Source organism: Dysgonomonas hofstadii (genome assembly GCF_014196915.1).
In the GTDB taxonomy this organism is placed as follows: Bacteria; Bacteroidota; Bacteroidia; order Bacteroidales; family Dysgonomonadaceae; genus Dysgonomonas; species Dysgonomonas hofstadii.
The window spans coordinates 57,672-173,014 of sequence record NZ_JACIEP010000006.1 but is presented as its reverse complement, the minus strand read 5'-3'; the positions used below and the strand labels follow the sequence as shown (position 1 = coordinate 173,014).

The following is a 115,343-nucleotide window of genomic DNA, read 5'->3' as shown; positions in this document are numbered from 1 at the left end:
CGTGGCATCATAAAATGATAGAAACGAAAGTAATTTGGTGAAAACCATTGGGGATAGCGTTCATGCGACACATCATGGATGGTCATTATTTGGTTACGATAGAACAACGGTCCACAGCCGGTAAAACTGATAAGTAAAGGATTGCCAATCTTTTTCAAGTAGCGGGGCAGGGAGATCTGTTCCCAAAGATGGGTATTTAATGATCCGCACCTGACGGTTTTAAAACTGAATTTATAATCGGTGTGGATTTCCTGCGGAATAGCCACATGAAAATCCACACCCATTTCATGCAGTTTATTACATATTTCGAAAGCATAACGATGGACGCCTGTTGCTTTTTGTGTCAGATACCTTCCGTTTACTACAAACATAGTTTAATAAATGAATAATGAATAATGAAAGTGATTCGCATAATTTTTAATTCTTCATTTTTAATTCTTCATTTTTAATTTCCTTATACGTTTTCTTACTATACCAGCTTCTTTTTAAAAAACATTTACTCAAACCAATCCAAAAACGCATTGTAAACCGGTTCCATCTTTTATATGGTGTTTTTACTTCAGTAAAATAATCGGTACCCGCTAAAACGTTGAAGTAAAATTTCTTTTTTTCTATGCCACCTTTCAGAAATTCGATGTGATGGGTCGCCATCTTCGATTTAGGGAATACATAAAAACGTCCCTCCTTTATATTGGGTACATAAGGATATTTCCATTTGATGTAACTGGGCACATGAACAGGCATATTTTCTGTTATCCAGAGATATCCGGCATCTGTGTCCCTTAAAAAATTGGAGATATGGCATTCCGGAAAAAGCTCGAAGTCGAATATGCCGGGATTTTCTTTTATGTAACCGGTCTTTATCAGGGCTATATCAGTAGCTAATGCATAAAATTTGTCATACCAGTCGGCGCTTGCCCATACTGTTTTTTCATTTGCAGATAAAAGCTTTGCATATTTTGATAGTACAGAATCACCGTACATCCATGTATCGGCTTCCAGAATAAGTGTGAAATCGCAATCTTCGGGGATGTGTTTTGCCCCTTCTATCAATAACTGTGAGTTTCCTTTACGGTGACCGGCGTTTTCTTCAAGTATAACAAGTTTATCGATCAGCGAAACGGATTCGGGCAGTATCTCATATCCCTTATTTTTTCCATTACTGACAACTATGATGTAATATTGATTCTCTTTCCAAGTATCTGTGATTATCCGAAGGTTATATTTCAGGTCTTCAGTGCGGTCGTAAACCCTTATTAAAACAGCAATTTTCATCCGGTTTATTTAATATGCCAGGTTTCCAATCCTTTTTTAGTAAATGAATAGGGCTGAACCTTTCCTCCCAGTTTTTCCAACGCTTTGGCTACCTCAAAGCGGGTATTACCCGGACAATAGAAGAATACGTATCCTCCACCTCCCGCGCCGGAGATTTTTCCTCCTATAGATCCTGCTTTGATTGCTGTCTCGTACAATTCTTCGAAGAATGGGGTAGTAATCCCTTCTGCCATTTCCCGTTTGTGGCTCCATCCCCGGTGAAGAATATGGCCTATTTCATCCAGATTATTCTTAAGGACGGCTTCCTTTATTTCGTAGGCTTGTTGTTTGATCTGGTGCATGGCCTCGAGGGATTTGGACTTTTGTTCTTTTACGTTCTTTTGCTGTTTTTCGATTATGCTGCCCGAGTTGCGGCTCGAATTAGTATAATAAAGCAACAAATTGTTGGATAGTTCATTGATGGTCTCGTTTCGTACTCTTAACGGATTTACGATAACTTTGTCATCAGCATAAAATTCCATGAAATTGAAACCGCCAAAAGCAGCTGAATACTGATCCTGTTTCCCTCCCGCCTGATTCAGATCGATACGTTCTATCAGGTATGCCAGATATGCCAGGTCATACTCACCTAAAGGCAGTGCCAGCCACTCGGTATATGCACCTAATATGGCGACGGCGAGTGTTGATGAGGTGCCGAGGCCTGAACCGAAAGGAGCTTCCAGTGCGCAGGTAAGAGTGAATGCTAACGGCTTGTTTACAAAATCTTTTACAATTCTGTTGTATATTCCTTTCATCAGGTCGGCTTTGTCATTCAGTATTGGTAATTCCAGAGCCGAATCAAATATATATTCCTCATTTGTCTGTGGAATACGGAATATTATTTTGCTATCATTACGGGGTTCTATATTTGCATAAGCATAAAGGCTGATGGTTGCATTGAGTATGCATCCGCCGTAAAGGTCGGAATAAGGGGAGACATCTGTCCCTCCGCCTGCCAACCCAAGCCTGAAAGGTGCTTTACTTCTTATTATTTTCATTGTCGCCTGATTTTAATGACAGTGCAAACTTATATAAATTTTCGTAGTATGCATCAGCGATATTGTAAATTTCGTCTTCCGTGGGATATTTGTCTCCCACAAGAACGGAGTAAATACCAAGCTTTTTTGCAAAAAGGATATCCGATTTGCTATTACCTATCATTATCGTTTCTGAAAGTTCTATATCAGGAAAATCTTCCAGTATCTGGAAAGCCATTCCGGTATTTGGTTTACGATTTATGGAGATGGATTCTGTATCGGTACAACAGTAAATTCCTGATATTTTTCCTTTATTTATATTTATCTCTGATAACATATAGGCATGTACGTCGTGTAATTGTGCCATTGTCATTTTGCCTCGTCCGACTCCACGCTGATTGGTTATTATAAATATTTTTTCAAAGCAGGAAGCTAGCATTGATAAGGCGTTCAAGGCATCTTTCTCAAAAATAAATTCGGATATATATTTGACATAATCGCCGGGACGTTCTATATTTATAACGCCATCCCTGTCGAGAAAAAGGTATTTATATTTTTGCAGGCCGTTTGTCATAGATCATGGAATCTTTGGAAATCAACATTGGCTTTCCGGTAGTCTTCAGGGATACCAATATCAATAAAATAGGTATCCTGTATATTGCCATATATGGGAAGTTCTGATATTCCTGCTTCTAAAATTTCCTTCTCGAATGAAAACTTCTCCGAAAAGGAAGCTGATGTGAAAATTGTTTTATCTATTAAATAAATACCACCATTGATTAAACCCGATTCGCAGAATTGTTTCTCTTTAAAGGCTGTAATTCTATCTTTTTGATCCAGAAGAACACTTCCGTAACGGTCAAAATTGACCATTGGTTTTAGTGCTAAACTGATTTTAGCACCTCTTTGAGAATGAAATGTATATAACCGGTCAATATCAACATTGAAGAAAGTATCACCATTAATAATAATGGCCTTTTCGCTTTTAGCAAAATTCATCGCCAACTTGATGGCTCCTCCTGTGCCAAGAGGTTCTTCTTCTTTTACAAATTGTATTTCGAATGAATATTTATTGCTCTGCACCCACTCTACAATGATTTCAGATAAATAGCCGACCGAAAGTATAACTCTATCGAATGACTGTATAGTACACCAATCGAGCAGATAGGACAGGAATGGTTTTCCGGCAACTTCTGCCATTACCTTTGGCACGTCACTTACTACTTCACGCAGCCTGGTTCCGAGCCCACCTGCCAAAATAATGCATTCTTTCATATTACGTATTTGTTTCTTATATTTTTCAGAGTAGCTTGTTGGCCTTGTATTTTAGGATAATAGACATAGTACTTATAGAACATAAAAAAGAAAAAGATCATAAAGAATATGTGGTTAAGGTCAAACCACCCTTTAAAATTCAATACGTAACAGTAAACTGCGATGGTATATCCTAAGATTTTCACATTTTTATTTTTTGTTCCCCACATTCTGACAAGAAAGAGAGGATACGCATAGAATAGAACAGAGCCCACTACTCCTACAAAAAACAGCATACGGGAAAAGCCGACATCTGTGCCCCGGAAAACCATGCGGCCATCGCCAAAAAGCAATACTTTTGTTGTTTCCGGAACCTGGAACATTTCGCCAAGTCCGTCTGACGATTGAGTACGTAGTTCTCCTCTTTCAACAAAATTGATAAAGAGTTCGAAAGCCCAATTGGAAATACCTTCGAAAAATAGCATAACGAAAAGGTAGCCTGAGAACATCAGGAATAATGATGACAGCAAAAACCGGCGTACTTGTTTTTTGTTGTGCCTCTCACCTTTAAAAAAATAGAAAAATGCCATTAATCCAAATCCAACAGCAGCACCTACGACTGTTGTCCTTGCCATAAACAAGCTAATGTAAAATATAAATACATATACCACCGAGAGAGTAATAAACTCTTCATTTTTGATAGGTTTGCTTACCAATAGATAAGAAATGATTACGAGGGCAACACCATTGTTCGCCCCTGCACCGAAGAATCCGATGCCATATCCCATCAGTCTTTGCCAGCTGTTTTCGGCAACTAATTCCTCCGAGTACTCTTTGTTGAACTGTATTCCCCAGAAAAAATCGGCGATACTTTCATTCATATACATTATAAACGTGATGAAGCATTGTAGCGCCACAGCACCTACAATGTATTTCAAAACCGTTTCTATGGTGGGATTTTTATGTACTTTAAATATATAAAGGATAATGAGATATGAGGAAAAGAACCAGGCTATCTCACTTTTGAAAAAGCCCAGGGTATATGGGTCATTTGCGTTATTATACCAGTCTACAGAATAAAACCATAGGAGAATAACTGCCATGCCTAAAAGTACACTTATGACTTCCCGAAATGGAAATCTGTGATAGGCATAATATGTTATGCCCAGTGCACCTGAAAACAGAATGAAAGAAGATCCCATAAACCCCAGAGCCTGAGGGTATATGAAATAAAACGTCAATAGCAGAGGTATCAGCATTGGCGCCATTTCTTTCGGTTTAGGGATATCCCACTTCTGTAGTTTCAGCATAGCTTTTATCTAAAGACCAGTTTGTAAATAAGGGATTTTTTATATTTAAGCTTAAAAGTACTCTTTGTATAAAATATAGCCAAATCTCTGGATGTATAATTTTCGTTTTTGTAAAAGAGGGATTGTTTCATCCTTTTTATAACGCTAAGTCCTAAACGGGAATTGGCACATAGCCGGAGCCAATGAACAGAAAGCATCCGTTCCAGAAATGGCATGCTACAGAATGGCTTATCCTTATTTATCTCTATCAGTTTCAGCATTAGTTCTTCACATTTATCCAGATATTTTACAGACGAATGTAAAGGCACACATTCTGCCACAGATGCATATACATCTATGAAATCATCATCTTCAGGCAAACCCAGGTGTCTGCAATGTATTTTAAATACTTTCTTTTTATTTTCTGTTTGCACATCCTCATACAGGGATGATATTTGATGCTGGTGTACACGATAGAGAAGCAGAGGTTCACCTATATTAGCCAGTCTGGTATTATAAATGGCTTTCGACCATAAGGCATAGTCCTCTACATGAAGATATTCCTGTTCGAAAGATAGTCCTAATTCTGTGAATACTCTTTTACGTATCATTACTGCCGGATGGCAAATGCCGGATTTGAAGAGTATAAATGCTCTCAGTTCTTCATCAGTCAGGGGGCTGTGGTGCAAGTCTTTACGATTCGGATTCTCGGATCTGAATGCATAGAACAGAGTACTTACTATATCGTGATCTTTATTTTTTTCCAGAAAATCGACCTCTTTCTCTATTCTGGTCGGCAAGGCGATATCATCGGAGTCCATACGGGCTATATATTCTCCACTACATAGTTTTATCCCTTTGTTCAGGGTTTTTATAAGCTTCAGATTTTCTTCATTGCTAATGACGGTTATCCTGGGATCTTCTTTTGCCAGCGAGTAAAGAATTTCACCTGTCCGGTCGGTCGAACAATCGTTAATAGCAATTACTTCTATATGAGTATATGTTTGGTTGAGAATCGAGTTTACCGATTCTTCAACAAATTTTTCCACATTGTAACAAGGTATTAAAACCGATACTAACGGATTACTCATTTTTTGTTTGCAATAATTGCATTAAAGATAGTTTTATAACCATCTACCATTTTTTCGATGGTAAAGTTAGCAAGATAAGATTGTCTGGCATAATCCGACATCTCTTTTTGTATATTTTCGTCCGAAAATATATATTCTATTTTTTCTTTGAACAGGTTCGTTTCATTCTCTACCGCAAAACCATTTTTGCCGTCAAGAACTTCTGTAATACCACCTACGGCAGAAGCAACGACCGGAATCTTGAACGATAATGCTTCTAATAATGAAATAGGCAGCCCTTCATAATTTGAAGGTAAAATAAATAAGTCGGCATATTGCAGGCAATGGTAAGCTGAGTGCATCTCGCCCAGACAGAATGCATTAGCCGGTAAATCAGGTATTGGCTGCTTGTTGCCTATCCATACAAAAGCATACTGAGGTAGTTGCCGCGCTACGTCGAGAAACAGGTCAAATTTTTTCTGTTTGGAAATACGGGAAATACAGATCACAACTTTTGGATAGTCCCGCCTTATTTTTTCCAGGCTTTCGGTTATCTGGTTTTTTAGTTCTATCTGATTTTTGTAAGCATCGGAAATTCCGTTATATACCCGGACAACATTTTGGGTTATACTTTCTTCAGCCAAACTGTTCACATCATACTGGCTGACTCCTACTATACAGAACGCTTTGTTTTTAAGGCTTTTTTCTATTTTCAGGAATCTGCTGAAAGCTTTCCTGACGGAATCAAAACCATGGACAGTGTATACAATCTTTTTTTTAGGAAATACCAAACGTCCCAGTACACCCATTTTGGAGGAATGAAGGTGTATTACATCCGGCCTATATTTAAAACGGTAATATAAGAGCTTGAAAAATAACCCCGCATCTTTCCATGAGATTTCTTTACGGTGATCATTCAGTTTTATTTTTGTAAAGTTGTTCCCTAGAGCATCCCAGGCTTCTCCGTCGCCTCCGTATAACACAAAAAGCTCGTCTTCAGAGCTTAATGATTTTATCAGGTTTGCGACAATAGTCTGAGCCCCGCCATATTCTGAAACTGTTATTATTTGAAATATCCTCATCAATGACCAAGACTTAACTGTAGTTTTCTGAATGTAAAGATAATAGTATTTAGCTATAATCTGGCTATCATTATATTATTTCTTTATATTTAAAATACAGTTTAAGACGCTTTAATCATTCTTCGCCAGTTTCTGTAACCGAATATGGAGACAATAAAGTATATGATAAACATAGAGCCTGACATGATATCGTGCTGTGCAAAAAGCAGAATGCCTGAAATAAGATTGGCAGGGATCACCAGAAGCCATTGTTCTGCCCATTTACGCGAAATCATCCACAGGGCAACTATATTGAGGGCTGTGGAAAGTGCATCGCCAATCGTGATTAATGCATAATTTCCGCTAAACCGGATAAGGATGAGGTAGATCATTGCGGCAACAACAAATATAGCCCCTATGATAGAAGGAATATACTTTTTGTCTACCTGCGATATAATATCATCTCCTGTATTCTCTTCCCTGTTTCTGGTGAGCCACATTATCCACCCGTAAACAGATGCGAAGAAGAAGTATATATAAATCCCCATGCTGGCATATAGTTCTGTCCGGTAGTAAATATATATGAAGAATGCCGCCATGATTATACTGGCAGCCCACATCCATTTACTGGCTTTATATTCAAGATAAAGGAATATTAATCCTATAGCGGCTCCGGCTATACTTATCCAGTTGTTTTCTAAGAAATCAGTCATAATATATAAATAAAAATACGGAGTACTTGTTAATAATGCAAATTGATAGTTTAATATAATTGTTCTATTTTCTTATAACGATCATTATAATATTAACTGTTATATAAGTATGGCAATGGCACTCCGTATGCAAAATTATAATTTAAAACCGGTATCTTATCTTTCCCATCAGGTTTGCACCGGCCTGAGGGTAAACCCATTTGTAAACTTCACGGCTGCCATCGGAGAATACATAAGTTTCAGTTCCGGCATTGGCATTGTATTTTATACTGGCCATATTGTTAATGTAGAATTGAAAATCGAATATTCCTGCTTTGGTTGCTTTAAGGGTATATGATAAAACCATATCTGTCACCAGATGATCCTGAAGCCGTTTGTCTGGGTCGGATGTATTATCATAATACATTTTACCTACATATTTATTAATGAATGACAGAGTCAGCTCTTCTTTTTCGAATGGCTTCAATGTAATGATGCCTGCGCCAACAAGATTAGGTGAAAAGGAAATGTCGGTAGATTTATAATGCTCAGTTTCATATTGATAAGGCTCTACCGGTTCCCATGTATTCGGATCGTATATGACATTATAAGCTGTGTAATTCTTTATCTTATTCCGGCTTATTGTTACATTCCCATCCAGTCGTAACCATTCGGTAGGAGTATAAGCCATCGCAATTTCTACACCTGTGCGGTAACTGTCGGGGACATTCTCCTGTAATTTATATCCTACATCATTTAGTCTTCCGGTCAGTACCAGCTGGTCATGATATTTCATGTAATAGTAATTGAGACTAAGAGAAAATACCGGATTGGCATATCTGTAACCCAATTCATAATCATACAATCTTTCCGATGTGATGGAACGGGTGCTTCCTCCTTTAAGTGACTCTTTCAGGTCGGCGCGCAATGGTTCCCTGTTGGCTACTCCGAATGACGCATAAGCTTCGTTATATTTGGCGAAGCGAAGCGATACTCCGGCTTTGGGATTTATGAAGTTATAGTAATTATTATTTGTCAGGTCTTTGAGATCATCATCCATGCCTTTCATCCGATAATCGATATAGCGGTCTTGTACCTCGGCAAATAACGATAAGTTATCTAATGGCCTGAATTCTGCTTTCAGGTAAGCATTCATGTCTTTCTTGTCTGCTGTATTACGGTACCATTCGTAGCCATTCGGGATATTCTCATTATACTTAACCCAAAGTAAATGGCCGTAGTGATTGCCGTCGAAATAGTTGTAAACCCCACCAAAAGTTAATCCGATCTTATCTTTCTTGTAATTAAGATTAAATCCTCCGGTATACAAGTGATTCATCATTAATTTTCGACGGATAACATCTGATTCCTTATATTCTACACCATTCACATTCTGGTTTGGTAATCCAAACTCTTTTAAGAATTCTTGGCCTCTTTTATAATTCTCATAGTAGCCATAACCATGATTATAACTAAGATTTGCATTCAATGTCAGTTCGTTCGTCAGATAGCGTGTATAGAGTAGTTGTCCGATATTTGAGTAATAATTATCGGTTTCGTTGTTATAATATTGATCCTCCCCGTTTTCGTCTTTATATTTCCCTGCCGGATTATAACGCCTGTTACTTTCTACCATAGAAGGATCTATTCCTTCCCACGTAATTCCTGTATGCTGAATACCATTCATGTAAATAAGGCGGATCAGTTGTTTATCGGTATAATGGGAAAGAGCGGCATAGATATTTTTATGATCGACCTTACCGTTGCGGATGTACCCGTCACTTTTTACATATGAATAGCGGGCATCGATGGATAACCCATTTTTCATAATTCCCGTACCCGTTGCGGCAGTCAATAGGGTTGTATTGTATTGGCCATAAGAAGCTGAAAGGTCGGCATAAGGTTTCGGACGGCCACCCAGTGTTTGCATGGATATGCTTGCACCGAACGAAGCAGTACCATTGGTGGAAGTACCTACTCCCCGTTGGATCTGCATACTTTGCAATGAATTTGACAGGTCTGGGAGATTTACCCAATATACCTCCTGGCTCTCTGCGTTATTCAGGGGCATACCATTCAGTGTGATATTAATACGGTTGGCATCTGTTCCCCTGATCCGGAAAGAGGTATTACCTACAGGTGTTCCCCCTTCGGTATAAGATACTACAGACGGCAGTACATCTAAAAGAGCAGGAATGTTTTTTGCAGCATTCTCTTTTTTTATTTGTGCTTCATCGACATTCGAAAATGCGATGGGAGCATCCGCACTTACACGGGTAGCGGAGATTACCACATCCTCGAGTTGTACGACTTTCAGGCTGTCAGCCTTTTGTTGTGAATTTGCTACAATACTACAAGCAAGTGTAATAGAAGCCATAAATACCTTTTTCATTTAAATTACATAATAGATTAATGTATAAACCAGAAGTTTATACCAATGTTAAACAAAAAAGGGGTTTTAATAAGATGATTTCCCGATGATTAAAATATGCGTGCGCGCAAATGCATAATTCTTCGTTCCCTACGCCGGCATTATCCGGATCAGGTTTTATGGGTATGATCTCAGCCCGTTTTATTAAGGCACCCCTAAGATTTCGGAGACAAAGATAATTAATCCTTTTTAATAAATAGCCGCCTACCTTTTATAAATTTTTTCTATAACTATCATTTTCAGATGTTACAAAATCAAAAAAATATAGTCTATAATAATATAAAAATAAATGTTGTACCTTTGCACTTAAACAAGAACATTATGAAAAGATTTACGAACAAACTATTAGCAACTGCATTATTACTCACTACCATACTGGTTTTCTCTTCGTGTGAGGAAGAACAATATTGGGTGGCAACCACTTTAGATTTTGAAACGGATGTTCCTGTAAGAGGAAACGGAAGCTTCGATTATACTATAAGGGTGGACGAATCTTATTTTGTTGATTTCAGACCGAACAGGGAAACTTTATTAGATGTCAATACTTTGAATTCCTGGCTTACTATATCGAATCTGCTTCGTGATGACAGGATGTCATTGAGACTAGTTGCAAACGGGAATATTATTTACGACTACAGGGGAACGATAACTCCGGATAAATATGGGGAATTTTACATAGACGATAATGGCTTTAAAAGTTTCATGGTAGATGCAATAGATGTGATAAGACGTTATGGATTTGTAGATATTACCATTACGGGAACATCAAATATAGCAGATGGCGGTCCATTGGTTTTCTTATTCGAAAACAATGTAGATATATACGTTCGTGATTGATAGTCAGCAAAGTATATTAAATAGTTCATTTTCGGATTATCTCACAGAAATACAGCAAATAGATCAATCCGGTTTATCATTACGAAATAAATATATCCGCCTAAAACGGATACTCGAAAGAAGCTGCAAAGAGATTACCATGAGTGAATCTTTGCAGTTTCCTTCTTTATTTTCGCGGCTTGTCTTTATCTCTCAGAGGCTTGAGTTGCCGAAGTCATTAGAATGGAGCCTGCAAAACATAAGGATAAAAACAAATTTTCTACTTAGAAGCGAAAATAACCTAATCTTACCCTATCAATATCAGCAGGCCAAAGAGATTCTTATCGCATTCTTCCGGTATATCGATGGAGATAAGGAAATAGAAATACCCGGTGAAAATAGTGTAGAAGCAAATACTCTCTTAACTTTAGATAAACTACGGGTTCAGGTACTGGAGATTCACAGCGAAGAAGAATTTATCATCTGCCAGTGCGAAGCTCTACCGGAGCATACAATAGCTGTAAAGTATAATGTGTCTCCAGTAAATGACTCATTTAATAATACTATCGAGTCTTTGTGGATAGGGGCACAACTAAATCTTGTCGACGTAAAAAGAGACGAAAGAGGTTTTTATATACCGAAAATATTAGTACTGGAACCCGATTATCTGATAGATGCCTCCGCTATGGCCGAATGCTTTCAGTCTTACGGCAATTCACATCTGCATTATTTCCGGCGCAAGTTTGAACAGCCGGTCAATACACATTATATTCTGTTGGGAAATCTGGCTAACTTTTTTTTGGATGAACTCATTTATGCAGAAAATGCCGGAAGCCTGACATTTGACGAAGTATTCCTGAAATCGTTCCGTCAGATGCCTTTCGAATATGCTTCATGCAGCGAAATACAGGATAACGATGACTTTAAAGGGTTTATACAAAAGGCAAAAATTCAATTTGAGAATATTCGGCGGGTAGTGCTGAATGATATGCCGGCTAACGGCTTCGATATATCGGACTGTATTCTTGAGCCTTCTTTCTTTTGCGAGAAATATGGCTTTCAGGGGCGGCTCGATTTACTACAACTCTCTGATGAAGAAAATGGTATACATCGTATTATAGAATTAAAATCGGGAAAGCCACCATACCCTCGTGAGGATGTAACGAGAATCGCTCCGAATCACGAAACGCAGACAGTGGTATACCGTTTGATGATACAAAGCGTATTTGGCAAAGATCCCCGGCATATTTACCCTACGATCCTTTATTCGGCTGCTGAAAACGATGGAGAGAATATCCGGTTTGCAGCTACATACCAGCAGTTGGAGAAAGAAATAATCAATATACGTAATCTGATCGTAGCAACTGAATATAATCTGTATGCAGGTGATGCCCCGGCTGTAGAGAATACTTTCTCAGCACTGTTCAACCTGGATAATTACGGGCGTGTACCTCAATTCTTTATTGACAAGCTTCAAGAACTGAAAAAAGTACTGGATGCGGCGTCTCCATTCGAAAAAGAATATTTTTATCGCTATGTGAGTTTCATTAGCAGGGAATTATATCTGCAAAAGACAGGTGATGAAGGCTATGATTCGTCCATGAGTGTGTCGGCATTATGGAATACAACCTTCGAAGAGCGGAAGGACTCACTTGATCTTATATCCGGATTAGAAATAGAAAAAATAGACGATAGTGGCCGTGATATGGTTATACATTTCAATCGGGAAGAATCGGAAGATTGTGTTAATTTCCGGGAAGGGGAGATATGTATTCTTTATCCACGAAATAACGATGACGATTCGGTACTCACTAATCAGATATTGAAAGGAACAGTTGTGGAAATATCCACACAAAAGGTTATCCTGAGATTCAGATATAAACAGCGAAACCGCGACTTTTTTGATAAATACCGATACTGGGCGGCAGAGCATGATAAACTTGATCATAGTTATAATGCTATGTTTAAAAGTCTCTTCGCTTTTTTGAAAGCTCCGGCAGAAAAGAAAGAGTTGTTATTGGGTACCAGAAAACCTTTGTCATTTTATCAAAAGGAAGAGGAAAAAATTCTTTCGAAAGAGCAGACGCAAGAAACTGTTATAGAAAAAGCTTTATTAGCCGATGATTATTTTCTTATCGTTGGCCCTCCGGGAACGGGAAAAACTTCTGTTTTTGCCAAGGAGCTGATCGCTAGGTATTACGCAAATCCCGATACAAATATTTTGGTAATGGCCTATACAAACCGGGCTGTTGATGAGCTATGCGAATCGGTTTGCAATGCTTTCGGAGAAGAAAACCGTAATTGCAATAAATTTATCCGGGTAGGTACAGAGCTATCCTGTAATGAATCTTATCGTCACAGGCTGCTTCAAAATATATCACATAATGCTAAAAACAGGAAAGAGCTTTTAAGTGAAATACATAACACCCGTATTTTTGTTGGCACACTTGCTTCTATTACAGGAAAGCCAGAACTTTTCGATCTGAAGCATTTCAATATCGCCATTATAGATGAGGCTTCACAAATATTGGAACCTCAAATAGCCGGATTGTTGCCGCAGTTCGATAAATTTATTATGATTGGCGATCACAAGCAGTTATCAACAATAACTCTGCAAAATGAGAACAAATCGAAAGTCTCGGAGAAAAGTCTGAATGATATCGAATTATATGATTGTCGGGAATCCTTGTTCGAACGCCTGTTCCGCATCTGTCAGAAAAATGGATGGACACACGCTTACGATACATTGATCTATCATGGACGGATGCATAAGGATATTGCCAATCTGGTAAATTCTAATTTTTATGATAATCAACTCAAAATTGCTACTCAAAGACAGGAAATCCCATTACAATATGCTCATTACGATGAGACAGATAGGTATCAAAAGATAGTAGCGAAAAACCGTATCGCATTCTTCCCTGTTAGAACGACCGATTACTCAAACATCTCGGACAAAATAAACAAACAGGAAGCTGACGTGGTTGTCTTCCTTATATCAGCAATATATGAAATATATAAGGCGAACAACTTAGATTTCGATTCACAGAAAACACTGGGTGTTATTGCTCCTTACCGTAATCAGATAGCTTTGATAAAACATAAACTGGAAGCGACAGGAATTGCAGAATTACAGGATATTATGGTCGATACGGTAGAGCGCTATCAGGGTAGCCAGCGTGATATTATTATCTTATCATTTTGCTTTAACAAGCCATATCAGTTAAAATACTTCTCCAATATGGATCGGGATAATATGGTAGACAGGAAGCTGAACGTGGCTATCACCCGCGCCCGGGAACAATTATTTATGGTGGGGAATGATTTGATCTTGAATCAAAATAAAATTTACGGGGAAATATTGTCCGGACTGATGGACAATAAAGATTAACCGTCTTCTGCCGTGATAAGCTTCTCCAGGGAAAAATTCTGGACTTTCACAAAAGGTTTTTTCCTGTATTTACAATTCTTTACCTGACATACAGAGCAATATTTTTCGAGACAAGGATCGGCATGTATCGATATCTGGGCATCCTGCGGGAACGCATCCAATAAACATCTTCGCAAATCTTCGCACCGGCGGTGCCCTTCTGTTATATTATAAAACCAGGGCAGGGTAAGGTCGCAGTCGATGAAATAATCACTACCGTATTTTAGTACTTTCAGGTTGTGTATATCTATCCAGTCTTCTTTTCGATTCTCATTTATCACTTTTGTGATTCTTTCCAGTGTAGCCCGGTCGGCTGTATCTATCAGATTCTTTATGGTATTCCGGAGGATGCCGATACCTGTTATAGCTATGACCCCTCCGAAGATGATGGCGAGGGCACTATCGATCCATGTGATTTTTGTAAAATAGAGGATTAGCAAGCCTGCCACCAGTCCGATTGTAGAATAAGTGTCGGATTGTAAATGCTTTCCTCCGGCAACAAGGGCTATCGAGTCGTATTTCTTCCCTTGACGGATGCTATACCAGCCTAAAATATAATTGACTACCCCGGCAATGGCTATAACTGCAATACCTATATCCAGTTTCTGTATTTCGGGAGGAGAGAACAGGCGTTGAATACCTTCATAGATAATAATCCCTCCAGCTCCAAAAATAAGAATTCCTTCTATGGATGCCGAGATTAATTCGATTTTCCCATGACCGAACGGATGATCGTTATCCTTGGGTTTTGCTGACAGCCGGATGGCATACAGGCTTATTAATCCGGCTACAACATTCACTATGCTTTCCATCGCATCGGTAAGTATACCTACCGAATTTGTCAAATAGTAGGCTCCGAATTTTCCCACTAATAAGACTATTCCACAGATAACAACTATAGTTTGTACTCTCTGTTTTATTTTATCGGGATTCGCTTCCATTGTGAAATATCTTTTAAATCATCTAATTATTTTATTGTTCACATACTTTTGTCATGCTGACGATAGGAAGCATCTCTTTTTATCAATAGATTTTTCACTTCGTTCAAAATGACAAAGAGGGGATATTTGTAATAGAATACCACCAATTTGAAAAAGTAAAGGTGTTTTTAAAACTCCGTGTTACTTCTTCTTCTCCGTGGTTTAATAAAAACCGAAATTATTCAAATAAAAAACCTCCGATTTGTTTATCGGAGGTTCAAATATAACATAAGATTTTTATTTCTTATTTACCCTGAAACGTTCATTTCCATTCTTTATGAAATCAACGATCTGGTTAGCTGCAGCAATACCTGCATTGGTATTAGCTTCTGCGGTCTGAGCTCCCATTTTTTTAGGAGTAGAGAAGTAGCGTCCCGCAAATTTCTCAGCCATTTCAGCATGGTTGGCAGGCATAATGTCTGTTACATATTTGAAATCTGTGCGCTCTTCCATCAATTTTACTATTTCTGCTTCATTGATCACTTCCTTGCGGGCAGTGTTGATCAATAATGCTTTTTTAGGCATTTTGCTCAACAAAGCGTAATTGATAGAGTTCTTTGTTTCAGCAGTAGCCGGAATGTGAAGTGATACAAATTGGCATGTAGAATACAATTCTTCGGCCGACGCAACAGCTTTCACTCCTTCTTTTTCGATAGCTTCTGCCGAAAGGAACGGGTCGAAAGCATATACTTCCATGCCAAAGCCTTTGGCGATACGGGCTACGTTGCGGCCTACATTGCCATAAGCATGAATACCTAGTTTTTTACCGAACAATTCAGTACCAGATGTTCCGTTATAGAAATTACGTACGGCATATACTGCCATACCCAGTGCCAGTTCGGCTACTGCATTTGCATTCTGTCCCGGAGTGTTCATCACACAAATATTGTTTGCTGTTGCAGCATCGAGATCTACATTGTCGTAACCTGCGCCTGCACGAACAACAATCTTCATGCTCTTTGCCGCATCCAATACTTCTTTGTCGAAAATATCGCTGCGGATGATTGCAGCATCAGCATTAGCGACTGCGTCGAGCAATTGCTTCTTTTCTGTATACTTTTCAAGTAATACAAGTTCGAAGCCAGCGTTTTCTATTACATTTCTGATTCCGTTTACAGCTTCTGCTGCGAATGGTTTATCTGTTGCTATAAGAACTTTCGTCATAAGTTTACTAGTTTATAGTCTACTAGTTTACTAGTTTGTTTTCCGTAACATCTAGTATACTAATAAACTTGAATTCTTTTTTACTTAACCAATTTCTTTTCAAATTCCTGCATTGCGTCAACTAATGCTTGTACACCTTCTATAGGCATAGCGTTGTAGATAGAAGCCCGGAAACCACCAACTGAACGGTGCCCTTTCAATCCATCAAGGCCTCTTTCCTTGGCTAAAGCAAGGAAGTCTGCTTCATTGCCTTCATATTCTGAAGAAAGTACGAAACATACATTCATTATTGAGCGGTCTTCTACCTGACATGTGCCTTTAAATACAGGATTGCGATCGATCTCGTTGTAAAGTAATGCCGCTTTCTCTTTGTTTTTCTTATACATTGCAGGTACACCGCCGTTAGCTTTCAGCCATCTCAATGTTTGCATAGCTGCGTAAATAGGTACTACCGGAGGTGTGTTGAACATAGAACCGTTTTCGATATGCGTGCGATAGTCGAGCATTGTAGGTATAGGACGGGTCACTTTTCCCAGTAGTTCGTCTTTTACGATAACAAATGTAACACCTGCAGGGGCAAGGTTCTTTTGAGCTCCACCGTAGATCAAGCCATATTTTGATACGTTGACAGGACGGGAGAATATATCGGATGACATATCGGCTACCAACGGAACCGGAGAATCAAGGTCTGTATGTATTTCAGTACCGAAAATCGTATTGTTAGTAGTGATATGGAAATAATCCGCATCGGTAGGTATTGTATAATTTTTAGGAATATATGTATAGTTAGCCTCTTTTGAAGATGCTACTTCTACTGTTTCACCAAATAGTTTAGCTTCTTTCAGTGCTTTGTTTGCCCATGTCCCTGTGTTCAGGTACGCTGCTTTTTTCTCCAACAGGTTGAAAGGCACCATGCAGAATTGAAGACTGGCTCCGCCTCCGAGGAAGATTACTGAATACCCTGCCGGTATTTCCAGGAGTTCTTTGAATAATTCCACAGTTTCATCCATTACAGCCTGAAAGTCTTTGCCTCTATGGCTAACTTCCATCAATGATAACGTTGAACCATTAAAGTCCATAATAGCTTTTGCAGTTTCCTCGATAGTCTGTTGAGGTAAGATCGATGGCCCGGCGCTAAAATTAATTTTTTTCATTTCGGTAAAAATTAGGATATTAGTATTCTTCTTTTTTTTATTAAGGTCTTCAAAATTAGTAATTATATCTTAAATCAGAATATTAAAAGGAGAAATATTATTAAGTATAATTCAAGAATTATATCAAAATGTTTTATACAACATGTTTTATAACTTTTTTTTAATAAAAATTTCCTATATTTTTCTTTATATATATATTTGTAGTTTACAAAAAGAAAGAAATTTTATTTATAAAAAAAACAAAAAAAGTTATTCCTTAAAAAACAAAAGGATAAGTGAAATAAAATATTACTGTCTTATTGCAAAATAAGAGTTGTTGGATTTTAGCTTTTTGATATTTTTTAAGAGTGTTGTAGGAGCAATGGCTATTTATTAGTTAATTGCGTAACTTTAAACCATATAACAGCTATTTGTTTAACCTAAATATTTAAATACAAATCACCATGGCCGTAATCAAACCTTTCAAAGGAGTAAGACCTCCGAAAAACATTGTGCAGGAAGTAGTTTCCCGTCCCTATGATGTATTAAGTTCGCTGGAAGCCCGTCTCGAAGCAGAAGGCAATGAAAAATCACTTTATCGTATCATTAAGCCAGAGATCGATTTTGAGGAAATGATAGATGAGCATCATCCGGATGTTTATCAGCGTGCTGTTGATAATTTCAATAAATTTCAGGAAAAAGGCTGGCTTGTGCAAGACCCCGATGAATACTACTATGTATATGCCCAGACCATGAACGGGAAAACACAATACGGACTTGTGGTATGTTCCCATACCGAAGATTATATGAATGACCGTATCAAAAAACATGAACTGACCCGTCGGGATAAAGAAGAAGATCGTATGAAGCACGTTCGTATAAATAATGCCAATGTGGAGCCTGTATTTTTTGCATATCCCGACAATGAGGAGCTGGATGAAATTGTAAAGAAAGTAATTTCCACTCCTGCCGAATATGATTTTACTGCGATTGATGGGGTAGGGCATCATTTCTGGGTGATCAAGGATAAAGATGTGATAAGCAGGATAACTGAGATATTCAGCGGAATACCTGATTTATATATAGCAGATGGCCATCACCGTTCTGCTGCTGCCGCTTTAGTGGGTGCAGAAAAGGCAAAGCAAAATCCCAATCATAAAGGGGATGAAGAGTATAATTTCTTTATGGCCGTTTGCTTTCCTGATAATCAACTAAATATTATAGACTACAATCGTCTGGTAAAAGACCTGAATGGCTTGTCTGTGCAGGAATTCCTGAATAAACTGGAAGAGCATTTTGTTGTAGAAGAAAAAGGATCGGAAATAGTTTCACCTGCGGGGCTTCATAATTTTTCGATCTATGTGGATGGAAAATGTTACAGTCTGATAGCAAAGGCAGGTACATATGATGATAATGACCCTATCGGAGTACTTGATGTAACTATCTCATCAAAGTATATACTGGATGAAATCCTTGGCATCAAAGACCTTCGCTCGGACAAACGAATCGATTTTGTCGGTGGTATCAGAGGTCTGGGTGAATTGAAAAAACGTGTCGATAGCGGGGAGATGAAATTAGCTCTGGCTCTGTATCCTGTGACGATGAAACAATTGATGGATATTGCCGATTCGGGAAATATAATGCCTCCTAAAACAACCTGGTTTGAACCGAAACTGCGTTCGGGGTTAGTGATACATAAGCTTGATTAATAAATATATTTTTGTTGAAAAGCCGGTATAGATATTACTCTGTACCGGCTTTTGTTATACTTAAATTATATATTCATCATTTTCTTATATCTCACCAATGCTTCAAGGAAGTAATAATCGGCATATACCAAGGGTTTATCTATTTCAGCTTTATGAGGTATACTTCCTACGCAATGCATGATGATAAAGTTGGCATTTGACCCGAGGGTGGCTCTGTATTGTGGCGAAGCAAGGCTATGTAACATTTTCACGGCAGTATCAGTATATGCCGGATTATTGGCCGCTTCTCCCAGTTCAAATAACGCAGAACATACTATCGCAGCGGCAGATGCATCCCTTAGCTTTTCCTGAAATTCTTTAGCATACGATCGGTCTCCCGTGACATAACCATCTTGTCCCACATTGAAATCCCATAGAGGGACAAGATCTGTAGGTAGGTTTTTCAGATAATAATCAGTTGCTTTGATGGCGGCGTCAAGGTATTTCGGGTCTTTAGTCTCACGATAAACCATTGTAAATCCGTAAATAGCCCAGGCTTGTCCGCGCGACCAGGTAGAGTTATCGCTGAACCCCTGCGCAGTATTCCTGCTCAAGACGTTTGTACTGACTGTGTCGTATGATACGACATGGTATGTACTGAAGTCTTCCCTGAAATGATTTTTCAATGTCATATCGGCATGGCTTACAGCTATGTCATAGTATTTTTTATCTCCAGATGCCTTTGATGCATAAAACAACATCTCCAGATTCATCATATTATCAATAATCACAGGATAATCATATCTGATGGTATCATTCCATGATTTGAACCGGTTCCACGATTTTATTACCTGCGTTTTGTCACTGAAACGGGTAGACAGGGATTCCGCACTTTCGATAAGGATATCTTTATATTCTGGCTTAGAAGCAAGGCGCTCGGCATTGCCATAGCTGCAATACATCATAAATCCAAGATCATGCGTTCCGGTATGTGTTTTAAGAGGCTCTAAAGATACAGTCCATTTTTCCGCAATTTCTTTCCATTTGGTTTCACCCGTTAACTCATACAGATACCATAACGATCCGGGGAAAAAGCCCGGAGTCCAGTCATACATACCCGTTACCGCAAGCGTACTGTCGTTCCTCATCGTGCGTGGGTAGTTTTTGCCTGTAGGTTCTCCTGTGGTTTCCAGCATCTTTTCGGTCTGTGCTGTGGCGAATTCTACATTTTCTTTAATAAACTTCTCTTTTTCAATACCGGCGTCCTGTTTGCACGAAACAAAGATAGATGATACGCATACGACTGACAGAACTAGATTTAAGGTTTTCATTATTGCTTTATTTTGTTGGTATTTTTTGATTTATCTCTTCACAGATTCATGATAATCTTTCAAGAATGGTTTTCCACTCCATGCTTTTTGAGAAGTCCATTCCTCAGCAGGCGAAGTCCAGAAATCATGATCGGGGGCTAGGCCCAGAGGCAAAAATACTAGTGAGGTAAGATAGAGACTGCCGTTATTGGTATAATAATCGGCAAGTTCGGGCTGATGTCCTGCAAATCCTAATTGGAGATACCCTGCTTTATTGAAATTGCCTTCCACGGAGAACATTCGTTTCATAACAGAAGTAAGGGCGTTGCGTACCTGCCCGTTTGTCATTGTTGCCGGTAGTTTATATTTCCAGGCAGAGAGAGCCAATGTCTGAAAAGCGCCCATGCGGTATGTCATAGAGCGTCCCATTGCCGGGAAGGTTGCCTCGGGGGAGATAAGTCGTTCAAGTAGCTGATTGTATCGTTGCATACGCCTGAGTGCCAGATCGGATTTGATCGGGCTATATATTTTTTTTGCAGTGAGAATTTCAGATATCTCTACTATCATGGGTTGAATTACAAATGAATTGTAATAATCCAGAGAAAAATCGGGACCATCACTATACCATCCGTCAGCCAGATACCATTCTTCCATTTTGCGGAGAGCTATATCCAGTGCCATGCCGTCATATTCTTCACCTATCGAGACCAGGAATGCTTCTATTGTTGCCCTGAATAATACCCAGTTATTATAAGGCGGCCTTATTTTTCGCAGGCTTTTAAATTCTTTTATGTAACGTTGTTTTGTAATGTCATCCAGTGGTTCCCATAAGGCTTTCGGAGCACGGATGAAGCTGGTTGCAATATAGGCTGCGTCTACCAGGGTTTGGTTGACCCCTGCCCATTGCAGATAATCGGGATTATCCGGATCAACGGCGTTTGTGTAACTTTTCAAAGCCCATTCCCTGAGTTGTTTTCTTTGTTTTCCCTCGTCTGTATTATCATCAGGTAAGGTAAGCCAGGGAGCTATTCCGGCCATTAGCCGGCCAAAGGCTTCGGTATATGCCACGTTTTTATTCCGTCCGTCCCATTTCGGACTTAGTTCTAATTCCATATTTTTTCTCAGTTCTCCGTTGCTCATATTTCGGAGGACGGGTTCTGCAATTTTGTATGCCAGATCAGTCCAGTATTTCCTGTCGGAATCCGGGTTGTTTTGAGAAAAGACATTTGCACTGAGGCAGAAGAAAATTGTTGAAAAGAAAAAAAGTTTTACATTATTGGCCTTCATTTGCATCTGATTTAAAAGTTAAGGTCACAGACCTATTTGTTATTTGAGTATATGCAACAATAAAATAAGCAAGAACCGGATGTTGTTCTATTAGTACTTTCGGTTACTTATATTGCAAAGATATGTTTTTAATGTAAAAATAGATTTACTGTATTTCTTTTTCTTTTTACTCAAAACAAGAAAAGACTGAATGCCAGGTTTGTTAGATGCTTGACATTCAGTATTTTCATTTATATATTTTAGTTATTATCATTTTCCGGAATATATGCCGGAGGGGTTTCTTCAACTAGTTCATCTTCCTTTATATTATCCTTCTTGTACCATTCTACTTTTCGCAGCACATACATTACTATGGCCAATGCGATGAATAAACCGGTAGCTCCGAATAGTAAAGCCATATTTTCCAGTTGCAGTACTATATAGAGATATAAATAGAGCACTATTAGAAAGATACCCATGAATACAGTTTGTTTAATCTCTTTGAAAATAGAATGTGAGTAGGCTGTTATCAGTGAGATGGTAGCAATACTGGATATTATATATGCCAGGGTAAATCCTATATGTTCCGAGAATGCAAGTAATAAGGTATAAAACAGGATGAGGGCAAGGCTTACAAGCAGGTATTGAACCGGATGTATACGTTTTTTGCTGACCAGTTCGACAAGGAAAAAGACCAGAAATGTAAGTACAATGAACATGATAGCATATTTTACCGCCCGCAGCGTTTTGTCATAGTGGTTTAGCGGTAATTCGAGATCGATGCCGACTACCGATTTTTCGAAATTCTCGTTTTTGCCTTTCCAACTTTGTGTATAATCGCGGTTGTAGTCGAATATGTCCCATTGTGCGTCTATGCCATTTGTTGTATCGGTTTTTTCGGTTGCAAGGAAGTCTCCGGTGTATTCTACCGATTTCCAGTCCGAAGTGAGATGTATACTTGTGTATTTGCCTACGGGATTGAGGTAGAGACCTTCGGTACCGTTCAGTGTTAATTCGAGGCTGTATTCGATTTTGTCTTTCTTTTCAGGATTCAGAAGAGGAAGCATGACCATGATACCCCTGGCTAGCAGATCGTTTTGAGGTATGCTGTTGATTACTTCGGATGATTGATCATTTACCTTGAAGGTTATTTTATTTCTGATGTTCTGAAGATGAGGAATACCTGTCATAAGGAAACACTCGCCCCATGAAACTGTTGCAGGATCGATCCCTATATTGTTGACCTCGGGAAAAGAAAAGCGTCCATTAATCTTCATATCTGCCTGATAATTGAGAATCTTCTGTATCCCGCGTGTACGCTCTTCCGGTTTTACATTTCCATTGACAAGATATTCGTCCGGAAGAAAATAAGCGAGCCTTTTCTCTGAAATATTATCTTTAGTATAAATGTAAGGAACAACAAGTACAGGGCCCGTGATCAACTGTTTCCCTCCGTGTTTCCAGCCTATATCCGTTTGTTCGGCATCTTTGTTTCCCTGCCGTTCCTTTATCAGAGATTTTACCATGTGTATAGGCCACAGCAGCACTAGAATAATGACCGCAACTACTATGATCTTTACTAAAATCAAATCGGTGTTTTTGCTAAAATTTGTTTTCATAAGCTTTAAAATGATGTTTATTAAAAGTTCTTTGAAATTCAAAGTTGTAAAATAAAAAAATTATGATAAAGGATTAATTAATTTTTCAAGTGCGTCGATATGTTCTTTAAAAAGTTTTGCCCCTAAGGGTGTTATCATATACGAAGTATTGGGTTTGCGGCCAAGGAATTGTTTTTTTACCTCGATGATATTCTCTTTTTCAAGGGCTTTGAGGTGGCTGGCCAGGTTGCCATCGGTAACGTTGAGCAATTCCTTTATGGTATTGAAGTCCACACTCTCGTTAACCGATAACACAGACATAATGCCTAGGCGTACACGGCTGTCGAAGGCTTTATTTAATCCTGATATAATATCCTTCATATTCAGCTGTCTTTATTTGGCTTTGCATCATATTTGAAGTGCATCACCAGTCCGTATATTATATGCAGAATACCAAAGCCTATGGCCCAAAAGATAAGATTGTTCCAGTCGGCAATAGCGGCAAACAGTCCCAGTATAATTTCACAGGCACCCAATATTTTTATGTCTTTATATGTACGTTCACCTGCAATAATAAGGGCTAATCCATAAAAAATAAGCATGGATGGCGCAATAAGAAACCATATGTTATGATATAGTAAAATAGCGCAGAAGATCCCACCCACAGCCATTGGGATCATGAAATCAGCTAATACCTGATATGTAACGGGCATCCATAACCTGGATCCGTTTTTCTTCGCTTTACGGGCACAAAAGTAGAATCCGACTATTGCCGCTCCTAAAATTACGATTATTGCCAGCAAGACAAGGTCATACTTTACATTCCCAGTGACAGATAAACTCCCTTTAAGTATATTATAGGCAGCAAACGCCCCGATAAGTGCCACCAATCCGGCCGATACGCCCGACATGCCGCTTAATGAAAGGAATTTGCTGGAACGCTCCATCATGGAACGTATATGTTTCAAATCATCGAGGTTTGTATCCATAATTTATTTACTTTGAAATGCAAAGTAATCTTTTTTATTTGGATTATGCAATAGGTATGTAATAAATATTTGAATACTTTATCTATGTGTATATAGTAGTCAGTAGACAGTAGAAAGTAGGAAGCGATCTTTGAAATAGGAAAATAAATATTAAATTTTTGTCCCTTTTGTCAGGTTTTAGTTAATAAGCTTATAGCTATTGATTAATAGCTAAAGGATAAGAATCTGTCCGTTTTGTCAGGTTTTTGTTAAAATATAGGATTGTTTTTTTAAGAAGTTTACCATAAGGGGATTAACAAGCTGACTCTGCCGCCGAAACTAAATGTGAAATTGTCTAAAAAAATAGTCAGTCTTTCTTTTGTCTAAAAAAATAGACATATATTTGGCAATACAATATACTGAACTTAGATATTTATTTATATTACAGATCTTTATTGTTAAAAATAATGAAATAGAAAACGATATGGTGATAAAAATATAATAAATACGACTGGTATAAGAAAATGAGATAAAATTGTTATCTCATTTTATATTCACAACAAGAACTTAACCAATAGAATAATAACGCTAACATCTATGAAACAAAGTACGCCCAATCTGAAGATTATCCTTTTATTAACCGGGTTTCTTCTCCTGAATTTTTCATTTGTCTCTGCTCAGCATTCCGTTGTAAATGTAACTGTAAAAGGACAGGTAAAAGATTCGCTGACAAATGAAACAATTCCCTATGTTACCATAAAAATTCTGTCGGCTGATAATCCGGTGACTCCGGTAAAAGCCATAGCTACAGATGAGAATGGTAAATTCAGCTTTACGATGAATAAGACCGGTAAGTATATCTTCCAGTCGGAATATATAGGGAAAAGTACATGTTCTAAGGAAATAGAAATAGGAAACACAAAAACGCTTGACTTAGGAAACATAGAGATGAGCGATGATGCCCAGGCTCTGAATGAGGTTGTTGTTTCTGCTCAGAAACCTTTAGTACAAGTCGATCTCGATAAAATAACTTATAGTATTGAGAGTGATCCCGAGTCAAAGACCAACAATGTGCTGGAAATGCTGAAAAAAGTGCCGATGGTAACTGTGGACGGAGAGGAAAATATACAGTTGAAAGGGTCGTCCAGTTTTAAGATATATATGAATGGGAAGCCTTCCAATATGATATCTAATAATCCGAAAGACGTATTGCGCAGCATGCCGGCCAATACGGTAAAAGATATACAGGTGATTACCGATCCGGGAGCAAAATATGATGCGGAAGGAGTAACCGGAATTATCAATATTATAACCCAGAAAAATTCATCTATGGGTGGCTATACCGCCAACCTGAATGCACGTATAGATGATCGTGGAGGTTTCGGAGGTGGAGGTTACCTAACGATGAAAGTAGGGAAAATAGGTTTCAATGGAGGCTATAATTATTATAAATGGAAACAGCCTACATCAGATGTATATGGTTTTCTGGAAGATCTGAGGAATACTGCCGAGGCGAATAGTAATAAGTTTTTGCACCGGAACGGCTCATCAAAGTATGATGGTAGCGGTCAATACGGTTCGGGTGAACTAAGTTACGAGATAGATACTCTCAACCTGATCAATGTTGGGTTTAACCGTTATTTTGGAGATGGTAAATCGAAGTCGGACTGGTTCAACCAGATGTTCGATATGAATGGAGATCAATATTATAAATACAACCAGCTAGGCAATAACAAAAATACCTATGGAGGTACTGATCTCAATGTTGATTATCAGCGTACATTTAAAAAGAAAGATCAGCTTTTGACCGCATCTTACCGTTTTAGTGTCAGTCCTAATGACTCGGAGTCAGATGTGAATATCCAGAATGCTGAAGGAGATATACCTCAGAATGCGATTGACAACAGGCAATATTCCGATGCAGATCAGAAAGAACATACTTTCCAGATAGATTTTGTCACTCCTTTTGGTAAAGTGCATAGCCTTGAAACAGGGTTGAAATATATTATACGTCTCAACCAGAGTAATAGTGGAAGAGAGGACTTAAAGCCTGATGGGACATGGGAAATATTAGATAGAGTCGAAGATAAATTCAGGCACGAGCAGGACATTCTCGCCGCTTATGGAGGGTACAGCGCCAAATTCAAAAAATGGGGGTTGAAAACAGGAGTAAGGTATGAAGCCACCTGGCTTAATGCCAAATATCCAAAAAATACAGTCCAGAATTTCAAAACGGATTATTCAAATCTGGTACCATCGGCAACTGTTACTTATCAGATAAAACCGGCTCAGAATATTCGTTTGGGGTATAACATGCGCATCTCGCGTCCGGGTATTTACCAGTTGAATCCATATCAGAATAATTCTGATGCAAGCTTCGTAACGATAGGGAACCCAGGGCTTGATGCTGTAAAGTCTCATTCAATTAACTCAAATTATGGATTCTTTACGCCGAAGATCAACTTCAATATGAATGTATCTTACAATTTTGAGAACAACGGTATAGAACGGATTGCCACGCGAGAAGGTAATGTGAACACTACCACCTATGATAATATTGGAAAGCGTAAAAGCCTGAGTATGTCGGCCTATGTCAATTGGAGTATCACCGATAAACTCCGTTTCTACAGTAACTTATGGGGTGGATATACAGACGTGAAGACCAATCTTGAAGCCAGTACTGCATCTAATAATTATCAAAATCTGTCTAACCACGGATTTCAGGGATCCTTCTATAGCGGGGCGCAGTATTCTTTCCCAAAGGCTTTTCGCATATATGCCAATGCCGGAGTGTTCAGTCCTCAAATCGGACTGGAGAGTAAAGGCTCTACATTCTCCTTTCATAGCCTTTCCGCATCAAAAGGATTTATGAGTGAGAGACTTACTTTTAGGGCATTTGTGCAGAATCCGTTCCAAAAAGACCGTGAGTTTAAGAACGAACAAATTACTCCGATCTTTTATTCCGAGACGAGAAATACAAACCGGATGCGGTCTTTTGGTATCTCTGTGTCGTTCCGTTTTGGCGAAATGAAAGCACAGATAAAGAAAACCAAACGGAGTATAAGCAACGATGACGGAATGTCCGGCGGAGAACAGGGTGGAGCTCAAGGCTCGGGACAAGGTGGAGGACAAGGAGGCGGAATGTAGATTTACGATAGATCTATTTTGGGAGTTCTCCTTTATGGGGAACTCTGTTGTTATTGGTTCTTATCCAGATATTCCCTTTTGAATATATTAAGTAACAAAACAAACATAGATAAATACAAAGGCCCGAATATTACACCCCAAAAACCGAAAACGGATAGCCCTATCACTACCCCGAATACGGTTATCAGAGGATGAATATTAGCTAGTTGTTTTTGAAGAAAAAGGCGTACTACATTGTCCACATTCGATATGACAATTAATGCATAAACAGTTAAGCCTATGGCATTAGGCCAGTCTCCGTTCAGTCCCATATATAGTGCCAAAGGAAACCATATCATCATTGTGCCCACAACAGGTATTATTGTTGCAAAACAGGTGACAAATGCAAATAATACGGGATTTGGCACATCGAACAGATAATATCCTATCAAGGCAAAAGCACCCTGGATTATCGCTAAGAGGGGAATCCCAATGGCATTGGACTTAACCATTACATTTACTTCTTTCAATACATCTTTTTTGTTTTCATTATTGAAAGGAAGCAGATCATAAAAGAACTTTTCCATTTCCTTGCCGCTTACAAGCATAAAATATAGCACAAACAAAAGAATGACCGAATTCAAAGCAAAGCTACTGACTCCGGCTACCAGCATTTGCCCTATCTTAGGTAGATAGGCAGCCGCTTTTACCAGGTTATCGGTACTTAAAGCATAATACCCGGTTTTTTCTTTTATAAGATTGGCGAAATTTTGTATAGTGTCTATAGTGGCAGTGGGATTTAGATTAATCCCATGCAATTCCTCTATTAATAGCCATACAGCAAAGGTACATGGTATGAGAAATATAAGTAAGACCTCAATAAGAATGAGGGTTGCCGACAGGCTTTTTCTGATTTTTTTCTTTTCAACCAGGAAAAACATTTGTTTCCTGACAAGAACATATACGGTAGAAGCTCCTAAAAAACCGCTCAGAAAAGGGGCATATTCACGAAATAATACGATTCCCATAATTATGAGAAGAGCAATAAGAGTGTATTTCCAGTATTGTTCTTTTGTTGTCATCGGCTTCTTCATTTAGATCACAAAGTTATAGATAAATTTCTTTATTTTTGATAAAAACAAAAGATCAAACCTTTCGGTTCGATCTCTTATCTGATTATTTATCTAAAACTTTTTTTAATCCCATAGATGCTTGTTACTTAAAGCATACTTGCCTGCTCCTGTAAACATTAAAGCTACTGCTCCGAAGAAATACAGACCTTGCATTTCTATAGCCCATCCTCCGGATTTGCTTAAAATGAATATATCTCCTGCATGGGCCATACCAACAGCAACTATCATATTGAAGGCAAAAATAGCGGCCGCTATCCGTGTCCCGTAACCGAAGATAATGAATAATGGGGCTATCACTTCTCCAATATACACGCCGTATACTATAAATGAAGGCAGACCCATGCCCTCGAGCATTTGTTCTATGCCTCCTGCGCCGTGCATTAGTTTGGCTATACCATGCAGCAGCATCAATATACCTATGGTCAATCGTAAAATAAGCAAGCCTAAATCTGTATTCTTTTCCAGTAATTTCATATTTATGTAATTTATTATATTGTTGTTTTTATAATTTTAATATATAAAACAATATAATGTTAAATATGTTCGCTTATACTCTATAAAGAATATTTATTTAGGCAGTACAAATGCTATGGGAACCAGGACCTCCATGCTTGCCGGTTCTCCATTCTTTAATCCGGGTACCCATTTGGGCATCTTCTTTATGAGAATGAAGGCTTCTTCGTCACAATCAGGGAACAGGGATTTAAATATCCATATTTTTGATATTTCCCCTTCCGGTGATATTAGCAGGTTAAATATTGTTCGTCCCTCTATGCCATATTTAATCGCTCTTTTGGGATATCTCATGTTTTCTTTAAGATAGGCTTCCAAAGCATTTGTCCCTCCTGGGAATTCTGGGCTTCGGTTTAAGGAGAAATCAACTTGTGTCTGTTCTTTATCCGGCTCTATATCAGAATTCTCAGGTAATTTTGCTGCTGTGGCCAGTTCTTCAGTTTTCATTCTGTATTCAGCTATAATAGGATGTTCTACATAGCTGTACTCGTTGGCCGTATCTTTCATTTGTTTAGCCAGTTCTTTCAATTCATCATTCAGGCTAAAATGTATATTTAGTCTAAAGTTGGCATCTATAGGCTTCCCGTCAGATTCGGCTGGTATCCATTTAGGCATATTTTTTATAACCCTGATTATTTCATCATCAGCCAGCGGATCAAAGCCTTTCAATACTGCAATATTTTCTGCTTTACCTTCCTTATCTATCGAAAATTTTAGATCAACATCCCCTTCCATTTCAGTTTGGACTAAAATATAAGGATATCTTATATTCTTGATAAGGTAATCATACAAAGTGCCTTCTCCTCCCGGAAAGCGGGACTTTGTCGTTCCCTCTATCGTAGTTTCGGTCTCAATGAGCCTCGCTGTAATTCCTGTTTGTGAAGAAGCTTCAGTGATCCAGATTGTTATAAAAATTAATAAAGCAATTATTTTATGTTTCATTCCTCTTTCGTAAAACTTAGATCGACAAATATATAAAATATCTTATCGTCTAAATTGGTTTTTAAGATTGTTTATATCAAAACGCATAAAAAGTTAATTGATTGTTTGTCAATTGGATTTAAGTTTGAATTGTAGAAGCTGTGATTTATTTAAATAATGTTCATCTGTTGTTTTTTTACTAAAACCTGACAAATCTGACAGATTCTTCGGTTAACAAAAAAGTTACAAAAGTTACACTTTTGCAGCATTTTTAATCAAACCTGACAGATTACTCAGTTATCAGTTAACAAACTTGTAACCCGTACCTGCCCGTTAGGCGAAGCAACTCGTAACTGTTTCTTAAAACTTGACATTTCTGACATATTTTCTATATTTCTGACGATGCCGATTTCGCATTTGGCTCCGTCGATTTACAATTCAAAGATCGCTTATATTAATGTCATCTAGACTTTTAATTTTTCTTTCATTTTGACTCGCCTTCGCTTCGTCGATCGTTGATTGTCATGCTGGCGATAGGAAGCATCTCGTTTCTCAAGAGATTTTTCATTTCTGTTGGCTTCGCCGATTCTTCGAATTCAAAATGATAAAGCGAGTATTTACTCCAAAATATTGCTAATAAAAAAAAGTCTAGATGACTTCATTGACTATTCTGATTATATAGATAAACTTTCTGAAATAAAATATGATTTTAACTACATTTTTACTGCTAAAATGTTTACTTTATATTGTCATGTGGTTAAAATAGGTTAAATCTCATGTTGCTGTATCTGACTAATTTGCATGTTATCAATTATATATCCAGAATTATTTCTTTTCTGTTAGTACTATGTATTGCATGGTACTAATATTTATTTATATATTTGCATTACAAACATCATTGTATAAAATAATAATAGGTTATGAAAAAGATTATAGAAGTAAGTATAGGAAAGATCAACTTCACTATGGAGGATGATGCTTATTTCAGATTGAAAGAATATCTGAAGCGATTTGAAGATACAATACCGGATAAAAATGAAGCCCGTGAAGTAATGGAGGATGTTGAGGCCCGTGTGGCCGAGTTATTCCAGAAAGAAATGAGGTTTTCCAATCAGGTAGTTGATATGGCTTTAGTGCAAATAGTGATAGATCACTTGGGTGAGGTTGAGGGAGCATCTCACAGTCAGAAGCAAAACACTTATTCTGCGTATAATAGCGATGATACTGATTACACGAAAGGAGATAAAAGGTTCTTCCGCGATATAGATAATAAGATGCTCGCAGGTGTATGCAGCGGCTTGTCGGAATATACCGGAATCGATGTCACAATTATCAGGGTGATCTTTGTTGTTCTGGTTTTCGCCTATGGCACTGCTATATTAGCGTACATTGTCTTATGGATAGTGGCGCCACGTGCCCTTAGTGTGGCACAGAAGCTACAAATGAGAGGATTCGCTCCTACTGCTGAAAATATAAGGAAATATACATCTCAATCTAAATAAACGAAGGATATGGAAACAATTAACGTGGACAACATAAAGGCTCAAATGCGAAAGGGGATACTTGAATACTGTATTCTGAGCATTTTGTCGAAGGGAGATGCATATGTATCTGCTATAATAAACGAACTAAAAGACTCTGAAATGATCGTAGTAGAAGGAACATTGTATCCATTGCTCACACGTCAGAAAAACCAGGGTTTACTCAGTTATCGCTGGGAAGAATCTACGCAAGGCCCCCCACGCAAATATTATGAGATAACAGACAAAGGGCGTGCCGTGCTGACAGAACTGGATGCCGTGTGGTCTGACCTGGTGAGGGTAATTGATAATATTCGAAACAAATAATAACTACTGCAATGAAACCAACAGTAAAGGTTAGCATAGGAGGATTGGCTTTTACCCTTGAGGAAGATGCCTACTTCGTATTAGATAATTATCTGAAAGCTTTAAGAACCCACTTTGCCAGAAATCCTGAATCGGAAGAGATTATTTCTGATATAGAATCACGGTTAAGCGAGTTGCTGCAGATGAGGATAAGTGCAAACGATGGGGTTGTATCTATAAATGATGCAGAGGAACTCATAAAAATAATGGGAAATCCCAAAGATTTTGACGATTCGGCCAATAGTTTTGCGAGTGCAGACAACACTACGGGGAGCAACAGCCTCCATGGAAGAAATCCCGAGTTTGAAAAGAAATTGCTCCGCGACCTGGACAATAAGATTATAGGAGGTGTATGTAGTGGATTGGGGCATTATTTCAAAATCGATCCTACTGCTATTCGCCTCATCTTTGCCGGATTATTCCTCCTGCTGTTTTTTGTCGGATATAGAATGCCTTCGTGTATGCTGATTGTCGGTATTTATATCATCTTATGGATAGTAATGCCTGCCGCCCGGACATTTAAACAAAAATTAGCGATGACCGGCGATGACCCATCTATTCTCAATATAGAAGAGCGCGGTCAACCCGCTAACCGCAAATATAAAGGAAGTTCTGTAAACAGGGTTCTGAATATACTCCTGAATATCATAGTCGGTTTCATCGCTGTTATAACATTCATTATTCTGATCTCTTTCATCATTGTATTGGTGTGGCTTTATTTCGATACCGATATTGTAGGCCTTTCCAACTATATGATGATATTGGGCTACGATGTATGGAACTTTAAGATCTCGCTGGTGATTGCCTTTATATTTCCAATACTGGGATTCTTCATCCTTTTGGTAAAGCTATTGAGACGCACTCCATTCACATCCGGTAGTTTTGTGAGTTTCATCATATGCCTTATTCTATGGTTAGGCGCAGTATTCTATCTCGGCAATAAGGGTTTTGGATTTGCGTATTCCCATAAGGAAGACACTAAAGTTGTAGAACAGATATCTGCAAGTACTACTTCCGACACGCTTTATGTAAAACTCGGAACAGATTATCTTAATAGAGATCATTTACCACACAATCGGAAATTTATTTACAAAGGTGACAGGATGAAGGACAGGGAAATATGTATACTTCCCAATGTGAGGATAAAAGATGCTACAGATACCCTAACAACTAATTACAAAATAGAGATAACGAAAAGAGCCTTTGGTTCCAGTGATATCTCAGCTGGAAGAAAAGCCGAAGCCTTAGAGCTGGATTATGCATTATCCGATTCTGTACTCACTATCAACCCTGCGTGGTATAACGAGAATAAGACATGGAATCTGGAGACGTTTGATATTATAATCATTAAGCCTCAGGGTAAGACTGTGATAGCAGATGACGATCTTACTAAAATTCGTTTCGAGTACTCTGCAGGCAGATACAAATATCACGGTTTTGGTAATAGCTACTATTTCGATACCTTCTAAGAGCCCTGATTTCAAGTTGTATCAACCATAATGACCATATAGATAATTTGATGATCGGACAGGTGGACGTTTTTTAACTTTTTCCACCTGTTTTTTGCTAAAAAAATGCAATATTTTATCTGCCATTTCGTTTTTATTATGTACTTTTGTGAAATAATCTTAAAGGGTGGGCTTTAGAATGAAATTCCTGACATACATATTAGTACCTATAATTGCATTAGGGCTTCTTTTTGCATCTTGTGAAAAGGAAGATAATTCTTCGATGAAGAATGTGCAGGGGCATTGGGTGTATTCGTCTACCAAAGCAGAGATTTTTGTTACAGATCCTTCTCTAAAAGTCATAATCGAGAATTATATTGCTAAAAAGCTTGATGAAAATACAATGAGTTATGAGTTCAATAATGATAAAACTTACTATTATTATCAGAACTACGAGGAGCCATTGAAAGGAATATACAAGTCTCTTGATAAAAATACTTTTATACTGGATGATTCGCGTGGACTCAGATCTGTTATGAAAGACGATTCGATGATATATGTCGTTTCTGATCTGAAAAGCGAAATTGTGGAAAAGCTGAATATCGACGAACGTAAAATTATTAAAGTAAGCACGGTAGATACCTTTGAGCGGGGATTATCTGAAAAATAGAAAAATATTAGAATCATATACAGAAGTCTGTCATTTAGATATGGCAGACTTTTTTTGTGGAATATTTTATTTTTCATGTAACACTTTATTAAAAATTTCGTTTTATTATATAGATAAAGTTCTAAGATAAAAATACAAATTACTTTTTACAGAAATAAAACACTACTTAAAGAAGCATTTGTTCGTGAGAATAGATGCTTCTACTATTTAGAAGTATTTTATCTTAGATCAAAGATTATAGCAGAATTAATTATATTAGCATTTTTTTCTATCTTTGTTCCCGAGCTAGTTCATTCAAGTATATTGGTTACTTCATATTTTTTTATATGGTAAAAATTTACTCATCACTGACGTACCACAAATTTACATACGCCTTATTGATTCCTCTATTAGTCGTTTTATCTTCTTGCGGGCTTTTCGATAAAGAGCTTAAGCAGGATGAACACATTTCCCACTTCAGGCACCAGATAGCGAGGGTTGTCGACAGTCTGGATACATCGAAGGAAAGGATAGTGGCATTTAAGACTATTATAGAGGATATTAACGAAGACAATGCCCTTATAACCCCAAGAAAAAAGAACTTACTACTGATAGAGGGGCATACATACATCAGTAACGAATATCTGGATGCCAAGAATTATAAGAAGGCGATGGAATATACCAACAAAATCATAGAGATAGATTCTACTTCACCACGAGGTTACTATAGCAGGGGATGCGTATATCAGGCTACAAATAAGGACAGCCTGGCCATTCTCGATTATAGTAAAGCCCTTAGTCTGAGTTCTGGCTATGCCGACGCATATTATAATCGGGCACTTCTGTATGAAGAGAAAAAAGATTATGATTTAGCCTTGTCGGATCTCAACAAAGCCGCAAAATTGAACCCTCCCTATTTAAGAGATATTTATTATAACAGGGGAGAAATATATAAAACAAAAGAATCTTATGATAAAGCCATAGCAGAATACAACAAAGTTATCGATCTCGATACATTAAATATTATGGCTTACTGCAACAGAGGAGACTCTTATTTCTTGCTAAAGAACCTTGATAAAGCTATTTTGGACTACAACAAATCGATACTACTCGATTCTGCCAATGTGCATTTATACCTGAAAAGAGCGACAGCATTCGAAGTCCGGAAAGACTACAATGATGCCATTAATGATTACAAAAAGATACTACGCTTAGATCCCAACAACAGGTATGATTACTATAGCGAGGCGAAGAAGGCTATAAAGAAACTGAAGCCTCTTGTGAAAGATTGAGTCTGCTATTATTTTTTCTGATAGCAATAATGCCCCGTTATTTTAAAGCTGAAAAGACAGTCTTCCAGTACTTGTCCCTGTCCTATATTATGTACTATTAATGGCCGTTTCTTATCTCCCGACATACGGCCTGTTACTATTCCTACATGGGTAATGCCATTTCCCAGATCCCATGTGACGATGTCGCCGGGCACATAATCCTCTCCTTTGTCAGATATTTTCTTGATTGTGCCGAAGCGTGAAAAGAACATGGCCTGATTCAGGACTCTTCGGTGGTCGATATTTCTATCGGTGCGTTTCATCCCCCATTTTTGGGGATATTTGCTGAAATTGGCTCTCATATCCTCATGTATCTCTTTTTGGAGATCTATACCCAGTTTGCGGTAAGCCCTGATCACCACGTCGGTACAAACACCCCTGTCAGAGGGAACATCTCCGTTCGGATATGGAATGGTAATATAGCGCGGATCATAGACCACCTTGTCCTTTGTTAACTCTATTGCTGCATCCGACAGCTTTTGAAAAAAACTTTTATCCTGTGAGAATAGCCCTGTAACTGGTGTCAGCCACAGTAATAAAATAATCAGGTATTTTTTCATATACAAATTTCGAATCAATAATATCTGCGGCTATACCTACTCTTGTTATTTATAGAACACTGGTGCAAAAAACGGCCGGTTTTCCCATTTTCCGTTAAAGGGATTTAGTTCCCGTATTATTCCGCCTTCCACTCCGAACTTCTCTGTAATCTTTACTTCTATACTGCCTCCATAATATGTCTGGGGGAACATGTTCATCATAGGTCCGTGTATCATGTTTTTATCGCCATATACAGAATATTGCCCATAAGTATTTAGCCTGATGCGATCGTGAAGAATAAACTTTAAGTTACCGTTAGCTCCAATATCATTATAGGAATTTCCCATCAGATTATATTTCGCCGCATAGGGGCCTCCCGAAATTACAAGCCAGTCCAGCGGCTGATAGTTGAAGTTTGCATTCAACATCCGCACCGCGCCCAGACTGGGGTAAGTGTTTTGCATAGAAGAAGTGCTGAGCCAGGCATTGTATGATATATCCATTCCCGAATTAAACCTGTAATCGTTAATAAAAGGATTACGGGAAAACGTATTACTTTCCAGTGGTGGTCCGGTATAAATATCTAAAGGTGGAAGTTTCGGGTCAAACTCTTTTTTTTTGCTTTCATTCTTTTGTAAAGGCTCAAATTCCGGTATGTCTGAATTAAAGATGTTGTTTTTCTCCAATTTCTTATCCGGTTCATTATCCAGTTTCAGATAATAATCCAGTTTCTCGTTCAGCTTCAGATTTTCTTTCTTTAATGGAGGCAAGCTGTCTTTGGGCGTCTCTTCCTTTTGGGTTTGAGCATAAAAGGGAATCGACACTACTAACATTATAAAGATTAGATTTTTCATAACTTCCCGTTTTTTATATTACTCCTCTGTAAAACTAATAAAAAATAAGCAAATATTCTAAATTTTTTAACGCCAAATAACCTTTGTTTATTTTATAAATGTCATTATGTGACAATCTGTTTTTAACTAAAACATTACAAACTGTATACATATTTGACTCCGTCGATTTATGCTTCGCTCCAATTCAGTTAGCAGTCAACTCAGTTAACAAAAAACTGACAGAACTGACAAAATTCTTGTATCTCGTATCTTGTTTACTTGTCAACCATTATTTTTTTCAAAGATCATTCATTATTGGCACATTGGCATATTATCACATTTGCTCATTGTTTATCCTATAGATAAATATCTTTATTTTTTTCATATAAATTATTTATATGACATAAAGTCGTGTAATTGATTTGGAATCACATTATTTCTGTCTTTTTTCTTTTCATTTGATAAATAAAAATCTTTTTGATTATCTTTGGCGTAAATTGAATACCTTATGTGTGGAATAGTTGGTTATGTAGGCTTCCGTGAAGCCTATCCTATTTTGATAAAAGGTTTGCATCGTCTCGAATATCGTGGATACGACAGCGCCGGAGTAGCAATAATTAATGAAAAGAATAAGCTTTCCTTATATAAGGCAAAAGGCCGGGTGAAGGATCTCGAGGATTTTGTTCAGGATAAAGATATCTCAGGCACGATAGGTATTGCCCACACACGTTGGGCAACACATGGTGAACCCAGTAATGCAAATGCCCATCCACATTATTCGCAGTCCGAATCACTGGCTTTGATTCATAACGGGATCATTGAGAATTATGCTGTACTAAAAACACAATTGCTCAATGAAGGATATAAGTTTCAAAGCAGTACAGATACCGAGGTGCTGGTGCAATTGATAGAATATGTAAAGAAAGGACATAGCTGTGATCTTTTTACAGCTGTGCAGATAGCTCTTAATCAGGTAGTAGGGGCTTATGCTATTGCTGTGATAGAAAAAGGTAACCCGGATCGGATCATTGCTGCCAGAAAAAGTAGTCCGTTGGTAATTGGTATCGGTGATGGGGAATTCTTTCTGGGATCGGATGCTTCTCCTATTATTGAATATACGAATAAAGTAATCTATCTGGATGATGAGGAAATTGCAGTTATAAGGAGGGATGGAGATCCGAAGGTCGTAACAATATCAAATATTGAGAAAACTCCGGAGGTGAAAGAGTTGGAAATGAATCTCAGCCAGTTGGAAAGAGGCGGTTATCCTCACTTTATGCTGAAAGAGATATTCGAACAACCCGAAACGCTGAAAAACTGTATGAGCGGTCGTATCAATATAGAGGGAACCAATGTTACCTTGTCGGGTATAATAGATTATAAAGAAAAGTTTGTCAATGCACGTCGTATTATAATCATTGCTTGTGGAACATCGTGGCATGCGGGGCTCATAGGGGAATATCTGTTTGAGGATTTTTGCCGTATTCCGGTAGAAGTAGAATATGCGTCCGAATTTAGATATCGTAATCCCATACTTTGTCCGGATGATATAGTGATCGCTATATCGCAGTCAGGAGAAACTGCCGACTCGCTGGCTGCCATCGAGCTTGCCCGTAAAGCCGGAGCTTTTGTATATGGGGTATGTAATGTGGTTGGTTCATCTATTCCCCGCAATACCGATTCAGGCTCATATACCCATTGTGGACATGAGATAGGCGTGGCTTCGACAAAGGCCTTTACAGCCCAGGTTACAGTGCTTACAATGATGGCATTGGCCGTAGGTAAGGCAAAAGGAACTATAAATGAAGAGAAATATATAGAAGTTATTAAAGAACTGCAACAAATACCATCAAAAATAGAACAGGTATTATCGGTGAACGACAAAATAAAAGAACTATCGTTGATATTTACCTATGCCCAGAACTTTATTTATCTGGGACGCGGATACAATTATCCGATTGCATTGGAGGGGGCATTGAAACTGAAGGAGATTTCTTATATTCATGCAGAAGGATATCCGGCTGCCGAAATGAAGCATGGTCCTATTGCTCTTATCGATAATGAAATGCCTATAGTGACAATAGCCACTCACAGCGCTATTTATGAAAAGGTGGTCAGCAATATTCAGGAAATAAAAGCCCGGAAGGGTAGGGTGATAGCCATCATTAACGAGGGTGATGAAACAATGAAGGCCCTGGCTGATCATTATATAGAAATTCCACGCACAGACGAATGTCTCGATCCCCTGTTGACGTCAATCCCGTTGCAGCTATTGGCATATCATATTGCCGTAAATAAAAACAGGGATGTGGATATGCCCCGTAATCTGGCTAAATCTGTGACTGTAGAATGATCTCAGTGGTAAAATATTACTGATAACTTAATCAGGAAAGGTTTCTTTCTGTAAAATATTCTTATATTTGCAAAAAAACTTTACATAAAACGAAATTATTATGAGAATCAGACTCTTCCTTTCCACTCTAGTTTGCCTGTTTGTGTTCGGTTTGAACATGAAAGCACAGACTAGTATTGCGTCCGGTACACAAATCACTATGAGTGATGATGCAAAGAAGAATATTGAAAATATAAAGGCCGGAGATAAGGTTTTGGCATTCAATACAAAAGATAAAGTATACGAAGAGAAAACAGTAAAGTCTGTAAGTAAGGTGATGATGAACAGACTTGTCAGAATAACGCTGGAATCAGGAGTGCAAATAGTACTGACTGTCGATTATCCTGTTTTGGGCGAGAAAGGTTGGGTTTCAGTTGATCCTAACCGTACGATGATGAACAAAAAGTATACGGAAGTTCAACGCTGCAACATAGGCGAATATGTGTTGTTTTATAATGTTACCAGTACCGACTTTGTTGAATTAACAGTTATTCAGGGGGTACTCGATCCGGTACAGACATATACACTGGAGCTGGAAGATGCAGCCGAAAGCGCACTTGTGGCTAATGGCTTTTTAGTAGGTATAAACTAGATAATGAGAATAAACAAGGACGAAATACGCGAACATATTAAAGGTACACTGGTAGAGACGCTGAACATCACTTTCATTGAATCTGATGATCTGGCGTCTCTTGAAGCTACTATGCCTGTTGTACACGAGCTGACGCAGTCGATGGGAGTGCTGCATGGCGGGGCTACTATCTCTTTGGCCGAATCTTTGGCCGGAATAGGATCAAATATGCTGTGCGGGAATGACGAGCAATGTTTTGGCATGCAGATCAGTGCCAGCCATATGTCACCAGCCCTGGTTGGTGACACAGTATATGCAAAAGGAATTATTCAACACAAAGGCCGTTCCACACATGTCTGGAATATAGATGTATTCTCCCGGAATACAGGGCAGATCGTATCTTCTATCCGTATCACCAATGCGGTTGTAAAGAAAGTTCTGTATATAAAGAAAGACTAAGCAAAACTTATTTAGAATAAATAACTGCAATCCAGATTAAACCTTTTATATCTGTTGATGTTCTAATCAGTATATACATCAATAAAACTTCGTAATATGAAAAGAGTAGTATTCTTTATTATATTTTCCATAATCATATTATTTACAGGCTGTGTGACTACACGTGTTTCTGATGTCTATAACCTGTCTGTGGGTATGACGCCGAATGAAGTTGGGCGAATTATGGGACAACCAGTGCGTATTCTTTCTACAAGCTACACACAAGATGGTATGTTCGAAGTGTTTGAATATCAGACTTATCGTAATGAATCCTATGCCGTCGAATTTCTGAATGGTAGAATGACAGGGTATGATTTCATGTATGAAAATGTATCAGGTGGTAATTATCCATATTATCCCAATAATCCGAACTACATACCTCAACCTAATCGTCCCGTTCAACCGGGCAGGCCATCCCAGCCAAATCGTCCGTCTCAACCGAGCAGGCCATCAGAACCAAGTCGTCCGGGTAATAATTCGGGATCTTCGGAAAGGCCCTCTAATAGCGGTTCGACCAGCCGTCCTTCGACCGGCAGTCCCAACACCCGCCCTACAAATAGTGGTTCCTCTACACGCCCTGCAGAAAATAATTCGAATAGTCCAAGTACAACTCGCCCTACAGTGAGGCCGGAAAATTCCTCGGGGACAACAAATTCCAGTTCAGCATCAACAAGAAGCAGTTCCAGAACTAACACCGATCAAAATAAAGACAAGAAATAATATACCAACCCATAAAAAAGGCCTGTGTATGATCTTATACACAGGCCTTTTGTTATAAGGTGAAGGTGTCTTTACATAGTTGACGATAAAATATCTATCACTCTGTATATTATTGCTATAATACAAATTACAATTATTGCGATCATAACTAAAAGGGTTTTATTAGCATATTTTTTCATCTGTTCACGATTTATATCTCTATTCTTTTGATTTATTGTATCTGTCCACTATCTCGTCTATACTGATGTCCAGAAGATCCATAGTCCTAAAGGTTTCGGGTAAAGTCTCTTCAAAAAAGTCTTTTTTCTGAAGCCCCAGTATCAGCTTCTGTGCATTTTCGGCCACAAAATATCCCATTCCACGTTTAGAATATATTACATTTTCCGCTTGCATATATTCAAATGCGCGCATGGCTGTATTCGGGTTTACCTGTAGCGTAGCTCCCAATTCCCTGACTGAAGGGACACGCCCTTCTTCCGGCCATTCGTTTGTAAGCATCTTCTGGAAACAAAAGTCCACAATTTGCAGGTATATTGGTTTGTTTGTTTTAAAATCCATATTTAAATCTCCGTTTCTTTCAGTTTCATATACGATACTACCCATGCCCCTATTGGCATTATAATGGAAATTATAGTACCACATATACTAATAATCAAGTCGTTTTTTATTTCGGTAACCCCCATCGAACGCCCGAGAGTATAGCCCATATTGAAAGATTCGTTGTGCTCCATGTTTCCATTGAACTGGAACTCTTGTCCTTTAAAAAACAGGTATCCGATAATCACTCCGAAAAACGTCAATATAACAAGCAGCATGAGCATGATTAGTGTCGTTTTGGCAAAAGCATATCTCCTGAAGAAAAAATATCCCAGCATAAATATCGATTGGAATGCTAATATCTTATATATCTTTTTTAATGTAAGATCGGCAAACGACATATCTTTGGCATGTTCCTGTAAAGCTTCTATGGGAACTATTCCTGTAACAAAATTTAATATGAGGATAACCAGAAAAATAGAGACAGGAATCAGTATGACATATTTTATCCAGATGCTGAGAAAATCTTCGAATGTAGATGTCGGCAGGGTAAAATCAAATATGCTGCTATGTTTGCTGATATTTTTTTCAAAGAAGCAAGGCCCTCCCACTATTACCACATAAGCTATAAAATAAATGAATTCAGCAAAATTGCTTCCTGTAAGAATATGCAAAAGCATTGATAGAATATATAGTCCTGCAAGAGAGCTGGCAATATAGATATACTGCATCTTGGACAGGGAAATATTCCGTTTTTCCAGATTTACAAATCGGTTTATATTAAATACAGTATCCATCGTTTTTATTGTTTAGGGTTGAATAATTTTTTTATTTCAGCTCTGTTGTTTACCACGGCATTGAACAGGGCTTCGATGTTGAGTGTGCTTTCTTCTCCATATTCATTGGCAGATACTGATGTATATCCCTGCATTGTTTGTTCGCAGTATAGCGTATTCTCCGGTTTGTACTGCGTATATGAGAATAATAGCTTTCGGGTTATTTCTTCAACCGAATTATTTAGTAACACCTGATTACGGTCAAGTATAATAATCGGATCTATCAGGCTTTCCAGATCCCTTACCTGATGCGTTGATATAATGATGCATCTTTGTTCATCATAAGCAGATGCTATTATTTTTCTGAATTGCGACTTCGATGGGATGTCAAGCCCGTTTGTCGGTTCGTCCAGCAATGTGATAGGGGTATTTAATGCCAGAGCGAAAGCAATCATCGTCTTTTTTTTCTGCCCGAAAGATAATTCCGACATTTTACGGTCTTTCTCTACCTGAAAGTCTTTAAGATACGTATCAAAATGCTCTTCGCTGAAATTTGGATATAACCCCGAATTGTATCTGACAAAATCCTTTATAGGTAAAGTAGGAGCTTGAAATTCTTCGGGAAGAAAAAATAGCTGCTTAAGCATTTCCGGATTGCGCTTTGCCGATTCATATCCAAAAACTTTGCAACTTCCTTCCTTCGGAAAACACAGGCCACTTATAATGTGCAGTAACGTAGTCTTTCCTACACCATTTTCTCCTAACAAACCATATATTCCGCTATTCATTTCAAAAGAAACCTGTTCAAATACTGGTCTCTTTTTGTTGTAGAAAAAGCTTAAATTTTCAATCTTTATCATATTTGACTAGTGTATTAGTTTAATAGTACACCGCAAATATATGACATATTTTTTATGTACAATGAATATTTGCACTTTTTTTCTGAAATAATCAATAAATTAACTTTTACGTGTCTCGTAGGAAATAGATAATAGTATTTATCTATGTCCAATAGATATGTATGATGATAAATAAAAATGCTCAAATGCTGTATACTGACTTTTTTTCTCTATTTTTGTATAGGCAGGCAGACAAGACATATATTTAGAAACGAACAAACTATACGTCCCTATGGAATTATTATATGCTCAGGAACATCTCTCTTGTTATAATTACGAGAAGGGGAAAAGACCTACAATAGAAAAGCTAATCTTGAAAAAGGGGCAGCTTTGGGATGTTTTTCCTATTGACAATAAATCTATATTTGTGGTCAGCGGAGCTTTAAGTTTCTCATTTGGTGAAGTTATTGATGAGGTGATTCCTTGTGGTAAGATGATGTTATTGCCTGCCGGAAGCCAATTTAAAAGCATAGCCGAAAAAGATACTGTGCTGATATTGATTCGTTTGCATAATACAAAGCAGCTGTGCGACTGCTTCTCGTTAGATGCTTTATTAAAGGAAGAAGATAGTAATTTCGATCCGGGTTTGTGCTTCCTTGATATAAATGAACGTGTAGAGGTTTTTCTGGACTTTCTGGATACATGTATGAGCGACGGGCTGAAATGCACATATTATTTTGAACTGAAGGCTAAAGAATATTATTTCCTTTTGAGAGCATATTATCCAAAGAAAGAATTGCTCCGTTTCTTTTATCCGTTACTGAGTAAGGATATTTCGTTCTCAGAACTGGTTCTGAAAAACCATTATAAGGTTAAGACCGTGCAAGAGTTGGCAAATATGACTCATTATAGCCTTTCAGGCTTCCAAAAACGATTTAAGAAAGTCTTTGGGGTATCGGCTTACCATTGGATGAAAGACGAGCGCTCGAAAGCTATATACCATGAAATAAACAGCTCTGAAAAATCATTTAAGGAGATAAGTGAAGATTATGGCTTTTCATCTCCTTCTCACTTCAATGATTTTTGCAAAATGAATTTTGGTGTTACTCCGGGGCGAATTCGTCACAAAAAATCATTATCCGGCAAATAATCTGTAAAAAGGCATGAATTCTGAAAAAGCAGGTTCGTTTCTGTAATTTTATTGACTTTCAATCCCATATCTTTGTATTGTAAATATATGAGGAAAATATATTTATGTAAATGAAAACCTGACTAGGTTGTAGTTTAACTCTATTATTGTGTAGTTTTGTAAAGTTTGTGTTAAGGTTGGAAAGTCTGCGAAGGGAATTTGCGGGCTTTTTACATTAAGGAAAGAGATTCCTTAAAAAAATAATAGCCTCAGAAGAATATCTGAGGCTATTATTTTTTTATTTGAAAAGAAAACCGGAATTAGAAAATACTACTAGTCCCGATTTCTTCCTTTTTCTTATTTTATTTAGGCGTTGGCTTTTGCTTTTGCTTCTATTTCGCTCAACTCTTCGGCTAATTTTCCTGCAGCATTGGCTGTAACTTCATTGATCTTTTTTTTACCTTTCCTGACTTCTTGTCTGGCTATAACACCTGCTCGTAATGCTTTACTTTTTCCCACAGTCAGGCCATAGTCAAGTTCGGCTTTTGCTTTATCTGTTGCATTGTTTACTCTGTTACGTAACTCTTCGCGGGTTTCTTCATCCGAAAGTTTCAAAGCTGCATATACACCTAGTGCGCCAACAGCCAATCCTAATATAAATCCTTTCATAAGCGTTATATTTTTATAGATTAGTACTTACTTTCCTGTTTAACAAATATAGGATATTTATTAGAATAACAATCAACTGAAACCGATTGTTTATCCTAAAATAACTAATTTGTTAAAAAAACAATTAATTCGGATTTTGTTCTATTTCCTGCAAAATACCCCTCCCAAGAGAGGAAAAATAAAAATAATAGGTATGAATTTTATGGGCAGGCCAAAGAAAAAATAGGCTATGGCAGATACTATCATTAATACGATAGCAGCCAGAAGTATCCATTGTATAATGCCCCACCTTTTATCCTCTTCGTTTCTGCCAATCATATTCGGTTTTGATAAATATTGGATACTAATCTAGCTAAAAAACTTCATATTAATATATGGTTTTGATGAAATGATGATTTTTAACCTAAATAATATTTTGATAATTCAATATTTTACTATTTTTGTTGAGTGTTACTTATATATGTTATGTAATATATAAAGAAAAAGGCGGAATTATGGAGTTTAAAGACAGATTAAAGTATTTATTAGAAAAAGAGGGAGTGACCGCTTATCGTATATGGAAAGATACAGCTATCACAAAGGGGACTATTGCCAATTATGTGGAGGGCAAGACTAATCCCAATAAATCGAATATATCAATATTGGCCTCTTATTTTGGAGTAAATGAAGACTGGCTCTTGAAAGGAGAAGGACGCATGAGTCGGTCTAACAAAGTAAAAGGAGAGGAACCTTATCTGATAACTAAATCGGGAGTGAAATACTATGAAATGGCGAACGGTAAATACCGGATGCGCGTACCTTTTATTCCTGTTAAGGCCTATGCCAAATATATAGACGAATATCGTGATGCTGAAATTTTAGACAATGAATTCGAGGAGTTTGACTTCATCGTAGATAAAATAGGGCATGGACGATACTTCGCTTTCGAAATAAAGGGCGATAGTATGGATGATGATACTAAACGGAGCCTAAGCAATGGGGATATTGTACTGGCACGGGAATTGAATAAAGAACATTGGATAAATAAACTACATACCGAAGATTATCCGAACTGGATAGTAGTTCTCGACAATACGATACTCTGCAAACAAATTATAGAGCAGGACATGGATAGTGGTATAATTACCTGTCATTCACTGAATTCATCGCCGGAATACTCCGATTTCGATTTGAAACTGGATAATATATGCCAGCTGTTGAATATTGTGCAGCGGGTATCTAGCGTATTTAAGTAGAAAAGAAATATTATAAGGAAATACCTTGGACGAAGTTCTTTAGTTCAGGGAAAAAGCGGATATAACCTTTCTTTATGTTTTCATAATGGTTTTCGAAGCCTTGGAAGACCGGAGCATCGTCGTCCAGATAACTAGCCCGGCTTTTCAGTCTGTCGAAACTACGTTCTATCATCCACTTGTACCTGTAGTTATAGAACCAGTCTTCGTTCCTCATATACATAAACAATGTGCAAAATTTTGAAGGCAGTATATCAGCATACTGTTCTATCTGCTGGTATGATTGCTCTGAAAAGCTATGCCAGCCTCCTTCGGGTGTGTTTTGTTCATCCAGAGCCAGAAAATGATCATAAGCTACGTCCAGAAAAGCACCTGCATATTTACCGGCAGACGTTCGGAATACTTCGGATGTTTGGTGAGTGATAGGATGTTTGTCAGTAAAATCGTCTATTTGTCTGTGTATATGAATCCCTTTTTGTATATTTTCGGGATAGGATTCTATCTGCTTGCCTTTTACCAGGTCTGCGATCATATTACCGACAAGAATATCGGGATTGCCAAATGAAAGGTAAGCGTGCGCAAGGAAATTCATTCTATTATTCTTTATTGAACAGCAAAGATAGTGTTTAATCAGGTATATTACTTAATAAAAAAACAGCCATATATGATATGGCTGCAATTATATGATGATTGATGCCTTTTTAGAATTTATATCTGAATCCGGCACCTAAACCGAATACGGTAGACTTTTCTGTGCGGATACTTATCGGTTGATCATTGTCGAAGAAATACGAGATACGGGGCTCGACATACAATCCCCAACCCTGATAGAAAGAGTATGATGCTCCGGCAGAAGCATTCAGTGACCATTGCACTCCGTCTACACTGCCTTTGATACGTGTATCGTCTGCCTTTTGTCCGTTCAGATACATATCTTGGGTATAAATACCTTTTAGTCCTTTTTCCAGCATTCCTCCGGCAGACAGGTAGACATTCCATTTCGGGTTATTCCAAAGGTAAACCACAAGGTTGAGGGGTACTCCCAGATAGTGTATTTCCTGTTTTGCCTGATATTGAGGAGTTCCCGCCTTCTTCATAGTCGTAGACAAGTATGTGTACGTTAATCCGGTTTCTATTCCTAATATATTATTTATGTCTTTTCTTACTGTGACACCAAATGATAGAGGCAGGGAGTAATCGAAGTCGGAAAACTCATTTTCGGGTATCTGACTGTTCGATAGCATGTATACAGGCTCTTTTGTCATGTCTGTTGCGTTGGAATAGTCGCGCATCGGCATATTGTTAATTGTTTGTGCTTGCGATGCAGCGTTATTACCACCTGAGGATACAGAAGCGGCCAACAACCAGTTGCTAGAGTTTGCACTCTTTTTCGGGAGTAAGATTTTTTCGGGTTGAGAGACTTTTTTAGAACCCTTGTTTTCTGTCTTATTTTGGTCAGAAGTAGAATCAGTCTTCTTTCCATCGGGTTCATTGTCAGAGGCGTTGTTGAGAGTATTGTCTGGTATGCTGGCCAGGCTTACTGTATCTATTAAATTAATTGTTTCTTTTATTTCTTTTTCTATTGCATCCGTATTGTCTTTGTCCTTGTCTTCAGTCCGGCTTTGCTTGTTCTCGGCAATCCGGGTTTTTTTTGCTGATGTAGGATATATTGTTTCAATCGCTTCTTCTGTTTCTTGTTCGATTTGTTTTTCAGGAAGGGATATATTCAGGTGCTCTACTGTCGATATCATTGGTGATACTATTCCTCCTTGGTCTGCAGGGCGAAACAGAAGAACCGCAACAAGAATAGCTATCGATGCCGCAATACCACCAACCCACCACAACGATTTTTTGCCGCCTTTCGGCTGCAAACGCTGCTCTATCCCGCTCCAGCATTCACTGTCGACAGGTACCCGGTAATCTTCTATTTTTTGCCTTATAAGATTACTGAATTCGTCAGGTAATTTATTATGATCTTTCCAGTCTGGCATTTTCTTCCATTATTAATAATTGCACATTCTTTTGTAAGGCCTTGCGGGCTCTTATAAATTGTGAACGAGAGGTACTTTCCTTAATATTGAGCATTTCGGCTATTTCGCTATGCGTATAGCCTTCAATTGCAAAAAGGTTGAACACGGTTCTGAATCCATTTGGCAATTCTGCTATACACGCCATCAGCTCATCGGCGGAAAGACGTTCCAATGCCGAATAATCGACATTTTCTGTCGCATCGTTATAGTCGTCAATATTTACACTCATTCTAAGCGTATCGTTTCGCCTGAGATATTCAAGGGCAGTGGTTGCGAATATGCGTCGCATCCAACCGCCTAACGAACCTGTTCCGGAATACATGTCTATCTTGGTGAAAACTTTGATAAAACCATCCTGAAGCAGATCCTTTGCTGTCTCTCTGTTGCTTACGTATCGCATGCAAACTCCCATCATGACAGGAGTATACTGCTCGTAAAGTTGTTTACGAGCCCATGATTCGCCACGTTTGCATCCCTCAATAAGCAATTGTTCCTCCATCGGCTAACTATACTCTCTTTTGTATTGATGCAGAACCATTGAAATTAGTTGCATCATTGATAAAAAATAAACAGATTTTAATCAATAAAATTAAACGGCATATAATATGAAAAGTTGACAAAGTTGACGCATAATTTAATTTTCAATCCTTTCTTGTCATCCTGAAGAATGAAGGATATCCTTTATAGATGTTTTGCTTCGCTCCGGCATGACATAGAGAAAAACCTGACAAACCTGACAAATTTTATGCGTCTCGTTGATTTTGCCGATTACTTCATGATTGGCTCTTTTTTGCTCTGTCGAATAATATTTCATAACTTATATAATTGGCCTTGCCAATTCTTCGAATTCATCATTTATAACTCTTTATTTACATAGATAAAGTTTTTCTAAAAAAATACATGTTTGTGGACATAATATACTAAAGCTGTCGTCTACTCAATCTAAATAATGCGAATCAGGAGTTAGATTTAATCGTTCATTTCTCTTATACTACGCGCAATCGAAGATTGCTTGTGTTCCTTTTGCCCAAATCCCCAAAAGGAACCAAAAACTCTTTGGTGGCTCATCCTCCGTGCGACCCGTTACAGGCTCACGGGCTAAATGGAAAGATTGTCCTGCGGACGCTTCCCATTTCACGCCCCTCTCGCCTGACGGGTACCCCGCACTACGGACAAATGCCACCGGGCGAAGCCACCTCAAGGTAGGGTAATTCCCTATCGTGCGCCAGCTTTCCGTGCATAGGTTCCTACGACGGGCACCTGTCCGGTGAAGACGGCGTGAAACCAAATTCTGTTTGAGCCGAAGGCGAGTTTATTTGGTTTAGCCGGCAAGCCGATGACAGGTCGGCGGGGAACAAAGCACTAGCCTTTTGTTTCGTTTTGGGCAATGCCAAAATGAAAAACAAACCCGAAGGGCGCGTTAGAATAATTGAACGATTACTCATTATAATCATAATAATTTTAACCACTGACTGGCATAAATAAGAAAGATATATCCTCTCTAAAAAAGGGATATTCCGTCTTTATATGTCCTGTATTTTAAATTGGGCAATAATTCTTTTCTCATCCGGCTCGTATTCCCATAATAGGATACTATGCCAATTTTGATAAAATCTACAGTCAAAGGACTTCTTGTCCCGAAAACGGATGAAAACAGTTCGAAGCCCCGGGCCGCGGTCATTATCATCCAGACGGGCATACGCCAGGGTTTATGGTAGCCTCTGTATGTTGTTATATCATCAAGGAATTGCTGCAACGTCTGCTCACCTTCGTCACCTATATGGTATATTCCCCTGATGCCGGGCTTCAGTATGGCGGCTATCGTTGCATTTACAAAATCTGTTTTAGATATAAGATGTATATATGTCGGCTTTTTCCACACGCCTAACAGCCAATGCCGGGCAAACCACTGGCCGGCATCTATCATTAGTATGCCTTTCCCATAAACCATCCCTACACGCAAAGATACTGCTTCAAACTGATATTTGTCTCCATATTGGAACAAAAGTTTTTCTTCTTCGAGGCGGGTTCTGGCGTGCGCCGATTCAGGGTTGCCCGATAAAATGCCTTTTGCGGGGTTTTCGGGTGTAGATTCTCCTTCTACGTGAGGAAAGCTAATCAGTATGATGCGTTTTACTTTTTGCCGGACAGCTACTGTCAACAGATTATTGAAATACAAAGTATTGGTAGTAGGTAAGAATTTTTCGGGATTGGCTTTGAATAGGACACCTGCAAAATGAACAATCGTGTCTACTCCTTTGAATGCCGGGAACAAAGTCTCTTTCTCGGCCAGATTGATAGTATGGACAGATACGTTTTCTTTTTTCTTTAAGTCCTCAGATACATCCTTCTTGTGGATAAGTAAGCTTAGATGTATATCCGTATCTTTCAGTCCCTGAGCCAGTAAATTACCTAGATTACCTGCTGCACCTGTGATTGCTACTTGTTTCATCTTATCTGCTTTTTAATCTGTGTAAATATAGGAAAATATTTTTTGTTTTCTCATTGTGGGAAGAATACTGCTTTTTTCTGCTCAACTATTTTGAACGGGAAACGTTATCTTTATAGATATAAAACAATTATATTATGATTTTAAATATACAGAACGAAACAGCACAATTGAAAACAGTCGTATTGGGACAGCCATATTCATTAGGGAAAATTCCCACACTGGATGAAACATATGATGCTAAGTCGTATGAAACAGTAAAGAAAGGGGAGTATCCTACCGAAGAAGCTATCGCCAATGAGATGACTGCTTTTGAGAACGTATTTCTGAAATACGGTGTAGAGGTTCGCCGGCCTCTTATCCTGCCTAACTGTAATCAGGTATATGCCCGGGATGTAGCATTTGTTATCGATGATAAGATAATAACATCCAATATAATTCCTGACAGGGCTGACGAACAGGAAGCCTATGCTCCTATATATAGTGATATTGCTTTTAATAAAATATATAATCTGCCGGAGAAAGCGCATGTTGAGGGTGGGGATGTGGTTCTTTATAATGATATTATTTTTATTGGCACATATATGGAGCGTGATTATCCGGAATATAAGACAGCCCGGACGAATGCTTATGCGATTGCATTTTTGAAAGAATTGTTTCCTGATAAAAACTTTATAGCACTGGAACTGAAAAAGAACGATACTGATCCATACAAAGGAATTCTTCATCTCGATTGTACTTTTATGCCTGTCGGTAATGGCAAAGCTATTATTTACAGAGACGGATTCAGGAATATAAAGGATTATCACCAGCTTGTCGATATATTTGGCAAAGAGAATATGTTTGAAATTACACGGGAGGAAATGTATTATATGAATACGAATGTATTTTCAATATCGCCTTCTGTTGTCGTCAGTGAAGAACGGTTTTTGCGTTTGAATAATTACATGAGGGATAGTTGGGGGCTTACTGTAGAAGCTATCCCGTATTATGAAATATCAAAAATGGGAGGATTGCTTCGTTGCTCGACATTGCCTTTAGTGAGGGAATAAAAATCTAAAACAGAAAGAGGATATTTTATCAATATCCCCTCTGTTTCTTTTCAAAAAATTCTTTTATTTACTGTCCGGATATAATGTTTTCCACCAGCCATTGTCGTCTTTCAGCCATTTGGAGAACCAGGCCATGATGGAGTTGTTCCATTCCACACGTCGCTTGTAATCCATTATCCCGTGATTTTCATCTTTAATCTGTATAAATTCAGCAGGTTTCCCAAGTATTTTCAATGCGGTATACATCTGAATACTTTCTCCAACAGGCACATTGGTGTCGACAGCTCCATGTGTAAACAGGATAGGGGTTTTCACTTTATCTGCGCTGAATAAAGGGCTTTGTTTTACATATAAGTCTGGATTATTCCATGGATAACTATTTGCGCTTGCTCCTGCGCTGTATGTATATCCTGAATAACCTTCACCCCAGTAGCTGCTGATCGAACTGATTCCGGCGTGAGATACCGCAGCGGCAAACATATCCGTTTGAGTTTGCAGGTACATGGTCATAAAGCCACCATAAGATGCTCCTATACAGCCTATTTTATCTTTATTTACATAAGGGTGTTCCTGTAAGAACTGTTTTGTTCCTTCAATGATATCTTCCGCTGTGCGTTTACCCCATGCATTTACATGGAGTGCTGCGAATTTCTGGCCAAATCCGATTGCACCACTCGGTTGTATTACATAAACTACATACCCCTGTGCGGCAAATACATTTGGTGGATAATGCCCCTCGAAGCGGCGTGAAGTCGGATTGGTTCCTCCATAATAATAGACAATCATCGGATATTTTTTTGAGGCGTCGAAATCAGGTGGAAGGAAGTAACTTCCTTTTATTTCTACTCCAGCCGAACTGGTGAAATTCCAGTCTTCCGTTTTTCCCAGTGTTATGTTTGCCAGCCTTTCCTGGAAAGGGTCGGAGATTAGTGTCGATTTCTGGCTCTTCAGGTCGAATATATATCCCCGTGTTGAATTCCTTTGCCCCAGACCATAATAAACGGCGATTTCACCGTTGTCTGCGGCAGAAAATGCTTGTATCACATCCTCGTTGAGCGGAAGCTTGCTGAATGTTCTGTTTGAAGGATTATATTTGTAAATATTTACATAATCCATATCTGTAGAGACAAGGTATATGAGATTATCCTTTTTATTCCAGAAACAACTATTGATGCTAGGATCGAAATCCTTTGTGAAAGGATCGACTTTTTTAGTATCCAGATCCATGATGAATGCAAGCTTATTGTAGCTGTTGGCAATTTGTCCCGGATCAATATTTTGCCCTATCCCACCAAAGGCCTCGGCAGAACCTTGTATCAATATTTTTTTTCCATCAGGAGAAAATGTTGCACTACCGGTAAAGCCGTCATTTACCCACAGTGTATCGATTTGCATTGTAGCGAGGTCGAGCCTGAACATCGAACTTTTATAGAAAGGCCGTTCAGTTGGATTTTCTTCAGACATTGAAAATAATAACTGTTTAGAATCGGGACTGATATCGTTCAGGCGTGTAGAGAGTGATCCGTATGTGAGTTGCTGGCTAAGACCTGTGTGAATATCGTATTTATAAATGTACGAACGGTTGTTAAAACCTGACGGTTGCGGCTGACGGTCCATTGCCGATTTCCATAATTTCAAATCGCTTTTAGACTCGTCGGCTTTTTCTGTTTTCGAGTAGTACAGAGTTCTTTCATCGGGAGAGAATCTTATATATTGGTTGGGGATATTCTTTGCCAATACCGTTTCCTCCAGCGTTGCAGGATCGATGGTTATCAGGTTAGTGCCGTTGTCGGTTATCTCTGTGTAGTATAATTTTTCGCTCACGGGCATCCATGCAAGCTGATGTCGGGTATTCCCGCTGTTTATAAGTACTTGTTTCCCGGTTTTTACTTCGTATAGTTCAGTCGTGGAAACAGCTTTTTCTTTTACCATATTCCTGTAAGAGATCAGTATATATCCGCCATTAGGTGAAATGCTGGTGCCGGTTATTCTTTTACCGAGGAATGTGTCGGGGAAAGTTATAAATCTCTTGCTTGTATTTTCTGTAGTAAAAATAGTGCGGTCATCCTTTTTTTCGTTCTCAACAGTTATCTTCAGGGCTGTCGATTTCTCTTCGGATGTAGTTAATAATTTAATAACTATCCGGGTTCCGGCCGGATAGGAAGGGCCAAACGCCGCAGTTACGCTTTTTTCTGACCGGAGAAGGTCTTCTTTAGTCGTCTTCGATGCGCTGAGTTTGCCATCTACATATATCTCAAGCATATTTGGAGACGTTACTTTTATATTTCCTTTTGCATACCTGTCAGAGTACACATAGAAAGAAAATAATTGGAACTCTGTTCCTGTTTCAGGTTTAGTTGGATAGAAGTAGCCTGCAGTGTCAGATTTCAAAGGTCTTACAAAAGCTGTTTGTTCCGGAATAGTTAAACTCATTTTCAGTAAATCGTCTTCCGTAAATTTTTTACCTTTCATATTTACAGAATCCATCATGACAGGGTTTTGTACTTTGACCGGAGCCATTGTATAAATTTGATTCAATCGCTGTTCCTTCTGTGAGAAGATTGCTGAATACGAAATCAGGAAAAAGAAAATGAAAAGTATCCGTAAATTCATCATGCTTTATATTTTTAGATTTAGGTGTGTAAAGATACATACTTGCGTGGAAGTACAGACGGTTTCCGGATTAAAAAAATCTAATGTTATGTATAATGTTTTAAGGCTTTTAACGAGCACTTATTAGATAAAATGTTATCTTTGGGTGTTAAAAGTATACTAATATAAGACCTGATGAAACTTACAATACACTATCTTGTTGCTACTTTACTATTATCGGTATTATGGATTTCATGTTCTGATGATGATATTAAGTTATATCACCCCGAGCCCGAGCCTGTGCCGCCTACATTCATGTACCTTCTTGATACGGTTGATTATCCCGAAGGTAAATACGGGCTGATAGACAGAGGAGACCTTGCTTTTGAGTATGATGACGATAATGTAATGAAAGTCATAGAGACAATAAACACGGAAACATATAATGTGGACAGTCTGGAGAACAATCTGATTGCTTATTCCAGAATCAGGGAAAGCGGCTCGACCATTACATTTGATAGTTTATTGATACAGCTAGATAATACAGGAAATGCATTGCATTCACGTCATGTTACATATTCAAAATCTGTAAGTAGTGAAGATCCTCCTCGCAGATCACAAAACGATTCTATACATTTTACATACGACGGAGCCGGTTATTTGATAAAAATGGAGAGTTTCTCTGTGACTGGGGGTACAAGCCCGCGTTATACAGAAGAATATACAATAGTAAATGGTAACAGGACAGGGATAAAAGTTACCCAAACTTCTACGGGAATTGTACACGAGTATAGCTATACTTATGACAATACAGATTATAATCCTGTGGGCAGGTATAACTATGAAATGCCATTTAATACACATAGCCAGACGTTAGCAAGCTGTATAATGGTAGCCAATCTGGTGTATTTTTCTGATTATTTAGGTAAACCTAATAAAAATAATATATTGGGATTGACTATTTCCAAGACCGTAAAAAATGTGACAACTGAATATGCCAGCATCGCTTATCAGTATACTTTTGATGAAGAAACCGGTTTGCTGATACAGACAACCATAACAGGCACAGTTAATGAGGGAACCTTACCGGTAGGGTATGTAACTTCGTTCCATTATATGGAAAAAGAAATAGAAAATAAAGAATAAGTGTAAAATAAAACCCGACCTGATTTTATAATAAAGGAAGATTTGAGAGACTTTATTATTCGGTCAGATCGGGAAGGCTAAAGGGGAATAGCCTATTTTACAGAAGCGCAATTTTAAATTCAATATATAGATGAAAATTCATTATATATTCCATAATTAAAATTGTATTATTTTTAATAAAATAAAGAGTCCGGAGTATTTAATACTCCGGACTCTCTGATTCATATCTCTTTATATTCAAAATACCATTGGTACATCTATCAGTAAGATACGTCCATGTTCCGAGTCGGTAGTTATTTTCAGTTCATCTATATCAGAAACACCCAGGGCGTCCCGGTGATGCAGTTTTTGACCTCCAACCGTAAATTCACCTTCGATGACCATAGCAAATACTCCATTTCCTTTTTTCTTTACCTTATAATCCACCTCCGAACCTTTATCGAAGCTGCCAAGGCTAAACCATGCACTTTGATGTATCCATAAGGCTTGGTTGTCTGGGTCGTCTTTTGGCCCCACTATTTGGACAAGTTCATTTTTCTTTTCCAAAAAATCAAAAGCCCTTTGATCATAGCGCGGTTTCACATTCTTTGTGTCGGGGAACACCCATATCTGGAAGAAATTTAAAGGATTTTCATCGCTTGAATTATACTCACTGTGAGTGATGCCACTTCCGGCACTCATCACCTGTATCTCTCCCGGTCTAACCACTTCGGTATGTCCCATACTGTCCTTATGTTCCAGATCTCCGTATAATGGTATGGATACTATCTCCATATTATCGTGAGGATGTGTGCCAAAACCTTCTCCGGCTTCCACGATATCATCATTAACCACTCGCAGGGCACCAAAATTTATCCGGTCAGGATTATAATAATTGGCAAAGCTGAAAGTATGATGAGTATCCAGCCATCCATGATAAGCATGGCCTCTCGAAGATGCACGGTATAAAGTTGTTTTCATAATTGTTTTTCCTTTCTTTTTTTATTGGATTATACTTTTATAAACACCTCTTATTATCAGAATGTTCTTGTTTTTTATATGACAAAGATAATGCCATTATATGTATTGTCAAAATAATAAAAATGATAGATATGTATAAATATATTTATGTATAAACGAAACAAATGATAAGCAGAATAATGATGAATATGGAGCAAATATTAATTAAATGTCATAAAAATATGAATCTTCTATTTTTCAGGGTTTCAAACTATTGCATCGTTATGAATACTTTCATATCTTTAGAACCCAGGAAAACAAAAGAATCAATTATTTTATTTTACACATTTTGTTACAAAAATCTGACACTATGAAAAAATTATTATTAACCGCATTACTCATTGTATCATTCACATTGAGTCTTATTGCACAACAGGTGCAAACTTCGGGAGGAATATCTGTCAGTCTGGAATCTACCCGTGTGATAGGAGATCGTTTACTGATCTCAGGAAAAATGACAGCAGACAAAGTTATCCGTGCTATGAATCTAAAATTAAGTGTGATCGACAGTGATGGCGACGGACACGATCTGAAAGTGATCTGGTGGGGAGGAAAAAAGGAGTCTTCTATCATATCATTCGATAAAGAACTTCAGCCCGGCATTCCTTACAGTTTCGATTTTAGTATCGAAACCCAGAGTAAAAACATGAATCCCATAACAGCTATACTCCTTAATATAAGAGACTGGACACATAGTGCAGATATAAAAATGCAGTTCAAGGATATTCCTGTACCGGTAAAGGCCGATCCTAATTTAAAACCGGGAGTCATGGAAATAGGAAAGGACATTTACCTGAAATGGGTAAAAGCCGAAGAGTCGGCCTCAGGGCTGAAAATAAACTTCGTTGTTGAGAATAAGGCGAATAAAGATCAGGAAATGAGTTTCAGGAGTTATAGCAATGGTAAAATAATTGACAAGGATGGCAATATTTATGAAGCGGCATTAACACTGAAAGATGCAGTGACATTTCCATCAAAAACTCCTATAGCCGGTTCTATCTCCATCAAGCAACCGATAAAGATGGCAGACGTGATAATGGTGCAATTCGAATCGGGCTATTTCAAATACTCAGTTAAAGACCTCACATTTGCTAAATAACAGAAAACGCCTTCATTACGAAGGCGTTTCTTTATTCTTCTCTTCTGTGATCTTTATACTTGCTTCTATTTCTGACCTCAGGTTTGCCTGATTTATATCGTCAACGCCTGTCAACGCATTGTGATAATCTTCCAGTGCATTTTTATAATCACCTTGTTCATAATAAGTATTTCCCCGGTTATAATATGCAATTGGCGAATCTTCAAGCTCTATTGCCCGGTTAAAATCGTTTATTGCCTCGTCATAGTGTTCCATTTTTTCGTGTACAAGTCCCCGGTTATTATATGCACTCGCATAATCCGGCAACAATTCGGTTGTACGGTTCAAGTCAGCCAGTGCTTTATCCAGCATTCCCATATTACTGTATATCGATCCCCGGTTATAATATGCCATACCGTCATTCGGATCGAGTTCTATAATCCTGGAGCTGGCTTGAAGTGTCTGCATCTCATCACCCATCTGATAGTAGACCGTAGCCAGATGAGAATAAGTTTTCAGCAGAACCTTGTCTCGCCATTCAGTATCTTTCTTGTATTTTTCATCATTATTAATACGCTCGATAAGGTTATTCAGCATATTTACTTTTTGCTGAGGTGTGCTAAGCTGATTAAGTGCGATATATACATCATTGTTGAATTTCACAAGACTTTTTTCTCCTTGTTTTTTCCTTCGTGCTATCAGATAGAACATCAAAGCGAACAAAATAAACATAAGGACAAAAAGTCCTATGACAGCAACCATCCCATAACCTGCGATTTGGGCACTACATGAGGTAAACAAAAGAGGTAAAAGAAGAATATAAATATATCTCATAGGTAATTATTTATTTCCGGTTTTTATATGTGTTGTAATAAAGATTCTCATTAAATCAATATATTGAGGCTGTATCTTATTCTTATTATAAGCAAGGTACAAAGTATTAGTTGCAGGAGCATTACCTTCCCACAAAATTTTTACTTTCCCCGATTCAAGATGCCTGCCTGCTATCAGGTCGGACGACACAGCCAGTCCGTCGCTTTTTTCCACAGCTTTTAAGATCGCATCATTATCGGGTACAGTGGCATATAGTTTCAGGATGGGGCGCCTTTTGAAGTTTTCGCGCCAAAATCGCCTTATCAAAGCCAAATCGCTACTATATGCATACCACTTTTGACTCTTCAGCCACTTTTCTGTACCGGGAAGATCATCGTTGGCTAAACAATAATCAAATTCCTTGGTGTCAAATTCCGGATTACATACTATCATAAACGATTCTGTAAACAAAGGTTCGTATGTAAGTACATCTTCCGATTTACTCTGCCGTGTTATAATAGCTATATCCAGATCGTTATTGATCAGTTTTTCGGTTAGCTTGTCAGCCAGTCCGTATTCGACAGAAAGATTAAGTTCTGCATTTTCTCCGATATGTTCTGCCAGATAATTGTTGAATAGCTCAGAAGGTGTTCCGAAGCGGATATTCGGGGCCTTATTCAATACAGTCCTTTTAAATTCTGCCTCTACACGCTCCAGATTATCTATCGATTCCACGATTTGTGTATAAAGTCGCTTGCCGTATTCAGTCGGCATCATTTTGCGGGGCATTCTAACAAATAGCTGTTGCCCTATATAACTTTCGAGTGATGCCAGCTGTATGCTCATATTGGGCTGTGATATCATCAACTCCTGTGAAGCCCGGGTTAATGTGCCATATTGATAAATAGCCTTAAATGTCCTGTACCATTCCAGATTCACCATAGTTCTTTTGTTTTTTGATCGGAAACTACAAATCTATAATTTTTTTTATAATAAAGCATTAAAATTACTATTATGAAAATAGAACAAAGCGGCATACTTTTGTGTTAATGTATGAAACGTGAATTTTAATGAATAATTTAAAACAGTAAGAAAATGAAAGTTTATTTAGCAGCTATAGCAGCATTGGTATTTACAGCATCATGTGGAGGCAATGCCGTAAAAAATAAAGTGGAAGGCACAGACGCACAAACGGCAGCAGCAGGGGCCGGTCAGGAATTGGTAGTAGATACAACAGCTTCGGTTATCAAGTGGAAGGGATCAAAAGTAGGAGGTTCACATCATGGAACAATCGCCCTGAAAAGTGGAAACCTTTCAATAAACGGTGAAAGTCTGGCTTCCGGCTCTTTTGTTATTGACATGAACAGGATTGTCGATGAAGACCTTACTCAAAAAAATATGAATGAAATGCTGGTCAATCACCTGAAGAGTGAAGAATTCTTTGATGTTGCTAAATATCCTGAAAGCACATTCACCATCACAAAAATAGAAGCCGGAACAAATACAACAGACAGTGTTACCCATCTGGTAAGTGGCAATCTGAAACTGAAAGATGTGGAAAAGAATATTACTTTCGGCGCTAAGATAACAAAAGAGGGAGATCTTTATAAGGCGGTAACAGTTCCGTTCACTATCGACCGTACACAATGGAATGTAACTTATGGCTCAAAAACATTGTTCGCCAATTTGAAAGATAATATCGTAGACGACAATATCGAACTACAGATTACGATTGTTGCTAAAGATAAGAAGTGATTTTTTCAAATAGTATCAGTATATAATAAAAACGGGCTCTGCCTTCTGGCAGAGCCCGTTTCTATTATTTTGTACTGGTTATAGTATTTCCTGTAAATGTTAACTTCCCTGCCGGATAAAACCATTGCTCGGTTTTCCCTACAGTCTTTTTCTCAGTAGGCTCGCCCCATGCAAGACGAGTCATTTCTTTTGTCATCCCTGTTCTGATTTTATTCTGGAGAATACGGCGGAAATTGTTGCTGTTGTATTTCCTGGTTAATTCTTTAGCTTCTTCCTCTGTGTATATTTTCTTTATGCCATCGTTGTCATCCAGTAAAGAATAGGCAATCGCTGTGGTTACACCTTGTGGATTCCGGAAAACCATAGATAATTCATTGTTTGAGTTATCGATATTCACATCCGTACATTTCCATACTTCTCCCGTTGTAACAGGTATAGCATTTCCGGTAACGAGATTACGCGACATCTTCAATACATTATCCTGCAAGATATATTTCTTTCCTGTCTTCAACTCCCTCTGTTTTTCAAAATACCCCCTGACGATAAAAGGGAAGGTGAATTCTGAATTGACATCATACTGATAATACACAATATCTCCGCTTGATAATTCCTGTAACTTCAGATAGAAATCAGTCTCACTTTTATCAGTGCGGGGATGCGTTATAACTGCTTGCACATGGAAGTATTTATGAGCAAGGTCTTCATAACGTGAGTTGTAATTTTCATTAGGCTTGTAGATGTTCTTTTCATCGTTCAACACTCCGTCATCTTTTCTATACTTCAGTATAAAGCCACTGTATCCGTATGCCTGATCAACTTTACTCAATCCTTTAAGAAATAGTTCTTGCCCTGTATACGCCATGGCATTTCGCCCCAAAAAATTAGACAAGCTGTCGTATGGGAGTGCATCAGTCTGTTGCCTGTTATTTTCCTGAGCAGTCATACTACATGCCATTAATATAGTAAATATGGTAAAATATATCTTTTTCATAAGCTTATTGTTCTTTGAGATGCCAAAAATACAAATATTGATTCACATTATTAAATGTTATTGCCATGTTCTCTGTTAAAAAATATTCCAAATAGTATTACCTTTGCCACTTATAATATTGATTTACTGAATGGATAATAAATACAGACGATGGTATAATTCGAAGGCTTGGGCTTTGATGCCTTTAGCTGTTTTCTTCCTGTTATACGTCTTAACTTTTATATTTACAGGCGATCTGTACAAAATGCCTGTCTCTGTTGCTTTTCTCACCGCTTCGGTAGTTGCCGTACTGTATTCGAAGGGAGGAAAACTCTCGAACCGTATTACCCAGTTTTGCCGGGGAGCCGCCAACGAAACTATTATGCTGATGGTCGTCATCTTCATTCTTGCCGGAGCTTTTGCCGGGACAGCCAAAGCGATGGGAGCAGTGGACGCTACAGTAAACATGATGTTATATCTGCTGCCTCAAAAAACAATATTGGCCAGTATTTTTATAGCAGCCTGCTTCATTTCCATGTCAATGGGAACCTCTACCGGGACAATTGCGGCATTAGCTCCCATCGCGGTCGGGGTGTCTTCGCAGGCCGGAATAGATCTGCCATTGATGCTGGGTATCGTTGTTGGTGGTGCTATGTTCGGAGACAATTTATCCTTTATATCAGATACAACTATTGTCGCGACCCGCACACAAGGTTGTAAGATGCAGGACAAGTTTAAAGTAAATATCCGGATCGTCTTTCCGGTAGTGCTTATAGTATTGGGTATCTACATATATCAGGGTTTGGAATTAATGGGAGGAACATCTGTTACAGCCGATCAGGTAGAATGGCTGAAAGTAGTCCCATACCTAGTAGTACTGATCACGGCTCTTACCGGGGCTAATGTAATGGTGGTACTGGCTCTTGGCATCATATTGTCGGGAATCGTTGGACTATATACCGGCGGCTTCGGTGTGTGGGAATGGACTTCGGCAATCAGCAACGGAATTGTTGTCGATATGGGAGAACTCATTATTGTTACTCTCCTGGCTGGTGGCATGTTCGAACTGGTAAGGTTCAATGGGGGCATCGACTGGCTTATAGAAAAAATGACACGCAATATCCGCTCTAAACGGTCAGCCGAGTTTTCAATCGCAGGCTTGATCTCTTTTACTAACCTTTGTACGGCGAATAATACGATCGCACTTATTATCTGCGGCCCGATTGCTAAGAATATAAGTGATAAATTCGGCCTCGACGGGCGGAAAATTGCCAGTTTGCTCGATACATTCTCGTGTTTTATACAAGGGCTCATCCCGTATGGCGCCCAGCTACTGATTGCAGCAGGACTGGCTAAGGTAAATCCTATCGAGATAATACCAAACTTATATTATCCTTTCCTTATCGGTATAGCTGCTATTGCATCTATTTTGTTTCGTTACCCGAGGAAGTATGCATAAATCTTATATCTGTGATGATATTTGTAATTAGCTGTCCGGATAGTTAAGTCATCTGGTATACCTTATATGGTTTTAACTAAAAACTTACAAAACGGACAGACTTTTCTATTAACAGTCAACAGTTGTTCAGTTAACAAAAAAGTTACAAAAGTTACACTTTTGCAGCTTTTTCAATCAAAACATGACACGTTTTAGCTGTTAACTATTAGCTAATGGCCATTAGCTTTTTAACTAAAACCTTACAAAAATTTAAACAGGCTCTAATATTTATTCTCTTGTTTCAAAGACCGCTTTTGACTCCTTTTTCTTATAGATAAAGAAATGCCGGATTGATAACAATCCGGCATTCTATATTTAAAATTGTGGTATTGTTACAGGGATTCCGAATTATCTTTCGATTTTCCGTCTTTTCTTTCTACAAAATATGCTATCACCAGCCCTATTCCTCCAAAAACAGCAGCCAACGCCGGATACAGAGCCGATATAGTATTTCTGAATTCATAAAACAACTTTCCATCCGCAGCTGGTGGTACCGCAAATAAATCTATAATAACAGCGGTGGCTACACCTAAGCCAATACCGACTAATAATAAGCCTATGCGTATCGACCAGGCATTATAGTTCTCGTTTTTGTAAGCAGGTAAGCTCAATTGTGTTTTCAAAATTTGCGGATCTATTCCGCCTGACAATTTATCAATCATCGCCAATCGCTCATTCCGCCTTACAAAAAGTTCAAATATTTTGTATACTACAATAAAAATTATAGCTACAACCAAAACAGGAGCTAAATCGTTCATAATATTAATTTTTTATTTGTTATACATTTATTTTATTTATCGTTTGCTCATTTTGACGCAGGGTATAATTAAAGGTTACAAATTATAGGAAAATATTTTTCAGATATATTTTTCAGTTTATTTTTGTAACCTATTGCACCCTGTTGCGTCATACGGATATGGCTGATTTCGACGATATATATTATATACGCCGTATAAAACACGGTCATACCGATGATTTTATATACATAGCAAGGCGTTATCAGAGAATGGTATTTACCATTGTCTGTAAAATTATCGCCAGAAGGGAGGACGCTGAAGACATTACTCAGGAAATATTTATAAAAGTATTCCAGTCACTTGATAAGTTCCGCGAAGAATCTGAATTTGCAACATGGCTCTATCGCATAGCATATAATACGGCAATCTCGGAGATCCGTAAGCGAAAATATGAATTTACAGCCATTGAAGACAATTTTGCAAACATACCGGATGAAAATCTGCCAGAAAGTATAGACCGTATAAACACGGAAGATAAATTGAAATGCCTGGATATTGTGCTCAAAAAGCTCTCTCCGGATGATGCCCTGATGATAACCATGTTCTATATGAATAATCACAGCATACAGGATATAAGTAATATAACAAGCATAAGTGTAGCAAATGTGAAAGTAAAGTTGCACAGGATAAGAAAATTTATGAACTTTGAAATAAATAAACTCATACAACAATGAATGCGCAGGATAATGATAAATTGAAGAGTTTATTTCAGGGTATAAACCTGGATGAACCATCTGCCGGCTTCGAAGACCGGCTGATGTTACAGGTTCACCATGTCGCAGCCAGACAGAAGCGCAGAATTCGTGTTATCTCCGTATTTTCCATTATCGGAGGTGTCGTCGCAGCGATTGGCATTCCTGTTCTTATATTCCATTTATATGGCCTTACGATAGACAAAGACTCTTTTGCCGTCGATTATACTATACCGCACTTGCAATTCGATCCTCTGATGCTAAGTATTGCAGGAACAATTCTTTTGCTATTAGTCGGCGACTTATTGATCCGCAAACGTATCTGGGAGAGGAAACATAAGAACTGAGACTGTCAGACATCTAGTCTACTGTCCTGTGCTTCTTTATATTTCTGCGAAAGCAGACGAAGGAAAGATGATATCTGCGATATAGCCGCCTGCGTTTCTCCCGAGACTTCTTTCTTTTGCAGCCTCATTAATAAATAACCATACAAAGCAGAAAAACAGGTTTCCAGTTCAGGAGTATCTTTTTCCGGAGATTTGGCTCTTAATTCGACAATAAAAGGCAAAGTTTTATAATATGCCGAAGAATAATCCTGTTCTGCTGAATTATTTAACAGGCGATTGTGCAGATCGGTCAGCTCGGATATGACATTCTTATTGATTATGAGATGGCCTTTTTCAACAATATCTTCACTGCGCATCATGTCAATAAGGTTTCCGTACCATTCCCGTATTTCTTTCCTCACCTCTTCGGGCTGGTCATACTGGGAAACTATCCGGCTGTTTATTTTCTCTATATCGAGTCCGTTTGCACGTATCATATCCTCTACCTGCCACATGTAGAGCAGATATTCACTTATATTTTCTTTTTTTAATCTTTTTGCAATGAGCATTTTCTCTGGTTGTTTGTTATATAAACAAGATACAAAAATAAGCATTATCCATCACATCCATAAATATAGCGATATTTCTTCAAATATGTGAAATCTTATTTTAGTATGAACAAAACCACTCTATAGTGTGTTTAGATAATAAACAGGTATCTTACTTTTTTCATAGTGTGTTAGATAGATTGTTTAGTTGATTTATACCTGTTTTATCATAGTATATGTTAGTTTTATATTAGTGTTAAGGTCCGGGAAGAGATGGTTGTGAGAACCGTCTCTTCTTTTTTTATTATATTAGCATCATGTTTGAAATAAAGATAATAAACAGCGGATATATCATGGCTGATGGAGGTGCCATGTTCGGGGCCATTCCCAAAAGGGCATGGAAACGTAAATATCCATATGACGAAGAAAACCTGTGTCCTTTGGCAATGCGGTGCATACTGGCCGTATCCCGGGACAGGAAGATATTGATAGACACAGGTATGGGCAGTAAGCATCTGAGAAAAGTTTCTTATTACCAGCCAAAAGACTTGGTGGATATAAATAAGGCTATACAATCATCCGGTTACCGGCCGGAAGAAATTACCGATGTAATACTCACTCACCTGCATTTCGATCATTGTGGTGGTGCAACCCGAAAGAATGAAGACGGAAAAACAGTTCCGTCTTTTCCCAATGCCCGTTACTGGCTGAGCAGGGCACAATGGGAGAATTATAAGAACCCCAACCGGCTCGAAGCTGATTCCATATTTGCTGATAATATTCAACCTGTTTATGATGCCGGCCAGTTGAATCTGATTGATGGTGATATCTCACTAACCGACGGTTTCAATATCAGGCTCTTTGACGGACATTCGAAAGGACAGATTGTCGTATATATAGAAACTGATGCGGGAAAATATACCTTTCCCGGCGATCTTATTCCCACTTCGGTTCATGTGCCTGTGGAATGGATATCAGCCTATGATATCTGTGCACTTACCTCAGCCAGCGAAAAGTTGCGGTTTATGAAAGAGGCAGAAGAAAACGGTTATACGCTCGTTTACTGTCACGACGCCACTCTGGAAATGGGCAAAATAAAAAAGCTTAACGATAATTATAAGGCCTGTAAATAATAAGCCTGGAGAATTAATGAAATAAGCCTTAAAAGTTTGATATACTTTTAAGGCTCTATAATTTTATCATAAATCTGTTACTTCTTCAGTTTCAGAAGCAGTTCCGGCTCATCTGTCGTGATGAGATCCACTCCTTGTCCCATCATGATTTTCATGTCCTCTTCTTTATTTATTGTCCATACGTTGGTTATCAATCCTATCGATTTGGCCTTGTTTACCAGTTCGGTATCTTTGACGAAATGATTACGATGATAATCTATTCCTGTTATTTTTGCATCTTTCAGCTCCTCAAGCGTTTTGTCTGCTTCCAGATAGAGTACTCTTGCTGTAGGATCTAATTCCCGAATCCGTTTGGCTGCATCGAAACTGAATGTTATATAATCGGTCCATGCCTGGGCTTTCATGTCATGCACTATCTTTACCGATTTTTCGGCTACGGCTTCGCTGCGTTCTTTTCCTTTTTGCGAAGCTTTCACTTCCAATACCAACCGGGTTTTATTTTGCCCTTTAGCAAGAGATATATAATCTTCAAGGCTTGGTAAAAAATCCCCATCCTTTAACGGTATGGCAAATAATTCTTCGGCAGTAGTTTCTTCGACAGTCTTACCGCCTATAACAGGGTCATGCGATAATACGACTTTATCGTCTGATGACAACCAAACATCAAATTCCGAACCTTCGCATCCTATTTCTATCGCTTTCTTCAGTGCTTTTAAAGAATTCTGGCTGGCATCCTGGTTTTTCCATGCGCCACGGTGGGCGATCACACCATTGCGGATAAAATTATCTTTAACCAGTTCAAATGATTTTACTTCATGATTGCTTTTGATCTTTATTTCGAAACGAATGGGCGATGCATCGGTTAATACGGCATCTTTTTTCAATTTTATATAACCCTGTTTATCCAGGCTAAATAATTTGGCCGTGTCGCTTACAAGCGACAGCTTTTCATTAGGGCGGACTACGAATTTCCCTATTGTAGCACCTTTCTCTCCAACAGGTATCAGATAATTATCCAGTACCAGTAATTCTTTTCCGGATTGAGCGAATACCATAATGAACGAATTTAATAACAGGAATAAAAAAATAAGTTTTTTCATGATTAGTATTAATTTGACATTTATTTCTGGGTGTGTAAAGGTAAGTAATTATTTTCTTAAATAATGCGGTCAGCAAAAAGATACTATATAGGATTAAAGCTTCTTTTTATTTCATGATTTTTCTTAACTCAAATGAGAATTTTGCTTTGAGTATTTGCTCTTTTTGCCAATTGTTTTTCTTTTTTGTTTTTCGTTAAAATATTTTTGATCTATGATGTTTTATATATTGACATTTTACTACCTTTACCTCAAATTTTAAGCTATGGATACATACACTACCTTTCAAAATTATCTAAAAAATGAGCTTGCTGATATACAATCGGCAGGACTTTACAAAAATGAACGTATTATAGTTTCGCCTCAGGGTGCGGAAATACGAGTGAGTACAGGCCAGCAGGTATTGAACTTCTGTGCGAATAATTATCTGGGTTTATCAGACAATAAAGAACTGATAGAAGCTGCAAAAGAAGCGATGGATTCCCGTGGATTTGGTATGTCTTCGGTGAGGTTTATTTGCGGGACTCAGGATTTGCATAAAGAGCTGGAAGCTGCGATTGCCAAATTCTTCGGAACTGAGGATTCTATCCTTTATGCTGCCTGTTTCGACGCTAACGGAGGTGTTTTCGAACCTTTACTGACCGATCAGGATGCGATCATTTCCGATTCGTTGAACCATGCTTCCATAATTGATGGTGTGCGTCTTTGCAAGGCGGTAAGATACCGTTATGTGAATGCCGATATGGAAGATCTGGAAAAACAATTGAAGCTGGCACAGTCGCAGCGTTTCCGTGTGATCGTTACAGACGGTGTATTTTCTATGGATGGAAATGTGGCGCCATTAGATAAGATTTATGAACTGGCTCAGAAATATGACGCCATGATAATGGTAGATGAATCGCATTCGGCCGGGGTCGTAGGACATACAGGCAGAGGTACTACCGAGTTATTTAATTTGCGGGGAAAAGTAGAGATCATTACCGGAACTCTTGGCAAATCTTTCGGAGGAGCTATCGGCGGATTTACTACCGGCAAAAAAGAGATTATAGATATGCTTCGTCAGCGTTCCCGTCCTTACCTGTTCTCAAATTCTATTCCTCCGATGATTACCGCTGCGGGAATAAAGATGTTCGAACTAATGGACAGGACGAATGATTTACAGGATAAATTACATGCCAATACCGATTATTTCGTTGCGAAAATGAAAGCTGCCGGATTCGATATCAAACCTACGCAATCCTCTATTTGCGCTGTGATGTTGTATGATGCGAAACTGTCGCAGGATATGGCTACCCGTCTACTGGAAGAGGGGATATATGTTACCGGATTTTATTATCCTGTAGTACCTAAAGACCTGGCACGTATACGTGTTCAGATTTCGGCCGGCCATGAGACGGAGCATCTCGACAAATGCGTGGCTGCATTTACTAAAATAGGAAAAGAACTAGGTGTAATTAAATAATCTCTATGAAAAATATACTTATTGTAGGTAGTACGGGCCAGATAGGCTCGGAATTAAGTATAAAATTGCGCTCTATTTATGGCGATAGTAATGTAATCTGTGGTTATTACAAACCACCTTTCCCTGAAGGTTTCTTTGATTGGGGGCCTACTGTGGAAATAGATGCGACAGATATAAACCAGATTGCCGACGCAGTGAAGAAGTATAAAATAGACACTATTTACAATTTGGCGGCTATTTTATCTGCAACCGCAGAAAAGTACCCGAAACTGGGTTGGGATGTGGGTGTCGGTAGCCTGATGAATTGCCTGGATGTGGCACGTGATCTGAATTGTGCGGTTTTCACTCCGAGCTCGATCGGGGCATTCGGGCCTGAAACACCGAAAGATAAAACGCCACAGGATACTGTTCAGCGTCCGAATACAGTTTATGGTATTACAAAAGTAATGGGCGAATTGCTAAGCGATTATTATTATACTCGATGGGGGGTCGATACCCGTTCGGTACGTTTCCCGGGTATCATATCCAATCTGACCCATCCGGGAGGAGGAACTACCGATTATGCAGTAGAGATCTATTATAATGCAGTGAAAGGAGAGAAATTTATCTGCCCGATCAAAGCAGGTACTTTTATGGATATGATGTATATGCCCGATGCGCTGAATGCGGCGGTCAACATCATGGAAGCCGATCCGGCAAAACTGATCCATCGTAATTCATTCAACATAGCGGCTATGAGTTTCGATCCCGAAATGATCTATGCGGCTATAAAGAAACATTATCCTGATTTTGTCATGGAATATGATGTGGATCCGTTGAAACAGGCGATCGCTGATTCTTGGCCGAATTCTTTGGATGACACCTGCGCCCGTCAGGAATGGGGATGGTGTCCCGAATACGATCTGGAGAAAGTGACTGCCGATATGATAAAAGTATTGAAGGAAAGAGAGATACATGTAGTTTAAAATAAATCTGAAAATAAGAAAGCACGAATTAACATTAAATTAATTCGTGCTTTTTGTTTTATGATAAAATACTGGTTAAAAGAGCCGGAATCCGACCGTTACAAACATATTCATATTGTATGATGAAATTCCGTCTGCTTTAAACTGGTCGATAAAACCGTATTCGTAGCCTATATTCAGCAGGCATCTGTAATATTCTATTCCTACATTTCCTTTCAACCCCATATCGAAGCGCTTAAACATATCGAATGATTTTCCAGCCGTACTGATACTCATAAGATGTCTATTGACCGGATCATCTAGTATCACTCCTCCTTCCAAGGATGTAGCCAGTGCTATTACTTGAGATAATGATGAATTTCCTCCCACTCCATAGCTGAAATATGGCCCTATGGATAAATTCATTCTAATTTTGTCAGCTACGGCAAGCCGATATCCTCCCATAACAGGTATAGTGAAATACCGCGTATTATATTTCCCTCTGATTTCAGTGGCGTAATAATATCTTTTATCCGGATCGATATCACTATTATCGAAATATTCAAGAACTTCTTTTCCCAACATTGTTCCGGATTCTTTGTCTTTTACCTTTGCTCCCTTACTGGAGAACTCAAGTCCCGTTTGCAAAAAGAATTTCTTTGGTAGATTGTATTCTAATGTCACATTGAAGTTATAACCTACTTTTACATTTGTCCCCAGATGTTGTATATCCATGTCCGAAACATTTATACCGGCATTTGCTGTCATGGAGAAAGGCAAACCCTGAGCAAACGATTTTCCACCCATAAGTAGAAGGAAAAGAAAGATAATTGATGTTGTGATTGTTCTCATATTCTGTGTTTTTACTATTGTTCTAATCTGAAACATACAAAGGCAAATTGTTTACCATCGGGTGACCATGAGTTCACATTCAGGCTACCCTGTCCTCCGAATAAATTTATGAGTGTTTTGGGGTGACCCCCATTTTGAGAAATCGCCCGAATCTCTACGTTCTTATATCGCAGATGTTCATGTGGTTCGAGATCCCCTTTCTTATAGGCGATATATATAACGTGTTCTCCATCGGGCGAAATATGAGGAAACCAAGAATTGCGGTCTCCATCAAAGGTCATTTGAATTTGTTCTGTCCCGTCTGTTCTCATCCGCCATACCTGCATCAGTCCCGTCCGTACCGAATTGAACCAGATATACTTTCCATCAGGAGAATATTCAGGGCCATCGTTCAAACCTTCGGATGTCGTGAGACGGGTTTCATCTGTGCCATCCAGATTGATAGTATATACATCCATTTCTCCATCACGATTGGCACAATAGGTTAGTTTTTTGTTATCCGGACTCCATCCGTGCAGGTAGCTGGGCTCTGATGGAGTAACCTGTTCGGGTATCCCTCCTTCGGCCGGGAGAACAAAGATGGTAGGCCTGCCATGTGGTAGCGAGCGGTGGCTTACGGCCAGCCATTTTCCGTCGGGAGACACAAGGTGATCATTGTTGCATTTACTGGCAAATCCCGTATCTATTAATTCTTCCTTTTCGGGTGATGCAACAGAAAGCTTGTAAATCAATCCATCACTGTTATATATCAGATATTTGCCATCGGGTGTCCAATCCGGAGCTTCTATCAGATAGTGGAATTCTCTGATAATTCTTCTTTCATTGGTTTCGATATCAAATATTTCGAGAATACTTGTTACTTTTTCTGGTTGTTGGGTATCCATTAAATGGGGAATTAATTATTTAAACGATAACTGACAAAAGCGATATATTTACTATCGGGTGACCATGAGTTAACATTGACCGTTCCCTGGCCGCCGAATAATTTTATGAGATTTCTGGATTCACCGCCTTCGGTGGACATCACCCGTAATTCCACATTTTTATTTGGCAGGTGCTGGCCTGGCTCCAGATCACCTTTATAATAGGTGAGAAATACGACCTGTTTCCCATCGGGCGATATATGAGGAAACCACGAATTTCGTGTTTCATCAAATGTCATCTGTGTTTGTTCCGAGCCGTCGGCTTTCATCCTCCATATCTGCATCAGTCCTGTCCGTACCGAATTGAACCAGATATATTTTCCACATGGAGAATATTCGGGGCCATCATCGAGTCCTTCGGTAGAGGTCAGGCGTTTTTCTTCACCACCTTTGGCCGGAACCGTATATACATCATAATTTCCATTTCGATCGGCACAATAAGACAAATATTTACCATCAGGACTCCATCCGTGTAAATAACTGGGAGCCATCGGGGTTATCAGTTGAGGGTCTCCACCTTCGATAGGTAAGGTATATATCCGCGATTGACCGTCTTCTTTTGTTCCGTGGCTGACAGCTATTTGTTTTCCATCGGATGAAAGCACATGGTCATTGTTGCAATTGGTGGCGAAGCCAGTATAAATCTTGTCTGGTTTATCAGGATTTGATGGAGATATTTTGTAGAGCTGGCCGCTACTATTGTAAATTAGCCATTTTCCGTCGTATGTCCAGTTCGGAGCCTCGATCAGGTAAGGAAATTCTTTAATTGTAGTTCGTTGTCCTGTGGATACTTCAAGTATCTCCAATATGCTGGTAACATTGCTCTGCTGTGCCTGCACAATGCATAGCCAGATCATACTAAAAACCAAAAGCAGACTTTTTCTTCTCATGCCTTATTGCTTGATAATGTAATTAAATCCTATACCTACCTGAATAGGCGTTGTATTTTTGAACTTCATTACTTCGGGTTTTATTCTCGAAAAATCGAAGGTATTGTATCCCAGCCAGCAGTTGATAGCCCACCGGTCGCTGACGGGGAACTGATATCCTGCCCTGATTTCATATTGAAGGCGGTATTTATGAGCAGAACCCTGCATATCTTCTATTTTATCGAGGTTGAGGTTCATCCGTCCGTAGGAAAGCCTGTTTTCAATGTATACAAACCGGGGACGGTCTTTACTTTCATCATAACCTATCGGCAAATATATCTTAGGTGCTATATACGGTGCCCAATATGTGCCCCGGTAAATATCCTTTGAATGAACATTTTTATTAGGATCATCCAGTTCGTTAACACCCAGATTCGGATCGGGATAGTTCACTTTCTGGTTGAACCCTCCAAAACGAAATCCGGCTTCTATACCAAAAAAGAAAACAAAATCATATTCATATCCCACGCTAAATCCGGCTACTACAGGATTATTTTTTTCACTGTTGAAATAATGTAGCCCGAAAGACATATCTATTCCTGTATTCAACTTATGCCCCTCCTGAGCGTTAATTTGAATAGATCCGAGCAGTAAAACTAAAAATATTATACGTGCTTTCATGTTCTTGTTATTTTATTCAACATCAACAAACATCTGGTCAAAATTGACCGTAACTTTATCAAACAGTTTTATAAATGCCATACCCAAAGCACCGTTTTCATTTCCCTGTGATACGAAAACAGGTTCTGTACTTATTTCCATATTTTTCATATTGAAAACAGTATTCCCAATTTTTAATTCAAATGATGGTAGTCTATAGAATTCTTTCATTCCTACAGACCCGTATCCCCCGCTTAACCGGGAATATTTTGTCCCCAGTTTTTCTATTTCATTTTTGTTTTTCTCATAGAAATTATAATGTAAGTTGGAAGATGAGTTGCCTGTATCGAAGTGCATGATTAGCCTTTCGTCGAGATGATATGTTTTAATATACGGATGGCTGGCATGGATGATCATGTTTCTGCCACTCTGAGGTAGTGGTGTGTGGTGTATCGGAAATATTACTTTTTTCTTTTGAGGATATATTTGTATCTCTCCGGCCAGTTTCATTATCGGTTGCCCAAGTACAGCGTCTACCCTGAATATACTATCCACAGAAGGATTGGACGGAACTACCGTTATCAGAAGATTTTTTAATGTCATATCGCCCACTTTTATGCTGTCCAGAAAGCCTAACCGCCCATATCCTGTACCCGTTCCATTTACTATTAAAGAATCGAAAACAGTTCTGACGTTATACTTTTGAGCCATTCTTTCGGAGAAGAATGCGGAGGTAGGGCAGCCTGAATCGAGGATAAACCGTTCCTCTTTGCCGTTTATTCTTACGGGTATATACATCATATTGCCACCAACTTTCAGGGTATCTATATCAATAGGTATCTCCGTGTCGGCTGATGGACGTAAAAGTTGACTTTTAGGGATGGATCTTAACCTGTCATAATATCGATATGTGTCATATAATGATTTTGTTGTGGCAGAATCCATATGTATAGAGGCGGCATCCGTAAAAGCTTTTATATTGTCTGCCGCAAGTGCGTATTCTTCCATTTCGGCAAGGCTCTGGCTTTTTATCATTATCATCGAAACCACATTTCCGAAGCCTATTTCCTGTTGGAAATTTCTGATAAGGCTATCTGCGTATATACATGTCTCCTTAGGGTTGTTGAATGAAAAATTCAGCATTACTTCCGAGAATATTGTCAACATAGGATGTATGCTGTCCTTTAACAACGCATATTGTTCATCTAGTTCGAAATAATCACTGTTGTTTATCAGTGTACCTATTTTTTCATCAGGAGACTGGGCATACAGGCGAGAGTTAAGGATGAGAGGAATCAAGATTAAAAACAGGCTTACTCTTTTCATTATATATGATTATTTTGAGATAATATCTGCTTAAAATTAACAAAAGATATTTGATAATTTTATATATTGCAGTGTTATTTGTAAAATATACGATGAAAAAACTAATATTTTGCTGTTTGTGTGTATTGGTATTCATGGCCTGTGGCGAAAGCAGTGGTGTTACTGGTCGCTGGGCTATGGAAATGGAAGGAACTAATGATACAGCCTTTCTCTTGCCAAACGATTCTATCTGTGCCCCGGAACTACATTTCTTTAATGATACTATTTATTTGGAAGTACAAGTTGACGGACAGATTGCCAGAAACGATTTCGTAGGGATTTACAGTATGAAAAACGATGAGATCAAAATTGTAGGCCGCTTAGGAGAGGAACGGCTATGCAAATTTAAAATAGTAGATGGAGATACAATGCTTATATCATATTTGTCGGAGCCGGATAAGATAGTAATGCGGTTACGGAAAATAAAAGAGGACTGAAATATTTCAGTCCTCTTTTATTATAAACAAGCAGTATAATGTTTATTTATCTGCAACAGATTCAAATTTAACTTGTTGGCTATAGAATGTCTTGTTTAAGATGGCAAGATACTTTCTGTATTGTGTAGGAGTTAACACAGCCTTTACATTTGCAATATTGAAGTATAATGCATTCTCAGCTTTTTCTTTACTATTGCTGGTCAGGGCCTCGGTCAGCCTTTGCACCGAAGCATAATATATATTATTCATTTCCTGAGCTTGTTCTGGACTTGCGTTCACATATTTTGCAATATCATTGGCTGTAGATGTATTGTTCAATACCCATAATACATTGTACTGCTCTCCGATTCCCTGTTGGGCAAAGCTGCTGATACTAAATGCTACTATTGCCACTAATAAAATTGATAACCTTTTCATAACCTAATACTTTTTTTGATAAAACAATCTTTATAAACTGGACAGACATAAAAAAACAAAGAATACCCAGACTAATTCATGGTATTCTTTGTATCTGTCTATATGTAATTTTATATTCACTATTTATAACAAAAGAGTATCGGAAATGTTCAAACTTTATTCTTTTTGGTGAAAAAATAAAATATAGGCTGAAAACCTGATCATTGATTTTGTTATACAGATAACGGTAATAAAGAGAAGGTATTCAATGATATTGACAGATTGAAGCCTCTGTTATTCCGGGACTGTTTGTTTTAGTGTAACATGATGTATATCTGATTCTTCTGAATAAAACTGAGGTGAAAAGGGTTCTTTTAAGAAAAATAAAGTTATTCTTTCTGAATTCGGTGCAATATTTCATTATTATTGCTGTTCGTTTAAACTTAATTTGTTACCTTTAAAGACCTTATAACCATTTATTACCATGGATAATAAAATTTTAGCGGTAGGGATACGGCAAGAAGAGGCCCGTGATTTTCCTGCTGTTTATAATCTGAATTCAAAAGCTTTTAAAAGGAAAGAGGAGGCTCTCCTGGTGGATAGGTTACGATTGAGCGATGCTTTCATTCCGGAGTTATCGCTTGTAGCTACAATAGATAATAAGGCTATAGGACATATTCTCTTCAGTAAGATTAAAATAATCGACGGAGATAGGGAGTTTGATAGCCTGGCTCTGGCTCCTATGGCTGTGACGCCTGAAATGCAGCGCCGTCGTGTAGGAAGCCGTCTGATTAAGCATGGGCTGGACAGAGCCCGTGAACTTGGTTACAAATCTGTAATTGTGCTGGGACATCCTGATTATTATGCCAAATGCGGATTTGTTCCTACCAGTCGCTGGCTGATAAAGCCACCTTTCAATGTCCCTGAAAACAGTTTTATGGGGATGGAACTGGTCGAAGGTGGATTTTCGGGTGTAAGGGGAACAGTCAGATACGCCCGGGAGTTCGAAGATATTTAACTGTTACCGGTTTTCTCTATTAATTTCTTTAATTTGTCGGGGGTAAATATTTCATTAGAATAATATTTGCCATCCAGAAATACACAATATGTAGTTACAGGAGCTACATGTTCCCGGGCCATTTCTTTTGTTGTTATCTGATGCAGGCGTACAGGATAATCATATGACATGATCACAGGCTCCAGCATTTTTGTATAAGGTATTGTAAACGGGCACTGGGCAGTATAAAAAATATCGATACCATGTATACCTTCTCCCATGCCTTGCCGTGCAGAATTTTTAAATCGGGGCAGAACTACGTTTTTATCGAAACATTTTACCACTAATTCGAAGTAGGGTAGGCAGTTATCGCAAACCTCATAACCTTGTTTTAGCATAAAAGCTTTGTCCGACAAATAGGGTTTCTTCTTATTACCGGTGATCAATACGATACCTTTCATTCCTTGAGATAAGGCGTCGGCCTCACACTCGGCCAACAGTTGCTTGCCATATCCTTTACCTTTGAATGAGCCTGATACCCAGAAACAATTAATATACATATACCCGTTGGCTTCGATAGGTATCCATGCATTTTCAGCCGGGAGGTATTCAATGAAAACTTTGCCCCGGGCATCCAGTTTCTTAAACTTTAATCCCTCTTGTATACGGCATGCAAGCCATTCTTTTTTTGCAGCGATACCCATTTCTGTAGACTTACTGCTCATAGCGCAACAAAGGTGCTCGTTTTGTAAGTTCTTGTCGGTTAAAGTAATGATGTTCATAAATTTCTATTGGCTTTTTTTACAGGTACATAGATTTCAGTTAAGATGTCTTTCTCTTCTACTTGGTCGGGACTGTTGAGGTACTTTTCAAAACCACAGCCTTTTCGCAGCTTATATCCACTCGCAGGCAACCATCTCATGTAAATATTATAATACATATCAAGCAATTTGCTATACGAACCTTTAAGAGTGAATATCGCATACAATCCTCCTCCGATTTCCTGCACACCAAAAGCTCCGAAAGGTTTTATCTCCTTTTCTGTAGTGAAACAGGCATAAAATCGACAATTCTTTGGAGGAGTGATCGTTGGATTGTCGAAGCTAAGGCCTATGAATTCCGTGTTTTTGTTTATCAGATCATGCTGATGGGCAAATTGTCCCAGTCTTTTCCATGCAATACGGTATGATTCGGGTGCTCCATACCAGTCGATGATCCGTATATAGACTATTTTTTTTGATTCTATTTTTCTTATTTCGGGTGTAAGTTCTATTATTTTTCGTTCGTCTTTCCCAAAAAAATTGAAAGGATCCTTTTCCTGTTTTCTGAATGCTGAAGGAGAAAGTCCAAAGTGCTTTTTAAATGCTTTGGAGAGGGCGTGTTGGCTACCATATCCTGTCGAAGTGGCAATATCTTCCAGGCTTCGGTTACTCATCTGCAAGCGTTCGGCAATATATTCGAGACGGATACGATTGATGTATTCACCGATATTTTCCCCGATAATCACTTTAAATATCCGGTGGAAATGAAATCCCGATATATTAGCCACTTCGGCCAGGGTTTGTATACCGGGAGTTTCGAACAAATGGTGATTGATATAATCAATCACCTTGTTCACGGCTTTTTCGTAATCGTTCTGTGTCGATTCTTTCATCAGCGATTATGCTTTTGCCCAGCGTTTCAGATTAGGAAAGTATTCCCTCATAGTCGCACGGGCTTCCTCTTTCGAATACTGCTTTTCAGAATCTTTGTTGAATTCATCCAGATATTCGAGGCAATGGTCTATCATCTCATCCATAGTGCAATCACTGGTGAAATTTCCGTCGGCAAAACAATACGTGCAATAATCTTCATTTTTACTTTTATCCGCATTAGTGCCGAAATCATCACTTACATTCAGCGGCATACCGCAACTTTGACAAAACTTTTGATCCATAATATAAATTTTTAGTGTTCGTATTATTTTATCACATCCGATATGCAAATAAAAGTATTTTAAAGTAAATGATAGTTATCCATTTTTGCTATTTTTATATTGTTGATCGTATATATCTGTTAATTAGATGTTTGTTTGACTTCTGGAAGATGTTTCGGTTAATAAAGGTTAAAGAATTTGTTAACGATTAATCTTTTCGGGATTGAAAACATCAAAGATACAAAGAGATGAAAATTGAGTATTCACATTTTAATACTTGAGGTTATGAAAAAGTTAGTATTAGTATTTGCATTATTGATGGGAGTAACATCATTCTATAATACAGCAGAAGCTCAAAATATAAGCATAAATATAAATATAGGCCGTCAACCTGCGTGGGGCCCGGTAGGATATGATTATGCGGGATATTATTATTTCCCGGATATTGATATCTATTACGATGTAAACGTAGGTTTATTCTATTTCCTCGACAGGGGGAGGTGGGTATCGGCTCATTATTTACCTTATGCTTACCGGAATTATGATTTGTATCGTTTGTATAAAGTTGTATTGAACGTTAATCAGCCGTGGAGATATCATCACAATCACTATAGAGATTATGCAAGATACAGAGGGCATAAAAGCGTACTGGTAATCCGTGATAGTCGCGAAGCCCGTTATCGTGACAGCCGCAACAACAGGGTGGTGTGGTATTCCGATAAGAAATATGATAATCGAAGGGATTATAACAACCATAATAACAGGTATTATTCTAATGATAAAAAAACGAATGATCGTCAGAATCGAAATGACAACTATCGTTCCGATAACAGAAGGGATAATAGCAAGAATAGTGGTTCCAGCAAAAACTATAATTCAGGAAGAGATAATAATAAATCGAATAATAACTATAGCTCCCGTCAGGACAGAAGCAGAAGCGATAAAAACAACAGCTCTCCTGCTAAGTCAAACAGGGATAATTCGAAAAACGAACGGGTAAAGCAGGATAATTCATCTTCCCGGTCAAATAGTAATTATCGCCTGGCTTCTAATTCTGAAAGAGGGGGGCGTACCCGTTAAATAATTAAGTTAAGTTTTGGTGAATCAGAGGAGGGGGTGTATGTTTCGGAAAGATATACACCTTCATCTTTTTAGGTACGAAGTTTAGTTATCTGAAATTTCGCTATCTTTGTATATGGTCTATAACACAAACAGGTATGAAGAAAAATATCGGAATCATAATTTTGTTAGCTCTATTATTTCCCCCAGCTGCCAGATCTCAGGATAACCGTCCTCTGACAAAAGATGATATAGAAGGACGGTGGACTGAATATAAGCGGATAGAGGGAGATGTTGAGAGACAAATTGGCGAATATGCCGACACATATATATTTCGCGAGAATATGGTTTTTCATAAGGGAGAGGCCTCAGAAGGTATTATATTGTTCAATATAGCCGGCCGGTATACAATAGAAGGCGATTCTATTGTTATATCTTATCGCAATTATATAGAGAAAAATGCAAGTAAACAAGAGGCTAAAAAGTTAATACTGAAAGTGCTGTCGCGTTCTGGTGACGAAATGCTGGTACAGGTAGCCGACTACGATTACGAATATAAAATGATCTTGAAAAAATAAAATATAGAATAAATAATATTGCATTGCATTCTTCGTTAAATGTTTATCAGGCTGTTGCTACAAACAACTTATGAGTTAAAATCAGGAAAAAATAATTACATCACTATCTAATTGAGAGATAATTATATATCTTTGTAACATATTTATGCACAATACTTCATTCTACAAAACGATGAAAAAAATCTTATATATATTACTTATCACCCTGATGGGGTTATATTCGTGTGCAACAAACAGCGATGAAATAGATGATGGAGGGGGCGATGGCGGTGAAACCATAGTTGATCTTGAACCGGAGGATGTCTACGGCAAATGGGAGACTTATTATTCAACCAAGTTGATCACGGAGAATCCGGGTACGGGGAGTTCCCAGATATATAAGACTTTCCGCGCTATTGATCTGGACGGGTTTACTTTCGAAATGTATACCGAAAATGGAGAGTACCTTGTTAAAGGATATAATGGAATTGGCGTACAGACAAGCCAGGGGTGGTATGAAATTAAAGATAAAGACAGCATTATTTTCTATATGGATAGTATAAGCCCCAGTAAGGAAGTTATTCCACTAGGAGAACGGCAAGGCCGTAGAGTGCTCGGGGAGCCTAAAAATGGTGTTATAAAGTGGGATAATACCTATATGAGGGTTGCTAAAGACGGAAAAACGAAATATAGCGTGACTGATGTTTATGCAAACAGGGATGTTAATGTTAGTCCTACTGCTAATGATGGCGTAAATCCGGCTAAAGTGAAGATCGATTATGATGATTTATGCCGTGGCAGATGGGTAATCACTGAAGTTTATATATATTATGACAACGTTCTTCAACCGGTGGCTTCTGCCGAAGCACAGAAGACTCTCAGGGGAACTATTTATGATTTCTCCGTTAATGATAAAGGTGAAAAAATAATGACATTGACTGATGGAATTACAGGCAAAGAGACAGAATATCCGGTATATATTACAGACGATATAATAAACTATATTTATACTGATGATGATGGAGAGAAAGCCTCCTTTGGAACATGGATAAAAAAGTTTTATAATGAAGGTAATACTTTTGAAGATACCAAATCGGCACGTTACGATGGGGATTTAAAAGTCGTTGCCGAAACTATTTTCCGTTTCGACCGCGAAATTTAGAAGAATAACAGATATGTAAGAATCAGAGCAGTAAAGTGAAAACGTCTATTGCTCTGTTTTTTTATATTTACGCAAAGTAGTATTATTCAGTAAAATAAGAGAGTCCTGTGTGAGAGCTACTATGCCGAAGGTATTGACCGGGATGCTGTCTGTATATAATGTCAGTTTATAATCGTTTATATAAAATGCGAAAGTAAGAGTGTCATTCAGGTACAACATATATTGAGTACACTTGTTGTCCTCAAATGACAGGATGGTTTGTTCTGTCTCATAATCCATGAACGCTGTATCTACCCTTTCCTCGGCATGGTGAGCATCAACGAGCATCCATTTACCCTGTATCATTTCATGGTTTACCTTGTTACTGTTATATGGTGTGCACACCGAGAAGAGGAACAGGATGCCGGATATGGCGGATATGATATATATGGATCTTTTCATTCTATGATATTTATCACAAAATAACGAAGAATTTTTTATTATAAGAATTTGTATGTCTGAAAAAATATCCGGCAGTGATTCTTAATTCTGTATTTTACAGCTATATTTGTCGAAGATGATGAAATTGAAAAACATATGAAAACTCTTGGAAATATTATCTGGGTACTATTTGGCGGGTTTATGATCGCTATTGAATATTTTATTGCAGGCTTCCTTATGATGATAACTATTATCGGGATTCCATTTGGTATCCAGGCCTTTAAAATGGGGATGCTGGCACTGTGGCCTTTTGGAAGTAAAGTGGTAACGGACGAAAGCTCATCGGGGTGTCTCAGCTTTGTAATGAATGTTATCTGGATAATTATTGGCGGTTTCTGGATTGCACTCACCCATTTATTCTGGGGTGTTTTATTTTGTATTACTATAGTCGGCATTCCGTTCGGAATGCAGCATTTCAAACTGATTCATCTTGCCCTTGTGCCTTTTGGTAAAAGAATAGAATAATCTAAATTTTACCACATATAAGGAAAATTACGAACTGCTATTATAAAATGGATATCAGAGAATGTCTGTTATGATAGATAAATGAAGGGCGTCAAATGGTGATAAAGCCTTTTGTTATTATTTTCTTTTTGGTCTGAATCCTTCCTGAAAAGTAGCCCCCCGTGCTTCTATATCTTTGATATTTTGATATTTCATCGGATCATCTTCTTGCAATATAATGCATGGGAACGGGGCATCGAAACAGACAAAGCGGCCATTAGGTATTTCAGGCGAGTTGCTGACATAAAAAGTGAGGTTTTCGTCGAACCGGTAAGGATAGAATTCATTGACAAAAGCTCCCCAGGATTTAAGCATTTCCTTGTACGAGAAAGGTTTGTAAATAGCAGAGTATACAGGTCGCGCCGATATTCCGCTGTTATTGAGATTATATATATTCGAGAATCTGATAGTGCGGTTGACAGGCCAGTATATCATTATCGCAGTAAACATAATCAGTATAGTTTTACCTATTACCGGATATCTTTTCTCTTCCCGTGTGGAAAAAAGCATGAAAACAACATAATACATCAAGGCAAACAATATACCTCCGGCAAAGCGGGGATCCGGTCCTCCGGTCACCCAAAATAGTAAAATAGCCACCAGTACCAGAAATAGAAAATATGTTATACGATTCAGGAACTTTTTCTTTATTAGGCAATACACCGTAATTAAAGGTGCCAGAATGAACGAGCTTATATAAGCGTTATAGAAGAGCCAGTTTGGTAAATTAGAAATATCAAAGTCCCAATTTTTCAGGAACCATATCATACTGTTAAATACGTTTACTCCACAAGTATAGATAAACTCGCGTTCCTGCATAGCTATTTCTTTCGGAATTTTCCATTCCACATTGAATATGTCTATTTCGTAGAACGGAAAAACCAAATACCCCGTTAATATAACATTTCTGATCATCCACAATGCAACTATAATACTTCCTGTTGATAACAGAAAAGAGATACTGCGCCATCCTTTTCCTCTTATTAGCAGAATGAGTGAGTATAAGGAAATGAGGCATAGTGGAGCTATAGATAATTTAAAGGTAACTAGTGATATCGGTAGTAATATACAAAGTAACAGCTTATTCTTTAGTTCGGCAGGATATAGCAATAATCTCGCTATCAGGTAAAAAGCGACCACATTAGGGATGGCATCGGTAGATGTCGCTGCAAAACTATAGGCAAAAGCAAAGATATATCCGGTAAAAACGACCAGCAGTAATACTCTCTTTACCTCGTAGCCCGATTGTATTATTTCTTTAAATATCCAGCAGAGGATATAGAGAAGAATTAGTACCTGCACCCCATATACAGCTTCTCCAAATAAGAATCGTAATCCGAAGATGGGTGCAAGCAACATATAATTCGAATTAAAACCGAATCTGTATTCTATATTGCCCAGGCCGGGTATTGTTGCATATTCTTCGTTCCACCGGATATTCTGATGATGGTAGTACAGCGAATCGAAAATACCCACCTGCCATAGTATTACAACCATAAAACCGATGATAGGCACGATAAATGCAAGAAGTTGCCATAAGGAATATTTTTTGATGCCTGCTTTCATGTTTTTGAGCATCATCTCGAAGCGTTTTTGTCTGCATATCCAGTAAATAACGCTCAAAATCAGAAAAGAAAATAATATATACTGGTTAGATGGCAGCCAAAAAGAAGTGAGCGAGAGTGGTATAAGCATAAAGCACATTCCCAGAAGGAGCGTGTCGGTTAGTCCGTATTGTTCGTTCAGCCGGCAAAGTTTGTTGTATAGTAAAATAAGAAAGTCTCCGAATGACAGAAATACTATCGAAATAGCAATCCAGGAGATGATAACAGCGATCATTTTTCTATTGAATCGAATTAGAATGCAAAGATACGAAAAAAATTACAAAAGCTTTTTATTGCTGATAGTCACATACAAAGAAAAAAGTATAGTCACCTATTGTTTCTTTTGCTATCGGCACCCATTTCAGATTCTTTTTGGCTGTTGTAGTCTTCAATATACTTTTTCCAGTTGAATCAAAATCTTCAACACTAAGTGTTCTTGATTGCTGGTTTACACAGTCGTATTCCCGTTCGTAAATGCAATAACTGAAATCGCTCCATTTTTTTGCTTTTTCAGGTTTGTCCATTCGGTCCCGTATTTTGTCTGTATATAATTTCCTGCTTTCAGAAGTTGTGTAGACTCGTTTTTCATAGGCATAAGCGCGCCCGTTTTCAAATCTGATACTGGTAGTATCAGTATAAATATCAACGCTTTCCGGAACAACAGCAACATTGAACCAATCTTCAGGTTTTTCCTGTTTATTAGCTATTTGTGTACTCTTACACCCTGATAGCAGGGTAAAGAAAAATAGAATTATAATGGATAAATATCTCATTTTGTAGATTTGTTTACTTATTTGTTTGATAAACAAAGATAAATTATCAAAAGTTTTCAACAGCATTTTTTAATACTAAAATTTGTATGCAATAAATTATTATCTTTGTTATGCATATTTGAGAGTATATTTTATTAGATGAAATACATATCGGTTTTTTGCGGTTCATCTTCCGGAAATGAGAAGGTGTTTACTGAGCAGGCCAGATTACTGGGACAAACAATAGCCCGTAGGGGGTATGGAGTTGTATATGGTGGAGCCCATGTCGGATTGATGGGAGCGGTTGCCAGCGGAGCATTATCCGAAGGTGGCGAGGTAATTGGTGTAATTCCGGAGTTTCTGAAAAAGAAAGAACTGGAATACAAAAATTTAACGCAGATGTATGTGGTTGATACAATGCATGAACGAAAGGCGAAGATGAACGAGTTGAGTGATGCTGTTATTGCTCTTCCGGGAGGGTACGGTACTATGGAAGAACTTTTTGAAATACTGACATGGGGACAGCTTGCTTTACATCGCAAGCCTGTGGGTTTGTTGGATATAGATGGGTTTTACGAGCCACTGATAGCCATGTCAGAAAAGATGATAGAAAAAGGCTTCTTAAAAGAAGAATACCGTGATCTTCTGATTGTAGATGATAAAATAGATCTATTATTGAAAAAAATGGAAGCATTCGTTCCTCTCATTAATGATAAGTGGTTTGAAGTAACATAAATAGCACACAAAATTAAGGACTAACACAAATTCTACTGAAGATGAAAACAATACTTATTATATCCTTTATACTCTGCTTGGCAGGAGCGGGATATGCACAGAGCACGGGGAAAGTGACAACTCGCAACGTGGAAATGAATAAAAAGATAGACAACAAAAAAGGATATAATTATTTTTTGTTGGACATGATTAAGGATACAGACGTTGTTTATACCGAATATGAGGAATTGATACAAAGGGTGTGGGACAAGAAAGTGAATCTCAACTTAAACGGAACTTCGGTGCAACCTCTCAAAAAGCTGGATAAAATAAAACAGACAGTGATTGATATGCCGGTCTTTAAAGGTGGAATTGAATATCAGGAATCTGTGTTGACATATATAGATGTAGTAAGGAAAAAGATCGTTCTGCTTGAAAAATATGGTATTCTGGGAGCAGATTCCAAATCGGACGTCAAGGAATATAACGATGCGGCTATGGCATTTAATGAAGCGACTAACGAAGGGATAGATGCCCGGAATATTGTCAGGCGTAAGAAGAACGAATATGAGAAAACCGTGTATATGGACTGAGAAGAATTATGAATTATAAGTTATGAGATTGAATATTATATTAACTATTTACTGGTAACTGTTTACAGAACAAATTATGGCATTAAATATAGGAGATAAAATACCTGAAATATTAGGTGTAAACCAGGAAGGAAAAGAAGTGAAAGCTTCAGATTATGCGGGAAGCAAGCTTGTACTGTACTTTTATCCGAAAGACAGTACACCCGGGTGTACGGCTGAGGCCTGTAGTTTCAGGGATAATTTTTCGGAATTGCGGAAAGCCGGCTATCAAATACTAGGTGTGAGTGTGGATAGTGAGGCTTCTCATAAAAAATTTATAGAGAAGCAACAATTGCCATTTCCTCTTATAGCCGATACCGGTAAAAAGCTGGTCGAAGCTTTTGGTGTATGGGGAGAAAAAGCATTTATGGGGCGGAAATTTATGGGTACTATACGTACTACTTTCCTCGTAGACGAATATGGACTGATAGAAGACATTATTGGGCCTAAGCAGATAAAGACAAAGCAGCATGCAGAACAAATACTGAATAAGAAATAAACTAATAAACGGAAGAAAAATAATGGCAGAAGAAAAAGAAAAGAAAGCAGCGCCTAACACCGAAAAGCTGAAGGCTTTGCAGGCGGCGATGGACAAAATAGAAAAGAGCTACGGAAAAGGCTCGATAATGAAGATGGGTGATGACAAAGTGGATGAAATTGCAGTTATCCCCACCGGATCTATCGCATTGAATGCAGCACTAGGTGTAGGTGGTTACCCTCGTGGCAGGGTAATCGAAATATATGGCCCGGAATCGTCTGGTAAAACAACATTGGCTATTCATGCGATAGCAGAAGCCCAGAAAGCCGGGGGTATTGCTGCCTTTATCGATGCAGAACATGCGTTCGACCGATTCTATGCAGAAAAACTGGGGGTTGATATAGAGAATCTTTACATCTCACAGCCTGATAGTGGAGAGCAGGCTTTGGAAATAGCCGAACAATTGATACGGTCATCGGCCATAGATATTATTGTGATCGACTCAGTGGCAGCGCTGACTCCAAAAGCCGAACTCGAAGGTGAAATGGGTGATTCCAAAATGGGATTGCAAGCCCGCCTGATGTCGCAGGCACTACGTAAACTAACAGCAGCTATTAACAAAACAAGCACTACCTGTATATTCATCAACCAGTTGCGCGATAAGATCGGCGTAATGTTCGGTTCGCCCGAAACAACAACCGGTGGTAATGCCCTTAAATATTACTCATCGGTACGTCTTGATATTCGTCGCATAGGACAGCTGAAAGACGGAGATGAAGTGAAAGGAAGCCAGACACGTGTGAAAGTAGCAAAGAATAAAGTGGCGCCTCCTTTCCGTAAGGCCGAATTCGATATTATGTACGGAGAAGGTATCTCCCGTTCGGGCGAGATCATCGACTTGGGTTCAGATCTGGGTATTATCAAAAAAAGTGGTTCATGGTACAGCTACAATGATACGAAACTCGGACAGGGACGCGAAGCGGCAAAAGATACAGTGAAGGATAATCCTGAACTGGCCGAGGAACTGGAAGCTTTGATATTCGCAGCATTAAAAGATAAGAAATAATATTAACAGCAATCAGATAAAAGCCCTGAAGAGATTGTCTTCGGGGCTTTTTCTTTATCTTTACGTTAATACAATATTTGCCGGCTATGAAACGTTTACTTGCCTTTATACTTTTCATCATCGCTTGCCTTTCGGCTTTTTCCAATATGTCTTCACCCTATAGAGATGGCAACCGTACGTCGGAAGCATATTCCAGTAAGGATATAGATATTCTGAACGAACGTATCGAAATAGTACTGTATAAAATGGGGCAGGCGAAGTTTTCCATTATCTATACTATCCGGTCGGATAGGAGGGGAGTTCAGATACCTTTGATCTTTGATACAATGACTGACCACTATACATCTGATCAGGGCGAATTTAAGGTATGGATAAATGATGAGGAGACGTCAGTTCACTCAATACCTTCTACTTACGAGAATCCAAATGCTTTACGCTGGATAGATTCGATAGATGGCTATCTCAATTACTCGAGAAAAGAGATACCCAACCTTATCGGGCTTAAATACTTTGAAGTGGATATTCCCGAAGGGGTTAATAAAATACGGGTAGAGTATATAGCCGAAGCAACCAGGTATTTAGGAGGTGCTGTCACTGAGTTTATTTATAACTATAACCTGGAACCAGCACGTTACTGGCGCTCATTCGGTGACTTGCATATTAAGGTAGATGCATCGGAAATAGGAACTGTGATAGAAACCGATCTGCCGGACTCCCCGTCTTTCGAAACCTTGAAGGAATGGCATTTTACCAAACTCCCTCAGGATACATTTACATTATCGTATACGCCTGAAGTAAGTAAATTTGCCTCTTTGTTGATAGCTATTGAAGGGGGTGGGCTGGCCCTGATTTTCGCAGCTTTACTTGCTGTCGTGCATATCTGGTGGATACTTCGTTATCGTAACGAAAATCCAAAGAAGAAATACTCATGGGCAGTGATCGCCGGTAGCCTTGCGGTTCCATTTGTCTTTTGCGTTCTCTTTATGCTGCTTCCCGAAGTTGTAGACTGGGTTATCGGAGATTATGCCTCACGCAGGCATGGATATACTTTCCTTATATTCTTTATGTATCCTATTATATTTCTGGTGTATTTCCTTGTTGCATGGCTTGTGGATCTGGCAAAGAAGCAACGAATAAGAAGACTGGCTAATGATGAAAAAGCTCCGGAATGATCCGAAGCCTTTTCGTTACCGTTTTGTTTAAAAGAATAAGTAGCGGGTTTATTTCTTGCTGTCCATCACTTTTTGTATGTCTTCTGCCGTAAAGTTACCCATGATACGGATTATGGTGCAATCGTCCGGCTCGTTGACAAACATGATCAGGTCTTTGAAGCGGTCTTTCTCTTTGTGAGCGTAGAATGTAACATTATCGGTTCCGTCTTTTATTTTCATCAGCGTTTCATACGTTTTTGATTTTGTTAAGGCTTCCACTTCTTTTCTGATGATGTTATTCGCTTCTTTGTTACCGTTGGTGTTATATATCTCCAGTTGTTCCAGTTTCCCGGCAAGGCTCTTTATATCCGCTCCTCCTGTATCCAGGTTGGGCATCATGTTAAGGAGAGATTTGGATATATATACAGTTGTTACATCTTTATGATTCGATAGCTTTTCGAACATGTCGCTGTTTTGTGCCTGCGCGGCCATCAGGCCTAACATAAGCAATAATGAAGTGAGTATTATCTTTGTTTTCATGACTTTTTCTTTTTATTGTTTGAAAGTTTTATTTAGTATTTCGTTGGCTTTGTTTAGATTAGCCGATGCAAATTCGACTTGTTCCACCCCTTTGTTGAAATTAGCAGATAACAGCATAAGTGCTTCCTGCGCTTCTTTTATTTTTGCCTGATCTTCTACCGAAACCTGACTTGTAAGAGACGGTTTGTCCGGATTGATTGTTTCCTGTCCTTTGTTGAAGTATAATCCTGCGGTAATAAGTAGAGCTATTCCGGCAGCTATACTACCTACCTGTATCCATAGTTTTTTTCTTTTCTGTTTGATTTTTTCTTCATCATCCAGTTTGTCTATCAGGATATTTAGCTTGCTCTCGAGCTTTTCAGGGACTTCAATGGGATCATTCTTGTACATATTCAGAAAGAGTTCTTTTTCGTCCAGTAAATCATCGGAAACATCCTTGCCATTGAAGTAATCAGACAGTATTTGTTCTTCCTCAGGGCTTGTTTCCCCGTTGTAGAAAGCCTCGATCAGTTTTTTTATTTCGCCAGTGTCCATTGTTGTTCCATTTTTAAGAATTGTTCCCGTACCATTTTTCGCGCTCTCGATAAGATTACCCTAATATTTCCGGCACTTAGTCCTGTTATCTGTTCTATTTCCTCGTCAGAGTATCCGTCCCAATGTTTCATCATCATTACCTGCCTTTGCTGATCTGGTAGTTTATGTATCAGTGTCTTTATTTGTTTTGCGTTGTCCTGTAGCTCTATCTGATGAGCTAGGGATTCTTTTTCGGGAATATCCATATCATACGATGTTTGAAATTCATGTTTTGTTTTTCTCAGATGATCTAAACATGTGTTTCGAAGTATGATGATAGAAAAAGCTTCGGGATTTTCCACATTTTCCAGATCGTCCCTTTTATTCCAAAGTTTAATAAAAGTCTCCTGGACTATATCTTCTGCATTGGCAACGTTTTGCACCATGCGATAAGCAATTCTGTATAATTTCTGATGATATGGGAGAAAAACTTTTTTAAAAGTTTCTGCATCCATCTTATTTCTTCTTTTGTTGTTCTTTTACAATTTCAGCAATATCTTCTTCTGTAAGGTTACCTGTCATTTTGACGAAGACAATATCTTCTTCATCTATGACAATGACATAAACGGATGTAGTGGAATCGTCCTCTTTATGCGATATGATACGTACTTTGTCTGTTCCGTCCTTTACAGTGAGTAATGTTGCAAAACCATTGCCATCTTTAAAGTTTGATAACTCGTTTGCCAGACTGTCACTCAATTCCACCGGGCCATTTTCTAAGACGACAACTTCGACGCTGGTTAACTTCTCCACTACGGATGGTAAATTTTCCTTCTGGCCTTTTAATGAAGTATCAAGGGTTTCTTTATTCACAACCTGGTGAACAGCTCCTTCTATTTTAGCCAGATCAGCCATTATTTTATTCAGATCCTGAGCAGAAGTTGTCAGGCTTATTCCTGCTACCAGTACTAATAAGAGTATAAATTTCTTCATTGTCGTTTTATTTTGAATATTCATTTACTAATTCAGCTATATAATCCTCCTTTATTTTCCCCGATAGTTTTATAATTGCCGGATCGTCTTTGTCCATGCATAAGAAAACCATTTCGCGGATATAGTTCTTTTTATCTTTCTTTATCATAATGCGTACACCTTCCTGACCATCTTTCACATACATGAGAGTTTCATAACCATTTCCGTCTTTGATCTTATCAAATTCTTTCTTCAGATCTTGCTTATACTTCTGGTCACAATCAGACAGGTCATACACTTCAACCCCACTGAGGCTTCTTAGTTCGGGAGCATCATTAAATCCTCCGCACATTTTTGCCAGAGACATCAGGAAACCTCCCACTTTTACTTTTTCTACTCTTTCGGCTCTTGCTGCCTTTTTAAGCAAATTATCTACATTTTGGCCATAAGCCACAGTACTCAAAGATAAAGCTAATATCAGAGGAAATACATACTTTTTCATAATAGTTTATATTGTATCGGTTAATAATTATTTCAAGTAAATTGGTTTTCTAATGATAAGACGGAGCAGGTGAAAAATTTGTTACAACAAAACATATATATTTTTTGAAATTAATGAAAACCAGTTGCAGAGCTTGTGAAAATCAGGTAAGGGCTCTATAATTGCTAGATTATAGTCGTTCGTTTTTAACTAAAACCTGACATTTCTGACAGATTCTTTCCTCTTTGATCACTTGCCTCCTGCTTTAGCTGGAGGAATACTAATGAGATTTTTTTATTATTTGTACCCTCCAGCTAAAGCAGGAGGCAATTAATATTTTAACCAAAATCTTACAAACCATACACTTTTTTCATTTTTTCAAAGATCGCTTTTTATTTATTCTTAAATGCTTTAGCTCCTCTTGCTCCTTTAACCTATAGATAAAGTTTCTGAAATAAAATGCAGATTCTGTTATTATAGATAAGCGTGCAAAAATAATCTTAGAAAAATTAGTTGATAAGAGATGCTTGATATTTGAAATTAAAGATTTAATTTACACTTCTATTCATAGATGTTTTGGAAAACTGTTGTCAATAACTGAAATTTTAAGATATGGAGAAAACGGCGATCATAATAGGTAGCACAGGGCTTACAGGTTCGCACCTGCTAAAGATATTGTTAACAAGTAACGAATATAATAAGGTGATCAGCTTTGTAAGAAGAGAAATGAAGATATCTCATCCAAAACTTATGCAGCACATTGTGGATTTCGACGATCCCGGATCTTATAAAGATCTTATAGAAGGCAACGATATGTTTTGCTGCCTGGGTACTACTATTAAGAAAGCGGGAAGTCAGGAGGCTTTTGAAAAAGTTGATCTCACATATTCCTTACAATTTGCGAAAACGGCAGCAAGCAGAGGAGTTAAGCAATTCTCTATCATTTCATCAATCGGGGCTAATCCTGAATCGGGTAACTTCTATCTGAGAACGAAAGGGAAATGTGAAGAAGGTTTACGGAAACTGGCTTTTCAATCGATCTCTATATTCCGGCCATCCCTGTTGCTGGGGAACAGAAAGGAATTTCGGTTAGGTGAAAGAATAAGTGAATATGCCATGAAAATATTCTCGGTCTTCTTTATCGGTTCATTACGGAAATACAAGGCAATAAAGGCGAAAGATGTGGCGCAGGCCATGTGTCGTGTGGCACAGCTGGGTACAGTCGGATATCATGTATATGAATCGGATGAAATAAGGCAGATTGTAAAAGACTCATAAAAAAATGAGCTATTCAAACGAATAGCTCATTTTATATTTATTATCCCGTGTGATTAGATCCAGCGGACAAACGCAAAGTCCTGGCGATGTGCCATATCAGGATGCTTTGGATATACGCGGTAAGAGAAGTTACTAATACCCGGTATTCTCGCAGCTGTAGTCAGCTCAAAATAAATCTTGGAGCCTTCCTCTTTCACTTTCTTGAATTCCATTGTTCTGTCAAACTTAGCTTCATGGTTATCTGCATCATATTCTGTCATTACAGCATCAATGCCAAGATCTCCTTTCATAGCCTTTTTGTCTATGACTACTTCAACTTTGATCGTTTCTCCTTCAGTAAAATTAGGTGATGCCAATTGCGCGCCATTGTTTATATCCTGTCCGTTGAACAGTAGTTTTTCAACTACAAATTTATCCCAGTTAGCAGCAGTATCTTCTTTCCATGCAGCTAGTTCTTTCGCTTTTGCATAGTTATTGGCCATTACAAACTTAGCGCGGGTTTGTTCGGGTTTATAGAAGTTCTTGATATAGTCGTCTATCATGCGCTTGGTCGTGTATTCCGGAGCAATATGAGCTATGGAGTTCTTTATGTATTGTATCCATTCCGGAGAGTAGCCTTTCGAATTGCGCGCATAGTACAATGGTAATATATCATTCTCGAATGTTGCGTATATTTCTGCCGCATCCAATTCGTCCTGATAAGCCTGGTTTGAATAAGTCCGTTTGTCAGTCAGGTTCCAGCCGGCTTCTTTTTTATAACCTTCATACCACCAGCCATCGAGTACCGAGAAGTTCAACACACCATTCATCAGGGCTTTTTCTCCTGATGTTCCTGATGCCTCCAATGGACGTGTAGGCGTATTCAGCCAGATATCGACTCCGGAAATCAGACGTTTTGCCAGACGCATATCATAATTTTCGAGGAAAATGATTTTTCCTAAAAATTCCGGACGGCGCGAAATCTCAACAATCTGTTTGATCAGACCTTGTCCGGCACCATCGGCTGGGTGGGCTTTACCTGTATATAAGAATTGAATAGGGTATTTTTCGTTGTTTACAAGTTTTGCCAAACGGTCCAGATCCTGGAACAAAAGATGTGCGCGTTTGTATGTGGCAAAGCGGCGGCCGAAACCAACGAGCAATGCGTCAGGGTTGATCTTATCTACAATCGAGAAGATCGCAGAAGGTGCTTGCTGGCTTTTGATCCATCCTTCTTTCATTTGTTCCTGCACATAGCTGATAAGACGTTTCTTCATAGCCAGTCTGAGTTTCCATACTTCAGCATCGGGAACACTGTAAATATTATCCCAGATTTCATGATTCGACTGGTCTTCGTAGAAATTCTTATCGAATGTCTTTTCATATAACCCCTTCATTTCCTTAGCAGTCCATGTAGGTAGATGCACACCGTTGGTAACGTGCCCTACGTGGAGTTCTTCAGAGAAATATCCCGGCCATACAGGCTGGAACATTTTACGGGATACAATACCGTGCAGGTAGCTTACTCCGTTTGCTTCGAGACAAGTATTCAGAGCAAACACGCTCATGCTGAATTTTTCCCCGCTACCCGGATGTTCACGTCCCATATCCACAAATTCTTGCCAAGAGATTCCCAGACGGGAAGGGAAGCTTCCCATATATTTTCCAAGAAGTCCTTCGTCAAAATAGTCATGTCCTGCCGGAACCGGAGTATGTACTGTATATAAGCCTGATGCACGTACAACTTCTAACGCCTGGTTGAATGTTAATCCTTGTCCTTCGATAAGGTCAAGTAAACGTTGCAGGTTGATAAATGCTGCATGTCCTTCGTTACAGTGATATATTTCTTTCTTTATACCCAGTTTGTTTAATAGCATAATGCCACCAATACCAAGCAGATATTCCTGTTTCAGGCGGTTTTCCCAGTCGCCTCCATATAACTGGTGTGTGATAGGACGATCCCATTCGCTGTTCAGATCCATATCGGTATCCAACAGGTAAAGGCTTATACGGCCTACATTCACCCGCCATACATTTGCGTAAATATCTCTGTCGGGATATGGCACAGCCAGTATCATCTGGTTACCGTCTTCATTCAGTACAGGCTCGATTGGCAGTTCCCCGAAATTCTGAGGTTCATAATTGGCAACCTGCTGTCCGTCAGGAGATATGGATTGGGTGAAATAACCATAGCGATATAGAAACCCTACACCTGTCAGGTCTACATGGCTGTCGCTGGCTTCTTTCAGATAGTCACCGGCCAGAACGCCTAAACCTCCTGAATATATTTTCAATACATGTGTAAAACCATATTCCATACTGAAGTATGCAACAGAAGGCTTTGAAGTGTCGTACTTCTTAGACATGTATGTTTCAAAATTCTTTACAACGCTTTTTACCTTGTCCATCAAGGCCTGATCCTTAATGATCTGGTCTATTCTTTCATAAGATAGTTTTTGTAGAAAAACAACCGGATTATGTCCTGATGCTTTCCATAGTTGAGGGTCAAATTCGGCAAAAAGATCTGTCGCATCATTGTTCCACACCCACCATAAATTGCGGGAAATTTTCTCCAGCGGAAGCAGCTCCTTGGGAAGATTAACCTGAGTGTACGCATTTCTCCACGATGGAGTGTTCGAATAACTTGCTTTAATTCTCATAAATATTTTATTTAAAACCTAATATTCCTTGTATTTATCTAACTTCGTTAGTTATTTGTTCTGATTTTTAGAGTTACAAATATAACAAATCTAATGTATTTGATTGTTTATCTTTTATGTAACCTCCGTTATATAAGTCGCAAACGATTGCAATAATAAGAGGGCATTATCTGGTTCCTGCTTTTTTTAATGCGATTGTATATGCTTCCTGATAATACTTGAAGAAATGAGACCAATCGGCTAATCCGGCTCTGTCGAGAGCAGCCTGGCGCAATATCCTTTCTTCTTCCGCACTTTTGGTAGTCATCTCAAACACACGGTTGCAGATATCTTCTGATACTTCTATGAAATTATAATCGTCGCGTCGCAGCACCTCTGCCCCGTCATCCATACCTTTCTCATCCCCCATTTTCTTCATCCATAGCCCAAATCCGGCCAGGGTGGTAGTAATAGTTGGAACTGAAAAAGCAATACTTTCATGAGGTGTATAGCCCCAAGGCTCGTAATACGAAGCAAAAACACTCACATCCATACCAATGAGCAGATCGTAATACGGCATGTCAAAAATACCATCGTTTCCATTCAGATAAGATGGTACAAATATGATTTTCACTTTATCTTCTTTTTTATTCCCCAATTTCAGATAATCTACCTGGTTGAGAATAGAGTCATGATTCATATTACGCAACCAATGTGTTATATGAGGGTGACTTAACGGGCTATCGGGCGTTTTGGTCAATTTCAGGCGTTCCTGCAGATCGGTTCGTGCCGTATCAATCCATGCGGGCACCATTATAAATGCCACAACGTCTTTCTCCAGTTGCTTTATCTGACTTAAGCGATGCATGGCATCAACAAACACATCCAGCCCTTTATTCCTGTATTCGTATCTTCCACTGGTTACCACAAGGAGCGCATCCTGCTGTATGTCGTATCCCAGAAGTTTTTCAGCTACATTTATCAGTTTCCTGCGTGCAGAAATGCGCTTTTTCTCATGCTCTTTGCCCACAGGGATAAAATCCTTCTCAAACCCATTTGGGGTTACCAGCGGATCACGTTGGAGCAGATATTTACATTCATGGGCAGTGATATCACTCACAGTCGTAAAACAATCGACATGACGGGCGGCGGTTTTTTCTACAGAATGTTTAGCTTCCATATTTAGTTCACGGGCCATCTGGTCGCTGTCGTAAGCATCCAGGTAGTTGTATAACGGTTTGTTGTTTCCGGCAATCGAGCGTCCGATAGACGTGGCATGCGTGGTAAACAATGTTCCTATTTTGGGAAGCCGGTCTTTTATATACAAAGCACCCATACCCAGCATCCATTCATTGAAATGGGCTATAACTTTCTTTGTTTCCAGCTTATAGTATTTATAGAAACTTTCTATAACAGCTCCTGTCGCATAGGCAAACATGCATGATTCATCGTAGTCTCCATACGCGTTAAGTGAGTCCACACTGAATTTATTCCACATGTCGCCATAAATAATATCTTTCACAGGGTAGAACTGATCAAAATTCACCAGTACAACAATAGGTTCTCCGGGAACAAGCCATCGCCCTATTCTTATATTTAACCGATCATGCAAAACCGCTGTTTTTTTCCAATCCGAGAGAAGCTTTTTATCTTCTTTGAACCAGGGACTTTCCGAACTTTTCCAAATATCGGGGCCTATAAATACCACTTTATCTTTGTAAAGATCTTGCATTGTCTTTGCTCTGGTTGATAAAACAGTATAAATTCCGCCGACCTTGTTACACACTTCCCAGCTTGTCTCGAAAATGTAATCAGGATTATAATTATCTTTAATCATATACGATATATTTTCTATTTGTCCGACGCGCTATAGTGAATACTTATTAAATACTATAAGATATTTCCCCTTATCAATATCTTTTTTTAGTACCTTTGCCGCGTCGTTCAAATTAGGATGACAAAGATAGTAAAGATAAGAACTTCTTGAAAATATTTTCATTATGAGTAGCAGAAGAAAGTTGAAAAAAAACATAAATGAAGTTATGAATTTATTATTTGTTGACTGTTTGTTTTACAAAATGTTCGTCATAGACGCCGATCAGGAAGCAGCCGACAAACTAATGATAAAGATAAATGAAATCCATGACGACCTGCTGAAGCGTGTGAACGTGAACGAAGGAAAAGAAGTAAAGGGACGGGTTAAAGCATATTATAAAAAATTGAGAGCCGACATCAAAGTGCAGGCCGACATCATCGCTAAAGAAATAGCAGTATTAGGTTAATGAAGAAAATCTGTAAGTTTATTATAAAACTTATCGGCTGGAAAATACTTGTGAGAACAAGTCTCCCCGATAAATGTGTCATTTGTGTCGCTCCACATACTAGTAACTGGGACTTGTTTTTAGGGCTTATCATATATAAGTCCATGGGTAGAAAGGCTTCATTCTTAATAAAGAAAGACTGGTTCTTTTTTCCAATGAATCTTATCTTTAGAGCCTTGGGAGGAATACCTGTTGATCGTTCGAGGAAAACATCCCTGACCGAACAGATGGCTGAAGAATATGCCAGAAGAGAGAATTTTCAACTGGCAATTACTCCCGAAGCCACACGTAAGCTGAATACAGAATGGAAGAAAGGATTCTATTTTATAGCACAGGCTGCAAATGTCCCCATCGTTGTAGTTTCGCTTGATTATGGTAAAAAAGAAGTGGAGTTTAAAGCAGTATTCAAACCTACCGGTAATGTAGATGCAGATATAGAAGAGATCAAATCGTACTACAAGGATGTAACAGCCAAATATCCGAAACATTTCTCTCTCTAAAGCGTTTACTATTGTATGGAACAAGATAATTTACTCAGGATAAGTCTTGTGCAGTTGGATATTGTCTGGGAAGACAAGCAGAATAATCTGGAACGTGTGCATGACTACATCAATTTCAGAGCCGGGCAAACCGATGTGTTTGTTCTGCCTGAGATGTTTTCTACCGGGTTTACGATGAACAGTCGGAATCTGGCGGAATCAAATGATGGTAATACAATTTCCTCTATAAAACAATGGGCAAAGCTTTATAATATCGCTATTTGTGGTAGTTTTATCGCATCTGATAATGGCAACTGCTATAACCGGGCTTTTTTTATCACTCCCGACAAAGAATACTATTACGACAAACGTCATTTGTTCAGAATGGGGAGTGAACCTGAGTATTTTTCGGCAGGGAATCAAAGGCTGGTATTCGAATACAAAGGATTTAATATCTGCCTGCTGGTATGCTATGATCTTCGTTTTCCTGTGTGGGCACGTAATGTAAACAATGAATACGATCTGCTTATCTATGTTGCCAACTGGCCGGCTTCACGTTCTAAAGTCTGGGATGCCCTCCTGACTGCACGGGCTATAGAAAATATGAGTTATGTATGTGGGGTAAACCGTTTTGGGGAGGATGGCAACGGACTGGAATACATCGGCGGATCGAAGATGATAAACGCCCGGGGAGAAGAAATGACTTCGATGGTGAAAGAAGAAGATATAGAGACTGTAAATATCTCTAAGACAGATCTGGATAAATTCAGGGCAAAGTTTCCTGTATGGAAAGACGCGGATAAATTCGATATAATATAATAATACAAATCCAAAGAATTATGAAGAAGATGTTAATGTCAGTGGCAATGGTAGCCACAGCACTCACAATCGTATTCGGGTTGCAGAGTTGCAATTCGACGAAGCCTATCGATAAAGCTAAACTTGAAGGCTTCTGGTCATTGAAAACATTGCAGGGCGAAAATGCCCAGGATGCATTCAAAGGACCCAACCCCAGTTTACAGTTCAATTTCGGAGACAGCATAGTATCCGGCAGCGGAGGCTGTAATACTTTCAGCGGAGCGTTCACTCTTAGCGAAGCAAACGAATTCTCGGCTCCTAACCTTGCGGCAACAATGAAAATGTGCTTTCAGGAAAACAAGGAGTCTCAATATCTGGCTGCTCTTTCTGCTCCTAATATGACCATTGCCCTTGATGATAAAGGGGAACTGGTATTCAAAGATGGAGAAACAGTTGTGCTTCAGTTTGTAAAAGGAGAAGTTCCTGTAAGTAATGATGTAACCCTTAATACAGAAAGCCTGACCGGAAAATGGAATCTTACTTCTATTGCCGGAGGTGATATCGCTACCTTGTTCGCCGAAAACAAACCGACTATGGAATTTGCCGAAAATAACGGTGTGTTCGGTAATGCGGGTTGCAATAACTACCGCACTGCATACGAATTAAGCGGTGATACTATTACATTCAAGCCTGTAGCATCTACTATGATGGCTTGTCCCAGCCTGCAAGGTGAAACCCTGTTTACCGGGCTGTTGACAACACCGCTGCAAGCAGCGATTAATGGCGATAAACTGGTTTTCTCAAAAGAGGGAAATGTGGTGCTCGAATTTGTGAAAGATACTGAAAATAAATAATCCGTCAATATATTGATATTAAAGAGGCTGTCCCAAAAGTAAGATTACACTATCAAAGTGTTACTTCCCTTTGTCATTCTGAGTGCAACGAAGAATCCCGACTCTCCGGAAACGAGATGTTTGACTCCGTTCAACATGACAAAGAGATAATAAAAATTACTTTTTAGACAGCCTCTTTTTGTTTTATTCTAAATCTACAACGGTAATACCTGTTCCTCCAAATTGCACGTGTTCATCCTGATAACTCTTAATTCCTGATACAGTCCGCAGATAGTCACGTATAAGTTGCCGCAGGATGCCTGTGCCCGTACCGTGTAATATACGTACCCGGGACATGCCCACTAAAATAGCATCGTCGATGAAATACATAACAGCTTGCAAAGCCTCGTCGCCACGCATTCCCCGCACATCGATATCCTGTTTGAAGTTTAGCTTCCTCTCTCTTACACTGTCACTGGCCGCGGCGCTGACAAGGTTGCTTTTCGTCTCACGCTTGGTTTGGTTTTTACTAACATATTCCAGCGAATCAAGTTTTACGCTTGACTTTATCATGCCAAAAGCGACAGTGGCATTGCTCTTTTGTATGTCCAGCACTTGTCCGATAGATGTTTGCCCTTTGATGCGTACATTATCGCCGACAGAGATCGTTATTTGCTTGTCTTTCTCCGGTTGCTTGTCTTTTTGCTTCCTGTTCTTTTCTTTACTCTTTAGCTTCTGTATCTTGCGTGCAATCTTATCATCCACAGGATTTTCATTCTCCAGCGAGGTTTTGAATTCACTCAGGGACTGGCGTGCCTGTTTCGTTTTCTCCTTCTCGGCCTGAGATTCCTTTATTGTACGTATGGTATTCTCTATTTTCGCATTCGCTTCCGCCAGTAATCTTTCCGCCTCTGTTTTCGCCTGTCGTATGATTTCTTTCCGTTGCTTTTCTACTGCCAGCAGATCGGTTTCGTAAGTCTCGGTGATTTCTTCCAGCCGTTTTTCTTTCTGGCGGATATTCTGGCGCTTACTCTCCCAGTAGCGTTTGTCGCGGACAATATCCTGCAGGTATTTATCCATATTGATATAGTCGCTGCCGACAATATCCGACGCATCGGCGATCACATCTTCCGGCAGGCCTATTTTGCGTGCTATCTCTATGGCGAACGAGCTTCCCGGATTTCCGATTGCCAGCGTAAACAATGGCTGCATCATGTGGCGGTCGTAAAGCATGGCTCCGTTCACAACACCTTTATTCTCATTGGCAAAATGCTTCAGGTTTTGGTAGTGGGTAGTAATTACCCCGAACGAACCTCTTTCATTAAACCTTTTGAGCAAAGATTCGGCGATAGCGCCACCTATCTGTGGCTCTGTACCTCCACCGAACTCATCGATCAGTAATATTGTTTTCTTATCACAGTTCCGGACGAAAAATTTCATATTCGTCAGATGCGAACTGTAGGTACTCAGGTCATTTTCTATGGATTGCTCATCGCCTATATCGATAAATATATGCTCGAAAACACCTACTATAGAGCTTTCGTCTACAGGTATCGGTAATCCGCATTGTACCATATATTGGAGTAATCCCACCGTTTTCAGGCATACTGATTTCCCTCCTGCATTCGGTCCCGATATTATCAGGAGCCGGCTGTCCTCTTCCAGCTCTATATTTAGAGGTACAACTTCCTTTTTCTGTTTGCGATGCGAGATGAAGAGCAGAGGGTGTATAGCCCTGTACCAGCGGACGATCTGCTTATCTTCCATTGGAGGCTTTATTGCGCCCAGATCGATAGAAAATGTGGCTTTTGCTCTTATAAAGTCGATCATCGCAAGAAATTCGTATGACTGGATGATATCAGGAGTCAGTGGTCGCAACAGATCAGTAAATGCCACCAGTATCTTAATTATCTCCCTGCGCTCTTCACTCTCCAGTTCCCGTATCCTGTTGTTGGACTCAACAACTTCGGCCGGTTCTATAAAAACGGTCTTCCCCGAAGCTGATTCGTCATGCACAATACCTTTTATCTTACGCTTAAAGGCGGGAGCGACAGGTATAACCAGCCTTCCGTCGCGCATTGTCGGAGTCACGTCTTTTTCTACAAGTCCCTCGTTCTGCGCCATACGCAGAATCGCATTCAGGCTTTTTGATATCCCGCCCGATATATGGGCAATTTCCCTGCGTATCTTGCTCAGTTCGGGAGATGCATTGTCTTTTATCCGTCCGAATTTATCGAGTATATTGTCTATCTTACTTATAAGTTGAGGAAATACTATCACATTGCCTGCCAGTGCATACAAGTGAGGGTAGGGAGTATTTTCTTCTTCCTCTTTTTTGAAGAAACTGACAATGTCACGTATCGTCTGCAAGGATCGTCGCAGGTCAAACAAGGACGATTCTTCTATCCATGTGCCTTCTATTCTTATACTGCGTAATGCAGGGCGTACATCAAGGAAAAAGTTAGTCGGAAAATTATCTTCTTCCTGCACTATTCTTATAAATTCGTCGGTTTGAGAGAGTGCCTCTATTATATATGTGTATTGGGAAGAAAAGGTCATTTCCGAAACCATTTCTTCACCCAACGGACTCAGGCATCTTGCCGTGAGAAATTGTCGTATTTTGTCAAAGCCAATTTTCAGCTCAAAATTTTCAGGATAAATCACGTTCTGTTTTATTTTTCAGACTGCAAAGATAGTAGTTTATAGTTAATAATATGAATTGGTAGTTAAATCTAATCGTTCATTTTTTTGTGCTACGCGCAATCGAAGATTGCTTGTGTTCCTTTTGGCCAAATCCCCAAAAGGAACCAAAAACGCTTTGGTGGCTCATCCTTCGTGCGACCCGTTACAGGCTCACGGGCTAAATGGAAAGATTGTCCTGCGGACGCTTCCCATTTCACGCCCCTTTCGCCCGCACTACGGACTAATGCCACCAGGCGGACGCCTGACAAGACCGGGTAGCACTTGTCATCGCATTGCGACTCCGGCATCCATTCCGCAGGCGGGGCACCCAATCCTGCAGTGGAGGCGTAGAACAAAAAGCTGTCCGAGCTCAGGCATAAGATTCGTATTTAGCTTTGCTTCTTTACGTGAAATCATTTTAACAAAAACCTGACAAACCTTACAAAATCAAGCTCCTCCTGACCTCCCCGCAGGGGAGGACCTGTTTTCCCCCGCCGGGGGAACTAAAGGGGGCTCTTCATTTTCAATTCTCTCCCTTTCTTCCTTCGTTGCCATCCTGATGACCTGGCTATCTTCCCCGTTCAGGTGCTTATCCAGTTTAATAAATAAGTCGGCCTCATGCTGGTTGCGCACATAGATAATTTGCTGCCGTAGCTTCGGCTTTTCCTGTTTTTCCTTTTCTTTGCGTTTTTCTTCCCGTTCCAGCACATAGTTTATCGCCCTCAGGTCGGGGTCTTTCTGTTTGGTTTTCACCACTTTCTTTTTCAGGATCATAACCGACGGGTTGCTAACCGCAGGCTGATAGGTGCAATGCTCTTCGATTGTTGTATATCCCGTCAGTTTTTTCTTCAGTGACGAGCGGGCTATTTTCACCAGTTCATCGTCGCGGCGTTCTTCGGCTTCGTCTACCCTGCGTCTGAAATCGGGATTCTTTTCTTTCCAATAGTAAAACGTATTACGGCTGATCTTCATAGCCGTGCAGATCTCGGAGATTGTGTACAGGTCGGCTTCTATGAGCCTTTCGATGCGTGAAACTAATTTTTCGTTGTATTTTGCCATAATGATTAAGAATTAAGAGCCCCTCCCACCTCCTCAAGGGAGGCTAATTTCCCCTTCGGGGTTAGGGGGCCGTTTTCCCCTATAGATAATTAATTCTTAATTTGATAAATAGATGTTTTTTGTATTTACAGCCTTTAATATTTGCATAATAAAAACAAAATTGTAATTTTACATCGTAAATAAAAACAAATAAAATCATTGATACAGTATTTTGTGCTGATTGTCAATTCCTTAACTATAAATTGTGTATATTATTAAACTACCAAATCAGGGATAACTACGCTATTATATAGAAAATATTAAGTAAACCAGATAAATAAAATTATAATATATAGATTTTATAATCGTATAAAAACCAATGCGACAAGGGTAAATATCGGATATATTGGGCATTTATTACTCCGACAATGACTTTTTTAGATAAGCATTCTTGTATTGTTGCTTGTGAAAGTAATATATAGGTATGGTCATTGAAATATAACCTTGAAGCGTTGGTTTTTTTTGGAACACCGGAATGGTGTTTTTTTTGTGCCTTTCTTCTTTATATTCATTCTAAATAGTTGTACTTATGTAATAAAAAATGTGCATCTTTGTAGCCTGAATAAATTAGGATAAATTATGTTGTTATCGGATCTGAAAACGGGAGAAAAAGGTATCATTGTAAAAGTTAATGGTAGTGGTGCTTTTCGTAAACGTATTTTGGAAATGGGTTTTATAAGAGGAAAATCTATAAAAGTTATATTGAACGCCCCTCTTAAAGATCCTATCAAGTATAAGATCATGGATTATGAAGTTTCGCTCCGGCGTAGCGAGGCCAGGCTTATCGAAGTCGTATATCCTGATTTGTCTATAAACTCTGAAGTCGTACCTTTAAATAATAATAACGAACCTGTTTCGTCAGTAGATCAGGACTATATCGAAAACCGGTCATCTGTAGACAAATTAACCCATGACGGAAAAAAAATAATCAGTGTTGCGTTAGTTGGCAATCCCAATGCCGGTAAAACTTCATTCTTCAATATCGCATCCGGGGCACACGAGCATGTTGGTAACTATAGTGGAGTTACTGTCGATTCGAAAGAAGGAAAATATAAATATGGAGATTATGTATTCCGCATTGTAGATTTGCCGGGTACTTATTCCCTGTCTGCATATACTCCGGAAGAATTGTTTGTAAGGCGTCACATCGTAGACGATAAGCCTGATGTTATCATTAATATTGTTGCTGCCTCCAATCTGGAGCGTAACTTGTATCTTACTACAGAACTTATCGATATGGAAGTCCCTGTGGTGATGGCGCTGAATATGTATGACGAACTGAAGGGAAGCGGTAGCAAGTTCGACCATCAGATGTTGTCGAAGATGATCGGTATACCGATGGTGCCTACAGTAGCTAAATCAGGAGCCGGGATAAAGGAGTTATTCGATGCTGTTATCCGTATTCACGAAAATAAAGAACCAACAGTACGCAGGGTACACATATATTATGGTAATACGATAGAGAATTCTATAAGTAAACTCAATATTAAGCTGGAAAGGCAAAAAGATTTCCAGTTGTCTTTCCCCCGCCGCTATATTTCTATAAAACTGCTCGAGAAAGACGGGGATATAGAAGATTATGTGAAAACATTGCCGGGCAGTAAAGAAGTGTTTGAGTTGAGAAATGCCGAAGTGAAATCTATCGAGGAAACACTGAATGAAGATACGGAATCGGCACTTACCAATGCCCGTTATGGCTTCATTGCCGGAGGTCTGCGTGAAACACTGAAAGAAAAAAAGAGTGAATCGGAGAAGACCCGTATAATAGACTCTGTTGTAACTAATAAATATTTAGGTTTCCCACTGTTTTTCTTCTTTATGTGGGTTATGTTCGAGTGTACTTTCCGCCTTGGAGCTTATCCAATGGAGTGGATCGAGAACGGCGTTGCTCTCCTTGGTGATTTCATAAGGGGTAATATGGCCGAAGGTATGCTCAAAGACCTGTTGGTCGATGGTGTTATCGGAGGGGTAGGAGGTGTTATTGTCTTCCTGCCTAATATTTTGATATTATATGCTTTTATATCTTTTATGGAAGATTCGGGCTATATGGCCCGGGCTGCTTTCATTATGGATAAGGTGATGCACAAGATGGGGCTGCATGGTAAATCGTTTATCCCGTTGGTGATGGGGTTCGGTTGTAATGTGCCTGCGATTCTGGCAACACGTACTATAGAGAGCCGCAACAGCCGGATGATTACAATGCTTATCAATCCTTTTATGTCGTGTAGCGCCAGGCTACCCGTTTATCTTCTGTTTGTAGGTATATTTTTTAAGTCTTATGCCAGTTTTGTGCTGTTTGGACTTTATTTTACAGGAATATTGATCGCTATTGTTTCAGCCCGTTTATTTAAACGGTTTTTGTTCCCGAAAGAAGATACGCCTTTTGTAATGGAGCTGCCTCCCTACAGGATGCCTACTCTCCGGGCAGTACTAATTCATATGTGGGATAAATCGCGGCAATATTTGCGTAAAATGGGAGGGGTGATCCTTATTGCCTCCATAATTATATGGTTTTTAGGATATTTTCCCCTTAATGAAGAAAGAGAAGAGGCTTTTGATAATAAAATAACGCAGGTCGAATCTTCTTTTGATAATAGTCTTATTTCTGAGCAGCAGAAAGAAGATCAGATAGAAGAAATAGAAGATCAGCGAAATATTGCACATCAGGAAGATTCATATATAGGCCGTATAGGGAAAACTATAGAACCCGTAATGAGACCTCTCGGCTTCGACTGGAAGATAAGTGTGAGTTTATTATCGGGGATGGCAGCAAAGGAAGTGGTTGTTAGTACATTGGGTGTCTTGTATACAGGGGATCCCGAAAATCAGGAATCTCTCGAAACCCGTCTGGTCAGTGATACTCAAGCTGATGGAGCCCCAACGTTTACGCCATTGGTTGTCATTAGTTTACTCCTGTTTGTACTTATTTATTTCCCTTGTGTAGCAACCATTGCTGCAATTAAAGAGGAATCGGGATCGTGGAAATGGGGTGTTTTCAGTATTGTCTATACTACAATGCTGGCCTGGGTAGTTGCCTTTTTGGTTTATCAAATTGGAAATTTGTTTTAAATTTGGCCTTTATGCTTTCAAAATGTTTTTCCTGTTATTTGTGATATTTTTTAAGAAATGGATTAACTTTTGAAGATGCGCATATGTTTTAGTTTGTTTAAATGTGAATTTTTATGTTAAAATGGATGCTTTCCCCAATCATAATTAGTTTTTTATACTCTCTTATTATCTCATAAAGAGAACTTTTTCTTTCAATAATCTTTTTATTTAACAAACATTCCCATTATTTAACGATGATTTTATTTGTTTTACCCTCAGGAAGCTTTCATTGTGTCAAAATTTATATAAATTAATCTAATCTTTGTTTTTTCATAAAAAATATATAAATTTGCACGTCATAAAACAAACTGATGCTAAAAGCCCATAAAATGCATCATTGTGATAAAAAGATTGTTTTTGATAGAGATTGTTTTAATTTTAATAAAGTAGTGTTTGTATGAAGAAAAGAGTGATGTTAATTTTATCCTGCTTGCTATTAAGCGTAGGATTTATTGTTGCGCAGACAACAAGAGTGACAGGTACTGTTACAGATGGTAACGGGGAGCCTGTTATTAGTGCGTCGGTTGTGGTGAAAGGTACTACAACAGGAACAATTACCGACTTGGATGGTAAATTTACGCTGAATGTTCCAGAAGGAAGGAATACACTTGTTTTCACCCTGGTAGGTATGAAAACCGTAGAAGCAAGAGTGTCTCCGAATATGAAAGTTGTGATGCAAGAGGATGACAAGGTGTTGGATGAGGTTGTTGTAACAGGATACGGTGTAACCAGAAGGGCTACGTTTACCGGTTCGGCTTCTACTTTATCTAATAAAGTTGTGACAGATGTTACTGTAACATCAATGGATAAAGCCTTGCAGGGAAATGCGCCGGGGCTACTAACTCAGGCGTCGTCAGGACAGCCGGGAGCCGGACAACGGATTGTTATACGTGGTATTGGTTCCATTATGGCAGGTACCGAACCTTTATGGATTATTGATGGTGTGCCTGTAGCAACAGGTAACTTCGGTCAATTAACAAATACAGGAGAAACTACTTATTCTGACAACTCGAATGCTTTAGCTGGTATTAATCCTAACGATATCGCGAATATTACAGTGTTGAAAGATGCATCTGCTACATCTATTTATGGAGCACGTGCAGCTAATGGAGTTGTACTTGTTACTACAAAATCGGGTAGCGAAGGAAAAACTAAATTTAATGTTTCTGCATCGTACGGATGGTCAAGCAGAGCGGTTAATAAGTTCAAGGTAATGGATAAAGATCAATACCTTGAGTATATGTCGGAAGCTTTGTATAATAGTGGAGGCTATGCTTCTACAGATGAGGCGATTGATGACTTGTCTGATACATTCCCGTTGCAGTCAAACGGTGAGTTTTATAACTTTAACTGGTTGAAAGAAGCTTATCATACTTCTCCTACATATTCATTTGATGCATCAGCCAGTGGTGGAAATGCTAAAACTAAGTTTTACACATCTGTAGGATACTTCAATCAGGAAGGTATTCTGGAGTCTTCAAGTATGGACCGTATATCCAATAAGATTAATGTAGTACATAATTATTCTGATAATTTTAGATTTGGTGTGAATAGTACCTTGTCTTTCACAAAACAAGATACACCGCTGACAACGAGTTCTTACTATGCTAACCCTGTTTTACAGGCAGCTATTCAGCCTAATATCGACCCGGCTTTTATAGATGGGGAAATAAGACAAAGAACTACTATTCTTAGTACCAACTACTATGGTAACGTTGCTTATAACTATGCTAAACAAAGGATATTCCGTGTCGTAGAAAGCGCTTATGCAGAATATGATATTATAAGCGGGCTGACTTTGAAAACCCAATGGGGTGTAGACTTTATGCAGGTAAATGAGTCTCAGTGGGATGATCCTCGTGTAGGTGGTAACACTGCGATGAATACTAAAGGTCGTGGAACACGTACTTCTGGTGAAAGCTTAGTGTGGAATAACACGAATACTTTGTCTTATAACAAAACATTCAATGAAGTACATAATCTGGATGCAATGGTAGGGTTAGAATTCTTTAGCGATACCTATCGTTACAATTACGCACAGGCAGAACAATTCCCTACATCAGAATTTCAGGAACTGACTTCAGGTTCTACTCCGGTAGCAACAGAAAGTTCTCATGATAATGTGAAGTTAGCATCTGTCTTGTCCAGAGTAAATTATGCATATGATAATAAATATATATTGTCAGCCAGCTTACGTCGTGATGGATCTTCACGTTTTTCCGAAGACAACAGATACGCCAATTTCTGGTCAGTAGGTGGACAATGGAGAATCAGCAGGGAAGACTTTATGGCATCAACAACAGACTGGTTGTCTAACTTAGGTCTGAGAGCCAGCTATGGTACCACAGGTAATGCTGATATTAAGAATGAAACAGGTATAGATGGCCGTTATCCATATATGGGATTATACAGAGCCGGATACAATTATGACGGTTATCCGGGTATAGCTCCGTATCAGGTTGTTAATGATAATCTGAAATGGGAATCAAGTGCTGCATTCAATGTCGGGGTAGATGCTGCGTTCTTCAACAACAGACTGAATACAACAATTGAATTCTATAATAAAAAGACTAACGACTTATTGCAACGTGTACCTCTATCCAGAACAACCGGGTTTTTGCAAACTATCAAAAATGTAGGTTCAATGCAAAACCGTGGTATAGAGTTGACTATTACAGGTGTGCCTGTTGTAACTAAGGACTTTGAATGGACAGTAAGCTTTAATATAAGCCATAATAAGAATAAAGTATTGGAATTATATAATAAACAAGATATAGTAACCGGTACAAGAATTACAAGAGAAGGAGAAGATATACAGTCAATCTATACTTATGAGTGGGCTGGCGTTGACCCTGAAGATGGAGCACCAATGTGGTATGCAGAAGATGGTTCGAAAGTGAAACAGATCAGCAAGGCTAACAGACGTATAGTAGGTTCCGCTGCTCCAAAATATTTTGGTGGATTAACCAATACTTTTAAATATAAAGGCTTTGATGTTTCGGCTTTGATATATTTCAATCAGGGAAATAAGATTACAGACCAGACTTTGGCTATGATCAATGCGGATGGTGCTCGTGGATTATTCAACCAATCAGTAGACCTTCTTGACCGTTGGCAGAAACCAGGGGATGTGACAGACGTTCCAAAAGCTATGTATGGAGCCAGTTCAGCAACATATGCACCTATGTCGACAAGATATGTATATGATGGATCATTTATCCGTTTGAGAAACTTAAATATCGGATACACCCTTCCTGATTCTGTATTACCGGGAATGAGAATTTACTTCCAGGGTACAAATTTATTTACAATCACTGATTATAAAGGACTTGATCCGGAAGTCGGCATCGCAGGAGACCCATGGTTTGGTTACCCTGTAAGTAAAACCATTACTTTTGGATTTAATTACAATTTTTAATAGCGTGTGATTAAAGGTTAATAAAAATCCATCTTAATAAAAAAAATAAATATGAAGAATAAAATTAAAATAAATATACTGGTGGTTTTAAGTGCCATGTTTTTGTCCTCGTGCGATGGCTTTCTTGAAACAGCTCCATACTCAGGTATAGACGCTGACAAAGCGATAACTAATACCACTAACGCCGAAGCTTCTTTGATTGGAGCGTATGATGCGATTCAGCATTATTATTCATATGGAAGAGAATTTGTAGTATTTGGTGATGTGCTGACAAATAATGTTCGTATAAGCCCTACTAACTCTAACAGGTTTACAGGTGAGGCCGCTTGGTCGTGGACTCCGTCTAATGCCGATTATTCGAATTACTGGGCAAAGACCTATGCTATAATAAACGATGTGAATAATATAATCAACGCCCCGTCTATTGCTCTAGATGCGACAAAGAATCAGGCAACACAAGAAAAATTGAAAAATCAGATTGTCGGTGAAGCTTATGCTATACGGGCTATGCTGCATTTTGACTTAGTTCGTTTGTTTGCTCAGAATTACAATTTCACAGCAGACCATTCTCACTTAGGTATTCCTTATGTAAAAGTGCATAATCCGGCGAATACTCCTGCTCGCGACAAAGTGAGTGATGTATATACAAATGTGTTGGCGGATCTGGAAGAAGCTGCTAAGTTGATTACTACTATGAGATCAACAACCGGTGGCCCTTACTTTTTCTCACCTAATGCATTGAAGGCTTTGTATGCAAGAGTATATCTGTTTATGGGTAACTATGCAAAAGCAAAAGAATATGCGGAGCAATTGATTCCGGCTTATACTCTGGTGCCAAATGATGATAAATATCTTGATTCATGGGCTGAGGTCTATACAACAGAATCTATCCTTACATTATCATATAGTGATATAGATTATAACCAAACAGCAGCATTAGGCTATATATATGTTGAAGCCGGATATGGAGACTTATTTGCCAGCCCTACATTCATGACATTAATGAATGAAGAACCAACTGATATCCGATTGAAATGGTATAAAAAAGGAGTTGCTGCTTCCAAGGCGAATTTTGACTATGTCTCTGGTAAATATCCTGGACGTTTAGGTAAGCCGGGTCTGGATAATTATAATATATTCAGAGTATCTGAAATGTATCTGATCGCTGCTGAAGCTGCAGCCAGAATAGGAGGTGCAGCAAACGAAGAAACAGCAAGAGGATATCTGGATGCGATCAGACAAAGAGCTATTCCGACAGCAGCTGCCTCTACCGCAACAGGTCAGGATCTGATAGACGATATCCTTCTCGAAAAGCGTAAAGAGCTGGCATTCGAGGGACATTACTTCCATGATCTGAAACGTTTGCAGCAAACTATAATTGGGGCAACAACCGGTACAGGTGCTATTGGAGCAACAATAAATGTAGGTGATGACAGATTAGCATTGCCAATTCCTCAGGCGGAAATGGATGCTAATCCGAATATGGAACAAAATCCGGGATACGGTAGTTAAAATAAAAAAACCTCCAGAAGTCTTCTGGAGGTTTTTTTTATTTCTTTTAACCCCTTATTAACTCTTTCTTTTCTACATGTTATATAACTTTGAATACAGAAAGAAAGAGGAAAAATAAAATGTTTCAGGAAATAATAGTAGGAGTGATCGGAGTCATTGTACTTCTGATTGTTACATATAAAATATACGGATTCTTCTTTTCAAAGAATGAACAAAAAGGAAGTTGCGGCTGTTCTAATTGTGGCTGCAGCACAAAACATAAAGCGGTAAAATATTGATTCCTTTCTTGGAATATTCAATTGTTTTCCGTAATTTTGATTAAAGATAAAAAATGATGACTTAAGTCGTGTTGGTCGATTGGGAAGCTCATCAATTAATAACATATCCGAGACAAGCTTTTGATTCTAATGGCGGGCCACACCTTCGGGTTGCTTAGCGCAGTGGATTACAAAGGGATCGAAGCACTCAAATCCTGTTTTACGGAGTTTCGGCATATCCACCAATACGGCTTTTATATAAAGAACGCCTGTCTGTTTACAGATGGGCGTTCTTTTTCTTTCATCTTTTTTCAGATTTTCTTTATGCTATATTTTCTTTTATTATACCTATTAATTGTATATTTGTAGCCGGATAATGTTGATTGTTGTTATTTATATAAGATAAAAATGAACACTTTAGAGAAACAAACAGCCGAAAAGCTTCTTAGTATCAGGGCCATTAAATTGCAGCCCTCAAATCCCTTTACATGGGCATCGGGCTGGAAATCTCCCATTTATTGTGATAACCGAAAGTTGAATTCGTACCCTAAAATACGGACTTTTATTAAGATAGAATTGTCCCGCCTTATTCTCGAAAACTTTCAGAATGTAGATGCTATAGCTGGCGTTGCAACAGGCGCTATAGCTCCCGGAGCTTTGGTCGCCGATGCATTAGGACTTCCATTCGTGTATATACGTGCCACACCTAAAGATCACGGGTTGGAAAACCTGATTGAAGGCGAGTTGAAACCGGGCAGTAAAGTTGTTGTCGTAGAAGATCTGGTATCCACAGGGTCGAGTAGCCTGAAAGCCGTAGAAGCCATACGTCGCGATGGCTCAGAGGTGATAGGTATGGTCGCCAATTTTACATATGGCTTCCCTATAGCTACAAGTAAATTTAAAGAAGCCGGTGTTGAGTTGCTGACTTTGACTAATTACGACGCTGTTTTGACAGAAGCTTTGCGTATCGATTATATAGCCGAATCGGATCTCGAAACCTTACAGGAGTGGAGAAAAGCTCCGGCCGACTGGAAATAAGGTTACAGGCCTTTTATTACTTTTATATGTATAGGGGCAACATTTGGTTATAATTGAATATTGTTGCATTGATACATTTCTCCTACATAATGATAAAAGATGACAGAATTTGTAAGTGAGGTAAAACTTATTCCGCATGCCGATGCGGATGTATATTCAGTCCTTTCCGATCTGAATAATTTAGAACTGGCAAAAGATAAAATACCACAAGATAAGATCAAGGATTTTTCATTTGATTCAGATTCTTGTACCATAACAATAGACCCCGTAGGAAAGGTTCGGTTTGTGGTCGTTGAAAGAGAACCGAATAAAACTATAAAATTTGAGGCAGAGCAACTACCTTTCGGGGTAAGTATGTGGATACAGCTTCTCCCTGTAAATGAAGGAGAATCTAAAATGAAGCTTACCGTAAAAGCCGATCTGAATCCATTCCTGAAGCCGATGGTCTCAAAACCGTTACAGGCAGGATTAGATAAAGTGGCAGACGGTTTGGCATCATTACCATATTCCGATATTTTGAACAGAAGCTCAATAGATAATGAATAGATGAAACTTTGGGAAAAAAATGTTCAGGTAAATAAAGATGTAGAGGCTTACACGGTAGGACGCGATAAAGAACTGGATGTATATCTGGCTCCTTACGATGTTTTGGGTTCTATGGCTCACATAACCATGCTCGAGTCGATAGGTCTTTTGTCTCACGAAGAACTTCCGGTTCTGCTGAAAGAACTCAAAGAAATATATCAAATTGCTGTTGATGGCCGGTTTGTAATCGAGGAAGGCATTGAAGATGTTCATTCCCAGGTCGAACTGATGCTTACCCGCAAACTGGGCGATACAGGCAAAAAAATACATAGCGGCCGTTCCCGCAACGATCAGGTTCTGGTAGACCTGAAGCTATTTACCCGAGACCAGATACATTTTTTGGTTAACTCCGTTTCCTCTCTTATTGATACTCTTCTGGCTCAGAGCGAACGATATAAAAATATATTAATGCCGGGCTATACTCATTTGCAGATAGCCATGCCTTCGTCATTCGGCCTTTGGTTTGGGGCTTATGCCGAAAGTCTGGTCGACGATCTACAGATGTTATTGGCTGCATATAAGATCTGCAACAGGAATCCGTTGGGATCAGCTGCAGGATATGGTTCGTCTTTCCCTCTCAACAGGCAGATGACTACCGACCTGTTAGGTTTCGATTCTATGGATTACAATGTGGTTTATGCACAAATGGGGCGTGGAAAGATGGAACGTTCCGTCGCTTTTGCCATCGCTTCCATTGCAGGGACACTATCTAAATTGGCGTATGATGCCTGTTTGTACAACAGCCAGAACTTTGGGTTTATTAAGCTGGCTGATGAATATACAACCGGATCAAGCATAATGCCTCACAAGAAGAATCCCGACGTATTTGAACTGACCCGTGCCAAATGTAATAAATTGCAGGCACTGCCGAATGATATAACGTTGATTATGAATAATCTGCCGTCTGGATATTTTCGTGATTTGCAGATTATCAAAGAACAGTTCATCCCGTCTTTCGAAGAGATGAATGATTGCCTGCAAATGGTAAATCGTATGATTGGCGAGATAAAAGTAAATGAACAAATACTGGACGATCCTAAGTATCTTCTCATATTCAGTGTCGAAGAGGTGAATCGCCTGGTACTGGAAGGAGTTCCGTTCCGTGATGCCTATAAGCAGGTGGGGCTGGAAATAGAGAAAGGGAACTTTACACACAATAAAAAAGTACATCATACACACGAAGGAAGTATCGGCAATCTGTGTAACGACCGTATTGATTTGCTCAGGCAACAAATTGTAGAGCAATTCGATTTTAGCAAAATAGCGAATGCCGAAAAAGCTTTATTAGATTCAGTTAATTAATCACGTATTATAACTAAACAAGTTCCTCTTATAATGGAAGATTCAGAAATAATATTAGCTAGTCTGTCCGGAGAGGACAAACCGGGTGTGACTGCGGCGTTGACAGCCGTGTTGGCCGAGCATGATGCCAATATTCTTGACATAGGACAGGCCAATATTCACCATTCATTATCTCTGGCTATCATGTTCGAAGCCAAAAATGCAGGAGAGGTCATAAAAGATCTTCTTTTCAAAGCATCGGAAGTAGGGGTGATGATTCGTTTTTCTCCTGTCAGCAAAGAAGAGTATACTCGTTGGGTGTGCCTTCAGGGGACAAAAAACCGTTATATAGTAACTGTATTAGGCCGCACTTTAAAACCGGCTCAGATATCCTCCGTGGCCAATATTAGCCAGAAATATAAACTGAATATAGAGAAGATTATCCGGCTTACAGGTCGTGTGCCATTGCAGGCCGAAGATCGTCCGAGCCGCTCTTGCGTAGAGATGGCTATCCGGGGAACAGTCGAAGATGTGCAGCAGTTGAAGCATGATTTTATGAAGCTTGCTGATGAGCAGGAAATAGATATTGCTTTTCAGGTGGAGAGCATGTACCGCCGTATGCGCCGCCTTGTTTGTTTCGATATGGATTCTACTTTGATTCAAACTGAGGTGATAGACGAACTGGCAGAGCGCGCCGGAGTGGGAGAGCAGGTAAAAGCTATTACTGAAGCCGCGATGCGTGGCGAGATAGATTTTTCGGAAAGTTTCAAAAAGCGGGTGAGCCTGCTCAAAGGGCTGGATGAGTCGGTGATGAAGGAAATTGCTGAAAACTTACCGATAACCGAAGGTATGACACGTCTGATCCGCATCCTCAAAAAAGGTGGCTATAAACTTGCTATTTTGTCAGGAGGATTTACATATTTTGGCAACTACCTCAGGGATAAATACGGCTTCGATTACGTGTATGCCAATGAGCTGGAAATAGTTGACGGTAAACTAACCGGAAATTATGTAGGCGATATCGTTGATGGAAAGCGTAAAGCTGAACTTCTTCGTTTGCTGGCTCAGGTAGAAAAAGTGGATATGCGTCAGACTGTAGCGGTTGGTGATGGTGCAAATGATCTGCCGATGCTGGGTATTGCCGGATTGGGTATTGCTTTCCATGCAAAACCTAAAGTTAAAGAAAATGCGAAACAATCGTTGTCTACCGTAGGTCTCGATGGTATTCTTTACTTCCTTGGATACAGAGACTCTATGCTTGTAGGAGAAGAATAATAAGATTTTTCAATATATTTATTAAGCCTTCTGTGTTTCAGGCAGAAGGCTTAATTTGTATGTAGGGAGGAGTTATACACCAACGGCCATAATGGCCAAAATCAACTTTCTCAAGCAA

Annotated in this window: 110 protein-coding genes and 1 riboswitch (1 of these 111 only partly in view); of the genes, 48 read left to right on the top strand and 62 right to left on the bottom strand. The window is 38.8% G+C overall.

What is annotated here, in order from left to right; translation table 11 throughout:
- From GGR21_RS09890 to GGR21_RS09845, 10 genes are all read right to left on the bottom strand, one after another.
- On the bottom strand, positions 1-371 hold the 5' end (the start) of the coding sequence (locus GGR21_RS09890) for a glycosyltransferase family 4 protein (protein WP_183307057.1). 691 nt of this gene lie to the left of the window's left edge; only the first 371 of its 1,062 coding nucleotides appear in the window; the start codon lies at positions 369-371; its stop codon lies beyond the left edge, outside the window.
- A 46-nt stretch (positions 372-417) separates the two neighbouring features.
- Positions 418-1,275 (bottom strand): glycosyltransferase family protein, encoded by an 858-nt coding sequence (locus GGR21_RS09885; RefSeq protein ID WP_183307056.1) that lies wholly within the window; start codon positions 1,273-1,275, stop codon positions 418-420.
- Between the two features lie 5 nt (positions 1,276-1,280).
- Positions 1,281-2,312: a GHMP family kinase ATP-binding protein gene (locus GGR21_RS09880; protein ID WP_183307055.1), complete on the bottom strand. Its 1,032-nt coding sequence runs from the start codon at positions 2,310-2,312 to the stop codon at positions 1,281-1,283.
- A complete protein-coding gene (locus GGR21_RS09875) occupies positions 2,293-2,865 on the bottom strand; it encodes a D-glycero-alpha-D-manno-heptose-1,7-bisphosphate 7-phosphatase (RefSeq protein ID WP_183307054.1) in 573 nt (190 codons plus the stop codon). The genes GGR21_RS09880 and GGR21_RS09875 overlap by 20 nt, the downstream gene beginning before the upstream one ends.
- Positions 2,862-3,566: a nucleotidyltransferase family protein gene (locus GGR21_RS09870; protein WP_183307053.1), complete on the bottom strand. Its 705-nt coding sequence runs from the start codon at positions 3,564-3,566 to the stop codon at positions 2,862-2,864. Before GGR21_RS09870 ends, GGR21_RS09875 begins: the two co-directional genes overlap by 4 nt.
- The gene (locus GGR21_RS09865; RefSeq protein WP_183307052.1) at positions 3,563-4,855 is read right to left on the bottom strand and encodes a hypothetical protein; all 1,293 of its coding nucleotides are present in this window, start codon (positions 4,853-4,855) and stop codon (positions 3,563-3,565) included. Before GGR21_RS09865 ends, GGR21_RS09870 begins: the two co-directional genes overlap by 4 nt.
- A 5-nt stretch (positions 4,856-4,860) precedes the next feature.
- A complete protein-coding gene (locus tag GGR21_RS09860; protein WP_183307051.1) occupies positions 4,861-5,925 on the bottom strand; it encodes a glycosyltransferase family 2 protein in 1,065 nt (354 codons plus the stop codon).
- Positions 5,922-6,986 carry a glycosyltransferase gene (locus tag GGR21_RS09855; protein WP_183307050.1) on the bottom strand — a complete coding sequence of 355 codons (1,065 nt, stop codon included), beginning with the start codon at positions 6,984-6,986 and terminating at the stop codon, positions 5,922-5,924. Before GGR21_RS09855 ends, GGR21_RS09860 begins: the two co-directional genes overlap by 4 nt.
- 101 nt (positions 6,987-7,087) lie before the next feature.
- Positions 7,088-7,678 (bottom strand): nicotinamide riboside transporter PnuC, encoded by a 591-nt coding sequence (gene pnuC, locus GGR21_RS09850; protein WP_221232977.1) that lies wholly within the window; start codon positions 7,676-7,678, stop codon positions 7,088-7,090.
- Between the two features lie 142 nt (positions 7,679-7,820).
- A complete protein-coding gene (locus GGR21_RS09845) occupies positions 7,821-10,049 on the bottom strand; it encodes a TonB-dependent receptor (protein WP_183307049.1) in 2,229 nt (742 codons plus the stop codon).
- 109 nt (positions 10,050-10,158) lie between these two features.
- Positions 10,159-10,255: riboswitch (TPP riboswitch) on the bottom strand.
- A gap of 154 nt (positions 10,256-10,409) precedes the next feature.
- Here GGR21_RS09845 and GGR21_RS09840 point away from each other — a divergent pair.
- The gene (locus tag GGR21_RS09840; RefSeq protein ID WP_183307048.1) at positions 10,410-10,925 is read left to right on the top strand and encodes a hypothetical protein; all 516 of its coding nucleotides are present in this window, start codon (positions 10,410-10,412) and stop codon (positions 10,923-10,925) included.
- A 139-nt stretch (positions 10,926-11,064) separates the two neighbouring features.
- On the top strand, positions 11,065-14,295 hold the full coding sequence (locus tag GGR21_RS09835; RefSeq protein WP_246348047.1) for an ATP-dependent helicase: 3,231 nt from the start codon (positions 11,065-11,067) through the stop codon (positions 14,293-14,295).
- Here GGR21_RS09835 and GGR21_RS09830 read toward each other — a convergent pair.
- The 3 genes from GGR21_RS09830 to serC form a co-directional block, all read right to left on the bottom strand.
- Entirely contained in the window at positions 14,292-15,275 is a 984-nt protein-coding gene (locus tag GGR21_RS09830) for a cation diffusion facilitator family transporter (RefSeq protein WP_183307047.1), read from the bottom strand. The genes GGR21_RS09835 and GGR21_RS09830 overlap by 4 nt on opposite strands.
- Positions 15,276-15,551: 276 nt before the next feature.
- Positions 15,552-16,478: a 3-phosphoglycerate dehydrogenase gene (locus tag GGR21_RS09825; protein ID WP_183307046.1), complete on the bottom strand. Its 927-nt coding sequence runs from the start codon at positions 16,476-16,478 to the stop codon at positions 15,552-15,554.
- 80 nt (positions 16,479-16,558) lie between these two features.
- Positions 16,559-17,632: a 3-phosphoserine/phosphohydroxythreonine transaminase gene (gene serC, locus GGR21_RS09820; RefSeq protein ID WP_183307045.1), complete on the bottom strand. Its 1,074-nt coding sequence runs from the start codon at positions 17,630-17,632 to the stop codon at positions 16,559-16,561.
- 443 nt (positions 17,633-18,075) lie between these two features.
- On the opposite strand from serC, the gene GGR21_RS09815 reads away from it, so the two are divergent.
- Positions 18,076-19,320, top strand: coding sequence for a DUF1015 domain-containing protein (locus tag GGR21_RS09815; protein WP_183307044.1), 1,245 nt, complete (start codon positions 18,076-18,078; stop codon positions 19,318-19,320).
- A gap of 65 nt (positions 19,321-19,385) precedes the next feature.
- On the opposite strand, the gene GGR21_RS09810 is transcribed toward GGR21_RS09815, so the two are convergent.
- From GGR21_RS09810 to GGR21_RS09790, 5 genes are all read right to left on the bottom strand, one after another.
- Positions 19,386-20,630, bottom strand: coding sequence for a glycoside hydrolase family 88 protein (locus GGR21_RS09810; protein WP_183307043.1), 1,245 nt, complete (start codon positions 20,628-20,630; stop codon positions 19,386-19,388).
- Between the two features lie 30 nt (positions 20,631-20,660).
- Entirely contained in the window at positions 20,661-21,896 is a 1,236-nt protein-coding gene (locus GGR21_RS09805) for a DUF2264 domain-containing protein (protein WP_183307042.1), read from the bottom strand.
- A 239-nt stretch (positions 21,897-22,135) separates the two neighbouring features.
- Entirely contained in the window at positions 22,136-23,494 is a 1,359-nt protein-coding gene (gene creD, locus GGR21_RS09800; RefSeq protein ID WP_183307041.1) for a cell envelope integrity protein CreD, read from the bottom strand.
- 60 nt (positions 23,495-23,554) lie between these two features.
- Complete coding sequence (locus tag GGR21_RS09795; RefSeq protein WP_183307040.1) at positions 23,555-23,854, bottom strand: winged helix-turn-helix domain-containing protein; 300 nt, start codon at positions 23,852-23,854, stop codon at positions 23,555-23,557.
- Between the two features lie 2 nt (positions 23,855-23,856).
- Positions 23,857-24,462 (bottom strand): hypothetical protein, encoded by a 606-nt coding sequence (locus tag GGR21_RS09790; protein WP_183307039.1) that lies wholly within the window; start codon positions 24,460-24,462, stop codon positions 23,857-23,859.
- Positions 24,463-25,038: 576 nt separating this feature from the next.
- Here GGR21_RS09790 and GGR21_RS09785 point away from each other — a divergent pair.
- The gene (locus GGR21_RS09785) at positions 25,039-27,588 is read left to right on the top strand and encodes a TonB-dependent receptor domain-containing protein (protein ID WP_183307038.1); all 2,550 of its coding nucleotides are present in this window, start codon (positions 25,039-25,041) and stop codon (positions 27,586-27,588) included.
- 50 nt (positions 27,589-27,638) lie between these two features.
- Here GGR21_RS09785 and GGR21_RS09780 read toward each other — a convergent pair whose 3' ends face one another.
- The 3 genes from GGR21_RS09780 to GGR21_RS09770 form a co-directional block, all read right to left on the bottom strand.
- On the bottom strand, positions 27,639-28,649 hold the full coding sequence (locus GGR21_RS09780; RefSeq protein WP_183307037.1) for an AI-2E family transporter: 1,011 nt from the start codon (positions 28,647-28,649) through the stop codon (positions 27,639-27,641).
- A 114-nt stretch (positions 28,650-28,763) separates the two neighbouring features.
- Positions 28,764-29,174, bottom strand: coding sequence for a DoxX family protein (locus GGR21_RS09775; protein WP_183307036.1), 411 nt, complete (start codon positions 29,172-29,174; stop codon positions 28,764-28,766).
- Positions 29,175-29,267: 93 nt separating this feature from the next.
- Positions 29,268-30,155, bottom strand: a complete 888-nt coding sequence (locus GGR21_RS09770; protein WP_183307035.1) for an energy transducer TonB — start codon at positions 30,153-30,155, stop codon at positions 29,268-29,270.
- Between the two features lie 899 nt (positions 30,156-31,054).
- Here GGR21_RS09770 and GGR21_RS09765 point away from each other — a divergent pair.
- From GGR21_RS09765 to GGR21_RS09745, 5 genes are all read left to right on the top strand, one after another.
- On the top strand, positions 31,055-31,636 hold the full coding sequence (locus GGR21_RS09765; protein ID WP_183307034.1) for a PspC domain-containing protein: 582 nt from the start codon (positions 31,055-31,057) through the stop codon (positions 31,634-31,636).
- Positions 31,637-31,645: 9 nt separating this feature from the next.
- Positions 31,646-31,981, top strand: a complete 336-nt coding sequence (locus GGR21_RS09760; RefSeq protein ID WP_183307033.1) for a PadR family transcriptional regulator — start codon at positions 31,646-31,648, stop codon at positions 31,979-31,981.
- Positions 31,982-31,992: 11 nt separating this feature from the next.
- On the top strand, positions 31,993-33,489 hold the full coding sequence (locus GGR21_RS09755) for a PspC domain-containing protein (protein ID WP_183307032.1): 1,497 nt from the start codon (positions 31,993-31,995) through the stop codon (positions 33,487-33,489).
- Positions 33,490-33,667: 178 nt separating this feature from the next.
- Positions 33,668-34,138: a hypothetical protein gene (locus GGR21_RS09750; RefSeq protein ID WP_183307031.1), complete on the top strand. Its 471-nt coding sequence runs from the start codon at positions 33,668-33,670 to the stop codon at positions 34,136-34,138.
- Between the two features lie 326 nt (positions 34,139-34,464).
- The gene (locus GGR21_RS09745) at positions 34,465-35,409 is read left to right on the top strand and encodes a tetratricopeptide repeat protein (protein ID WP_183307030.1); all 945 of its coding nucleotides are present in this window, start codon (positions 34,465-34,467) and stop codon (positions 35,407-35,409) included.
- 8 nt (positions 35,410-35,417) lie between these two features.
- On the opposite strand, the gene GGR21_RS09740 is transcribed toward GGR21_RS09745, so the two are convergent.
- Both GGR21_RS09740 and GGR21_RS09735 read right to left on the bottom strand, forming a co-directional pair.
- Complete coding sequence (locus tag GGR21_RS09740) at positions 35,418-36,008, bottom strand: DUF1287 domain-containing protein (protein ID WP_183307029.1); 591 nt, start codon at positions 36,006-36,008, stop codon at positions 35,418-35,420.
- Positions 36,009-36,053: 45 nt separating this feature from the next.
- Positions 36,054-36,842 carry a hypothetical protein gene (locus GGR21_RS09735; protein ID WP_183307028.1) on the bottom strand — a complete coding sequence of 263 codons (789 nt, stop codon included), beginning with the start codon at positions 36,840-36,842 and terminating at the stop codon, positions 36,054-36,056.
- A gap of 487 nt (positions 36,843-37,329) precedes the next feature.
- Between GGR21_RS09735 and glmS the strand changes: the two genes are divergently transcribed.
- The 4 genes from glmS to GGR21_RS09715 all read left to right on the top strand — a co-directional run bounded on the left by glmS (position 37,330) and on the right by GGR21_RS09715 (position 41,002).
- Complete coding sequence (glmS, locus tag GGR21_RS09730; protein ID WP_183307027.1) at positions 37,330-39,174, top strand: glutamine--fructose-6-phosphate transaminase (isomerizing); 1,845 nt, start codon at positions 37,330-37,332, stop codon at positions 39,172-39,174.
- Between the two features lie 100 nt (positions 39,175-39,274).
- A complete protein-coding gene (locus GGR21_RS09725; RefSeq protein WP_183307026.1) occupies positions 39,275-39,805 on the top strand; it encodes a Hint domain-containing protein in 531 nt (176 codons plus the stop codon).
- A 3-nt stretch (positions 39,806-39,808) separates the two neighbouring features.
- Positions 39,809-40,243 (top strand): PaaI family thioesterase, encoded by a 435-nt coding sequence (locus GGR21_RS09720; RefSeq protein ID WP_183307025.1) that lies wholly within the window; start codon positions 39,809-39,811, stop codon positions 40,241-40,243.
- Between the two features lie 96 nt (positions 40,244-40,339).
- Entirely contained in the window at positions 40,340-41,002 is a 663-nt protein-coding gene (locus GGR21_RS09715; RefSeq protein WP_183307024.1) for a hypothetical protein, read from the top strand.
- 198 nt (positions 41,003-41,200) lie between these two features.
- On the opposite strand, the gene GGR21_RS09710 is transcribed toward GGR21_RS09715, so the two are convergent.
- From GGR21_RS09710 to GGR21_RS09700, 3 genes are read right to left on the bottom strand one after another with little or no spacing between them, the layout of a single operon-like run.
- Entirely contained in the window at positions 41,201-41,560 is a 360-nt protein-coding gene (locus GGR21_RS09710) for a GntR family transcriptional regulator (RefSeq protein WP_183307023.1), read from the bottom strand.
- A 2-nt stretch (positions 41,561-41,562) separates the two neighbouring features.
- A complete protein-coding gene (locus GGR21_RS09705; RefSeq protein ID WP_183307022.1) occupies positions 41,563-42,336 on the bottom strand; it encodes a hypothetical protein in 774 nt (257 codons plus the stop codon).
- Between the two features lie 5 nt (positions 42,337-42,341).
- Positions 42,342-43,175, bottom strand: a complete 834-nt coding sequence (locus GGR21_RS09700; protein WP_183307021.1) for an ABC transporter ATP-binding protein — start codon at positions 43,173-43,175, stop codon at positions 42,342-42,344.
- 271 nt (positions 43,176-43,446) lie between these two features.
- On the opposite strand from GGR21_RS09700, the gene GGR21_RS09695 reads away from it, so the two are divergent.
- A complete protein-coding gene (locus GGR21_RS09695) occupies positions 43,447-44,304 on the top strand; it encodes a helix-turn-helix domain-containing protein (protein ID WP_183307020.1) in 858 nt (285 codons plus the stop codon).
- Positions 44,305-44,649: 345 nt separating this feature from the next.
- On the opposite strand, the gene GGR21_RS09690 is transcribed toward GGR21_RS09695, so the two are convergent.
- Positions 44,650-44,952 carry a hypothetical protein gene (locus GGR21_RS09690; protein ID WP_183307019.1) on the bottom strand — a complete coding sequence of 101 codons (303 nt, stop codon included), beginning with the start codon at positions 44,950-44,952 and terminating at the stop codon, positions 44,650-44,652.
- A gap of 494 nt (positions 44,953-45,446) precedes the next feature.
- On the opposite strand from GGR21_RS09690, the gene GGR21_RS09685 reads away from it, so the two are divergent.
- Positions 45,447-46,187, top strand: a complete 741-nt coding sequence (locus tag GGR21_RS09685; protein ID WP_183307018.1) for a S24 family peptidase — start codon at positions 45,447-45,449, stop codon at positions 46,185-46,187.
- 10 nt (positions 46,188-46,197) lie between these two features.
- Here GGR21_RS09685 and GGR21_RS09680 read toward each other — a convergent pair whose 3' ends face one another.
- From GGR21_RS09680 to GGR21_RS09660, 5 genes are all read right to left on the bottom strand, one after another.
- Positions 46,198-46,776 carry an acyl carrier protein phosphodiesterase gene (locus GGR21_RS09680; RefSeq protein ID WP_183307017.1) on the bottom strand — a complete coding sequence of 193 codons (579 nt, stop codon included), beginning with the start codon at positions 46,774-46,776 and terminating at the stop codon, positions 46,198-46,200.
- Between the two features lie 109 nt (positions 46,777-46,885).
- A complete protein-coding gene (locus GGR21_RS09675) occupies positions 46,886-48,175 on the bottom strand; it encodes a porin family protein (protein ID WP_183307016.1) in 1,290 nt (429 codons plus the stop codon).
- Positions 48,153-48,713 carry an RNA polymerase sigma factor gene (locus tag GGR21_RS09670; protein ID WP_183307015.1) on the bottom strand — a complete coding sequence of 187 codons (561 nt, stop codon included), beginning with the start codon at positions 48,711-48,713 and terminating at the stop codon, positions 48,153-48,155. Before GGR21_RS09670 ends, GGR21_RS09675 begins: the two co-directional genes overlap by 23 nt.
- 492 nt (positions 48,714-49,205) lie before the next feature.
- The gene (locus GGR21_RS09665; RefSeq protein WP_183307014.1) at positions 49,206-49,502 is read right to left on the bottom strand and encodes a hypothetical protein; all 297 of its coding nucleotides are present in this window, start codon (positions 49,500-49,502) and stop codon (positions 49,206-49,208) included.
- A gap of 213 nt (positions 49,503-49,715) precedes the next feature.
- Positions 49,716-50,666 (bottom strand): NAD-dependent epimerase/dehydratase family protein, encoded by a 951-nt coding sequence (locus GGR21_RS09660; RefSeq protein WP_183307013.1) that lies wholly within the window; start codon positions 50,664-50,666, stop codon positions 49,716-49,718.
- Positions 50,667-50,800: 134 nt separating this feature from the next.
- Between GGR21_RS09660 and GGR21_RS09655 the strand changes: the two genes are divergently transcribed.
- On the top strand, positions 50,801-51,715 hold the full coding sequence (locus GGR21_RS09655) for a dimethylarginine dimethylaminohydrolase family protein (protein WP_183307012.1): 915 nt from the start codon (positions 50,801-50,803) through the stop codon (positions 51,713-51,715).
- A 63-nt stretch (positions 51,716-51,778) separates the two neighbouring features.
- Here the strand turns inward: GGR21_RS09655 and GGR21_RS09650 are convergent, their stop codons facing one another.
- Positions 51,779-54,328 (bottom strand): prolyl oligopeptidase family serine peptidase, encoded by a 2,550-nt coding sequence (locus GGR21_RS09650; protein ID WP_183307159.1) that lies wholly within the window; start codon positions 54,326-54,328, stop codon positions 51,779-51,781.
- Positions 54,329-54,502: 174 nt separating this feature from the next.
- Here GGR21_RS09650 and GGR21_RS09645 point away from each other — a divergent pair, with 174 nt between their 5' ends.
- Positions 54,503-55,453 (top strand): DUF4595 domain-containing protein, encoded by a 951-nt coding sequence (locus tag GGR21_RS09645; RefSeq protein WP_183307011.1) that lies wholly within the window; start codon positions 54,503-54,505, stop codon positions 55,451-55,453.
- Between the two features lie 237 nt (positions 55,454-55,690).
- Here GGR21_RS09645 and GGR21_RS09640 read toward each other — a convergent pair whose 3' ends face one another.
- A complete protein-coding gene (locus GGR21_RS09640) occupies positions 55,691-56,413 on the bottom strand; it encodes a pirin family protein (RefSeq protein WP_183307010.1) in 723 nt (240 codons plus the stop codon).
- A gap of 349 nt (positions 56,414-56,762) precedes the next feature.
- Between GGR21_RS09640 and GGR21_RS09635 the strand changes: the two genes are divergently transcribed.
- On the top strand, positions 56,763-57,551 hold the full coding sequence (locus GGR21_RS09635; protein WP_183307009.1) for a hypothetical protein: 789 nt from the start codon (positions 56,763-56,765) through the stop codon (positions 57,549-57,551).
- A 15-nt stretch (positions 57,552-57,566) separates the two neighbouring features.
- Here GGR21_RS09635 and GGR21_RS09630 read toward each other — a convergent pair whose 3' ends face one another.
- Both GGR21_RS09630 and GGR21_RS09625 read right to left on the bottom strand, forming a co-directional pair.
- Positions 57,567-58,364: a tetratricopeptide repeat protein gene (locus tag GGR21_RS09630; protein WP_183307008.1), complete on the bottom strand. Its 798-nt coding sequence runs from the start codon at positions 58,362-58,364 to the stop codon at positions 57,567-57,569.
- Positions 58,365-58,370: 6 nt separating this feature from the next.
- Entirely contained in the window at positions 58,371-59,285 is a 915-nt protein-coding gene (locus GGR21_RS09625) for a LysR family transcriptional regulator (protein ID WP_183307007.1), read from the bottom strand.
- 153 nt (positions 59,286-59,438) lie between these two features.
- Between GGR21_RS09625 and GGR21_RS09620 the strand changes: the two genes are divergently transcribed.
- On the top strand, positions 59,439-60,098 hold the full coding sequence (locus GGR21_RS09620) for a YceI family protein (RefSeq protein ID WP_183307006.1): 660 nt from the start codon (positions 59,439-59,441) through the stop codon (positions 60,096-60,098).
- Positions 60,099-60,162: 64 nt separating this feature from the next.
- Here the strand turns inward: GGR21_RS09620 and GGR21_RS09615 are convergent, their stop codons facing one another.
- Entirely contained in the window at positions 60,163-61,089 is a 927-nt protein-coding gene (locus tag GGR21_RS09615; RefSeq protein ID WP_183307005.1) for a hypothetical protein, read from the bottom strand.
- 130 nt (positions 61,090-61,219) lie between these two features.
- Between GGR21_RS09615 and GGR21_RS09610 the strand changes: the two genes are divergently transcribed.
- Positions 61,220-62,527 carry a Na+/H+ antiporter NhaC family protein gene (locus tag GGR21_RS09610; RefSeq protein WP_183307004.1) on the top strand — a complete coding sequence of 436 codons (1,308 nt, stop codon included), beginning with the start codon at positions 61,220-61,222 and terminating at the stop codon, positions 62,525-62,527.
- Between the two features lie 371 nt (positions 62,528-62,898).
- Here GGR21_RS09610 and GGR21_RS09605 read toward each other — a convergent pair whose 3' ends face one another.
- Entirely contained in the window at positions 62,899-63,324 is a 426-nt protein-coding gene (locus GGR21_RS09605) for a DUF6249 domain-containing protein (protein ID WP_183307003.1), read from the bottom strand.
- Between the two features lie 158 nt (positions 63,325-63,482).
- On the opposite strand from GGR21_RS09605, the gene GGR21_RS09600 reads away from it, so the two are divergent.
- Both GGR21_RS09600 and GGR21_RS09595 read left to right on the top strand, forming a co-directional pair.
- Positions 63,483-64,037 (top strand): RNA polymerase sigma factor, encoded by a 555-nt coding sequence (locus GGR21_RS09600; protein ID WP_183307002.1) that lies wholly within the window; start codon positions 63,483-63,485, stop codon positions 64,035-64,037.
- Complete coding sequence (locus GGR21_RS09595; protein ID WP_183307001.1) at positions 64,034-64,402, top strand: hypothetical protein; 369 nt, start codon at positions 64,034-64,036, stop codon at positions 64,400-64,402. The genes GGR21_RS09600 and GGR21_RS09595 overlap by 4 nt, the downstream gene beginning before the upstream one ends.
- Before the next feature lie 5 nt (positions 64,403-64,407).
- Here the strand turns inward: GGR21_RS09595 and GGR21_RS09590 are convergent, their stop codons facing one another.
- A complete protein-coding gene (locus tag GGR21_RS09590) occupies positions 64,408-64,950 on the bottom strand; it encodes a DUF4924 family protein (RefSeq protein WP_183307000.1) in 543 nt (180 codons plus the stop codon).
- A gap of 296 nt (positions 64,951-65,246) precedes the next feature.
- Between GGR21_RS09590 and GGR21_RS09585 the strand changes: the two genes are divergently transcribed.
- Positions 65,247-66,062, top strand: a complete 816-nt coding sequence (locus tag GGR21_RS09585) for an MBL fold metallo-hydrolase (RefSeq protein ID WP_183306999.1) — start codon at positions 65,247-65,249, stop codon at positions 66,060-66,062.
- Between the two features lie 77 nt (positions 66,063-66,139).
- On the opposite strand, the gene GGR21_RS09580 is transcribed toward GGR21_RS09585, so the two are convergent.
- Positions 66,140-67,162 carry a glycerophosphodiester phosphodiesterase family protein gene (locus GGR21_RS09580; protein ID WP_183306998.1) on the bottom strand — a complete coding sequence of 341 codons (1,023 nt, stop codon included), beginning with the start codon at positions 67,160-67,162 and terminating at the stop codon, positions 66,140-66,142.
- 262 nt (positions 67,163-67,424) lie between these two features.
- On the opposite strand from GGR21_RS09580, the gene kbl reads away from it, so the two are divergent.
- Positions 67,425-68,621 (top strand): glycine C-acetyltransferase, encoded by a 1,197-nt coding sequence (gene kbl, locus GGR21_RS09575; protein WP_183306997.1) that lies wholly within the window; start codon positions 67,425-67,427, stop codon positions 68,619-68,621.
- Between the two features lie 5 nt (positions 68,622-68,626).
- Positions 68,627-69,586: an NAD-dependent epimerase/dehydratase family protein gene (locus GGR21_RS09570; RefSeq protein WP_183306996.1), complete on the top strand. Its 960-nt coding sequence runs from the start codon at positions 68,627-68,629 to the stop codon at positions 69,584-69,586.
- Between the two features lie 75 nt (positions 69,587-69,661).
- On the opposite strand, the gene GGR21_RS09565 is transcribed toward GGR21_RS09570, so the two are convergent.
- From GGR21_RS09565 to GGR21_RS09545, 5 genes are read right to left on the bottom strand one after another with little or no spacing between them, the layout of a single operon-like run.
- Positions 69,662-70,417, bottom strand: a complete 756-nt coding sequence (locus GGR21_RS09565; protein WP_183306995.1) for a porin family protein — start codon at positions 70,415-70,417, stop codon at positions 69,662-69,664.
- 14 nt (positions 70,418-70,431) lie between these two features.
- A complete protein-coding gene (locus tag GGR21_RS09560; RefSeq protein ID WP_183306994.1) occupies positions 70,432-71,301 on the bottom strand; it encodes a TolB family protein in 870 nt (289 codons plus the stop codon).
- A gap of 11 nt (positions 71,302-71,312) precedes the next feature.
- Positions 71,313-72,230: a TolB family protein gene (locus tag GGR21_RS09555; protein WP_183306993.1), complete on the bottom strand. Its 918-nt coding sequence runs from the start codon at positions 72,228-72,230 to the stop codon at positions 71,313-71,315.
- A gap of 3 nt (positions 72,231-72,233) precedes the next feature.
- Positions 72,234-72,890: an outer membrane beta-barrel protein gene (locus tag GGR21_RS09550; RefSeq protein ID WP_183306992.1), complete on the bottom strand. Its 657-nt coding sequence runs from the start codon at positions 72,888-72,890 to the stop codon at positions 72,234-72,236.
- A gap of 12 nt (positions 72,891-72,902) precedes the next feature.
- On the bottom strand, positions 72,903-74,195 hold the full coding sequence (locus GGR21_RS09545) for a retropepsin-like aspartic protease (RefSeq protein WP_183306991.1): 1,293 nt from the start codon (positions 74,193-74,195) through the stop codon (positions 72,903-72,905).
- Positions 74,196-74,287: 92 nt separating this feature from the next.
- On the opposite strand from GGR21_RS09545, the gene GGR21_RS09540 reads away from it, so the two are divergent.
- The gene (locus GGR21_RS09540) at positions 74,288-74,671 is read left to right on the top strand and encodes a hypothetical protein (RefSeq protein WP_183306990.1); all 384 of its coding nucleotides are present in this window, start codon (positions 74,288-74,290) and stop codon (positions 74,669-74,671) included.
- A 42-nt stretch (positions 74,672-74,713) separates the two neighbouring features.
- Here GGR21_RS09540 and GGR21_RS09535 read toward each other — a convergent pair whose 3' ends face one another.
- Positions 74,714-75,088, bottom strand: a complete 375-nt coding sequence (locus GGR21_RS09535; RefSeq protein WP_183306989.1) for a hypothetical protein — start codon at positions 75,086-75,088, stop codon at positions 74,714-74,716.
- A gap of 463 nt (positions 75,089-75,551) precedes the next feature.
- On the opposite strand from GGR21_RS09535, the gene GGR21_RS09530 reads away from it, so the two are divergent.
- Positions 75,552-76,085, top strand: coding sequence for a GNAT family N-acetyltransferase (locus GGR21_RS09530; protein ID WP_183306988.1), 534 nt, complete (start codon positions 75,552-75,554; stop codon positions 76,083-76,085).
- Here the strand turns inward: GGR21_RS09530 and GGR21_RS09525 are convergent.
- From GGR21_RS09525 to GGR21_RS09515, 3 genes are read right to left on the bottom strand one after another with little or no spacing between them, the layout of a single operon-like run.
- Entirely contained in the window at positions 76,082-76,846 is a 765-nt protein-coding gene (locus GGR21_RS09525) for a GNAT family N-acetyltransferase (protein ID WP_183306987.1), read from the bottom strand. The genes GGR21_RS09530 and GGR21_RS09525 overlap by 4 nt on opposite strands.
- On the bottom strand, positions 76,843-77,718 hold the full coding sequence (locus GGR21_RS09520) for an AraC family transcriptional regulator (protein ID WP_183306986.1): 876 nt from the start codon (positions 77,716-77,718) through the stop codon (positions 76,843-76,845). The genes GGR21_RS09525 and GGR21_RS09520 overlap by 4 nt, the downstream gene beginning before the upstream one ends.
- Positions 77,719-77,724: 6 nt before the next feature.
- Positions 77,725-78,000 carry a zinc ribbon domain-containing protein gene (locus GGR21_RS09515; RefSeq protein WP_183306985.1) on the bottom strand — a complete coding sequence of 92 codons (276 nt, stop codon included), beginning with the start codon at positions 77,998-78,000 and terminating at the stop codon, positions 77,725-77,727.
- A gap of 264 nt (positions 78,001-78,264) precedes the next feature.
- Between GGR21_RS09515 and GGR21_RS09510 the strand changes: the two genes are divergently transcribed.
- The 3 genes from GGR21_RS09510 (at position 78,265) to GGR21_RS09500 (ending at position 80,757) form a co-directional block, all read left to right on the top strand.
- On the top strand, positions 78,265-79,059 hold the full coding sequence (locus GGR21_RS09510; protein WP_183306984.1) for a hypothetical protein: 795 nt from the start codon (positions 78,265-78,267) through the stop codon (positions 79,057-79,059).
- 137 nt (positions 79,060-79,196) lie between these two features.
- A complete protein-coding gene (locus GGR21_RS09505; RefSeq protein WP_183306983.1) occupies positions 79,197-79,616 on the top strand; it encodes a hypothetical protein in 420 nt (139 codons plus the stop codon).
- 172 nt (positions 79,617-79,788) lie between these two features.
- The gene (locus GGR21_RS09500; protein ID WP_183306982.1) at positions 79,789-80,757 is read left to right on the top strand and encodes a hypothetical protein; all 969 of its coding nucleotides are present in this window, start codon (positions 79,789-79,791) and stop codon (positions 80,755-80,757) included.
- Between the two features lie 45 nt (positions 80,758-80,802).
- Here the strand turns inward: GGR21_RS09500 and GGR21_RS09495 are convergent, their stop codons facing one another.
- Complete coding sequence (locus tag GGR21_RS09495) at positions 80,803-81,198, bottom strand: hypothetical protein (RefSeq protein WP_183306981.1); 396 nt, start codon at positions 81,196-81,198, stop codon at positions 80,803-80,805.
- Positions 81,199-81,333: 135 nt separating this feature from the next.
- Here GGR21_RS09495 and GGR21_RS09490 point away from each other — a divergent pair, with 135 nt between their 5' ends.
- Complete coding sequence (locus tag GGR21_RS09490; RefSeq protein ID WP_183306980.1) at positions 81,334-81,702, top strand: YccF domain-containing protein; 369 nt, start codon at positions 81,334-81,336, stop codon at positions 81,700-81,702.
- Positions 81,703-81,819: 117 nt separating this feature from the next.
- Here GGR21_RS09490 and GGR21_RS09485 read toward each other — a convergent pair whose 3' ends face one another.
- Together GGR21_RS09485 and GGR21_RS09480 are read right to left on the bottom strand one after the other, a co-directional pair.
- Complete coding sequence (locus tag GGR21_RS09485) at positions 81,820-83,580, bottom strand: LIC_10190 family membrane protein (RefSeq protein ID WP_183306979.1); 1,761 nt, start codon at positions 83,578-83,580, stop codon at positions 81,820-81,822.
- Positions 83,581-83,635: 55 nt separating this feature from the next.
- Positions 83,636-84,118 (bottom strand): surface-adhesin E family protein, encoded by a 483-nt coding sequence (locus GGR21_RS09480; RefSeq protein WP_183306978.1) that lies wholly within the window; start codon positions 84,116-84,118, stop codon positions 83,636-83,638.
- A gap of 138 nt (positions 84,119-84,256) precedes the next feature.
- Here GGR21_RS09480 and GGR21_RS09475 point away from each other — a divergent pair, with 138 nt between their 5' ends.
- The 5 genes from GGR21_RS09475 to GGR21_RS09455 all read left to right on the top strand — a co-directional run bounded on the left by GGR21_RS09475 (position 84,257) and on the right by GGR21_RS09455 (position 88,159).
- The gene (locus tag GGR21_RS09475) at positions 84,257-84,832 is read left to right on the top strand and encodes an LOG family protein (RefSeq protein WP_183306977.1); all 576 of its coding nucleotides are present in this window, start codon (positions 84,257-84,259) and stop codon (positions 84,830-84,832) included.
- 41 nt (positions 84,833-84,873) lie between these two features.
- Entirely contained in the window at positions 84,874-85,404 is a 531-nt protein-coding gene (locus GGR21_RS09470) for a hypothetical protein (RefSeq protein WP_183306976.1), read from the top strand.
- Between the two features lie 76 nt (positions 85,405-85,480).
- A complete protein-coding gene (bcp, locus tag GGR21_RS09465) occupies positions 85,481-85,942 on the top strand; it encodes a thioredoxin-dependent thiol peroxidase (RefSeq protein ID WP_183306975.1) in 462 nt (153 codons plus the stop codon).
- 22 nt (positions 85,943-85,964) lie between these two features.
- A complete protein-coding gene (gene recA, locus GGR21_RS09460; RefSeq protein WP_183306974.1) occupies positions 85,965-86,987 on the top strand; it encodes a recombinase RecA in 1,023 nt (340 codons plus the stop codon).
- A gap of 86 nt (positions 86,988-87,073) precedes the next feature.
- Positions 87,074-88,159, top strand: a complete 1,086-nt coding sequence (locus tag GGR21_RS09455; protein WP_183306973.1) for a hypothetical protein — start codon at positions 87,074-87,076, stop codon at positions 88,157-88,159.
- Positions 88,160-88,207: 48 nt separating this feature from the next.
- On the opposite strand, the gene GGR21_RS09450 is transcribed toward GGR21_RS09455, so the two are convergent.
- From GGR21_RS09450 to GGR21_RS09430, 5 genes are read right to left on the bottom strand one after another with little or no spacing between them, the layout of a single operon-like run.
- A complete protein-coding gene (locus GGR21_RS09450) occupies positions 88,208-88,678 on the bottom strand; it encodes a DUF4252 domain-containing protein (protein ID WP_183306972.1) in 471 nt (156 codons plus the stop codon).
- 12 nt (positions 88,679-88,690) lie between these two features.
- Positions 88,691-89,212 (bottom strand): hypothetical protein, encoded by a 522-nt coding sequence (locus GGR21_RS09445; RefSeq protein ID WP_183306971.1) that lies wholly within the window; start codon positions 89,210-89,212, stop codon positions 88,691-88,693.
- Positions 89,194-89,706 (bottom strand): RNA polymerase sigma factor, encoded by a 513-nt coding sequence (locus GGR21_RS09440; protein WP_183306970.1) that lies wholly within the window; start codon positions 89,704-89,706, stop codon positions 89,194-89,196. Before GGR21_RS09440 ends, GGR21_RS09445 begins: the two co-directional genes overlap by 19 nt.
- A gap of 1 nt (position 89,707) precedes the next feature.
- Positions 89,708-90,184 (bottom strand): DUF4252 domain-containing protein, encoded by a 477-nt coding sequence (locus GGR21_RS09435; RefSeq protein WP_183306969.1) that lies wholly within the window; start codon positions 90,182-90,184, stop codon positions 89,708-89,710.
- Positions 90,185-90,191: 7 nt separating this feature from the next.
- Entirely contained in the window at positions 90,192-90,665 is a 474-nt protein-coding gene (locus GGR21_RS09430) for a DUF4252 domain-containing protein (protein WP_183306968.1), read from the bottom strand.
- Positions 90,666-91,256: 591 nt separating this feature from the next.
- Between GGR21_RS09430 and GGR21_RS09425 the strand changes: the two genes are divergently transcribed.
- A complete protein-coding gene (locus tag GGR21_RS09425; RefSeq protein WP_183306967.1) occupies positions 91,257-91,922 on the top strand; it encodes an oxidoreductase in 666 nt (221 codons plus the stop codon).
- Between the two features lie 53 nt (positions 91,923-91,975).
- On the opposite strand, the gene glgP is transcribed toward GGR21_RS09425, so the two are convergent.
- Positions 91,976-94,561: an alpha-glucan family phosphorylase gene (gene glgP, locus GGR21_RS09420; RefSeq protein WP_183306966.1), complete on the bottom strand. Its 2,586-nt coding sequence runs from the start codon at positions 94,559-94,561 to the stop codon at positions 91,976-91,978.
- 166 nt (positions 94,562-94,727) lie between these two features.
- Positions 94,728-96,377, bottom strand: a complete 1,650-nt coding sequence (locus GGR21_RS09415; RefSeq protein WP_183306965.1) for a glycogen/starch synthase — start codon at positions 96,375-96,377, stop codon at positions 94,728-94,730.
- 205 nt (positions 96,378-96,582) lie between these two features.
- Here GGR21_RS09415 and GGR21_RS09410 point away from each other — a divergent pair, with 205 nt between their 5' ends.
- The 4 genes from GGR21_RS09410 to GGR21_RS09395 are packed head-to-tail and all read left to right on the top strand — an operon-like array spanning position 96,583 to position 98,992.
- Entirely contained in the window at positions 96,583-96,822 is a 240-nt protein-coding gene (locus GGR21_RS09410) for a hypothetical protein (protein WP_246348045.1), read from the top strand.
- Positions 96,822-97,361, top strand: coding sequence for a 1-acyl-sn-glycerol-3-phosphate acyltransferase (locus tag GGR21_RS09405; protein ID WP_183306963.1), 540 nt, complete (start codon positions 96,822-96,824; stop codon positions 97,359-97,361). The genes GGR21_RS09410 and GGR21_RS09405 overlap by 1 nt, the downstream gene beginning before the upstream one ends.
- A 15-nt stretch (positions 97,362-97,376) precedes the next feature.
- On the top strand, positions 97,377-98,159 hold the full coding sequence (locus GGR21_RS09400) for an amidohydrolase (RefSeq protein WP_183306962.1): 783 nt from the start codon (positions 97,377-97,379) through the stop codon (positions 98,157-98,159).
- Positions 98,160-98,179: 20 nt separating this feature from the next.
- On the top strand, positions 98,180-98,992 hold the full coding sequence (locus GGR21_RS09395; RefSeq protein WP_183306961.1) for an META domain-containing protein: 813 nt from the start codon (positions 98,180-98,182) through the stop codon (positions 98,990-98,992).
- Positions 98,993-99,175: 183 nt separating this feature from the next.
- Here GGR21_RS09395 and GGR21_RS09390 read toward each other — a convergent pair whose 3' ends face one another.
- The 3 genes from GGR21_RS09390 to GGR21_RS09380 form a co-directional block, all read right to left on the bottom strand.
- Positions 99,176-101,635 carry an endonuclease MutS2 gene (locus GGR21_RS09390; RefSeq protein WP_183306960.1) on the bottom strand — a complete coding sequence of 820 codons (2,460 nt, stop codon included), beginning with the start codon at positions 101,633-101,635 and terminating at the stop codon, positions 99,176-99,178.
- 89 nt (positions 101,636-101,724) lie between these two features.
- A complete protein-coding gene (locus GGR21_RS09385; RefSeq protein WP_221232976.1) occupies positions 101,725-101,985 on the bottom strand; it encodes a hypothetical protein in 261 nt (86 codons plus the stop codon).
- A gap of 115 nt (positions 101,986-102,100) precedes the next feature.
- Positions 102,101-102,712 carry a bacteriophage terminase small subunit gene (locus GGR21_RS09380; RefSeq protein ID WP_183306958.1) on the bottom strand — a complete coding sequence of 204 codons (612 nt, stop codon included), beginning with the start codon at positions 102,710-102,712 and terminating at the stop codon, positions 102,101-102,103.
- Between the two features lie 618 nt (positions 102,713-103,330).
- Here GGR21_RS09380 and feoB point away from each other — a divergent pair.
- From feoB to serB, 7 genes are all read left to right on the top strand, one after another.
- A complete protein-coding gene (gene feoB, locus GGR21_RS09375) occupies positions 103,331-105,820 on the top strand; it encodes a ferrous iron transport protein B (protein WP_183306957.1) in 2,490 nt (829 codons plus the stop codon).
- Positions 105,821-106,256: 436 nt separating this feature from the next.
- Complete coding sequence (locus GGR21_RS09370) at positions 106,257-109,277, top strand: SusC/RagA family TonB-linked outer membrane protein (protein ID WP_183306956.1); 3,021 nt, start codon at positions 106,257-106,259, stop codon at positions 109,275-109,277.
- A gap of 51 nt (positions 109,278-109,328) precedes the next feature.
- Positions 109,329-110,789 (top strand): RagB/SusD family nutrient uptake outer membrane protein, encoded by a 1,461-nt coding sequence (locus tag GGR21_RS09365; protein WP_183306955.1) that lies wholly within the window; start codon positions 109,329-109,331, stop codon positions 110,787-110,789.
- A gap of 665 nt (positions 110,790-111,454) precedes the next feature.
- Positions 111,455-112,084, top strand: coding sequence for an orotate phosphoribosyltransferase (gene pyrE / locus GGR21_RS09360; protein WP_183306954.1), 630 nt, complete (start codon positions 111,455-111,457; stop codon positions 112,082-112,084).
- A gap of 99 nt (positions 112,085-112,183) precedes the next feature.
- Positions 112,184-112,630: an SRPBCC family protein gene (locus GGR21_RS09355; RefSeq protein WP_183306953.1), complete on the top strand. Its 447-nt coding sequence runs from the start codon at positions 112,184-112,186 to the stop codon at positions 112,628-112,630.
- Entirely contained in the window at positions 112,631-113,971 is a 1,341-nt protein-coding gene (gene argH, locus GGR21_RS09350; RefSeq protein WP_183306952.1) for an argininosuccinate lyase, read from the top strand. It begins immediately after the preceding gene.
- A 33-nt stretch (positions 113,972-114,004) separates the two neighbouring features.
- A complete protein-coding gene (gene serB / locus GGR21_RS09345; protein WP_183306951.1) occupies positions 114,005-115,225 on the top strand; it encodes a phosphoserine phosphatase SerB in 1,221 nt (406 codons plus the stop codon).
- Positions 115,226-115,343 lie beyond the last annotated feature (118 nt).

Coding starts and splice junctions, on each gene's coding strand:
- GGR21_RS09565 (WP_183306995.1), bottom strand. CDS start 70,417: ATGAGAACAATCACAACATCAATTATCTTTCTTTTCCTTCTACTTATG.
- recA (WP_183306974.1), top strand. CDS start 85,965: ATGGCAGAAGAAAAAGAAAAGAAAGCAGCGCCTAACACCGAAAAGCTG.
- GGR21_RS09765 (WP_183307034.1), top strand. CDS start 31,055: ATGAAAAAGATTATAGAAGTAAGTATAGGAAAGATCAACTTCACTATG.
- GGR21_RS09435 (WP_183306969.1), bottom strand. CDS start 90,184: ATGAAGAAATTTATACTCTTATTAGTACTGGTAGCAGGAATAAGCCTG.
- GGR21_RS09415 (WP_183306965.1), bottom strand. CDS start 96,377: ATGATTAAAGATAATTATAATCCTGATTACATTTTCGAGACAAGCTGG.
- GGR21_RS09630 (WP_183307008.1), bottom strand. CDS start 58,364: ATGAGATATATTTATATTCTTCTTTTACCTCTTTTGTTTACCTCATGT.
- argH (WP_183306952.1), top strand. CDS start 112,631: ATGAAACTTTGGGAAAAAAATGTTCAGGTAAATAAAGATGTAGAGGCT.
- GGR21_RS09670 (WP_183307015.1), bottom strand. CDS start 48,713: ATGGAGGAACAATTGCTTATTGAGGGATGCAAACGTGGCGAATCATGG.
- GGR21_RS09555 (WP_183306993.1), bottom strand. CDS start 72,230: ATGAGAAGAAAAAGTCTGCTTTTGGTTTTTAGTATGATCTGGCTATGC.
- GGR21_RS09870 (WP_183307053.1), bottom strand. CDS start 3,566: ATGAAAGAATGCATTATTTTGGCAGGTGGGCTCGGAACCAGGCTGCGT.
- GGR21_RS09635 (WP_183307009.1), top strand. CDS start 56,763: ATGAAAAAATTATTATTAACCGCATTACTCATTGTATCATTCACATTG.
- GGR21_RS09370 (WP_183306956.1), top strand. CDS start 106,257: ATGAAGAAAAGAGTGATGTTAATTTTATCCTGCTTGCTATTAAGCGTA.
- GGR21_RS09710 (WP_183307023.1), bottom strand. CDS start 41,560: ATGGATTTTAAAACAAACAAACCAATATACCTGCAAATTGTGGACTTT.
- GGR21_RS09695 (WP_183307020.1), top strand. CDS start 43,447: ATGGAATTATTATATGCTCAGGAACATCTCTCTTGTTATAATTACGAG.
- GGR21_RS09450 (WP_183306972.1), bottom strand. CDS start 88,678: ATGAAAACAAAGATAATACTCACTTCATTATTGCTTATGTTAGGCCTG.
- GGR21_RS09445 (WP_183306971.1), bottom strand. CDS start 89,212: ATGGACACTGGCGAAATAAAAAAACTGATCGAGGCTTTCTACAACGGG.
- GGR21_RS09880 (WP_183307055.1), bottom strand. CDS start 2,312: ATGAAAATAATAAGAAGTAAAGCACCTTTCAGGCTTGGGTTGGCAGGC.
- GGR21_RS09560 (WP_183306994.1), bottom strand. CDS start 71,301: ATGGATACCCAACAACCAGAAAAAGTAACAAGTATTCTCGAAATATTT.
- GGR21_RS09495 (WP_183306981.1), bottom strand. CDS start 81,198: ATGAAAAGATCCATATATATCATATCCGCCATATCCGGCATCCTGTTC.
- GGR21_RS09455 (WP_183306973.1), top strand. CDS start 87,074: ATGAAACGTTTACTTGCCTTTATACTTTTCATCATCGCTTGCCTTTCG.
- GGR21_RS09365 (WP_183306955.1), top strand. CDS start 109,329: ATGAAGAATAAAATTAAAATAAATATACTGGTGGTTTTAAGTGCCATG.
- GGR21_RS09715 (WP_183307024.1), top strand. CDS start 40,340: ATGAAAAGAGTAGTATTCTTTATTATATTTTCCATAATCATATTATTT.
- GGR21_RS09640 (WP_183307010.1), bottom strand. CDS start 56,413: ATGAAAACAACTTTATACCGTGCATCTTCGAGAGGCCATGCTTATCAT.
- GGR21_RS09650 (WP_183307159.1), bottom strand. CDS start 54,328: ATGAATTTACGGATACTTTTCATTTTCTTTTTCCTGATTTCGTATTCA.
- serC (WP_183307045.1), bottom strand. CDS start 17,632: ATGAAAAAAATTAATTTTAGCGCCGGGCCATCGATCTTACCTCAACAG.
- GGR21_RS09490 (WP_183306980.1), top strand. CDS start 81,334: ATGAAAACTCTTGGAAATATTATCTGGGTACTATTTGGCGGGTTTATG.
- GGR21_RS09645 (WP_183307011.1), top strand. CDS start 54,503: ATGAAACTTACAATACACTATCTTGTTGCTACTTTACTATTATCGGTA.
- GGR21_RS09620 (WP_183307006.1), top strand. CDS start 59,439: ATGAAAGTTTATTTAGCAGCTATAGCAGCATTGGTATTTACAGCATCA.
- GGR21_RS09840 (WP_183307048.1), top strand. CDS start 10,410: ATGAAAAGATTTACGAACAAACTATTAGCAACTGCATTATTACTCACT.
- GGR21_RS09515 (WP_183306985.1), bottom strand. CDS start 78,000: ATGGATCAAAAGTTTTGTCAAAGTTGCGGTATGCCGCTGAATGTAAGT.
- GGR21_RS09875 (WP_183307054.1), bottom strand. CDS start 2,865: ATGACAAACGGCCTGCAAAAATATAAATACCTTTTTCTCGACAGGGAT.
- GGR21_RS09425 (WP_183306967.1), top strand. CDS start 91,257: ATGGAGAAAACGGCGATCATAATAGGTAGCACAGGGCTTACAGGTTCG.
- GGR21_RS09520 (WP_183306986.1), bottom strand. CDS start 77,718: ATGAAAGAATCGACACAGAACGATTACGAAAAAGCCGTGAACAAGGTG.
- GGR21_RS09685 (WP_183307018.1), top strand. CDS start 45,447: ATGGAGTTTAAAGACAGATTAAAGTATTTATTAGAAAAAGAGGGAGTG.
- GGR21_RS09735 (WP_183307028.1), bottom strand. CDS start 36,842: ATGAAAAATCTAATCTTTATAATGTTAGTAGTGTCGATTCCCTTTTAT.
- GGR21_RS09700 (WP_183307021.1), bottom strand. CDS start 43,175: ATGATAAAGATTGAAAATTTAAGCTTTTTCTACAACAAAAAGAGACCA.
- GGR21_RS09770 (WP_183307035.1), bottom strand. CDS start 30,155: ATGAAACATAAAATAATTGCTTTATTAATTTTTATAACAATCTGGATC.
- GGR21_RS09550 (WP_183306992.1), bottom strand. CDS start 72,890: ATGAAAGCACGTATAATATTTTTAGTTTTACTGCTCGGATCTATTCAA.
- glmS (WP_183307027.1), top strand. CDS start 37,330: ATGTGTGGAATAGTTGGTTATGTAGGCTTCCGTGAAGCCTATCCTATT.
- GGR21_RS09860 (WP_183307051.1), bottom strand. CDS start 5,925: ATGAGTAATCCGTTAGTATCGGTTTTAATACCTTGTTACAATGTGGAA.
- GGR21_RS09500 (WP_183306982.1), top strand. CDS start 79,789: ATGAAAAAAATCTTATATATATTACTTATCACCCTGATGGGGTTATAT.
- glgP (WP_183306966.1), bottom strand. CDS start 94,561: ATGAGAATTAAAGCAAGTTATTCGAACACTCCATCGTGGAGAAATGCG.
- GGR21_RS09845 (WP_183307049.1), bottom strand. CDS start 10,049: ATGAAAAAGGTATTTATGGCTTCTATTACACTTGCTTGTAGTATTGTA.
- GGR21_RS09610 (WP_183307004.1), top strand. CDS start 61,220: ATGGATAATAAATACAGACGATGGTATAATTCGAAGGCTTGGGCTTTG.
- GGR21_RS09775 (WP_183307036.1), bottom strand. CDS start 29,174: ATGAAATTACTGGAAAAGAATACAGATTTAGGCTTGCTTATTTTACGA.
- bcp (WP_183306975.1), top strand. CDS start 85,481: ATGGCATTAAATATAGGAGATAAAATACCTGAAATATTAGGTGTAAAC.
- GGR21_RS09485 (WP_183306979.1), bottom strand. CDS start 83,580: ATGATCGCTGTTATCATCTCCTGGATTGCTATTTCGATAGTATTTCTG.
- GGR21_RS09535 (WP_183306989.1), bottom strand. CDS start 75,088: ATGAAAAGGTTATCAATTTTATTAGTGGCAATAGTAGCATTTAGTATC.
- GGR21_RS09430 (WP_183306968.1), bottom strand. CDS start 90,665: ATGAAAAAGTATGTATTTCCTCTGATATTAGCTTTATCTTTGAGTACT.
- GGR21_RS09705 (WP_183307022.1), bottom strand. CDS start 42,336: ATGGATACTGTATTTAATATAAACCGATTTGTAAATCTGGAAAAACGG.
- pyrE (WP_183306954.1), top strand. CDS start 111,455: ATGAACACTTTAGAGAAACAAACAGCCGAAAAGCTTCTTAGTATCAGG.
- kbl (WP_183306997.1), top strand. CDS start 67,425: ATGGATACATACACTACCTTTCAAAATTATCTAAAAAATGAGCTTGCT.
- GGR21_RS09660 (WP_183307013.1), bottom strand. CDS start 50,666: ATGAAACAAGTAGCAATCACAGGTGCAGCAGGTAATCTAGGTAATTTA.
- GGR21_RS09475 (WP_183306977.1), top strand. CDS start 84,257: ATGAAATACATATCGGTTTTTTGCGGTTCATCTTCCGGAAATGAGAAG.
- GGR21_RS09830 (WP_183307047.1), bottom strand. CDS start 15,275: ATGGAAGCGAATCCCGATAAAATAAAACAGAGAGTACAAACTATAGTT.
- GGR21_RS09795 (WP_183307040.1), bottom strand. CDS start 23,854: ATGAAGGATATTATATCAGGATTAAATAAAGCCTTCGACAGCCGTGTA.
- GGR21_RS09410 (WP_246348045.1), top strand. CDS start 96,583: ATGAATTTATTATTTGTTGACTGTTTGTTTTACAAAATGTTCGTCATA.
- GGR21_RS09530 (WP_183306988.1), top strand. CDS start 75,552: ATGGATAATAAAATTTTAGCGGTAGGGATACGGCAAGAAGAGGCCCGT.
- GGR21_RS09570 (WP_183306996.1), top strand. CDS start 68,627: ATGAAAAATATACTTATTGTAGGTAGTACGGGCCAGATAGGCTCGGAA.
- GGR21_RS09750 (WP_183307031.1), top strand. CDS start 33,668: ATGAAATTCCTGACATACATATTAGTACCTATAATTGCATTAGGGCTT.
- GGR21_RS09440 (WP_183306970.1), bottom strand. CDS start 89,706: ATGGATGCAGAAACTTTTAAAAAAGTTTTTCTCCCATATCATCAGAAA.
- GGR21_RS09740 (WP_183307029.1), bottom strand. CDS start 36,008: ATGAAAAAATACCTGATTATTTTATTACTGTGGCTGACACCAGTTACA.
- GGR21_RS09745 (WP_183307030.1), top strand. CDS start 34,465: ATGGTAAAAATTTACTCATCACTGACGTACCACAAATTTACATACGCC.
- GGR21_RS09790 (WP_183307039.1), bottom strand. CDS start 24,462: ATGGATACAAACCTCGATGATTTGAAACATATACGTTCCATGATGGAG.
- GGR21_RS09595 (WP_183307001.1), top strand. CDS start 64,034: ATGAATGCGCAGGATAATGATAAATTGAAGAGTTTATTTCAGGGTATA.
- GGR21_RS09540 (WP_183306990.1), top strand. CDS start 74,288: ATGAAAAAACTAATATTTTGCTGTTTGTGTGTATTGGTATTCATGGCC.
- GGR21_RS09380 (WP_183306958.1), bottom strand. CDS start 102,712: ATGGCAAAATACAACGAAAAATTAGTTTCACGCATCGAAAGGCTCATA.
- GGR21_RS09865 (WP_183307052.1), bottom strand. CDS start 4,855: ATGCTGAAACTACAGAAGTGGGATATCCCTAAACCGAAAGAAATGGCG.
- GGR21_RS09680 (WP_183307017.1), bottom strand. CDS start 46,776: ATGAATTTCCTTGCGCACGCTTACCTTTCATTTGGCAATCCCGATATT.
- GGR21_RS09470 (WP_183306976.1), top strand. CDS start 84,874: ATGAAAACAATACTTATTATATCCTTTATACTCTGCTTGGCAGGAGCG.
- GGR21_RS09355 (WP_183306953.1), top strand. CDS start 112,184: ATGACAGAATTTGTAAGTGAGGTAAAACTTATTCCGCATGCCGATGCG.
- GGR21_RS09400 (WP_183306962.1), top strand. CDS start 97,377: ATGGAACAAGATAATTTACTCAGGATAAGTCTTGTGCAGTTGGATATT.
- GGR21_RS09615 (WP_183307005.1), bottom strand. CDS start 61,089: ATGAAAAAGATATATTTTACCATATTTACTATATTAATGGCATGTAGT.
- GGR21_RS09405 (WP_183306963.1), top strand. CDS start 96,822: ATGAAGAAAATCTGTAAGTTTATTATAAAACTTATCGGCTGGAAAATA.
- serB (WP_183306951.1), top strand. CDS start 114,005: ATGGAAGATTCAGAAATAATATTAGCTAGTCTGTCCGGAGAGGACAAA.
- feoB (WP_183306957.1), top strand. CDS start 103,331: ATGTTGTTATCGGATCTGAAAACGGGAGAAAAAGGTATCATTGTAAAA.
- GGR21_RS09825 (WP_183307046.1), bottom strand. CDS start 16,478: ATGACGAAAGTTCTTATAGCAACAGATAAACCATTCGCAGCAGAAGCT.
- GGR21_RS09755 (WP_183307032.1), top strand. CDS start 31,993: ATGAAACCAACAGTAAAGGTTAGCATAGGAGGATTGGCTTTTACCCTT.
- GGR21_RS09480 (WP_183306978.1), bottom strand. CDS start 84,118: ATGAGATATTTATCCATTATAATTCTATTTTTCTTTACCCTGCTATCA.
- GGR21_RS09510 (WP_183306984.1), top strand. CDS start 78,265: ATGAAAAAGTTAGTATTAGTATTTGCATTATTGATGGGAGTAACATCA.
- GGR21_RS09815 (WP_183307044.1), top strand. CDS start 18,076: ATGGCCGTAATCAAACCTTTCAAAGGAGTAAGACCTCCGAAAAACATT.
- GGR21_RS09725 (WP_183307026.1), top strand. CDS start 39,275: ATGAGAATCAGACTCTTCCTTTCCACTCTAGTTTGCCTGTTTGTGTTC.
- GGR21_RS09780 (WP_183307037.1), bottom strand. CDS start 28,649: ATGACAACAAAAGAACAATACTGGAAATACACTCTTATTGCTCTTCTC.
- GGR21_RS09855 (WP_183307050.1), bottom strand. CDS start 6,986: ATGAGGATATTTCAAATAATAACAGTTTCAGAATATGGCGGGGCTCAG.
- GGR21_RS09805 (WP_183307042.1), bottom strand. CDS start 21,896: ATGAAGGCCAATAATGTAAAACTTTTTTTCTTTTCAACAATTTTCTTC.
- GGR21_RS09600 (WP_183307002.1), top strand. CDS start 63,483: ATGGCTGATTTCGACGATATATATTATATACGCCGTATAAAACACGGT.
- GGR21_RS09585 (WP_183306999.1), top strand. CDS start 65,247: ATGTTTGAAATAAAGATAATAAACAGCGGATATATCATGGCTGATGGA.
- GGR21_RS09675 (WP_183307016.1), bottom strand. CDS start 48,175: ATGCCAGACTGGAAAGATCATAATAAATTACCTGACGAATTCAGTAAT.
- GGR21_RS09785 (WP_183307038.1), top strand. CDS start 25,039: ATGAAACAAAGTACGCCCAATCTGAAGATTATCCTTTTATTAACCGGG.
- GGR21_RS09625 (WP_183307007.1), bottom strand. CDS start 59,285: ATGGTGAATCTGGAATGGTACAGGACATTTAAGGCTATTTATCAATAT.
- GGR21_RS09395 (WP_183306961.1), top strand. CDS start 98,180: ATGAAGAAGATGTTAATGTCAGTGGCAATGGTAGCCACAGCACTCACA.
- creD (WP_183307041.1), bottom strand. CDS start 23,494: ATGAAAACAAATTTTAGCAAAAACACCGATTTGATTTTAGTAAAGATC.
- GGR21_RS09590 (WP_183307000.1), bottom strand. CDS start 64,950: ATGCTCATTGCAAAAAGATTAAAAAAAGAAAATATAAGTGAATATCTG.
- GGR21_RS09690 (WP_183307019.1), bottom strand. CDS start 44,952: ATGAAAGGATTTATATTAGGATTGGCTGTTGGCGCACTAGGTGTATAT.
- GGR21_RS09885 (WP_183307056.1), bottom strand. CDS start 1,275: ATGAAAATTGCTGTTTTAATAAGGGTTTACGACCGCACTGAAGACCTG.
- GGR21_RS09505 (WP_183306983.1), top strand. CDS start 79,197: ATGAAGAAAAATATCGGAATCATAATTTTGTTAGCTCTATTATTTCCC.
- GGR21_RS09580 (WP_183306998.1), bottom strand. CDS start 67,162: ATGAAAAAACTTATTTTTTTATTCCTGTTATTAAATTCGTTCATTATG.
- GGR21_RS09835 (WP_246348047.1), top strand. CDS start 11,065: ATGAGTGAATCTTTGCAGTTTCCTTCTTTATTTTCGCGGCTTGTCTTT.
- GGR21_RS09760 (WP_183307033.1), top strand. CDS start 31,646: ATGGAAACAATTAACGTGGACAACATAAAGGCTCAAATGCGAAAGGGG.
- GGR21_RS09605 (WP_183307003.1), bottom strand. CDS start 63,324: ATGAACGATTTAGCTCCTGTTTTGGTTGTAGCTATAATTTTTATTGTA.
- GGR21_RS09525 (WP_183306987.1), bottom strand. CDS start 76,846: ATGAACATCATTACTTTAACCGACAAGAACTTACAAAACGAGCACCTT.
- pnuC (WP_221232977.1), bottom strand. CDS start 7,678: ATGACTGATTTCTTAGAAAACAACTGGATAAGTATAGCCGGAGCCGCT.
- GGR21_RS09810 (WP_183307043.1), bottom strand. CDS start 20,630: ATGAAAACCTTAAATCTAGTTCTGTCAGTCGTATGCGTATCATCTATC.
- GGR21_RS09545 (WP_183306991.1), bottom strand. CDS start 74,195: ATGAAAAGAGTAAGCCTGTTTTTAATCTTGATTCCTCTCATCCTTAAC.
- GGR21_RS09720 (WP_183307025.1), top strand. CDS start 39,809: ATGAGAATAAACAAGGACGAAATACGCGAACATATTAAAGGTACACTG.
- GGR21_RS09655 (WP_183307012.1), top strand. CDS start 50,801: ATGATTTTAAATATACAGAACGAAACAGCACAATTGAAAACAGTCGTA.